At 72.9% G+C, this 115,343-nt stretch carries 94 protein-coding genes and 2 pseudogenes (2 of these 96 only partly in view); 62 read left to right on the forward strand and 34 right to left on the reverse strand.

The window, feature by feature from the left end:
• The 5 genes in view from ACSMX9_RS27865 to ACSMX9_RS27885 are tightly spaced (each overlapping or abutting the next) and all read right to left on the reverse strand, a layout consistent with a single transcriptional unit that may run on beyond the window.
• Positions 1-709: the 5' end (the start) of a hypothetical protein gene (locus ACSMX9_RS27865; RefSeq protein ID WP_445398102.1), read on the reverse strand. Its footprint begins 1,478 nt before the window's first position; 709 of the gene's 2,187 nt are visible here — the first part of the coding sequence; its start codon is at positions 707-709; its stop codon lies beyond the left edge, outside the window.
• Positions 706-1,020 (reverse strand): hypothetical protein, encoded by a 315-nt coding sequence (locus ACSMX9_RS27870; protein ID WP_445398104.1) that lies wholly within the window; start codon positions 1,018-1,020, stop codon positions 706-708. The genes ACSMX9_RS27865 and ACSMX9_RS27870 overlap by 4 nt, the downstream gene beginning before the upstream one ends.
• On the reverse strand, positions 1,017-2,489 hold the full coding sequence (locus ACSMX9_RS27875) for a PrsW family glutamic-type intramembrane protease (RefSeq protein ID WP_445398106.1): 1,473 nt from the start codon (positions 2,487-2,489) through the stop codon (positions 1,017-1,019). The genes ACSMX9_RS27870 and ACSMX9_RS27875 overlap by 4 nt, the downstream gene beginning before the upstream one ends.
• Positions 2,486-2,833 carry a hypothetical protein gene (locus ACSMX9_RS27880; protein WP_445398108.1) on the reverse strand — a complete coding sequence of 116 codons (348 nt, stop codon included), beginning with the start codon at positions 2,831-2,833 and terminating at the stop codon, positions 2,486-2,488. Before ACSMX9_RS27880 ends, ACSMX9_RS27875 begins: the two co-directional genes overlap by 4 nt.
• A complete protein-coding gene (locus tag ACSMX9_RS27885; RefSeq protein ID WP_445398110.1) occupies positions 2,830-4,224 on the reverse strand; it encodes a hypothetical protein in 1,395 nt (464 codons plus the stop codon). Before ACSMX9_RS27885 ends, ACSMX9_RS27880 begins: the two co-directional genes overlap by 4 nt.
• A gap of 298 nt (positions 4,225-4,522) precedes the next feature.
• Between ACSMX9_RS27885 and ACSMX9_RS27890 the strand changes: the two genes are divergently transcribed.
• Positions 4,523-5,155 carry a DUF6417 family protein gene (locus tag ACSMX9_RS27890; RefSeq protein WP_445403118.1) on the forward strand — a complete coding sequence of 211 codons (633 nt, stop codon included), beginning with the start codon at positions 4,523-4,525 and terminating at the stop codon, positions 5,153-5,155.
• A 382-nt stretch (positions 5,156-5,537) separates the two neighbouring features.
• Positions 5,538-6,734: an IS110 family transposase gene (locus ACSMX9_RS27895; RefSeq protein WP_445398112.1), complete on the forward strand. Its 1,197-nt coding sequence runs from the start codon at positions 5,538-5,540 to the stop codon at positions 6,732-6,734.
• A gap of 8 nt (positions 6,735-6,742) precedes the next feature.
• Here the strand turns inward: ACSMX9_RS27895 and ACSMX9_RS27900 are convergent, their stop codons facing one another.
• On the reverse strand, positions 6,743-8,182 hold the full coding sequence (locus ACSMX9_RS27900) for a chondroitinase-B domain-containing protein (protein WP_445398114.1): 1,440 nt from the start codon (positions 8,180-8,182) through the stop codon (positions 6,743-6,745).
• A 350-nt stretch (positions 8,183-8,532) separates the two neighbouring features.
• Between ACSMX9_RS27900 and ACSMX9_RS27905 the strand changes: the two genes are divergently transcribed.
• The 5 genes from ACSMX9_RS27905 to ACSMX9_RS27925 all read left to right on the forward strand — a co-directional run bounded on the left by ACSMX9_RS27905 (position 8,533) and on the right by ACSMX9_RS27925 (position 13,906).
• Positions 8,533-10,053 carry an MFS transporter gene (locus ACSMX9_RS27905; protein WP_445398116.1) on the forward strand — a complete coding sequence of 507 codons (1,521 nt, stop codon included), beginning with the start codon at positions 8,533-8,535 and terminating at the stop codon, positions 10,051-10,053.
• 129 nt (positions 10,054-10,182) lie between these two features.
• Complete coding sequence (locus ACSMX9_RS27910; protein ID WP_445398118.1) at positions 10,183-11,031, forward strand: hypothetical protein; 849 nt, start codon at positions 10,183-10,185, stop codon at positions 11,029-11,031.
• Positions 11,032-11,061: 30 nt separating this feature from the next.
• Positions 11,062-11,592: a carboxymuconolactone decarboxylase family protein gene (locus ACSMX9_RS27915; RefSeq protein ID WP_445398120.1), complete on the forward strand. Its 531-nt coding sequence runs from the start codon at positions 11,062-11,064 to the stop codon at positions 11,590-11,592.
• Positions 11,593-11,676: 84 nt separating this feature from the next.
• Positions 11,677-12,951, forward strand: a complete 1,275-nt coding sequence (locus ACSMX9_RS27920; protein ID WP_445398122.1) for an MFS transporter — start codon at positions 11,677-11,679, stop codon at positions 12,949-12,951.
• A gap of 163 nt (positions 12,952-13,114) precedes the next feature.
• The gene (locus ACSMX9_RS27925; protein ID WP_445398124.1) at positions 13,115-13,906 is read left to right on the forward strand and encodes a nucleotidyltransferase domain-containing protein; all 792 of its coding nucleotides are present in this window, start codon (positions 13,115-13,117) and stop codon (positions 13,904-13,906) included.
• A 51-nt stretch (positions 13,907-13,957) separates the two neighbouring features.
• On the opposite strand, the gene add is transcribed toward ACSMX9_RS27925, so the two are convergent.
• The 11 genes and pseudogenes from add to ACSMX9_RS27980 all read right to left on the reverse strand — a co-directional run bounded on the left by add (position 13,958) and on the right by ACSMX9_RS27980 (position 24,013).
• Positions 13,958-14,953, reverse strand: a complete 996-nt coding sequence (gene add, locus ACSMX9_RS27930; protein WP_445398126.1) for an adenosine deaminase — start codon at positions 14,951-14,953, stop codon at positions 13,958-13,960.
• Positions 14,954-14,982: 29 nt separating this feature from the next.
• On the reverse strand, positions 14,983-15,933 hold the full coding sequence (locus tag ACSMX9_RS27935) for a nucleoside hydrolase (protein WP_445398128.1): 951 nt from the start codon (positions 15,931-15,933) through the stop codon (positions 14,983-14,985).
• A complete protein-coding gene (locus ACSMX9_RS27940) occupies positions 15,930-17,255 on the reverse strand; it encodes an FAD/NAD(P)-binding protein (protein WP_445398130.1) in 1,326 nt (441 codons plus the stop codon). Before ACSMX9_RS27940 ends, ACSMX9_RS27935 begins: the two co-directional genes overlap by 4 nt.
• Positions 17,256-17,383: 128 nt before the next feature.
• Positions 17,384-17,941, reverse strand: coding sequence for an NUDIX hydrolase (locus tag ACSMX9_RS27945; RefSeq protein WP_445398132.1), 558 nt, complete (start codon positions 17,939-17,941; stop codon positions 17,384-17,386).
• Positions 17,942-17,968: 27 nt separating this feature from the next.
• The gene (locus tag ACSMX9_RS27950) at positions 17,969-19,249 is read right to left on the reverse strand and encodes a UbiD family decarboxylase (RefSeq protein ID WP_445398134.1); all 1,281 of its coding nucleotides are present in this window, start codon (positions 19,247-19,249) and stop codon (positions 17,969-17,971) included.
• Positions 19,246-19,833 carry a phosphoribosyltransferase gene (locus ACSMX9_RS27955; RefSeq protein ID WP_445398136.1) on the reverse strand — a complete coding sequence of 196 codons (588 nt, stop codon included), beginning with the start codon at positions 19,831-19,833 and terminating at the stop codon, positions 19,246-19,248. The genes ACSMX9_RS27950 and ACSMX9_RS27955 overlap by 4 nt, the downstream gene beginning before the upstream one ends.
• On the reverse strand, positions 19,830-21,014 hold the full coding sequence (gene guaB / locus ACSMX9_RS27960) for an IMP dehydrogenase (protein ID WP_445398138.1): 1,185 nt from the start codon (positions 21,012-21,014) through the stop codon (positions 19,830-19,832). The genes ACSMX9_RS27955 and guaB overlap by 4 nt, the downstream gene beginning before the upstream one ends.
• Complete coding sequence (folE, locus tag ACSMX9_RS27965) at positions 21,011-21,571, reverse strand: GTP cyclohydrolase I (protein ID WP_445398140.1); 561 nt, start codon at positions 21,569-21,571, stop codon at positions 21,011-21,013. The genes guaB and folE overlap by 4 nt, the downstream gene beginning before the upstream one ends.
• Positions 21,572-22,231, reverse strand: a pseudogene (locus tag ACSMX9_RS27970) (7-carboxy-7-deazaguanine synthase QueE); the annotation flags it as partial.
• 110 nt (positions 22,232-22,341) lie between these two features.
• Entirely contained in the window at positions 22,342-22,710 is a 369-nt protein-coding gene (locus ACSMX9_RS27975; protein WP_445398142.1) for a 6-pyruvoyl trahydropterin synthase family protein, read from the reverse strand.
• Positions 22,646-24,013: an MFS transporter gene (locus ACSMX9_RS27980; RefSeq protein WP_445398144.1), complete on the reverse strand. Its 1,368-nt coding sequence runs from the start codon at positions 24,011-24,013 to the stop codon at positions 22,646-22,648. The genes ACSMX9_RS27975 and ACSMX9_RS27980 overlap by 65 nt, the downstream gene beginning before the upstream one ends.
• A 301-nt stretch (positions 24,014-24,314) precedes the next feature.
• Here ACSMX9_RS27980 and ACSMX9_RS27985 point away from each other — a divergent pair, with 301 nt between their 5' ends.
• The 3 genes from ACSMX9_RS27985 (at position 24,315) to ACSMX9_RS27995 (ending at position 27,339) form a co-directional block, all read left to right on the forward strand.
• On the forward strand, positions 24,315-24,767 hold the full coding sequence (locus ACSMX9_RS27985) for a DUF6027 family protein (RefSeq protein WP_351241649.1): 453 nt from the start codon (positions 24,315-24,317) through the stop codon (positions 24,765-24,767).
• A gap of 131 nt (positions 24,768-24,898) precedes the next feature.
• Positions 24,899-26,320, forward strand: coding sequence for a sulfatase-like hydrolase/transferase (locus ACSMX9_RS27990; RefSeq protein WP_445398146.1), 1,422 nt, complete (start codon positions 24,899-24,901; stop codon positions 26,318-26,320).
• A gap of 14 nt (positions 26,321-26,334) precedes the next feature.
• On the forward strand, positions 26,335-27,339 hold the full coding sequence (locus ACSMX9_RS27995; protein WP_445398148.1) for a dimethylarginine dimethylaminohydrolase family protein: 1,005 nt from the start codon (positions 26,335-26,337) through the stop codon (positions 27,337-27,339).
• An 80-nt stretch (positions 27,340-27,419) separates the two neighbouring features.
• On the opposite strand, the gene ACSMX9_RS28000 is transcribed toward ACSMX9_RS27995, so the two are convergent.
• Positions 27,420-28,580, reverse strand: coding sequence for a sulfatase (locus tag ACSMX9_RS28000; RefSeq protein ID WP_445398150.1), 1,161 nt, complete (start codon positions 28,578-28,580; stop codon positions 27,420-27,422).
• Between the two features lie 409 nt (positions 28,581-28,989).
• On the opposite strand from ACSMX9_RS28000, the gene ACSMX9_RS28005 reads away from it, so the two are divergent.
• From ACSMX9_RS28005 to ACSMX9_RS28040, 8 genes are all read left to right on the forward strand, one after another.
• Positions 28,990-29,928 (forward strand): ParB/RepB/Spo0J family partition protein, encoded by a 939-nt coding sequence (locus ACSMX9_RS28005; protein ID WP_445398152.1) that lies wholly within the window; start codon positions 28,990-28,992, stop codon positions 29,926-29,928.
• 161 nt (positions 29,929-30,089) lie between these two features.
• Complete coding sequence (locus tag ACSMX9_RS28010) at positions 30,090-31,766, forward strand: B12-binding domain-containing radical SAM protein (RefSeq protein WP_445398154.1); 1,677 nt, start codon at positions 30,090-30,092, stop codon at positions 31,764-31,766.
• Positions 31,763-32,815 (forward strand): sulfotransferase family protein, encoded by a 1,053-nt coding sequence (locus ACSMX9_RS28015; RefSeq protein ID WP_445398156.1) that lies wholly within the window; start codon positions 31,763-31,765, stop codon positions 32,813-32,815. The genes ACSMX9_RS28010 and ACSMX9_RS28015 overlap by 4 nt, the downstream gene beginning before the upstream one ends.
• 12 nt (positions 32,816-32,827) lie before the next feature.
• Positions 32,828-33,574 (forward strand): class I SAM-dependent methyltransferase, encoded by a 747-nt coding sequence (locus tag ACSMX9_RS28020; RefSeq protein WP_445398158.1) that lies wholly within the window; start codon positions 32,828-32,830, stop codon positions 33,572-33,574.
• Between the two features lie 54 nt (positions 33,575-33,628).
• On the forward strand, positions 33,629-34,102 hold the full coding sequence (locus ACSMX9_RS28025; RefSeq protein ID WP_445398160.1) for a rubrerythrin family protein: 474 nt from the start codon (positions 33,629-33,631) through the stop codon (positions 34,100-34,102).
• Positions 34,095-36,089 carry a methyltransferase domain-containing protein gene (locus ACSMX9_RS28030; protein ID WP_445398162.1) on the forward strand — a complete coding sequence of 665 codons (1,995 nt, stop codon included), beginning with the start codon at positions 34,095-34,097 and terminating at the stop codon, positions 36,087-36,089. Before ACSMX9_RS28025 ends, ACSMX9_RS28030 begins: the two co-directional genes overlap by 8 nt.
• A complete protein-coding gene (locus tag ACSMX9_RS28035; protein ID WP_445398164.1) occupies positions 36,086-37,441 on the forward strand; it encodes a sulfotransferase in 1,356 nt (451 codons plus the stop codon). The genes ACSMX9_RS28030 and ACSMX9_RS28035 overlap by 4 nt, the downstream gene beginning before the upstream one ends.
• Positions 37,442-37,770: 329 nt before the next feature.
• A complete protein-coding gene (locus tag ACSMX9_RS28040; protein ID WP_445398166.1) occupies positions 37,771-39,483 on the forward strand; it encodes a methyltransferase in 1,713 nt (570 codons plus the stop codon).
• 226 nt (positions 39,484-39,709) lie between these two features.
• Here the strand turns inward: ACSMX9_RS28040 and ACSMX9_RS28045 are convergent, their stop codons facing one another.
• Together ACSMX9_RS28045 and ACSMX9_RS28050 are read right to left on the reverse strand one after the other, a co-directional pair.
• Entirely contained in the window at positions 39,710-41,218 is a 1,509-nt protein-coding gene (locus tag ACSMX9_RS28045) for a DUF6056 family protein (RefSeq protein ID WP_445398168.1), read from the reverse strand.
• A 53-nt stretch (positions 41,219-41,271) separates the two neighbouring features.
• A complete protein-coding gene (locus ACSMX9_RS28050; RefSeq protein WP_445398170.1) occupies positions 41,272-42,738 on the reverse strand; it encodes a glycosyltransferase in 1,467 nt (488 codons plus the stop codon).
• Positions 42,739-42,928: 190 nt separating this feature from the next.
• On the opposite strand from ACSMX9_RS28050, the gene ACSMX9_RS28055 reads away from it, so the two are divergent.
• Positions 42,929-43,195, forward strand: coding sequence for a hypothetical protein (locus ACSMX9_RS28055; protein WP_445398172.1), 267 nt, complete (start codon positions 42,929-42,931; stop codon positions 43,193-43,195).
• Between the two features lie 263 nt (positions 43,196-43,458).
• Here the strand turns inward: ACSMX9_RS28055 and ACSMX9_RS28060 are convergent, their stop codons facing one another.
• Positions 43,459-45,429 (reverse strand): heavy metal translocating P-type ATPase, encoded by a 1,971-nt coding sequence (locus ACSMX9_RS28060; protein WP_445398174.1) that lies wholly within the window; start codon positions 45,427-45,429, stop codon positions 43,459-43,461.
• A gap of 94 nt (positions 45,430-45,523) precedes the next feature.
• Here ACSMX9_RS28060 and ACSMX9_RS28065 point away from each other — a divergent pair, with 94 nt between their 5' ends.
• The 6 genes and pseudogenes from ACSMX9_RS28065 (at position 45,524) to ACSMX9_RS28090 (ending at position 49,277) form a co-directional block, all read left to right on the forward strand.
• Complete coding sequence (locus tag ACSMX9_RS28065) at positions 45,524-45,913, forward strand: ArsR/SmtB family transcription factor (RefSeq protein WP_445398176.1); 390 nt, start codon at positions 45,524-45,526, stop codon at positions 45,911-45,913.
• Positions 45,914-46,026: 113 nt separating this feature from the next.
• A complete protein-coding gene (locus ACSMX9_RS28070) occupies positions 46,027-46,614 on the forward strand; it encodes a hypothetical protein (RefSeq protein WP_445398178.1) in 588 nt (195 codons plus the stop codon).
• 405 nt (positions 46,615-47,019) lie between these two features.
• Positions 47,020-47,604 (forward strand): hypothetical protein, encoded by a 585-nt coding sequence (locus tag ACSMX9_RS28075; protein ID WP_445398180.1) that lies wholly within the window; start codon positions 47,020-47,022, stop codon positions 47,602-47,604.
• Positions 47,605-47,708: 104 nt separating this feature from the next.
• Positions 47,709-47,979: pseudogene (locus ACSMX9_RS28080) on the forward strand (transposase family protein); the annotation flags it as partial.
• Positions 47,980-48,330: 351 nt separating this feature from the next.
• Positions 48,331-48,756, forward strand: coding sequence for an aspartate 1-decarboxylase (gene panD / locus ACSMX9_RS28085; RefSeq protein ID WP_445403119.1), 426 nt, complete (start codon positions 48,331-48,333; stop codon positions 48,754-48,756).
• 107 nt (positions 48,757-48,863) lie between these two features.
• Positions 48,864-49,277, forward strand: a complete 414-nt coding sequence (locus tag ACSMX9_RS28090; RefSeq protein ID WP_445403120.1) for a GNAT family N-acetyltransferase — start codon at positions 48,864-48,866, stop codon at positions 49,275-49,277.
• A gap of 44 nt (positions 49,278-49,321) precedes the next feature.
• Here the strand turns inward: ACSMX9_RS28090 and ACSMX9_RS28095 are convergent, their stop codons facing one another.
• Positions 49,322-49,555: a DUF5133 domain-containing protein gene (locus tag ACSMX9_RS28095; protein ID WP_445398182.1), complete on the reverse strand. Its 234-nt coding sequence runs from the start codon at positions 49,553-49,555 to the stop codon at positions 49,322-49,324.
• 212 nt (positions 49,556-49,767) lie between these two features.
• Between ACSMX9_RS28095 and ACSMX9_RS28100 the strand changes: the two genes are divergently transcribed.
• A complete protein-coding gene (locus ACSMX9_RS28100) occupies positions 49,768-50,448 on the forward strand; it encodes a TNT domain-containing protein (protein WP_445398184.1) in 681 nt (226 codons plus the stop codon).
• Positions 50,449-50,490: 42 nt separating this feature from the next.
• Positions 50,491-50,724 (forward strand): hypothetical protein, encoded by a 234-nt coding sequence (locus ACSMX9_RS28105; RefSeq protein WP_351241691.1) that lies wholly within the window; start codon positions 50,491-50,493, stop codon positions 50,722-50,724.
• 362 nt (positions 50,725-51,086) lie between these two features.
• On the opposite strand, the gene gndA is transcribed toward ACSMX9_RS28105, so the two are convergent.
• The gene (gene gndA, locus ACSMX9_RS28110; RefSeq protein ID WP_445398186.1) at positions 51,087-52,526 is read right to left on the reverse strand and encodes an NADP-dependent phosphogluconate dehydrogenase; all 1,440 of its coding nucleotides are present in this window, start codon (positions 52,524-52,526) and stop codon (positions 51,087-51,089) included.
• A 277-nt stretch (positions 52,527-52,803) separates the two neighbouring features.
• Between gndA and ACSMX9_RS28115 the strand changes: the two genes are divergently transcribed.
• The gene (locus ACSMX9_RS28115; protein WP_445398188.1) at positions 52,804-54,045 is read left to right on the forward strand and encodes a transglycosylase family protein; all 1,242 of its coding nucleotides are present in this window, start codon (positions 52,804-52,806) and stop codon (positions 54,043-54,045) included.
• A 28-nt stretch (positions 54,046-54,073) separates the two neighbouring features.
• Here the strand turns inward: ACSMX9_RS28115 and ACSMX9_RS28120 are convergent, their stop codons facing one another.
• Positions 54,074-55,201 (reverse strand): DMT family transporter, encoded by a 1,128-nt coding sequence (locus ACSMX9_RS28120; protein WP_445398190.1) that lies wholly within the window; start codon positions 55,199-55,201, stop codon positions 54,074-54,076.
• Between the two features lie 445 nt (positions 55,202-55,646).
• Between ACSMX9_RS28120 and ACSMX9_RS28125 the strand changes: the two genes are divergently transcribed.
• From ACSMX9_RS28125 to ACSMX9_RS28135, 3 genes are all read left to right on the forward strand, one after another.
• Positions 55,647-58,013 (forward strand): GH92 family glycosyl hydrolase, encoded by a 2,367-nt coding sequence (locus ACSMX9_RS28125; protein ID WP_445398192.1) that lies wholly within the window; start codon positions 55,647-55,649, stop codon positions 58,011-58,013.
• A 153-nt stretch (positions 58,014-58,166) separates the two neighbouring features.
• The gene (locus ACSMX9_RS28130; RefSeq protein ID WP_445398194.1) at positions 58,167-59,630 is read left to right on the forward strand and encodes an SDR family NAD(P)-dependent oxidoreductase; all 1,464 of its coding nucleotides are present in this window, start codon (positions 58,167-58,169) and stop codon (positions 59,628-59,630) included.
• Positions 59,631-60,018: 388 nt separating this feature from the next.
• Positions 60,019-60,192, forward strand: a complete 174-nt coding sequence (locus tag ACSMX9_RS28135; RefSeq protein ID WP_366113959.1) for a hypothetical protein — start codon at positions 60,019-60,021, stop codon at positions 60,190-60,192.
• 176 nt (positions 60,193-60,368) lie between these two features.
• Here ACSMX9_RS28135 and ACSMX9_RS28140 read toward each other — a convergent pair whose 3' ends face one another.
• The gene (locus tag ACSMX9_RS28140; protein ID WP_445398196.1) at positions 60,369-61,805 is read right to left on the reverse strand and encodes a lipase maturation factor family protein; all 1,437 of its coding nucleotides are present in this window, start codon (positions 61,803-61,805) and stop codon (positions 60,369-60,371) included.
• An 82-nt stretch (positions 61,806-61,887) separates the two neighbouring features.
• Between ACSMX9_RS28140 and ACSMX9_RS28145 the strand changes: the two genes are divergently transcribed.
• The 21 genes from ACSMX9_RS28145 (at position 61,888) to ACSMX9_RS28245 (ending at position 93,168) form a co-directional block, all read left to right on the forward strand.
• Positions 61,888-63,963: a SpoIIE family protein phosphatase gene (locus ACSMX9_RS28145; RefSeq protein WP_366113957.1), complete on the forward strand. Its 2,076-nt coding sequence runs from the start codon at positions 61,888-61,890 to the stop codon at positions 63,961-63,963.
• A gap of 10 nt (positions 63,964-63,973) precedes the next feature.
• Positions 63,974-64,837 (forward strand): Fpg/Nei family DNA glycosylase, encoded by an 864-nt coding sequence (locus ACSMX9_RS28150; RefSeq protein WP_445398198.1) that lies wholly within the window; start codon positions 63,974-63,976, stop codon positions 64,835-64,837.
• Between the two features lie 478 nt (positions 64,838-65,315).
• Positions 65,316-67,118: a phage tail sheath family protein gene (locus ACSMX9_RS28155; RefSeq protein ID WP_445398200.1), complete on the forward strand. Its 1,803-nt coding sequence runs from the start codon at positions 65,316-65,318 to the stop codon at positions 67,116-67,118.
• A gap of 9 nt (positions 67,119-67,127) precedes the next feature.
• On the forward strand, positions 67,128-67,649 hold the full coding sequence (locus tag ACSMX9_RS28160) for a phage tail protein (RefSeq protein ID WP_351241713.1): 522 nt from the start codon (positions 67,128-67,130) through the stop codon (positions 67,647-67,649).
• A gap of 8 nt (positions 67,650-67,657) precedes the next feature.
• Positions 67,658-68,386 (forward strand): T4 family baseplate hub assembly chaperone, encoded by a 729-nt coding sequence (locus ACSMX9_RS28165; protein ID WP_445398202.1) that lies wholly within the window; start codon positions 67,658-67,660, stop codon positions 68,384-68,386.
• The gene (locus ACSMX9_RS28170) at positions 68,379-69,083 is read left to right on the forward strand and encodes a hypothetical protein (protein ID WP_445398204.1); all 705 of its coding nucleotides are present in this window, start codon (positions 68,379-68,381) and stop codon (positions 69,081-69,083) included. The genes ACSMX9_RS28165 and ACSMX9_RS28170 overlap by 8 nt, the downstream gene beginning before the upstream one ends.
• Positions 69,080-70,267 (forward strand): DUF4255 domain-containing protein, encoded by a 1,188-nt coding sequence (locus ACSMX9_RS28175; RefSeq protein WP_445398206.1) that lies wholly within the window; start codon positions 69,080-69,082, stop codon positions 70,265-70,267. The genes ACSMX9_RS28170 and ACSMX9_RS28175 overlap by 4 nt, the downstream gene beginning before the upstream one ends.
• Positions 70,267-72,240 carry an AAA family ATPase gene (locus tag ACSMX9_RS28180; protein ID WP_445398208.1) on the forward strand — a complete coding sequence of 658 codons (1,974 nt, stop codon included), beginning with the start codon at positions 70,267-70,269 and terminating at the stop codon, positions 72,238-72,240. The genes ACSMX9_RS28175 and ACSMX9_RS28180 overlap by 1 nt, the downstream gene beginning before the upstream one ends.
• Positions 72,237-72,479 carry a hypothetical protein gene (locus ACSMX9_RS28185; protein ID WP_445398210.1) on the forward strand — a complete coding sequence of 81 codons (243 nt, stop codon included), beginning with the start codon at positions 72,237-72,239 and terminating at the stop codon, positions 72,477-72,479. Before ACSMX9_RS28180 ends, ACSMX9_RS28185 begins: the two co-directional genes overlap by 4 nt.
• Entirely contained in the window at positions 72,476-78,628 is a 6,153-nt protein-coding gene (locus tag ACSMX9_RS28190) for an eCIS core domain-containing protein (protein ID WP_445398212.1), read from the forward strand. The genes ACSMX9_RS28185 and ACSMX9_RS28190 overlap by 4 nt, the downstream gene beginning before the upstream one ends.
• A gap of 16 nt (positions 78,629-78,644) precedes the next feature.
• The gene (locus tag ACSMX9_RS28195; RefSeq protein ID WP_445398214.1) at positions 78,645-79,235 is read left to right on the forward strand and encodes a HEAT repeat domain-containing protein; all 591 of its coding nucleotides are present in this window, start codon (positions 78,645-78,647) and stop codon (positions 79,233-79,235) included.
• The gene (locus tag ACSMX9_RS28200; protein WP_445398216.1) at positions 79,232-79,873 is read left to right on the forward strand and encodes a hypothetical protein; all 642 of its coding nucleotides are present in this window, start codon (positions 79,232-79,234) and stop codon (positions 79,871-79,873) included. Before ACSMX9_RS28195 ends, ACSMX9_RS28200 begins: the two co-directional genes overlap by 4 nt.
• Positions 79,874-79,914: 41 nt before the next feature.
• Positions 79,915-80,247 carry a hypothetical protein gene (locus ACSMX9_RS28205; RefSeq protein WP_445398218.1) on the forward strand — a complete coding sequence of 111 codons (333 nt, stop codon included), beginning with the start codon at positions 79,915-79,917 and terminating at the stop codon, positions 80,245-80,247.
• Between the two features lie 79 nt (positions 80,248-80,326).
• Positions 80,327-81,454, forward strand: coding sequence for a hypothetical protein (locus ACSMX9_RS28210; protein ID WP_445398220.1), 1,128 nt, complete (start codon positions 80,327-80,329; stop codon positions 81,452-81,454).
• Positions 81,455-81,463: 9 nt separating this feature from the next.
• On the forward strand, positions 81,464-81,976 hold the full coding sequence (locus ACSMX9_RS28215; RefSeq protein ID WP_445398222.1) for a phage baseplate assembly protein V: 513 nt from the start codon (positions 81,464-81,466) through the stop codon (positions 81,974-81,976).
• Between the two features lie 2 nt (positions 81,977-81,978).
• Positions 81,979-82,308: a hypothetical protein gene (locus ACSMX9_RS28220; RefSeq protein ID WP_445398224.1), complete on the forward strand. Its 330-nt coding sequence runs from the start codon at positions 81,979-81,981 to the stop codon at positions 82,306-82,308.
• 4 nt (positions 82,309-82,312) lie between these two features.
• Positions 82,313-82,684 (forward strand): GPW/gp25 family protein, encoded by a 372-nt coding sequence (locus ACSMX9_RS28225; RefSeq protein ID WP_445398226.1) that lies wholly within the window; start codon positions 82,313-82,315, stop codon positions 82,682-82,684.
• Positions 82,681-85,728 (forward strand): putative baseplate assembly protein, encoded by a 3,048-nt coding sequence (locus ACSMX9_RS28230; RefSeq protein WP_445398228.1) that lies wholly within the window; start codon positions 82,681-82,683, stop codon positions 85,726-85,728. Before ACSMX9_RS28225 ends, ACSMX9_RS28230 begins: the two co-directional genes overlap by 4 nt.
• Positions 85,725-89,555, forward strand: a complete 3,831-nt coding sequence (locus ACSMX9_RS28235) for a putative baseplate assembly protein (protein WP_445398230.1) — start codon at positions 85,725-85,727, stop codon at positions 89,553-89,555. Before ACSMX9_RS28230 ends, ACSMX9_RS28235 begins: the two co-directional genes overlap by 4 nt.
• A complete protein-coding gene (locus ACSMX9_RS28240) occupies positions 89,552-91,756 on the forward strand; it encodes a hypothetical protein (protein WP_445398232.1) in 2,205 nt (734 codons plus the stop codon). Before ACSMX9_RS28235 ends, ACSMX9_RS28240 begins: the two co-directional genes overlap by 4 nt.
• Positions 91,757-91,788: 32 nt before the next feature.
• Complete coding sequence (locus ACSMX9_RS28245; protein WP_445398234.1) at positions 91,789-93,168, forward strand: DUF6519 domain-containing protein; 1,380 nt, start codon at positions 91,789-91,791, stop codon at positions 93,166-93,168.
• A gap of 36 nt (positions 93,169-93,204) precedes the next feature.
• Here ACSMX9_RS28245 and ACSMX9_RS28250 read toward each other — a convergent pair whose 3' ends face one another.
• A complete protein-coding gene (locus ACSMX9_RS28250) occupies positions 93,205-93,885 on the reverse strand; it encodes a zf-HC2 domain-containing protein (RefSeq protein WP_445398236.1) in 681 nt (226 codons plus the stop codon).
• Positions 93,886-93,984: 99 nt separating this feature from the next.
• Complete coding sequence (locus ACSMX9_RS28255) at positions 93,985-94,443, reverse strand: hypothetical protein (RefSeq protein WP_351241848.1); 459 nt, start codon at positions 94,441-94,443, stop codon at positions 93,985-93,987.
• A gap of 755 nt (positions 94,444-95,198) precedes the next feature.
• Here ACSMX9_RS28255 and ACSMX9_RS28260 point away from each other — a divergent pair.
• Positions 95,199-96,425 carry a CapA family protein gene (locus tag ACSMX9_RS28260; protein ID WP_445398238.1) on the forward strand — a complete coding sequence of 409 codons (1,227 nt, stop codon included), beginning with the start codon at positions 95,199-95,201 and terminating at the stop codon, positions 96,423-96,425.
• A 13-nt stretch (positions 96,426-96,438) separates the two neighbouring features.
• Here the strand turns inward: ACSMX9_RS28260 and ACSMX9_RS28265 are convergent, their stop codons facing one another.
• Entirely contained in the window at positions 96,439-97,860 is a 1,422-nt protein-coding gene (locus tag ACSMX9_RS28265; protein WP_445398240.1) for an amino acid permease, read from the reverse strand.
• A 450-nt stretch (positions 97,861-98,310) separates the two neighbouring features.
• Between ACSMX9_RS28265 and ACSMX9_RS28270 the strand changes: the two genes are divergently transcribed.
• Positions 98,311-99,171: a polysaccharide deacetylase family protein gene (locus ACSMX9_RS28270; RefSeq protein WP_445398242.1), complete on the forward strand. Its 861-nt coding sequence runs from the start codon at positions 98,311-98,313 to the stop codon at positions 99,169-99,171.
• A gap of 44 nt (positions 99,172-99,215) precedes the next feature.
• Here the strand turns inward: ACSMX9_RS28270 and ACSMX9_RS28275 are convergent, their stop codons facing one another.
• Positions 99,216-99,881, reverse strand: coding sequence for a class F sortase (locus tag ACSMX9_RS28275; RefSeq protein ID WP_445398244.1), 666 nt, complete (start codon positions 99,879-99,881; stop codon positions 99,216-99,218).
• 338 nt (positions 99,882-100,219) lie between these two features.
• On the opposite strand from ACSMX9_RS28275, the gene ACSMX9_RS28280 reads away from it, so the two are divergent.
• Positions 100,220-100,762, forward strand: coding sequence for a hypothetical protein (locus tag ACSMX9_RS28280; protein ID WP_351241759.1), 543 nt, complete (start codon positions 100,220-100,222; stop codon positions 100,760-100,762).
• Between the two features lie 98 nt (positions 100,763-100,860).
• Here the strand turns inward: ACSMX9_RS28280 and ACSMX9_RS28285 are convergent, their stop codons facing one another.
• The 3 genes from ACSMX9_RS28285 to ACSMX9_RS28295 form a co-directional block, all read right to left on the reverse strand.
• Positions 100,861-101,421: a hypothetical protein gene (locus ACSMX9_RS28285; RefSeq protein WP_445398246.1), complete on the reverse strand. Its 561-nt coding sequence runs from the start codon at positions 101,419-101,421 to the stop codon at positions 100,861-100,863.
• Positions 101,422-101,662: 241 nt separating this feature from the next.
• Complete coding sequence (locus ACSMX9_RS28290) at positions 101,663-102,427, reverse strand: bestrophin-like domain (RefSeq protein WP_445398248.1); 765 nt, start codon at positions 102,425-102,427, stop codon at positions 101,663-101,665.
• 18 nt (positions 102,428-102,445) lie between these two features.
• Entirely contained in the window at positions 102,446-102,574 is a 129-nt protein-coding gene (locus ACSMX9_RS28295; RefSeq protein WP_351241765.1) for a hypothetical protein, read from the reverse strand.
• A gap of 746 nt (positions 102,575-103,320) precedes the next feature.
• Here ACSMX9_RS28295 and ACSMX9_RS28300 point away from each other — a divergent pair.
• From ACSMX9_RS28300 to ACSMX9_RS28310, 3 genes are all read left to right on the forward strand, one after another.
• A complete protein-coding gene (locus ACSMX9_RS28300; RefSeq protein WP_445398250.1) occupies positions 103,321-103,899 on the forward strand; it encodes a hypothetical protein in 579 nt (192 codons plus the stop codon).
• A gap of 270 nt (positions 103,900-104,169) precedes the next feature.
• Positions 104,170-104,982, forward strand: coding sequence for an SAM-dependent methyltransferase (locus tag ACSMX9_RS28305; protein WP_445398252.1), 813 nt, complete (start codon positions 104,170-104,172; stop codon positions 104,980-104,982).
• A complete protein-coding gene (locus tag ACSMX9_RS28310) occupies positions 104,979-107,117 on the forward strand; it encodes a putative bifunctional diguanylate cyclase/phosphodiesterase (RefSeq protein WP_445398254.1) in 2,139 nt (712 codons plus the stop codon). Before ACSMX9_RS28305 ends, ACSMX9_RS28310 begins: the two co-directional genes overlap by 4 nt.
• 296 nt (positions 107,118-107,413) lie before the next feature.
• Here ACSMX9_RS28310 and ACSMX9_RS28315 read toward each other — a convergent pair whose 3' ends face one another.
• Positions 107,414-108,313, reverse strand: coding sequence for a LysR family transcriptional regulator (locus ACSMX9_RS28315; RefSeq protein ID WP_351241772.1), 900 nt, complete (start codon positions 108,311-108,313; stop codon positions 107,414-107,416).
• Between the two features lie 94 nt (positions 108,314-108,407).
• Between ACSMX9_RS28315 and ACSMX9_RS28320 the strand changes: the two genes are divergently transcribed.
• From ACSMX9_RS28320 to ACSMX9_RS28330, 3 genes are read left to right on the forward strand one after another with little or no spacing between them, the layout of a single operon-like run.
• Positions 108,408-109,115 (forward strand): succinate dehydrogenase, encoded by a 708-nt coding sequence (locus tag ACSMX9_RS28320; protein ID WP_445398256.1) that lies wholly within the window; start codon positions 108,408-108,410, stop codon positions 109,113-109,115.
• Positions 109,116-109,117: 2 nt separating this feature from the next.
• Complete coding sequence (locus tag ACSMX9_RS28325; protein WP_445398258.1) at positions 109,118-111,091, forward strand: fumarate reductase/succinate dehydrogenase flavoprotein subunit; 1,974 nt, start codon at positions 109,118-109,120, stop codon at positions 111,089-111,091.
• Complete coding sequence (locus ACSMX9_RS28330; protein WP_445398260.1) at positions 111,088-111,837, forward strand: succinate dehydrogenase/fumarate reductase iron-sulfur subunit; 750 nt, start codon at positions 111,088-111,090, stop codon at positions 111,835-111,837. Before ACSMX9_RS28325 ends, ACSMX9_RS28330 begins: the two co-directional genes overlap by 4 nt.
• An 88-nt stretch (positions 111,838-111,925) precedes the next feature.
• Here ACSMX9_RS28330 and ACSMX9_RS28335 read toward each other — a convergent pair whose 3' ends face one another.
• Positions 111,926-114,295: an ATP-binding cassette domain-containing protein gene (locus ACSMX9_RS28335; RefSeq protein ID WP_445398262.1), complete on the reverse strand. Its 2,370-nt coding sequence runs from the start codon at positions 114,293-114,295 to the stop codon at positions 111,926-111,928.
• Positions 114,296-114,891: 596 nt separating this feature from the next.
• Here ACSMX9_RS28335 and ACSMX9_RS28340 point away from each other — a divergent pair.
• A protein-coding gene (locus ACSMX9_RS28340; RefSeq protein ID WP_445398264.1) for a glycoside hydrolase family 65 protein crosses the window boundary here: on the forward strand, positions 114,892-115,343 show its 5' portion. Its footprint extends 2,038 nt past the window's final position; 452 of the gene's 2,490 nt are visible here — the first part of the coding sequence; the start codon lies at positions 114,892-114,894; its stop codon lies off the right edge, out of view.

Below are 115,343 nucleotides of genomic sequence, written 5' to 3' on the forward strand. Positions count from 1 at the left end.
TGGCCTTCTTGAGGGCGGCCAGCTGATCCTTCTCCCCGGCCACCTCCCGCTGGAAGGCCGGGTCCCGGGTCGCGGCGTTCGACGCCTCGTCGAGGAGGTTCTTGAACTGTTGCCGGTACCCCTTCTCCCGGTAGACCGGCCCGTGGAACACGTCGGTGTGCGGAGGCACCGCAGGAGTGCACTTGCCCTTGCACGGCGAGAGGTCGGCGTAGAGGGCGAAGAGGCGGGAGGTCGGGACCCGGAGCTCCAACATGTCCTTCAGCACGCGTTGCTCCGCGTGGTCTCCCTGGAAGACGATCTCGTCGCCGCGGAAGACGGACCGGTCGTTGCTGCGCTTGACGACCAGGAAGCGTTCGATCCCGGGCCGCTCGTCCATGCGGAGTTGACGGTGGAGTTCCGGGTCGCCCTCCTTGAGCTCGGCGACGTCGACCACCTGGTGCCCGGACGTCAGCAGGTCGTCCCGACCCGTGATGTCCACGAACCCGAGGGCCATCACCCTTCCCGAGTGCTGGGAACCGGACAGGTTCCTGGCCCACCGGGCGACATGGGCCATCCGTCCGATCGGGTTCCGGTGCAGGTCCTCGACCCGGGACCAACCCGCGCCGCCCGGCGCCGCCTCCCGGGACAGGGCGGGCGAGGTCGGCGCCGTCAGGAGCGTGAGCAGGAGGACGGTCAGCATCCCCGGCAGAGCGGCCCGGGCGCGGCTCACCGTTCGTCCCCGGCCTCGTCCGACGTCTCCGGGTCGAAGACGCGGTCGATCAACCGGAGGTCCGCGGACCGGGAGTCCGACCCGACCAGGGCGCGGGCGACCCGGAGCCCGACGGCGACCACGACCGCCCCCCACACCGCCGCGGAGGCTCCGCCGGCGACCGCCTCGGAGCACTCGCCGATCCACAGGGGCATGCCGCCGTGGTACGTGGGGGCCGCGCACATCGCCGAGGCGGTCGCGGGCGCGCCGAGCACCTGGGCCGCGGTGGCGAGTGCCAGGACGGACAGCCGTACGGCACGGGAACCGGTCATGACGACGCCTTCCGAGCGGTGGGTGCGGGGTCGGGAGAGCCCTTGAACGCGTGGACCCGGGCGCGGAGGCGTTCTTCGGACGGGACGGCGGAGTCGACGCCCGGACGCTGACGGTGCCAGCGCTGGACCGCGAGGTCGAGCTGCGCCTGTTGGAACCGCTGGAGGTGGCGCAGCCCGGCGATGCCGTCACGGCGCCACACCAGCAACTCCAGGAGGAGGCGACGGCGCGGGGAGAGCAACAGCGCCACCTCCGGTCCGGTCACGGCGCCGTGACCGGTGGCGGCCTCGGCCGCCAGGGCACGGGCGGTTCCCGCGGCCTGGGCCCGCAGACCGCGGTGCAGGACCAGCACGCACGCGGCCACGAACGCCCCCGAGGTGATGAGAGTCATCACCGGAACGCCGATCAGCAGCCCGAGGACGTCGTTCGGGTACCAGTCCGCCCTGAGTCCGTCGAGGCGCATCAGCACCACGTCCGTCTCGGCGTGCCCGCCGACCGCGGCGGCCAGCCCGCCGCCGACTGCCAGCAGCCGGTCCCGGCGGCCCGCCAGCCAGCGCGCCGCCCCGATCCCGGCGCCCGCGAGCGCGGTGAACGCCGCGTGCACGGTCAGCAGCCCGACCACCTGACGGTCCCAGAACTGGGTGGGGTGGTGGTCCGGGGAGACGAGGCCCAGGTAGTGGACCGTCTCCGTGAGGTTGAACCCCAGCCCGACCGCCGCTCCGAGGACCGCTCCGGAGACCACGCCGTCGATGTGACGACGGAAGAGCAGGAAGAGGACGGCCACACCCGCCGCCTTGCCCAGTTCCGTCATCACGGCCGTGCCGAGGGGGAACAGGGTGTAGAGCGTGCGCACGCCGTCCAGGGGGTGCTCCGGGACGGTGGACGTGAAGTGGCCCGGCACGGTGCGCTGGAGCCATGTGATCATCACCAGGCCGAAGCCGCCCCCGACCAGCGCGCCCCATCCGAACCCTGCCAGCAGCAGCCGGCCGGGCATCCGCCGGTAGAGCTGGACGCGGTGGACGAGGAACAGCGCCGCCGCGGTGCCGGGCAGGCAGAGCAGGACCTGCGGCAGTCGGTCGGCCACCGCGGCCAACGGCATGATCGAGAAGGGCAGCAGCAGGGCGCCGAGGATGCCGAACCCGCAGGCCCTGAAGGCCCGTTCGGGGAGCGGGGCGGCGTGGGACCGGGCGAGCAGCAGACCGAGACCGAGCAGGAGGGCAAGGCCCCAGCCGGCCGGTACCAGCACTCGGGTCAGCCGGAACGGCAGGGGCTCGGGCAGGAGGAACAGCTTCAACCAGGGTGAGTGCGCGGTGGGTTCGGGCGCGGCCCAGAAGAGGACCTGCCCGGCCGCGTACACCAGGGACAGCCCCAGGGCCACGGCGATCGCCGCGGCCAGCCCGTCCCGGGCCGGGCGCGGGGGTCGTTCGCCGTGCGGGGGAGACGGAGAACGGGCTTCGGACGTGGTGGTCACGGCGCACCGCCGATGTTCGGGAAGTCGGACGGACCGGGGAAGGAGGTGGGCAGGTTCGGCACCCCGGTCGGCAGCGGGGCGGGCCGGGGGGCGTCGGGGCGCCCGGTCGGCGGTGCGCCCGGCAGGACCGCTTCGGTGGGGAGGGGCGGAACGTCGGTGGGGAACGGCAACGCCGGGGTTCCGGAGAGCCCGAGGACGACCGCCACGGCGGCAGCCGTGACCCCGACCGCCCCCACGGCGGCCATCAACGGCACATGGGTCTCCTCCGGGGGCGCGTGCTCCCCCGCCCGTTCGTCGTTCGCCGGCCGGTCGGCCGAGCCGTTCCGTTCTGCGGCAGCTGTCATGGTCGCCCTTCGACGTCGGTTCGTGGTGCCGTCGGTCCCGGCGCGGGGACCGGCCTGGTGCCGGCTCGGCCCGCGCCCAGGACGTCCGTCGACCCGGAGACGAGCCGTTCCAGCAGGTCCTCGGCGCGGCTCGGGCCGGTGATCCGGTCGATCCGCCGTGTCGCCTCGGTCTTGAAGTCCAGGTGCAGGAAACCGTGCCGGTCCAGGGTCGCGTCGACGGCCTTCCGCAGCGCGGCCCCCGACACCGTGCAGGCGCCGCGGACGGTGGCACCGGGGCGGGCGGCCGGCAACCTGACGGTGCACGAACCGAGTTCCTCGTGGACGAGGTTGTCCAGCAGGAGGCGACCGCCGTCCATCCGCTTCGCACCGGTCAACGCGAGCCGGTACGAGGCGGTCACCGACTCCTTGGGCATGCGGTTCGTCAGGGCGACGGTCACGACGACGGTGTGGCAGCGCACGCCGCACTCCTCGTCGGTGGTGTCCGACAGCTGCGCGGCGGTCGGAGTGGTGCTGACCGGCACCGTGGCCGGGAGGGCGCGGAGCGCGGAGCGCATGCCCGCGTAGCCGGCCCGCGCGCTCGCCGTGTCCCCGGCGCGCACCGTCAGAGCCGCGGCAGCCGCGTCCGACATCGTCTCGTGGGGCCCCGCCTGGCTGTCGTGCCGGAAGCCGAGCCCCGAGTAGCCGAGCAGCCGGTGCGGGGCGTCCGCCGAGAGCCAGTAGGTGCCGCCCCTGGTGGTGCCGTCGCCGCGGACGGGCACCGCCACCGCGTCGGCGGGAACCCCGGCCGGGCGCCGGAACCGCCCCGCCGCCGAGGAGGGCATCGGCGACGGACCGGTGGTGTCCTTCCCGGGGCCGCTCGCCTTCGAGGGGGCCAGGGCCGCGCCGAGGGCCGCGGGTGCGAGTCGGTCCAGTCGCAGCCCGAGCAGCTCGTGCGACCCGTCCGGCCGGCGGACCTCCCGCCAACGTCCGGCGTCCGTACCGGGGTTCTCGACGCCCATCGTGTGCAGCATCGCCCGGTCGGCCTTGGTGAACAGCGTGGTGCCCGAGACCAGCATCACCCGTGCGGTACGTCCGTTGGCGGACATCGTGCCGAACACGTCGCCGTTGCCGAGGGAACGGAGTTCGGCCGTGACGGTGCTCGACGGGTCGTCGGCCGTCGTGCCGTCCGGGTTGCGGTGGTACTGCCGCCACGACCCCGACCAGTCGAGGGCCGCCGCCCCTGCGACCACGGCGCCGACCGCCGCCAGCGAAGGGCGCGCAGGGGAGCGGTCGTCGTCGGCACCGGGTCCCGAGCACGCGGGGAGGAGGAGCAGGGTGGCGAGGGCGAGGGGGCCGGAGGCCCGGGCCGCACGGCTTCGGGCACGGGGCCCCGGTGCGGTGTCGATGCCCATGTGTGCTCCCCGCCCTCCGGTTCCGCCCCGTGCCGGGCACCCGCCCGGGGTGCACGGTGGTCGGGGTCGTTTCCGTTCACCGGATCGATGACCTCGACGTGGAGAACGCCGCGGGCCGCACGGAGTCACGCTTCCGGGGCAGATGACCGCGTGGCCCGGGCTGCGGGCGGGACCCGCCCGCGGTGACGTGCCGGGGAAACACCCTCGTCCGGGGGAGAGTTGCCGGCATTCGCTGACAGCCCCGTGCCCGCGGAACTAACGTCTGGCACATGCCGACGGCGAGGCGATCGAGGTGGGGATGAGGGGCGCGGAGAAGCGGCTGACCGTGTTGGAGGCGCTCCACGAGCGCGAGCCGGGAACACGACAGGGCTGGGTGGTGGACGGGGACTTACCCGCCGGATTCCGCAAGAGCGCGGAATCCGTCGCGCGCGACGGACTGGTGGAGTGGGCGGACGGTGCGACCCGGAGCCTGCTCTCCGCCCGTGGGGGCCGCCCCGTGGCCTGGGCGGTGCGGATCACCGCATTGGGCCGTGACGTGCGCCGTTACGCGGGCGCCGCCGCCCCGGGACAAGCGGGCCCGGGGCGGGGGGAGCGGCTCGTGAAGCTGCGTCCGGCCCAGATGGAGGCGCTCCGCGTCGCCGTCGGGGTGGCCGACGAACTCGCCAGGAAGCCGGCCCCGGGATTCCTGGAGCGGGTGCGCACCGCGGACTTCGACCCCGTGGCCAACCGCTGGTGCATGTATCTGACGCTGCGTCACATCGACTCGGTGGCCTACGTGTTCTACCTCCGCGGCCTCTGCGGATCGGCGTCCGAAGCCAACCACTTCGCCCGTGACTACGGGGTGATCTACCGGATCGAGTCCGAATCGGGGGTGCCGACCCTGATGTCCGTCCCCGGGCTGCGGCCGGTCCGCGCCGTGCGCGCGAGGTGATGCGGCGCCGGCGGGCGCACTCCTCCGGGCCCCACAAGGAGAGCAGGACGACGCCGTGGCGGCGTTCGACGTGCCGCCGCCCGGCGTTCGCCCCGGGCGCCGACACCCGGGGCGAACGCCTCCGCTGAGCGGGGTCCACCACCGCTCAGGCGGCTCTACCTTCTTGATCGGGTTGATCGAGCCATTCGTAGGGTTGGGTCACCCAGGGGCGCTGGGTGTGGCTATCAGGCGGCTGCCGTCTCGTGGCTGTGCACGCTTCGCCGCCCGGCACCCCACGACGACTCGGCCGCCGATTAGGAAATGCGAACATGTCGCTGAGTAGAGCAATGCCGGCGAGGTCGTCCGTGGTACGAACGGAACGAACGAGCACGCCAGGAGCATGATGAGCCGGATATGGGCGGGGATCGACAGCGGCAAGGGCCACCATCACGGGCTCGCGCTGGACGCAGACGGCAAGAAACTGCTGTCGCGGCGGGTCGCCAACGATGAGCCCGAGCTGCTGAAGCTGATCGGCGATGTCCTGGACCTGGCCGACGGCCGTGAGGTCACCTGGGCCATCGACATGACCGGCGGCGAGCCCGCGCTGCTGCTGGCCCTGCTGGTCAACCACGGTCAGGAGGTCCTCTACATCCCCGGCCGCCTGGTCAACCGGGCCTCGGACGGCTACCGCGGCGAGGGCAAGACCGACGCCCGCGACGCCTACGTGATCGCAGACCAGGCCCGGATGCGCCGCGACCTGCGGCCCATCCGCCCCGGCGACGAAGCGGCCATCGAGCTGAAGCTGCTGACCGGACGCCGGTCCGACCTGGTCGAGGACCGCACCCGCTCGGTCAACCGCCTGCGTTCCACTCTGATGAGCATGTTCCCGGCCCTGGAACGGGTCCTGGATGTCACCAACACCGGCCCACTCCGACTGCTGACCGGCTACCAGACCCCGGCCGCGATCCGTCGCGCCGGCGTCGCCCGGCTGACGAAGTGGCTGGCCAACCGCAAGGTCCGCAACGCCAGAGCGCTGGCCGAGACGGTGGTCGAGGCCGCCGAGCGCCAGCACACCGCGATCCCCGGGGAGAAGGCCACCGCAAAGCTGGTCCACACCCTGGCCGAGGAGGTGATGGCCCTCAACGAGCAGATCGCAGAGATGGACAAGCTCATCGAGGGCCGGTTTCGCGAGCACGACCTCGCCGACATCGTCCTGAGCGTCCCCGGCATCGGGCCCGTGCTGGGCGCCGAGTTCCTGGCCGCCGTCGGCGGCGGCCTGGACGAGTTCGACTCCCCGGACGCCCTGGCGGCCTTCGCCGGCGTCGCCCCCGCACCGCGCGACTCGGGCAAGGTCAGCGGCAATCTCCACCGGCCGGTCACCTACCATCGAAGGCTCCAGCGCGTCTTCTACACCTCGGCGCTGGTCAGCGTCCGATGCGACCCGAACTCGCGGAAGTTCTACGACCGCAAACGCGCTGAGGGGAAGAAGCACGTCCAGGCCGTGCTCGCCCTGGCCCGCCGACGCGTCAACGTCATCTGGGCCCTGATCCGCGACCGACGGGGCTACGAAGTCACGCCTCCAGTGACCACAACCGCTTGACAACAGCATTAGGAAGCGTGGGGGCCCACGTCGGCGGCGGTCAGCGGGGAGCGGAGCGGCGCCGCCGTCGTGTACTGGTCCGAGCCGATGTCACGGCTGCCGCCCCGCGGATGGCCGTCGAGGTCGTCGGTCACCGGGTGGGTCGTCGGCACGGCGGCGCCGATGGCCGGGCTGCCCGACGACAGGCGGTGCACCCCGTCGGCCCCCTGCCGGAGGCGGGGGTCGGCGCGGACGTACCCGCCCGGGGGGACGGTGCCGTCGGCAGCCCCGCCCCACAGCAGGTTGCCCTGCCAGGTGAAGCCGGTGTTCTGCCGCAGCGCGACCAGGCTGCCCGCGTCGGCGACCAGGATGTTGTTGCTGAGGACCACGTCCCGGGGCTCGTGGGCGCGGTCCTCGCCCACCAGGGTGCGGGCGTTGCGGACCAGGGTGTTGTGGGTGATCAGCGCCCGTTCGCAGGCGTCGTTGCCCCGCTGCTGCGCCGGGGGCTCGCCGGGGAGGTGGTCGCGGACCGTGCCGCTGCCGATCACCAGAGCGCGCCCGGACAGCCCGGTCAGGTGGTTGTTGAAGACCTTGTGGTCGTTCCCGTAGAGGCGGATGCCCTCGACGCCGCCCACAAGGTGGTTGCCGTGCACGAGGGTGCCGTTGCCGTGGCGCAGCACGATGCCCCCGGCGCAGTCGCGGAGGGTGTTGTGGCGGACGGTGTTCCGGGAGGACTTCACCGAGATGGCCTCGGGGTCCCCGTTGCACTGTTCGAAGAGGTTGTACTCCACCAAGGCCCCGGCGTCGTCGAGCGCCCGGTGGCTGGCACCCAGCCGGATCGCCTCGCCGCCGTTGGTCCCGGGGTAGGTGTGGCGGGCGAAGTGGTTGCGGAGCACGGTGAGGCCCCGGGCCATCGTCTCCCGGTTCGGGTCGGTGGGGGCGTCGGGGCCGTCCGCGACGAGGAACACGCCCTGGGTGGTGCGGTCGTGGAAGTGGTTGCGGTCGACCTTGACCCCGTTCGCCTTCACCACGACCCAGTCGACGCCGGCGAGGTCGGCGAACATGAAGTCGTTGCGGGTGAGCCGGATGTCGGAGCAGTCCGCCGGGATCACCAGCGTCTGGCGCTGGCGGAAGGCGAAGCCGCTGACGGTGACGGAGTCGGAGTTGCTGAGGACGAAGCTCCGGTCGCCCCGGAGCACGGCCCCGCCCCGGCTCTGGGACACGATGGTGAGGTGCGTGCCGGCACCCCGCTTGCCCGAGATCCGGATGCCTCCGGCGGGCACGTCGTAGGTGCCGTCGGCCAGGACGATCCGGTCGCCGGGTGCGGCGCGGTCGATCTCCCGCTGGAGGTCGGCGAGGGAACTGACGGTCACCGTGGCGGCCGCGGCGCCGGTGGTCAGGGCGGTGACGGTGCCGGTGGCGAAGGCCGCGCCGAGCAGGGTGCCGGTGAGGAAGGTTCGTCGCTGCATGATGCCTCTCGTGCCTGGGGAGCCCGTGGTCTCCCGGTGGACGGGTCCGTGGTCGGAGCCCGCCACGAGGGAGGAGGGGGCGGCGACGGTTCCCGTTCCCTCGACGGGCCGTCGGTTCTCCCGCACTCCGGGCCGCCCCCGGCGGTGCCCGCCCGGGCCGGGGCGGTCGGCCGGGTGTGGGAGGGCGGTCCTCGGTGCGGGCGCCGGTTGGCCGGGTCTTCCGCCTCCCGGCGGGTGGTGTTCCGGCTGCCCGGCTCGCGTTGCCGTGACAGCGGACAGGGGGGTCCGGAGGCTGTCCGGCGAGCACGTTCCCTGCTCGCCGGAGAGCCGCCCCCTCCTGGAGGACCCGCATGGCGAACGACCCCCCCACCACCCGGGGCGGCCCCCCGGCCGGCTCCCGTGGTGCTTCCGGTGTGCTGACGGCCACCTGCGTCTCCGCCTTCGTGGTGAACGCGAACACGTCCGCGGTGAGCATCCTCCTGCCGGCGATCAGCGAGGACACCGGTGCCTCCCTGGCCACCCTCCAGTGGGCGGTGACCGGCTATTCGCTGGTCGGCGCGGCGGTCATCGTCACCTCGGGCGCCCTCGGGGACATCTTCGGCCGCCGCCGGATCTTCCTCGGCGGTCTGCTGCTCTTCGTCGCCTCGTGCGTCCTGATCGCCCTGGGCGACGGCGCCGGGACGGTGATCGCCGGCCGGGCGATCCAGGGCGCGGCCGGCTCGACGCTGCTGGCCTGCGGGCTCAGCCTGCTGTCCGCGGGTTCCTCGGGCGACGCCCAGATGCGTTCGGTGGCGCTGTGGGGAGCGGCTTCGGCGGCCGGAGCCGCGGCCGGGCCCCTGCTGGGCGGCGCGCTCGTGGACGTCACGGGTTGGCAGGGGCTGTTCTGGCTCGACGCGGTGATCGCCGCGCTCTGCGTGCCGTTGACCCTGCGGACGGTGCCGGAGTCCCGTGACCCGGCGCGGGCCCGCTCCGTCGACCTGGCGGGGACGGTGCTGATCGCCGCTGTGCTCGTGCCGTTCGTCTTCGGAGTGACCGAGGGCGCCGACTGGGGCTGGCTCAGTGCGCCGACCCTGTCGTGCTTCGTGGTGTCGGCGGTGGCGGTCGTCGGTTTCGTCCTGGCGGAGCAGCGCGTACGGGCTCCGCTGGTCGACCTGGCCCTGCTGAGGAACACGTACCTGGTCGGTTCGACCGTCGCGATCCTGGTGGTGGCGGGCTGCATCAACGCGCTGATGTACGTGTGCAGCCTGTACTTCCAGAACCCGGACGGCCTGGGCATGACGCCCTTGCAGGCGGGGGTGGCCACACTGCCCGCCGCGGCCGGGATCGTGGTGACCGCGCCGCTGGTCACCCGGTTCGTCGACCGGATCGGGGCCCGTCGCGTGATCGCCGGAGGGTTCGGGATCGCGACCGCCGCCTTCGCCGCGTTCGCCTTCGTCGAGGCGTCCTGGGGGTACGCCGCGTTCGTGGGTCCGATGATCGTGCTCGCCGTCGGGCTGGGGCTGGCGAACGGCCCTTCCTCCTCCGTCGCCACCGCCTGCGTCACCGAGGAGCAGGTCGGCGCGGCGTCCGGGATCTCCAACATGGGCCGCTACGTCGGTGCGGCCGTCCTCACCGCCGTGACCGCCGCCCTGTTCAGCGCGGTGTACACCCGCCACCACACGAGCGGCACCGCGGTCGCGGACGCCCTCGCGGCGGGCTTCTCCCGGGCGGCGGTGGGGCTCGGCCTCTTCTGCGCCTTCGGCATCGCCCTGGCCCTCCTGGTCGGCCGGATCCGCCCCACCGGACCGCCCACCGCCGCGCACTACGCCGCGGCGGCCGCCGCCGGCTCGCACACCGTCCCCACGAGGCCCACCGCGGCGGCGCCCCGCTGAGGGGCGCCGCCGGGGCGCCCTCTTTGGATCTTCGGCGCCGAAACCCTTCCCACATACCCCTGGGGGGTATATAGTGGTGATCGTTCCGAACGGAAGACGCCGGTAGGCGCAGCGCACCGAGGAGACATCATGGAGAACCACGCCGGACACGCCCAGGCCCACCACGGCGGCCACCACGGTCACGGCGCCGCCCGGCCGGGCGGACTGTCCGTCTCCGAACACGGGTACACCCTGGAACTCGACGCGACGATCCGGACCGCCGGTGTGCAGCGGATCGCCTTCCGGGTGCTCGGCCCCGACGCCCGCCCGGTGACCTCGTTCGTGGCCGAGCACGAGAAGGAACTGCACCTCATCGCCGTTCGCCGGGACACCGCCGGCTTCCAGCACGTGCACCCGGTGCGGGACGCGGAGGGCACCTGGAGCGTCGAGCTGGCCCTGGAACCGGGGGACTGGAGGATCTTCGCCGACATCCACCCGGCCGGACACGACGGGACCCTCACCCTGGGGGCCGACCTCGCGGTCGCCGGACCGTACGACCCCCGGCCGCTGCCCGAGGCCGTCCGCACCGCGCGGACCGGGGAGTACACCGTCACGCTCGACGGCGAGCTGCTGCCCGGCGAGGCGCGCGCACTGACCCTCACCGTCCGTCGCGACGACCGCCCGGTCACCGACCTCCAGCCCTACCTGGCCGCGTACGGGCACCTGGTGGCCCTGCGCGTCGGAGACCTGGGCTACCTCCACGTCCACCCGGAGGGCGCACCCGGCGACGGCACCACCGCACCGGGCCCGGAGATCGCCTTCGTGGCGGTCGCGCCCTCGGCCGGCACCTACCGCCTGTTCCTGGACTTCCAGCACGAGGGCGTCGTCCGGACGGCCGAGTTCACGGTGCCGACCGGCACGGCGGCCCCCCACCCGGCCGCGGCCGCCCAGGCGGCGCCCGGACACGGCGGCCACCACCACGGCCACGCGCACCACTGACGGCGTGGACGCCACGGAAGGAGGGCCCCCGTGCCCCGTCTGACCCGACTCACGCCCGACACGGCGGTCGGCACCTCGCGCGACCTCCTCGCCGACCTGGTGGCCCGGCACGGCCACACCGGTGACATGGTCGCCACCATGGCGCACTCCCCGGCGGTCCTGAGCGGATATTTCCAGCTCAGCCGGGCCATGGGACGGGCCAAACTCGACCGCGGGACCAGCGAACGGATCTCCATCGCCGTCCAGGCCCGACAGGGCTGTCGACTCTGCCTCGACGCGCACGTCGACGCCGCCCGCGCCCGGGGAGTGGACGAGGAAGAGATCGAGCGGGCCCGCACGGGCACCTCGGCCGATCCCGCGATCGCCGCGATCATCGCCCTCGCCCTCCGGGTCCACCGCGAGCCGACGTCCATCACCGACGAACAGGTCGACGCGCTGCGTGCGCACGGCTACAGCGACCGCGCCATAGCCGATGTCGTCGGCGTCGTCGCACTCAACGTCCTCACCGGCGCCTTCAACCTGCTCGCCGGTCTCACACCGGAGAGCCGCACCGGTGCGTAGGGACACCCCCGCCGCCCGCACCCGCGGGGCACGGACCCCGTCCCGGGGCCGTGCCCCGCCGCATGGACACGGAAGGAACCCGCCATGCGTCTGTTCGCCGTCCGCGACTACCGCCACCTCTTCGGCGCCCAGGTCATCGCCCTGTTCGGCACCGGACTGACCACCGTGGCCCTCGGACTGCTCGCCTACGACCTCGCCGGGACCCGCGCCGGCATGGTCCTCGGCACCGCCCTGACCATCAAGATGGTCATGTACGTGGTCATAGCCCCGCTGGCCGCCGCGTACGTCGACCGCATCTCCCGCAGGACCCTCCTGGTCCTCCTCGACGTCATCCGCGGCGCGGTGGTCCTGGCCCTGCCGCTGGTCACCGAGGTCTGGCAGGTCTACGTCCTGATCGGCCTGCTCCAGGCGGCCTCCGCGGCGTTCACCCCCACCTTCCAGGCCGTCATCCCCGACATCGTCCCCGACGAGGCCGACTACACGCGGGCCCTGTCCGCCTCCCAGGTCGCCTCCACCATGGAGAGCCTGCTCAGCCCCGTCCTGGCCGCCGTCGCCCTGACCTTCCTGAGCTTCGACCGGCTGTTCCTGGGCACCTCCGTCGGTTTCCTCGTCTCCGCCCTGCTGGTCCTGGCGACGCGCATCCCGAACGCCCGACCGGACACCCGCACCGGGGCCCGGGACAGGGTGACGGGAGGCATCAGGACCTTCTTCCGGACACCGCGGCTGCGCGGCGTCATGGCCCTCAACCTGGTGGTCGCCTCCGCCGGCGCGATCGTCGTCGTCAACACCGTCAACCACGTCCGCGACGAGCTCGGCGGCTCGCAGTCCGACGTCGCCTGGTTGCTCGCCGCCTCCGGCACCGGAACCCTGCTGGCCGCCCTCGCCCTGCCCCGGGTGCTCGACCGCATCGCCGCCCGCACCGTCATGCTGACCGGCGCCGGGGTCCTCGTCACCGCCACCGCCGCCGCCGTGACGCTGCGCGCGGCCGGCGCCCTCGGATGGACCGGTACGGCGGTCGTCTGGGCCCTCGTCGGCATCGGCACGGCGCTGGTGATCACACCGACCGGGAAGGTGCTGCGCTCCTCCGTGGCACGGACCGCGATCCCCGGGGCGTTCGCGGCCCAGTTCTCCCTCTCCCACCTGGCCTGGCTGATCACCTACCCCGTCGCGGGGTGGCTCGGCACCACGGCCGGACTCGCCCCCGCCTGGTCCGTCCTCACGGCCCTCGCCGGCGCGGGAGCGGTCGCCGCCCTCCTCCTGTGGCCCCGCCACGAGGGCCCGGCGACCACGGCCCCGGTGACCACCGACCGGTACGGCTCCGCGACGAGGGCCCGGTCCGCGCTGACCAAGGCCGCCTGAGCCGCACGGCGCCCCGATCACGGTCCGGCCGGCAGCACCCGCTGCCGGCCGGACCGCGGCTCGTTCCCGGCCGGGCGGAGGGCCGTTCGGGAGAATCCGAGTTGTGGTTCCCGCCTGACGGCCTGTTACGTTGGTCTGCTTTGCTCCGACCGGAAGGAAAGCGATGGAAGCCCCCGCCCTGCACAGCGAGTTCCTCGACGACGTGCTTCCCCGGATCCGACAGGACGCCCGGGTGGCCGGCGTCGCGATCACCGGGTCGCTCGTGGGGGGCCGCCCCGACGTCTACTCGGACGTCGACCTGGTCCTGGCCGTGGACGACGAGGCGTACGACGCGGTCATGAAGGAACGGCTCGCGCTGATCGGCTCCTGGTCCGCGCTGGTGGCCGGCTTCACCGGGGAACACGTCGGCGAGCCCCGACTGATCGTCACCCTCGTCGGGCCGCCCCTGCTGCACGTCGACTTCAAGTTCGTGCGGGTGTCCGACTTCGCCGAGCGCACGGAGGACCCGGAGGTCCTGTGGGACCGGGACGGCAGCCTGGCCGAGGCCCTCGCCGGCAAGCCCCCCGCGCCTCCCTCCCTCGACCTCCAGTGGTTCGAGGACCGGTTCTGGATCTGGGTGCACTACGGTGCGACCAAGCTCGGCCGCGGCGAACTGTTCGAAACCATCGGCTTCCTCACCTACCTGCGCGAGACCGTGCTCGGCCCCCTGGCCGCCCGGCGCGCGGGAGCGCCTCCCCGCAACGTGCGCCACCTCGAAACCGTCGCCCCCGAGGAGGCGCGCGCCCTCCGGGCGACCCTGTGCGGATACGACCGGCACGAGGCGGCCCGGGCCCTCCTCGCCACGGTCGACCTGTACCGCCGGTGGTCCGACGTCGACGGAGCGGACGTGGCACGTCGCCACCAGGCCGAGGACCTCAGCCTGCGCTACCTCCACGAAGTCATCGCCGGACTCTGAGACCGGGGCGGCGCGGAGGGCCGGGTCGCGCCGGTCCTCCGCGCCTCACCCCTACGTCCGCGCCGCCCCCACCGCACGTTCCGGGGGAGCCTTCGGAGCGAAGGCCGCGGCGACCGCGTGCCGCTGGACGCGCTCCTCGTCCTGCGCGATCCAGCCCGACACCTCGCGCAGGACCCGGAATTCGCGGTCCAGCGTGGTCGCGCAGGTGGTGCGCGCGTCCGTGCTGATGGTCACCGGAACCCCCCGGGCCAGGAGGCCGGCCGCGGGGTGTCCGGCGAGGTCGGGGGCGGCCCCGGTCTGGACGTTGCTCGTCGGGCACATCTCCAGCGCGATGCGCTCGCTCCGCAGGCGGCGCAGCAGCGAGGGGTCGCCCGTGCAGCGCACACCGTGCCCGATGCGCCGGGCGCCGAGGACGTCGATCGCCTCCCAGACGCTCTCGGCACCGGCCGCCTCACCGGCGTGCACGGTGCAGGGGATCCCGGCCCGGTGCATGAGGTCGAAGGCGGGGCGGTGCGGTGCACCGGGGTGGAGCCGCTCGTCCCCCGCGAGGTCAAGCCCGGCCACGGCGTCGCGGTGACGCAGGGCCGCCTCGGCGACGGCCTCGCTCTCCTCGGGGCTCTGGTGGCGCAGACAGCTCAGCAGCAGGGCGGTGCGGACGCCGGTGGCCCTCCGGCCGTCCGCCAGGCCGCGGGCCACCGCCCGCACCGCGTCGTCCAGGCCCATCCCGTGCCGCCCGTGCAACTGCGGGGCGAAGCGGACCTCGCCGTGGACCACACCGTCGAGGGCCCAGTCCTCGACGAGTTCACGGGCGGCACGGGCGAGCGCGTCGGGCGTCTGGAGGACCTTCAGCGGCAGCTCCAGGTGGGTGAGGAAGCGGGTCAGGCTTCCGCACCTGGCGGGGGCGACGGCCAGTTCCTCCACCGACCGGGTGAGCGCGAGGCCCTGCTCGTCGGCGAGTGCGCGGAGGGTCGCCGGGCGGACCGAACCGTCCAGGTGGCAGTGCAACTCGTAGCGGGGACCCGGCGGGATGCGGGGTGCGGGGTTCATGCTGTTCTTCCCGGGGCGGTCGGTGGGGGTCATGCGCGCGGTGCGGGCGCGCACACGTCGAAGAGGAACTGTTTGAACCCGGTCTCGCTGACCCGGCGCACCAGGGTGACGTTGGGCGCCGGAGCCGAACGGCGCCGGTCCACGATCATCTGCCCCCGGGTCTCGTCGCCGACGGCGACGTCGACGTGCACCCGCTCCGCTTCGGTGACGAGGTCGGGCCGCAGGGCGACCGCCATGGCGACCGGGTCCGGCAGGTCGTAGCCGGCGAGCCCGGTGACGTCCCGGGCCCACGCGGCCGCGGTGCGGTTGATCCGGTGGGCGAAGGTCGCCATGGGGGTGCCGGCGCGTTCGAGGCGCAGCTGGTCCTCCGGGGTCATGACGGCGTCCTTGCGCGACACGTCCCAGCCGATCCAGGTGACCTTGTCCGGCGTGGCGGACTGCAACACGACGCGGGCGGCCTCGGGGTCCGCCCAGACGTTGAACTCTGCGGTGGCCGAGATGTTGCCGCACCCGTCCGGTGCTCCGGCCATGCAGTAGACGTGCCGGTAGAGCCGGAACAGCTCGCGGTCGCGCACCAGCGCGGCGGCCACGTTGGTGAGCGGGGCCAGGGTGACCAGCGTCAGCTCACCGGGGCACTGCCGCGGATAGGAGGACAGGGCGTCGACGGCGTGCCCCCGCTCGGGGGCCCGACGGGGGTCCGGCAGACCGATGTCTCCCATCCCGTCCGCGCCGTGCACGTGCTGGGCGGTCGACAGGGCACGCGTCAGGGGACGTTCGCACCCCGGGTAGACCGGGACGTCCCGGGCCCCGGCCGTCTCCAGGGAGATCAGCGCGTTGCGCGTGCCGACGGCCAACGGCACGTTCCCGGCGACGGTCGTCACGGCGCGCACCTCGGCGAGGCCGCCGGCCGCCGCGAGGAGCAGGGCCACGGCGTCGTCGGAACCGGTGTCCGTGTCGATGAGCAACGGGAGCGGGGTCACCACTGGTCCTCCGGAAGGGGGTCGGAGACGTTCCCCGCCGCCCCACCGGCGCGCGAGGAGGTGCGGGGGGAGGGGCCGCGGGGGGCGGTCAGTTCGCCGACGACCGCCTCGGCGACGGCCGCGGCCTGCTCCCGGATCTCCGGGACGGCGGTGCTCCTGGGCAACTCGCCGAGGCGCGGTGCGCCGAGCGTCCACAGCGGTCGCACGGAGCGTCCTTCCGCATCGCGCAACCGCCCCCGGTCGGTGGACACGCCGGTGCCGAGCGGACCGGGCACCGCGCCTCCCGCGTCGAGCAACCCGCGCCACAGCGGATCGGCGGTGTCCCGCCGCAGTGCCTCCGGATCGGTGCAGTCCACCACCCATCCGACGGTGAGCTGCCGTGTCCCGCCCCCGTCGGCCAGGTCCACGGCGACGGTGAGCGAGCCGTCCGGACGGCCGCGGGCGCCCGCGAGCCGCCCCGCGTGGGTCCGCAGGCGCCGCAACCGGCGCATCCGGGAGAGGCCCCGCGCGGTGGCCGGTGGCAGCCGGTACGGGTGCGGGTCCCACGGCGGGTCGCTCCGCCCCGCGGCCCGGTCCTCGGGGCGGGGCCGCGGCAGACGACCGTGGGGCGAGACCGCGTGCACGGTGCGGCCCCGGCGCTCCAGCCGCAGGGCGAGGTCGACGGCGACCGGACCGGTGCCGACCAGCAGCACGTCGTCCGTGCGCCCCGCGCCCAGTGCCGCGTCCAGCGCACCGGGCGACCAGGGGGAGAGCACCAGGCGGTCGGTTCCGCGCAGTACGGTGCGGGCCCAGCCGGCGGACGCCGGACCCGGACCCGTCGCCAGCACCACGCAGTCGGCGTCCACCGGGGGACCCTCCGCCAACTCCAGCCGGGCGCTGTGCCCCGGCCAGTGACAGCCGGTGGCCCGGGTGCGGAGCCTGCGGACCCCGACCGTGCCGTGCGCCGCGATCACGGCCCGGCCGAGGACCTCGGCCAGGTAGGCGCCGTACCGGTACCGTTCGACGAACTCCCCGGCCCCGCCCTGCGGGGAGCCGTGCCGGCACAACCAGCGCACGAAGTGCCCGGGGTCGTCCGGACGGCAGCTCATGGCGTCGGCGGGCAGATGGAGCAGGTGCCGGGGGTCGGCGGTGGCGTAGGCCGTGCCGCGGCCGGCTTCCGGCGCCGGATCGACCAGCACGACGTCGAAGGCGTCCGGGGCGCCGGGGGTGCGACGACGGCGCACCGCCTCCTCGCAGAGCTGGATCGCGACCATGGCGCCGGCCGCGCCCGCTCCGACCACGGCGACCGTCCGGTGCGGTGGCGCCGGCCGTTGGCCCGTCATGGTCCGACCTCCTGTCGATGGCGGATGGGGCCCGGACCCGGCCACCGCGGCTGCACCGGGCGTCGCGGTGGCGGAACGCCGCAGCCGGCGACGGTCGGCCGGTGGGCGGCTCCTTCACGGGCGGGGAGTCACGGGAACGTCGGCGTCCGGTTCCGGGCGGGGACGGTCGCGCTTGCGGACCCGCCCGGGACGCTGATGCTGCGGTCCACCCGGTGGGCGGTCATGGAGATGCCGTCGGCGGACAGCGCCCGAGCGATCTCGGTGTCGCGGTACGAGACCACCCCGGCATCGGTGAGGATCTGCAAGTCCGTGGAGTGCAGGGGGAGTTCCCCGATCCTGACCTGTCGGACCGCTCCGACGTTGTGACCGTCGAATCCGGTGGGCACCCGGTACGCGCGGTCGGCGAGGAACCCGAACAGCATCAGGTGGTAGCTGCCGTGCGCCCAGGTCCCGGTGAACTCGTAGACGGCGAAGGGGGAGCAGGCGGCCACCCGGCAGCCGGTCTCCTCGGCCGTCTCCCGGATGGCCGCCGCTCCGGCGCTCTCGCCCGGATCGATGCCGCCCCCCGGAAGCAACCAGTTGCCCGCGTAGGGCCCCTTCAGCTGGTGCACGAAGGTCATGGTGCCGTCCGGCCCGGGGAGGACCATGAGCGCCACGGGCAGGATCCGGGAGAAGCGATCGGTCACGGTGCGGTGTCCTTCGGGATCTCGGCATCAGTACTCGACGGGGCGGCCCGTGGGCGGGATGACGAGTGCGAGGCCGACCCGCTCGCCCTCGACCCTGCCCTTACGGTAGTAGGGCTCGCGGTGGGTGACGAATCCGTGCGTCGCCAGTGCCTGCCCCACGTCGTGGAGTGCGGGCCCGCAGACGACCAGCTTGGCACGGACGTCGAACCGCATGGCCTCGCGCACGAGTTCGAGACCGGGGTGCTCGGACTCGATGAGGGCGAGGAACTCCCCGCGCGCCGCCAGCGAGTACCGGACGTCCGTGACGGGAAGACCGCGGGCACGCAGATGGGCGTACATGAGGTACTCGTTCTGGAAGCCCATCAGGGTGAGCCCGGATTCGGCGCCGGCCACGATGCTCGGGAACGGGGCGCCGGGCCGAGCGGTGACCCCGGTGACCTCCAGCACGTTGCCCCGGCGCTCCTCCACGTAGTAGCCCTTGAACTCGCCGAACGGGCCTTCGGGTTCGACCCGGTGGTGGACCAGGCCGGTGATGACGTGGGTGGCCTCCACCGGCACCGGGGGCGAACCGCCCACCCGGACGTCGGCGCGCAGCAGGCGCGAGGCGATCTGGTAGTCGTCGCCCGTCGCGGGCAGCCGCGTCGCCGCCACCACGGCGTACAGCGGGTCGGCCCCGAGGAAGACCGAGATCGGCATGGGGCGACCCGTGGCCTCCCACGCGTCCAGGTTGCGGTGGGCGTCGGTGCGCCGGTCCAGGAAGATCCTGGCGCGGTGCGCGGACACCACCTGAACGCAGTAGAACCCCAGGTTGACGGCGGAGCCGTCGGGCCGGGTCGTGACTCCGATGCCGGCCGTGACGTACCGACCGCCGTCGCCGGGTCGGTGGTGGAGCACGGGCAGGTCGTCGAAGCCGTCGAGCTCCCGACGGGTGGTGTCCCCGCCCGGATCGACCGTCACCCGGTGCGGTGGGCCGGAGAGGCGGGAGGCCAACTCGGTCAGGTGACCGCCCTCGTCCGCGCCCAACGCGGCCAACAGGACGGCCCGGGGGTAGGGGTGGCCCAGGACCCGGCTGCCGGGGCGGTCCGTGATGTCCGTGAAGACCGTGGTGGGCCTCGTCCCCCAGCGGCGTTCCAGCTCGGCGAGCGTCCGGGCCACCTCGATCACCGAACTGCGGGGCGCGTCGCAGGCGTACAGGTCGGTGGCCCCGTAGCACGGGGGGAGTCCGACCTCGGCCGGCACCACGGGACGCAGCCCGCTCCGGGCGAGCTCCTCCGGGTCGGGCCCGGCGGGGGAGGGGCGCACGCTCACCCCTCTTCCTGCCGGAGGAGGAGGGGACGGACGTCGGCCGTGCGGCCCCAGCCCCGTTCCCACGGGAACACGATCCAGTCGTCGATGACCGCCGGGCAGTGGTCGGGACGGTATCCCGAGCGGTGGTTGCGGACCAGGGCGGCGAAGCGCAGGTCCGAGGGGTCCACCCCGAGTCCGAGCAGGTGGTCGCGGACCAGGTCCGCCGTGGCGCCCGTACCGACGACGTCGTCCACCACGAGGACCTTCGTGCCCGGGCCGACGCCGGGCAGTTCGGCGGACTCCAGGCGCGGCGCCAGCTTCGCCGCGTACCGGGCGTCGCTCTCGGTCCGGCGCACGCGCACCGTGTGGAGGACGGGCACGTCCAGGACGCAGGTCAGATGGCTCGCGGCGGGCAGGCCGCCGCGCGCCACGCCGATCACCACGTCGGGCACGAACCCTTCCTTCCGGACGCCGTCGGCGATCCGGGCGAGCAGGGTGCCGAGGTCCTCCCAGCCCAGCTCGTAGGGACCCTGTCGGGTCCACATGCCGGGCACCTCCCCGGGGACGGCGCCGCCCAGGTCCGGTACCGGTCGGTTTCGGCTCATTCCCCCACCGCCCTGGCCACGTGGTCGATCGCGATGTGCTCCGTGCGGTTGCGGGCGTGCGGCCCGTTCTCGCCGCGCCCCGCGTCGGTGATCCGGATGAACTCGGCCCGCTCGCGGAACTCGTCGAGGCAGGTGGCGCCGGAGTAGCTCAGTGCGGACTGCACGCCCCCGGTCAGCTGGCGCAGGGTCGTGGTGAGGGGGCCGGTGTGGGGGAAGGTGGCCTCCACGCCTTCGGGAACGTAGTCGTCGACCTCGGCCCGGGTGATCGGCAGTCCGGCGGCCCGCCGCAGGGTCAGGTCCATGCCGAGCGAGACGAATCCGTTGCTGGTCTTGTAGCGACGGCCGTCCCGTTCGACCGCCTGCGCCTCGCTCTCCTCGGCCCCCGCGAGGAGGCTGCCGAGCATGACCGCGCGGGCGCCGGCCGCCAGGGCCTTGGCGATCTCCCCGGCGTGCCGGATCCCGCCGTCGGCGATCACCCCCACGCCGTGCCGGGCCGCCTCGGCGGCGCAGTCCAGGATCGCGGTGAGTTGCGGGACTCCGGTGCCGGCGACCAGCCGGGTGGTGCACACCCCGCCCGGTCCGATGCCCACCTTGACCAGGTCGGCTCCGGCCTCGACGAGCTCGCGGGTACCAGCGGCGGTCGCGACGTTGCCCGCCACCAGCGGCAGGCGCGGGTACGCCGTGCGCAGGGTCGTGACCGCGGAGAGCACCTGGTCGCTGTGGCCGTGGGCGACGTCGACCACGAGCAGGTCGGCCCCGTGGTCGACCAGGCGGGCGGCCCGCTCCCGCCAGTCGCCGTTCACGCCCACCGCGGCGCCGACGAACAGCCGCCCGTCCCCGGACCGGGTCGCCCCGGGGTCGGGCGGTGCGGCCTTGACCGCGTCCAGTTGTCCGGTCTGCTGGTCGACGGTCTGCATCCGGTGGAGCACGCCCAGCCCACCGCAGCGGGCCATGGCGGCGGCCATCCGGTCCCCGGTGCACCACTGGGTGTTGGCCGACAGGACGGGAACCTTCAGTCGGACTCCGGGCAGGAGCTCGGTGGTGAGGTCGGCGTGCCGACGGCTGCGCAGGGCGGTCCGCTGCGGGACGAGGAGCACGTCGTCGAAGCTCAGACCGGTTCGCAGGGGATGGGAGGTGCGCACCTGGTGTTCGGTTCCTTCCTGTGCGGCGTCCGTGGTCATCGCCCGCCGCCCGGGGCGCGGGCGGGCTGGAGCGCGAGGAACTCGGTCCGTGCGGCGGCGGGGGCGAAGCTGCCCCGCCAGACGGCCGTGGTCATGGTCGCGGGGGTGCGGATGCCCCGCATCGCCATGCAGAGGTGCTCCCCGTGGCACACCACGGCGACGTCCGGCGAACTGGTGAGCTTCTCGACGGAGTCGGCGATGTCGGTCGTCAACTGCTCCTGCAACTGGAGTCGGTGGGCGTGCTGGTGGGCGATCCTGGCGAACTTGCTCAGGCCCAGCACCCGCCCCCGGGGGTGGTAGCCGATCGTCACCTCGCACGAGAACGGCAGGAGGTGGTGCTCGCACAGCGACCAGAGGCGGATTCCCGATACGGAGACGGTCTCGGCGCTGGTGGTGCACTCGAAGGCGGTGTTGAGGGTGCCCGGGTCGTACTCGGTGAACTCCCGCCACCAGCGGGCGTAGCGCGCCGGTGTGTCGCGCAGTCCTTCGCGCTCGGGGTCTTCGCCGATGGCGACGAGGAGCTCCCGCGCGATGCGTTCCAGAGGATCCGGTGACATTCACACTCCCCGTCGATTTCCCCAGAGCGTCACGTGCAGCCTTCCGGTCAGATTCCACTTGCGTTCGGCCACCGGCTCCGCCAGCAGCCGGAGCACCCCGGCGATCTCCTCGGGCTCCTGGCCGCAGGGCATGATCCAGACGTTGTCCAAGGAGAACCGCTCCGTCAGCGCCTCCACCTCCGCCAGGTCGACGGGGCCGGTGCAGACGAACTTGAAGCAGGTCCCCTTGATCCCGGCGAAGGCCCGGAGCGCCGCAGGAACGATCCTTCGGTCCGCCGTCACCCTGGAGTGGGCGAGCTTGGGCGAGACGTTGAACCGGACCCCCGCCTCGACCAGCGCCGCGGCGGGCACCACGGTGCCGTTGGTTTCGATCTCGATGTCGATGCCGTGCGCACGGACCTCCTCGACCACGGGGAGCAACCGGTCCTGCTGACTCAGCGGCTCGCCGCCGGAGACGACGACCAGACCGGTGCCGAAGCCGAGGAGCCGCCGGACGACCTCGGTGACGGCCATCGCGTGCAGTTCCTCCGCCGGCCGGAAGGCGGTCCGGCTCTGGGAGACCCCCTTCCAGTCCCAGGTGTACGGGGTGTCGCACCAGTGGCAGGTCAGGTTGCACCCGCCGAGCCTGAGGAAGGCGCACGACCTCCCGGTGGACGGCCCCTCGCCCTGGACGGATCAGGTGGGGCCGAAGATCTCGTTCACGACGAGCTTCGACCGTTCCATGTGCCTCACCCCTTTCCCGTTCTGCGAGGTCCCGGTGGACCGCGCGCTCAGCCGGAGGGCCGGTAGGTGGCCCAGGTCTTGGGCGTCTCCGAGACCCGGACCGCGGTCATCTCGGGGATCTCCTCCCGCCAGTTCTCGTAGACCCACATCGCGATGTTCTCGGCCGAGGGGTTGCGGTCCGTCATGACGTCGTTGAGATGGCGGTGGTCCAGGAGTTCGTCGATCCACTTCTTGAGCACGTCGAGGTCACCGTAGTCGCGGACGAAACCGGACCGGGACAACTGCGAGGAGGGCAAGGACAGTTCCACCATCAGGACGTAGTTGTGCCCGTGCATCCTCGAACAGGGGTGGTCAGCGGTCAGGTGGTCCAGCCGATGGCTCGCGGAGAAGTGGAATTCCTTCGTGATGGACAGCATGGTCACTCCCTTTCGCGCCGTGCACCCGGGTGGTGAGCACGGCGAGGCCGGCAACCGTGAGCGTGCCGAGCAGGATCGAGGTTCCGGGCGAGGCCGTGCGCTCCGGGCTGGCGAGCGCACCCGCGACCAGCGGCCCGAAGCTGGCCACGGTCGCCCCGAGCTGGTAGGTGACGGCCAGTGCGGAGTAGCGGTGCCGGGTCGGGAACCGCTCCACCAAGAAGGCCGCGATGCCCCCGTACACGGCCGCGTGACCGACGCCCATGGCCAGCGTGAAGGTGAGCACGACCAGCGGCGTGCTGCCCGAAGTCAGCCAGAGCGGCGCCGGAAGCGCCACCAGGGCGCACAGCGCGTAGCCGAGGACGATGATCCGCCGACGGCCGAACCGGTCGGACAGCGCACCGAACACCGGCAGCAGGGCGGCCTCCACCAGCGCGCCGACGATCAGACCGGTGAGCAACTGGTCCCGATCGGCCCCCCGGGCTGCGGCGTGGGCCGGCAGGTACACCGAGAAGGCGCTGACGACCATCGCCAGGCCCAGTGAGGCGAGCGCCCCCCGCGCCACCGCGCCGGGTCGTTCCCGCACCACCTCGACGAGCGGCACCCGGGGCGCCGGACCGTCCCGTCGGTCCCGCAGGAACTCGGGGCTCTCGGCCACTCCGCGCCGCACGAACACGCCGACGACCACGAGCAGGCCCGAGGCGAGGAAGGGCAGTCGCCAGCCCCAGGAGAACAGGTCCTCCTCGGGCAGTCGGGTGACCAGCGCGACCATCGCCGTGCTACCGGCCAGGCCGAGTGGGAACCCGGCCGCCGCGAAACTGCTGTACAGCCCGCGCCGGTGGGCCGGAGCGTACTCGGTGGTCATGAGCACCCCGCCGCCCCACTCCCCGCCGATCCCGATGCCCTGCATCACCCGGAGGGTGACGAGCATGGCCGGTGCCCAGACGCCCGCCTGTTCGTAGGTGGGGAGCACCCCCACCAGCAAGGTGGCCACCCCCATGATCATCAAGGTCAGCACCAGCATCGACTTGCGGCCGATCCGGTCCCCGAAGTGGCCGATGACCACGCCCCCCAGGGGCCTGGCCACGAACCCCGCGGCGTAGGTCGCGAAGCCGGCGAGGGTGGCCGCCGTCGAGGACTGCTCGGGAAAGAACAGCGGTCCCAACAGCAGCACCGAGGCGGTGGAGTAGAGGTAGAAGTCGTACCACTCGATGACGCTGCCGATGGTGCTGGCAACGAGCACCCGCCGGGTCATCGCCCCGCGCGGTCCGCCGACGCCCGCGGGTGCCTCCCGGGTGGACGTCACGCGCACCGTCCGGGCACGGGGTGCCGTGGTGCGCGACGCGGCGGGGGAATGCTCACTGCGCCCTGTCCAATCTGTCGGGAGGCGAAACGCGGGGAGGGCGTGCCGAGGCCGTGGTGGGAGCGGGGAGGAGCGCGAGGCGGTCGGCGGGGCGACCAGCGGGCGGAGCCACGTTCTTTCTGGTCTACCGGCCTCGGATCCCTTTGTCCAGCAAGCACCCGAGCGGAACCGAAGTGCCTTGCGCACCCTGCTGGTTGAGCGTAGAACTCGTGCTTCCTGACGGAATCCGGAAGGGAGCTCCAGGGTGGCGGACGAACAGCCCACGGGCGACGTGTGGACGGACCCGGACGGGCACGACGTCATCCGCCTCCGCCGCTGGAAGGGGACCTGGGACGCGGACGACCCGCACGCCAACTTCAAGTCCGACGTGGTGGGATACGGGCTCCTCGACCCCCTGGAGACGGTGCGGGGCATGTCCCGCAACCTGTCCCTCCCGATCGGCGCGATCGCCCGGTACGTGCTGGCGAAATGGGCCACCGGAGGCAGCGGCGGACTCCTGGAACTGGGACCGGTGATGGTGCACCGGCTGTGGGCCCCGGTGGCGGAGGCGGAACGCGCGGACAGCGACGAGCAGCGGTTGCGCGCCTATCACCAGCTCCGACAGATGCTGGCCTGGCTCAAGCTGCCCCTGGACGACCCGACCGTCTACCCGCCGCAGGCGGAGGACCGGGAGCAGGACCGGCGAGGGCCCGACTGAGCCCGACCGCGCCCGGAACCGATGTTCGACCGGGCCCTCTCCCCGGTTGAACGGCGCCCGTCCCGCGGCGGACGCGGGACCGCTCGACGCCCCTGCACGAGCGGAGACCCCTACTGGAGGCGGAGGCCATCGTGCACGATTCCAGCCACTACGACCATGTCGTCCTCATCTCGATCGACACGCTGCGCAGCGACGCGCTGTCCGTCCACCCGCATCCGCTCTGGCCCCACAAGTACCCCGGCGCCCACGCCGTACGAACGGCGCTCCTGGACGACCTCGCCCGTCAAGGGGCCTACTTCCCCAACGTCATCAGCGCCGCGCCGTACACGGCCGCCTCGCACGGCGCCATCTTCACTGGCCAGTATCCGCTGCACAACGGGCTGCACGAATTCTACAACGGCACCCTGCGCGCACCCTCGGTGTTCACCTACGGCCGCCGGGCCGGCCGTCGCACGGTGATGAAGGTGGACTTCCCCATCATCCTCGGTCCCGAACTCGGCTTCACCCGGGACGTCGACACCTATCTCGTCGAGGACGACGACGCCTTCATCGAGGCGGTGGCCGGCGCCCCGTCCACCCTGGCCTGCGCCCACTTCGGGTCGGTGCACCTTCCCTACGGCTTCCACAACCTGGCCCTGGGCGGGGACGCGTACCGGGAGAAGGTCGCCGAGCTGGAAGCGGACACGCCCCCTTCGCTGCCCTTCGTGGACCGGCTGGTGGAGAGCCACCGCGGCCCCGAGGACACCGACCTGTTGATGCGCTACAAGCGCGCGGCCACCCATCTGCACGCCGAGAAGCAGTACGACCGGCTCTTCCAGCTCTACCTGGACGGGGTCGAGCACTTCCTGGCCACCCGTCTCACCTCCTTCCTGGAACGTCTGCGCGAGCGGGTCGCCGACACCGGGAAGCGCATGCTGCTGGTGCTCTTCGCCGACCACGGCGAGGAGTTCGACGACCAGACCAACGGCCACTTCAACTCGATGTCCGAGGGGGTGCTGCGGGTCCCGCTGATCGTCTTCGGCGACGGAGTGGTACCGGGAACGCACGAACGACGCATCCGCACCGTCGACATCGCCCCCACGGTCCTGGAACTGGCGGGCGTCCCCGCCCCCGCCACCGGCGTCTTCGACGGCACCTCACGGGCCGGCGTGGTCCGGGGCGAGGAGACCCTCGGCGGCGACGCCCCCGCCCTCGCCGAGTCCTACAACGCCGAACTCAACGACTTCATCGCCTTCCAGGAGGAACAGTTGAGCGGGGGCACGCCGCAGCCGTTGCGCCACTTCCTGGTCGGACACGCCGCCTACCTCGGCGACCGGAGGGTGGTCCGGATGGTCCGGCACTACTCCGAGGCGTTCCAGCGGGCGGCGCGGCAGGACCACACCTGGGTGGAGCGGTTCGACGGCTCCCGGGTGCCCCACCCGGACGCCCGGGACGACGGCGCCGACCTGCTCGCCATGCTGGAGGACTACCGCAGCGCGCTGCGCGAACCGGAACAGGTGCCCTTCACCGAGGAGATGCGCGCCCAACTGCGCTCCCTCGGCTATTCGGTGTGAGCGGGAGGGAGACGATGGACGCCCCTGCGCGGCGCGAGCCGCCCAGCACCCTCGGCGGCCGCGGATGGGTGCCCCGCGGGCACGACCACCGGACCGAGGTCACGGCCGGCCGGATCTGGTCCCGGTGCGGCTACCGCTCCGAAGTGGCCCCCCTGCGCGCGGTGTCGCTCGCCCGGCCTCCGGAGAGCTTCGCCGCGGTCACCGATCCGCAGGCCCACCTGATGGACGCCGCGGTCGACCTCGGCCGCCTGCGGGCCCAGACGGACGCCCTGGTCGCGACCTACCGGGCGCACGGCGTGGCGGTGCGGCTCGCGGAGCCGCCGGCGCACTGCCCACCCAACGCGGTCTTCCAGCGCGACCTCTTCCTCGTCACGCCGGAGGGGGCGGTGCTCGGCCGCACGGCTTCGGCGCAACGCGCGGGGGAGGAGCGGTACGCCGCGGTCGTCCTGGCCGAGGCCGGCATCCCGATCCTGCACACGGTCCGGGGCGGGGCCACCTTCGAAGGCGCCGACGCCCTCTGGGCCGACGACCGCACCCTGCTGGTGGGTTCGGGCTTCCGCACCAACGGGGCCGGGGTGCGCGCGGTCCGGGAGGTGCTGCGCGAACAGGGGGCCGAGGTGGTGCCCGTACCCCTGGGACCCGGCGTCCAGCACCTGCTGGGAGCCTTCGTCCCGGTCGACCACCGGCGGGCACTGGTCTACGCGCCCGCGGCCGGCGACCGGTTGGGCGAGGTCCTGAGGGCCCGGGGGTACGAGGTGCTGGAGTTCGGACCCGACGAGGAGGTCGTGCAGCGCAGGAGCCTGAACCTGGTGACGCTCGCCCCGGGTCGGGTGCTGATGCCCGCCGGGTGTCCGCACACCCGTCGCCGGCTGGAGGCGGCGGGCATCGAGGTGGCGGAGGCCGAGGTCGGCGAGTACGTGAAGGCGGCCGGCGCCCTCGGCTGCCTCACCGGCATCCTGCACCGGGCCACGGACGACGAAGGGACCACCGAGGGCACCGCAGGCGCCGGGAACCGATGACGGCGGCCCCGGCCCGGCCCCGACCCGCCGGCCGGCCACGCCCGGCCGCACCGGACGCGGAGGGCGTCGGGCCGGTCCGCTCAGCCCGCGCCGGACCCGTCCACCAGCGGTCGGCCCCGCAGTTCGTGGGGATCGGCGAGGAGGTCGTACACCTCGACCGCCTCCCCGCCGACCTGCCAGATCACCTTCCGCCGGTCCCCGTCCGGGCTGAGCCGCACCGCCTTGAGGGGCAGCAGGTCCGGGTACTCGCCCGACCGGCGCCGCTCCTCCGGGTAGTACGTCTCGCAGTAGGCCGGCCGCGACGTCCCCGCCCCGGTGGTGAGGTGCTCGACCAGGGAGGCGCCGTCCGCCTCGACGCCGGGCAGCCCGAGCAGGTCGAGCACGGTGGGGGCGATGTCCACCAGCCGCACCTGACCGGTCACTTCGCTGCCCGCGGGGAGCCCGGGGCCGCACACCACCAGGGGCACGTGCTGCGTGGTGTCGAACAACAGGCAGCCGTGGCCCTCCTCGTAGGGGTGGCCGAGCTCCCCCGAGTGGTCGTTGGGGTACCAGCCGGCCAGGTCCTCGCCGTGGTCGGAGAAGAGCACCACCAGGGTCTCGTCGAGGGGGTGCCCCGACTCCTCGATCCGGGAGAGGAGCCGTTGCAGGTAGTGGTCGCTGTAGGCCACCTCGCCCTCGTAGGGGTTGGCGACGTCCGCACCCACGTCCTCCGGCGGCTCGTAGGGCCAGTGGGCGTCGAAGAAGTGCGCGAAGAGGAAGAACGGCCGCTGCTCCCGGGACCGGGAGGCCACCCAGTCCGCGGCGCGCTCGGCGACCAACGGTGCCCGCTTGAGCGCCAGTCCGCGCATCTTCACGTCCGAGACCGTCAGCGGGTCGGTGCCGTCGGGAAGCCGCGGTATCTCGTCGTCGTAGAAGTCGAACCCCCGGTCCAGGCCGTACCAGCGGTTCAGCCCCGGGCAGGAGACCACGGCGCCGGTGGCGTAGCCGGCCGCGCGCAGCCGCTCCGCGAGCGTGGTGACGCCGGGGGCGAGGCGCTCGCGCAACAGGTGGCGGATGCCGTGTCCGGCGGGCTGCCGGCCGGTGAACACGCTGGCGTGACTGATCGGGGTGAGCGGGGACGAGGAGATCGCCTGCCGGAACGTCACCCCGCGGGCCCGCAGGGCCTCGATTCCGGCCATCTTCCCGGAGTAGGCGACATCGGCACGCACGGTGTCCAGGGAGACGAGCAGCACGTTGCGCATGGCTTCCTTCCCGGCCGACGGACGGCCGTGCGGTGGTCGGCACCGCCCCGCCGCCGGGGAGGGAGGCGGCCGCGGCGCGGGGACGGTCGCGGCGGAAATGAAAACGGCGTGCGGAGGAATTGGCTCGCGGTCGGGATGGTGGACAGAACAAGGAGATGATAGGAAGCTGATGGTTGCGCCTTCCAGCATGTCAGCTCATCTGACGCACCCGGCTCGCACTGACGTACAGGCACCGATTCCGTACGCCACGTTCCTCGTTCCGTCCACCCCGCGCTTCCCTGCTGCGGCGGATCCCGGTGATTGCTCGGAGGTGGACGAAGCATTCCTGCGAAATCTAGAGTCTGGAGATCTTGTGGTGAGTGGTGAAAAGCGGTCCCTTGAGCAGCAGGAGGACGTTCACCTGATTCCGGTGAGTACCCTTGTCGAGGCCGATTCCCCCCGTCTCGGGGGCGAAAGCCGCGAGCACATCGAGTTGCTCCTCACCTCGGACGCCGAATTACCGCCCATTCTCGTCCATCGCCAGACCATGCGGGTCATAGACGGGATGCACCGGCTGCGGGTCGCGGTCCTGCGGGGGGAACCCGCCATCCCGGCCCGCTTCTTCGACGGCGGCGACACCGATGCGTTCATCCTCGCCGTCAGCGCCAACGTCGCCCACGGACTGCCGCTCAGCCTCGCGGACCGCACCGCCGCCGCCGAACGCATCGTGACGCACAGTCCGCACCTGTCGGACCGGTCGATCGCCTCCTTCGCCGGGCTCTCCCCGAAGACGGTAGCGGCCGTCCGCCGGCGTACAAACCCCGACGGTCCGCAGTTGAACGCCCGAGTCGGCAGGGACGGCCGGGTCCGCCCGGTGGACTCCGGGGACGGACGCCGGCGAGCCGCCCGACTCATCGAGGAGGACCCGGACACCTCCCTGCGTGACGTCGCCAAGGCCGCCGGCATCTCCCTGGGCACCGCCCACGACGTGCGGGAGCGGCTGCGCAGCGGCCGGGACCCGGTACCCGCCCACGGTCGCCAGGGGTGTACCGGCGGGGGTCGCGCCGGGCACGCGACCCCCTACCGCCCGGCGGGCCCCTGCCCGCTCGGGAACCTGACCCCCCATCCAGACCGGGACGCGACCCTGCGGAAGTTGCGGCAGGACCCGTCCCTGAGGTTCTCCGGCACCGGCCGTCTGCTGCTCCGCCTTCTGGGTGCGCAGACCTTGGACAAGGAGAATGTGACCAAGCTGATCGACAACGTTCCGCCGCACCGGGTCGATGCCGTCGCCGCGTTGGCGTTGGAATTCGCCAGGACTTGGCACGAGTTTGCCGTACGGCTACGCAGCCGGATCGGTGACCCGCTTTAGCCGTATCAGGTGCGCGGGGCGGGTCCTTTACGGCCCCTGCGGCCTATGCCATGGTGGAAAACATTGCGCGCCGACCTCCGCTGCCTGACGTTCCGGTGCGCGAATCACAACGAGTGGCAGGAGAAGCCTGCCTGATGTGTTGATCCCGAGGGGGATTGTTGATGGCGCGCAAATCCCTGGCGTTGGAACTCTACGTGAACGCGGACGAGTCGGTTGATCAGCGGTACATCAACCAGATGCGTGAGCAGGACAGCACGCCGGTCGCCACCGACCCGTCCCTGCCCCGCTTCACCCTGCTGGTCGGCCCCTCGCCCTTCACCATGCCCCGCGGCTGGGAGTTCTTCCTCACCTCCCCGTACGAGGGAGCCACCTACATATCGACGGTCCTGCACAACGCCGGCTACCCGGTCCGCATCGTCGACGTCCGCTACGACCTGGACCCGATCACAACGGCGTACGAGCAGATCGTCGGGCAGACCGACGTGCTGGGGGTGTGCACCTTCGAGGACAACTTCCCCTTCTGCCGCGAACTCATGGCGAAGGTCAAGGAGGCCGAGCCGGACGTCCCGATCATCTGCGGCGGCTCGCTGGTCACCTCGGTCCCGCACATCTTCATGGCGGAGACCGCGTGCGACGTCGCGGTGATCAGCGAGGGCGAACTCACCATCCTGGAGCTGATGGAGAGCTACGCCGCCGGCCGCTGGGACCTGGACCTGCCGAAGATCAAGGGCATCTGCTACACGGACCCGGAGGGCAAGGCGAAACGCACCCCCGCCCGCGGCCAGATGATGGACCTGGACGCGCTGCCCCGCATGCGACTGGACCTGTGGCCACAGGCACAGAGCCCGATGGGCCTCCAGCCGCAGATCATCTCCTCGTACAGCCGCGGCTGCAAGATGGACTGCTCCTTCTGCTACCGCACCACGCCCCAGGTCAGGGCCAAGTCACCGGAGAAGATGGACCGCGACATGGCCTGGTTGAAGAGCCAGTACAACATCGACTTCAGCTTCTTCGTCGATCTCACCTTCAGCTCGCACCGCGGGCAGACCCTGGAGATCTGCGACGTCATCAAGGACCACGACATCCGGTGGACCTGCCTGACCCGGTGCGCGGACATGGACGTGCCGAGGATCAACGCCATGCGCGACTCCGGGTGCGACATCGTCCTGTACGGCGTCGAGTCGCTGGGCAAGGACGTGCTGCGCGAGGCGAGGAAGGGCAGCAGCGAGAACCTGACCATCCGCGCCATGAACACCACCTTCGACGCCGGCGTCCGGTTCGGCTCGCTGCTGATCGTGGGGCTGCCCAACGAGAGCGAGGAGTCCCTCGGCCACATGGTGGAGTTCGCCGAGACGTACAACCACGTCACCCGGGTGAAGTACCTCTCGGCGATGCCCGGCACCACCGTCTACCAGCAGGCCGTCGCCTCGAAGGCGATCCGCTCCGAGATAGACCACCTGAACTGGCTGTCCGTCGAACAGGCCCTCCACGAGGACGAGTTCCTCAACGTCAGCGGCCTGCCCGAGCAGGTGTGCCGGGACGCCTACAAGCGGATCTACGACGCCTACCAACCGGGCCCGGTGATGGACTTCCGGCACTACCCGGAGAACTTCCAGTACTTCCACCCCCAGTCCGACGACGGCCAGATGCGCTCCACCTCCTACGCCGGGTCCCGGTGGCGCACCGCATGGAGTTCCGCGGCCGGCCCGCTGGTCCCGAACTCCGACCGGTTCACCCTGGACAAGTGCGCAAGTCCCGAGGTCGCCGCCGCCGGCAGCAGCCTCATGGACTGCGGAGCCAAACGCATGGCGGAGCAGGCGCCCGAGGGCGCTGCATGAGTCCTGGCCCCGAGGCGCCGATCTTCATCATCGGTACGGAACGGTCCGGCTCCAACCTGCTGCGCCTGATCCTGAACGCCCACTCGCGGATCACGGTGCCGCACCCCCCGCACTTCATGCGGTTCCTGGAGCCCCTGGCCGCCTCGTACGGAGACCTCACGGTCGAGCACAACCGTCGCGCACTCGTCGACGACGCCTTGGGGCTGCTCGCCCGGCACATCCACCCGTGGCCCCACCCCATCGACGCCGAGCGGGTGGTCGCCACCGCGGGACCCTCGCTCTTCGAGGTGGTCGCCGCCGTGTACGACCAGTACCGGACGGCCGAGGGAAAGGCGCGCTGGGGGTGCAAGAGCACCTTCATGGTGGAGCACGTCGACGAGGTGGCGAGGGTGTTCCCCGACGCCCGGTTCGTCTGGCTGGTCAGGGACCCGCAGGACGTGGCCAGTTCGGCCAAGCGGGCGGTCTTCGGCCCCTGCCACCCCTACCGGATGGCCCGGCTGTGGCGGGCCGAGCAGGAACGGGCCCTGGCCGCCCTCGTCCACCGGGGCCCGGACGCGGTGCACCGGTTGCGCTACGAGGACCTGGTGGCGCGCCCCGAGGAGGAACTGCGCACGCTGTGCGCCTTCCTGGGGGAGGGGTTCGAACCCGCGATGCTCGCCCACCACACCTCGCCCGCGGCCCGGCGGACCGCGAGCCTCTCCGAGTCCTGGCGACGGGCCGGCGACCCCATCGGAACGGGCCGGGTCGGAGCCCACCGGACCGGGCTGTCGCCCCGGGAACGGCTGCTCGTGGACAAGGTGACGGCGCCGCTCAAGGAACGGCTGGGGTACCCGGTCGACCCGCGCTCCCCCTACGCACCGGACCCCTCCCCGTCGTCGGTCGTCCTCCGGTCGGCCCTCCTGCGCTCCCGCGTCGAGTACCGCTCGATGCGGCAGGACGAGAACCACCGCCTGCGGCTCGCCCGGGACGCCTACGTCCGGTGGCTGCGGCTGAAGTCCCTCGCCCGCCGGACGGAGCCGACCGCGAGGGCGTCCGTCCCCACGACATGAAACGGATTGCCCGTGACCACCAGCCAAGAGGACGTGACCGGCCACTTCGCCGCGCGGTCCGCCACGTACGACCGGTCCAGTTCCTGGTGCACCGACGCGGAACTCGGCCGTCTCGTCATCGAACTCACCCGACCCCGCCCCGAGCACCGGGTGCTGGACGTCGCCTGCGGAACCGGTCTGGTCTCCCGCCTGTTCGGCGGCCGGGTCGCCGAGGTGACCGGCGTCGACATCACCCCCGAGATGGCCGACCGGGCGCGGCCCCACCTCGACCGGCTGGTCATCGCCCCCGCCGAGTCGCTGCCCTTCCCCGACGACTCCTTCGACGTGGTCGTGTGCCGGCAGGGCGTGCAGTTCATGACGCTGCCCGACGCCGCGGCCGAAATGGTCAGGGTGCTCCGGCCGGGCGGTCGGATCGTCCTGGTCAACCTGTGCGCGTACGGCACCGCGGACCGGGCGGAGTACTTCGAGGTGCTCAGGCTGCGCAACCCCGTCCGACGGCACTTCTTCCTGCCGCAGGACCTGGAGGCCCTGCTGCGGGCCGCCGGGTGCGAGGAGGTGGAGCTGCACCGGTTCGTCTCGGCCGAGGACGTCGACGTCTGGTCCGACAACGGGGCCATCGAGGAGTCCCGCCGGGAGGCGATCCGCGAGGTCTACCGCAACGCCTCGGCTGACTTCCTGTCGCTGCACGCGGTCAAGGAGACGGACGGCGGCTTCGTGGACCAGATGCTGTTCGTCGCCGCCGCGGGACGGAAGCCGTGACCCGTCCCCTCCCCGCCGACGCGGGGCACACCCCTTCGGACACCGAGGAGTCACATGCCACAGCTGGGTGAGGGCCTCACCGGCGACCTGCGGTCGGTGTTCGCCGCCGAGGCGGCATCCGTGCAGCGCTACACCTACTTCGCCCAGGTCGCCGAGATCGAGGGCCACGGCGAGATCGCCCGGCTCTTCACCGATCTCGCGGAGAGCGTCGCGTGCGTCGCCCACGGGCACATCGACGCCCTCCGGGACGTCGCCGACCCGCACACCCGCGGCACGGTCGGGGGCACTCGCCTCAACCTCGCCTCGTCCGCGGCCGAAGCGCTGCACGAGGCGAACGAGGTCTACCCCGGGCTCACGGCCCACGCCCACGAGGAGGGCCACGCCGACGTGGCCAGCTGGCTCACCACCCTGGCGAGCCTCAAACGAGCCCACCTCGCCAAGCTCGACGCCCTGCTGACCGCCCTGGACCAACCCCTCGTCCCCCCGTCCCCGGGGGCCCTGGCCACCGACGGAGGTGCCGATGACTGACCGACCGGTGCTGACGGCCGAGCCGGCGACCGCCTACGACGCCTCGTCCATCGTGGTGTTCACGGGCCTCCAGGCCGTCCGGCGCACGCCCTCGATGTACATCGGATCGACCGCTGCGGACGGTCTGCACCACCTCCTCTACGAGGTGCTCGACAACGCCGTCGACGAGGCGGAGGCCGGGCACTGCACCGCGGTCACGGTCAGCCTCCAGGCGGACGGCAGCTGTTCGGTCCACGACGACGGCCGGGGCATCCCGGTGGACCCGCACCCGGAGTCCGGACGCCCCGCCTCCGAGGTGGTGCTGACCACGCTCCACGCGGGCGGCAAGTTCACCGGCACCACCTACACGCACTCGGCGGGCCTGCACGGCGTCGGCCTGTCCTGCGTCAACGCGCTCTCCGCACGGCTGCGACTGGACGTCTGGCGCGGGGGCGCCCACCACTGGCAGGAGTTCTCCCGGGGCGAGCCGGACGCCGACCTGGCCTCCGCGGCACCCGAGGGCGGGTACGACGGCCGGCGCGGCACCGCGGTCACCTTCCTGCCCGATCCAGAGATCTTCGGCGCCGCCCGGTTCTCGGCACGGACGATCACCACCCGGCTGGAGGAGGTCGCCTTCCTCCACCCCGGCCTCGCCGTCCACTTCTCCGACGAGGTCAGCGGCGAACGGGTGGACCTCCGCTTCGACGGCGGCATCCGCGCCTTCCTGCACCACCACAACCGGGACGCCGTCGCCGTGCACCCCGAACCGGTGATCGTCACCGGGGGAGACGGCCGGCTCGGCTTCGAACTCGCCTTCCAGTGGACGGAAGGGTACGCGGAGGAGATCCGCGGCTTCGTCAACGGCGTCCGCACCGAACAGGGCGGCGCGCACGTGGACGCACTGCGCACGGCGCTTGCGAACGCCGTGAACCGGTACGCCGGCGACCGGGGGCTGCTCGACGCCTGCGTCGAGCGGATCACCACGGTCGACATCCTCGAAGGGCTCACCTCGATCGTCTCCCTGCGCATGGCCGACCCCAAGTTCGACGGCCAGACGAAGAAGCGCCTCCAGAGCCCCGAGGTGGGTCGGCTCGTCCGGGAGGCCGTCGAGCGCGAGTTCGGCCGGTTGCTGGCGACCGACGACGAACTCGGCAGACGCATCGTGACCCGCGCCCTCGACGCGACCAGGGCCAGGACGGCGGCGCGCACGGCCAGCCGCACGAGCCGGTTCCAGCAGCGCGAACTGGCCATCGACTACGGCGTCTACCAACGGCAGTTCGGGACCCGCTCGCGCGACTGGCACGACTCCTGCACCTGGCTCACCGACGACGGGCTGCTGGCCCGGCACGCCGCCCTGTGCGACGTGCCGAAGGACGCCAGGATGCTCGACGTGTGCTGCGGCAGCGGGGTCGTCGGCGGGGCCTTCCGGGGCAGGGTCGGCGAGAGCATCGGACTCGACCTCACGCCGGAGATGGTGGAGCTCGCCTCCACCCGGCTGGACCGGGTCGACCAGGGCACGGTCTACGACCTGCCCTACCCGGACGCCAGCTTCGACCTGGTGGTCACCCGGGAGGTGCTGCACCTGCTGCCCCGGCCGGAGCGACCGCTCTCCGAGATCTTCCGGGTGCTGCGACCCGGCGGGCAGTTCATCGTCGGCCAGATCGTCCCGTACGCCGACGAGGACGCCTACTGGATGTACCGGGTCTTCAAGAAGAAACAGCCCCTGCTGCACCAGATGTTCAGCGAGCGGGAGTTCAGGGAGCTGTTGCTGGGCGCCGGGTTCGGCGACCTGGTGATGGAGGAGTACCTGCTGTGGGAGTCCATCGACCGGTGGATCGACACCCACGAGACCTCACCGTCCCACCGCCGGGAGATCCAGCGCCTGTTCCACCAGGCGCCCAAGGAGGTCCGCGAGATCCACCCCTTCGAAGTGCTCCCCGACGGATCGATCCGCGACCAGTGGCGCTGGTGCGTCTACTCGCTCAAGAAGCCCGGTGACCTCGGATGACCCTGCACGCGCCCGCCGCCACGGGGTTGCGACCCGACCTGACCGAGCGGCTGGCCGTCGCCCGGGGGCTGTGCCCCCGGGCGACGGCGGACCTGACGGGCGAGATACGGGACGTCGTGGTGCTGGCCTCCAGCTCGCGCGGCGGCTCCAGCATGGTCGCGGAGACGCTGCGCGCGTCGAGGGACCTGCTGCACCTCCAGGGCGAGATCAACCCGTTCCTGCGCATCACGGGCCTGGCACACCCCGACAGCGGGGACTGCGACCGGCTCGACGCCGAGCACCTGGCCGGGCTTGACCCGGCCCTGCGGGAGGTCCTCGACACCGAACTCGCGCACGACATCGGATCCGCCGCAGACCCCGCCCACGCCGTCGACGACCGGCGGTACGCGGCGGACCTGGCCGCCCGGCTCGTCATGCAGTGGCCCGAACTGCCGGTGGAACCGGGGCGCGTGGCGGAGACCGCCGAACGCGTACTGGCCGCCCAGCGCGCCGGCCTGCGCGGGCCCCAGGACCCGCCCTTCGACGCCCACCGCTTCTTCCCGGCGTTCTTCGCCGAGTTGGCGGACCGGGGCCTGCCGGTCGAGCCCGGCTACTACGACCTGCCGCGCGGGCTGGTCCGCCCCGAGGTGCCGGGTCCCGGCCCGGCCGGCCCACCCGGCGGGTTCCTCGTCGAGGAGCCCCCGTTCATCCTGCCCCGCCCCTGGTGTCCGGCGAGTCCGCAGGACGCCCGGACCAAGCCGCTGGTGGTCAAGACCCCGAGCAACGCCTACCGGTTCGGCTTCCTCCGGGCGCTCTTCCCGCACGCACGGTTCCGCGTCGTCCACCTCACCCGCAACCCCGCCGCCGCCGTCAACGGACTCTGGGACGGGTGGCTGCACCACGGATTCCACGCCCACCGCATGACCAGACCGCTCGGCATCGGCGGATACGTGGAACGGGCGCCGGACAACCGGTGGTGGTGGAAGTTCGACCTGGCCCCCGGCTGGCAGGAGTTCACCAGCGCACCGCTGCTCGACGTCTGCGCCTTCCAGTGGCGCAGCGCCCATCAGGCGGTGCTCGACGAACTCGCCGGAGGCGAGGTCGAGCGGCTGACCCTGCGCTTCGAGGACCTGATCGGCGGAGCGGCCGGACGCATCGACTGCTTCGAGCGCCTGGCCGACTGGCTCGGCGTCCCCTTCGAAGGCGCGTTCCGGCGGGCCGCCCACGAGGGGATCGGGCCGGTGGTCGCGACCGCCGAGCCCCGCGCGGGCCGGTGGCGCGCCCGGGCCGCCCGGATCTCGGCCGCGGTCGGCCCCGCGGACCGGGCCCTGGCCGACCGCCTCGGCTACACCGACGAGACGGAGTGGATCTGACGGCACGCAGGTCGGGGGAGGAACCGACGGTGACGGCGGGGCCGGTGGCCGTTCTCCGCGCCGTCCGCTCGATCGGGTGATTCTCGATCCTCGAAGACCCGTGGATTTCCTCCGTGCATACGATCCGCATGTGTGAGGGAAAGTCAGCACTCCACGGCACTCCGCCACGGGCACCCGGTGGCCGCGCACCAGGCGGAGGGCCAGCCGCACGGGCACCCCGCCCGGTCCGCCGCGACGGCCTCGCCCGCCGCGCACCCGGGCCGTTCCGCCCCGCCCGGCGGGAGAAGCCGGCGTCCTCCGGCACCGAAGGGGACGGGGACGGCTCCGCGATGACGACGAACGCTCCCGAGGACGCGTCCCGCTTGCGGGCTGCGGCCGACTTCGTCAGGGTCCGGAGCACCGACGCCCTGCTCCCGCTGCTCCTGCCCGGTCTCGACGGCCCGGAGCTGCGTGCACTGGTGGACCGCTGCCGCTTCGCGCACGCCGCGCTGCTGGTCTTCCCGCCGGACCTGAAGGCGCTCCACGAGGAGTTGGGCGCGTGCGGGCTGACCGCCGCCGCACCGCCCCGGCCCAGCGTCGTCGTCCGCGAACGGCTGGCCGCCCGATACCGGCGTGCGGTCGGGGAACTCGACGTGTGGATCTTCCGTCCCGCCGTGCGGGGCACCGACGGCGACCACCGGACGGTCGAGGTGTTCGCGCTGACCGTCCCACCGGGCTCCGAACTGGCCGGTATCGCCGCACGGGAGCGGGCCCGGGAACACGAGGCCCACCTGGCCTTCGAGGTCGAGCGACCGGACCCCGTGGTCCTGCGCGGCCTGTGCGCGAGCCTCGCACGGCATGGCGCGGTACCCGACGGCGGCGGGTACAACCCGCACGAGGACGGCACGGTGTTCTACTTCACCGCCCCCGCCGAGGCGAACGCCGGCTACCGGCGCATGGAGCTCCACGCGGCCGGGGACCACCAGGACGTGCTCGCCGCCCACCTCGGCCACCACCGGGCACACCAGCCGGCGGAAGCACTCCTGCGCCTGCTGACCGGCGCCTGGACGACCCAGGCCCTGGCGACCTGCGCCCGACTCCGCCTGCCCGAGGCCCTCGACACCCGCACCCCCACCCGCGTCACCGCACTCGCGGGAACGGTGGACGCCCGCCCGTCGAGCCTCGCGACGCTGCTGCGCTACCTCGCCATGCTGGGCGTCACGACGGAGGAACCGGACGGATTCCGGCTCACCGAACTCGGCACGCTGCTGCGTGAGGGAACCCCCGGTTCGATGCGGGCGCTGGCGCTGCTGTACGGCGGCCCGTTCTACCAGTCGTTCGCCCACCTCCCCCACGCCGTGCGCACCGGACGGACCGGCTTCGAGGAGCACTTCGGCGAGAACCACTTCGACCACTTCGCACGGGACCCCGAACTGGCCGAGCTCTTCGACCGGTCCATGGCCGCGGGTTCCCCCATGTTCGAACCGCTCCCCGCGCATCCGGTCCTCCTCGCCGCTGCCGCGGGCCCCGGTCCCCGGAGCGTCGTCGACGTCGCGGGGGGCACCGGTGACCTCCTCGGCCGCCTCCTCACCGCCCACCCGGGCCTGCGCGGCGTCCTGCTGGAACGTCCGCACGTCGTCGAAGCCGCCCGTCGCCGGCTCGACGCCCGCGGAGTCGGCGCGCGCTGTGACTACCGGGCGGGCGACTTCGCGGACGTGCCTCCGGGCCAGGACGTCTACCTCCTCTCCCGCGTCCTGCACGACTGGGACGACGAGCGCTGCCGGCAGATCCTGCGCCACTGCGCCCGCGCGATGCCCGACCACGCCGACCTGCTCGTCGTCGAGCGCCTGCTGCCGACCGACGGCTCGCCCTCCCTGGCGACGGCCTGGGACCTCCACATGATGTGCAACGTCGGCGGACGCGAACGCCGCGCCGACCACTACGCGCGCTTGCTCGAAGAGGCCGGACTCCGACTCCTCGGCCACTCGCCGCTGCCCCTGGGCGCCAGCGTGCTGCACGCCCGCAAGGCCACCGGGCGGGCCGGGCCGCCTCCCACCCCGTGAGCACCTGGCCCACACCGTCGCCCGGACGGTCCGTGCGGGGCGGGGCCGGCAGCGAGTGCGGCGCGGGCCCCGACCCCGGCGTCGCCAGACCCTGCTGGACCCTTCGGAGTCGGGGGCATGCCGGACGAAACGAGGATTCAGCCGCGCCCGTGCTTCCTCCGTCGACGCCACCGCCGTCCCGGGGAGGCCCGCCCTTCGCGCGTGGGCCGGGTGATGTCGCGCGGCGTCACTGCCAGGGGAAGGTCCGGGTGTGGGTGATCCGCTCCAGGTGGTAGTACCTCGCCACGCAGCCGCTGGGCCAGGTGCGCTGACCGCCGCGGCCGAAGGGTTCCGTCATCTTGCTGATCGAGGTCGGTCGGTAGGGGAGTTCCCGGGCTCCGCCCGCTGCCCCGGCACGGAGCCACTGGTCTTGGCGGTCCCATTGGCGGGCCCGCACCCGCATGGTGTCCTCCAACGGGGCGAGGGAGAGCGCGAGGGACAGGCACACCAGGCCGCAGACGGCGGTGCCGGCCACCGCGGGCACCACGGTGCTGTGCATGCGCCGGCGCAGATGGTGCCCGAGGAGCACGCCGGCGCCGAGGAGCAGCCCGATGTACACGAACAGGAAGTCGTTCCACAGACGGGTGGACGCCACCACTCCGGGGCCGAAGACCGGATAGGCGGCGAGGGTGCACAGGTAGCCGGAGACCAGGAAGGCCAGGAAGCCGGCGCCCACCAGCAGCAGGTGCTTCACCGGCGGCGTGGTGCCACCGCCGGGTCGGGTGGCGAGCGCACCCAACAGGATTCCGGCCGCCACCGCTCCCAGGTACGGCCAACTGGTGAGGAGCGCCTCCAGGATGTGCGCGAAGCTCTTGGCGGCTCCGCGCAGGGATTCCGGCCCGAGCATGGACGCCAGTCCCGCGTCGCGTCCGTCACGTCGGTTGCGGGAGCCCGGTGACGTGGCGAGCACGAGGCTGCCGATCACCGCTCCGGCGGTTCCCGTGAGGCACCAGATCCGCACGTGGCGCCGCCGGGGGAGCGGGACGATCCAGCGGCTGAGCAGCAACACCCCGACCAGCAGGACCAGGGCGGCGACGGTGGTCTCCTCCGAGAGGGTGCCGACGAAGACGCCGACCAGGAGGACGACGACGAGGGAGACGACCTCCGCGGCCCGCGTCCGCGCTCGGAGCAGCGGGATCACCGCGGCGGCGGCCAGGACGGGGGCGAGGGTGTGCGAGACGGAGGCCGCGGGCCAGTAGAACGTCTTGTAGGTGTTGGGGGAGGCGAACAGGAACAGGACCGTCACCATGGACGCCACCAGCAGCGGCACCCCCGGCGGGACGGTCGCCCCGGCCCGGCGCACCGCCGCGAGGACCAGAGCCCACAGCACGCCGAGCACCACCACCCCGCTGACCAGGGCGAACCACTGGTGTCCGGGAACGCCGAACCGTGCGTAGGCCCAGACGAGCAGGGCGTTCGCCACCCGTCCGTTGTCGTGGACGTAGAACTTGTCGAGCATGGCGACGAGGCCGCCGTCGCGCACCACTGGCAGGAAGCACCAGTCGTCGCCGCTGGGTCGCACCCAGCGTCCGAACCACATGGCGGCGGCGAGCAGCCCCAGGGGCACCAGGGAGCAGATGGCGGCCCAGTGCTCCCTCCACGGCCGGGGGGACGGTGCGCCCCGCTGCCGGCGCGGTTCCCCGGTCGTCCTCGCCGACCGCTGCGGATCGGCCGTTCCGGGCCCGTCGACGACCATGGGTCGTGCCGCCTTCCGTCGATTCTCCTGCGTCGGTATCCGGTGGTGGGCCGTCAGACGGGATCCGACTCGTCCACCGTCCGTCCGACGCCGTCCCGGCCCCGTTCCCGCGATGCCCGGGCCCCCGAGGTGATGGCCCAACGGGCGAGCAGGAAGGACAACGGGGTGACGAGGACCCCTGCGGCCAGCGCGGCGAGGTTCTCGTCCATGCCCAGGTGGTCGACGGCGAGGTAGAGCAGCCCGCCGGCCGCCACCAGGCCGGCGACGCTCGACAGCGGATAGCGGACGAACGCCTGCCAGGTCGGTCTGGTGCGAAGGGTGAGGTAGGTGTTGAGGAGGAACGATCCCACCACGCTGACCACGTACCCGAGCACATGGGCCGCCACGTAGGGGACCCACGGGTTCAACGACACGTACACCATCAAGTAGACGGCGGTGTTGACGAAGCCGATCGTCACGAAGGTCAGGAACTGGCGTACCGCCCGGTGCGCCCGTACCGGGACCCCGGGGCCCGCGCCGACCGGCCCCGTGGGTGGTTCCCCGGCCGGTGGGACCGCGGTGGCCTCGGTCTCGCGCACCACGTAGTGCGGGCGCTTCTTGGCCTCGTGGTAGATGCGCCCCACGTACTCGCCGATGATGCCGAGCGTCACCAACTGGATGCCGCTGAGGGCGACGACCACCGTCAACAAGGTGGCGTAGCCGGGGACCGAAGCCCCGTACAGGGCGACCTTCGCCACGGTCCACAGGGCGAAGGCGACGGCACAGAGGACGACCCAGAGGCCGGTGTGGATGGCCAGGCGCAGCGGCCGGCTGTTGAAGGAGATCAGTCCGTCGATGCCGTAGTTGAGCAGTCGTCTGCTGCCCCACTTCGACGTCCCCGCGGCCCGCTCGCAGTTGTGGTAGGTGAAGTGGACGGTGTCGAAGCCGATCCAGGAGAAGATGCCCTTGGAGAAGCGGTTGCTCTCGGGCAGCGACAGCACGCTCTCCACCGCCCTGCGCGACAGCAGCCGGAAGTCCCCCGACCCGTCGACCACGTCGACGTCCATGCAGTGCCGCACCAGCCGGTAGTAGGCGTGGCTGAGCGTGGACCGCACCCGGCCCTCGCCCACGCGGTCGCGTTGGGCCACCACCTGGTCGAAGCCCTGCCGGTGCAGCGCGAACATCCGCGGGAGGAGTTCCGGAGGGTGCTGGAGGTCGGCGTCCATCATGACGACCGCCCTCCCCCTCGCCATGCGCAGACCGGCGAGCAGGGCCGCCTCCTTGCCGAAGTTCCGGCTGAAGGCCGTGTAGCGCACCCGCGGGTCGGTGGTGGCGATCGCCCGCAGCAGGGACCGGGTGCCGTCGCTGCTGCCGTCGTCCACGTAGCAGACCTCGAACGACTCCCGGGTGGGTTCGACGGCGGAGAGCAGGGCGGTGTGGAAGCTCTCGATCACCTCGGACTCGTTGAAACAGGGCACCACCACGGAAACGCGCGGAGCGGCCACCGGAGACGAGCCCTCCGCGGCGTACCGACCGGCCATCGCCAACCTTCCGAGGAGCCCCCCTCGTCGGATGGGGGGAAGCGGTCGAGCTCCTACGGAGCGGCCGGGACGGAACCGTCCCCGTCGGGCGACGAGGCGTCCGTCCCCGGTGATCCGTAGGGCCTATCCGATGGATATCACTCCCCCGGGGAGTCGGCCGTTCCACGGGCCTGCGCGAGTGAACGCCGGCGTGCGGCGCCCGGTCCCCGGAGCCTTCGTCGCCAAGTACTTCCGCACCTTCGACCACTGGCTGGACGGCGGGCCCTTGCCCTACGACTTCGCGCTGGTCACCGTGAACCCCAACGCACAGGGGCAGCAGGTGGTCAATGCGGTCGGCGGCAACGGCCCGTCCTACAACGACGGCGACACCGAGGACGTCACCACGGCGCGGGCCACACCCAGAACCACTACACCGGCCGCACCAAGACGTTCGACCGGGAATCGGCCCCGATCATGATGGAGGGGGCCGGCTTCACGGGACGGCAGGGGTCCCGCGCGGAGGAGCCGCCTCCGGGCGGTCAGGTGCGGACCCGTGACCACCGTGCGGTCACACGCTCGCGGGACGGCCTTCGAACCGCCAGGGCTTGGCGCGGCGGACGAAGGGGGGAGCCGTCCCGCCGCATGGTTCCCACGCCCGACCATGCCGGCGACCGCGGTCCCACGAGCGTGCCTGGGCGCGCTCGTCTGCCGGGCCGGGGGCGGCCCGGCGGGTGCGTATGCTCACGCGGTGCCCTCGGCGAGCCGGGGCCAGGCGGCCTCGCGCAGCAGGCGCAGGCCGTTGAGGCCGACGATGACCGTGGAGCCTTCGTGGCCGGCGACGCCCAGGGGCAGGGGCAGGGTCCCGATCAGGTCCCAGGCGACCAGGACGGCGATGAACGTGCCGGCGACGGCCAGGTTCTGGATGACCAGGCGGCGTGCGGTGCGGGAGAGCTGAACGATCGAGGGGACGGCGGTCAGTTCGTCGCGGACGACGACGGCGTCGGCGGTCTCCAGGGCGAGGTCGGAGCCGGCCTTGCCCATCGCGATGCCGGAGTGCGCGGCGCCCAGGGCGGGGGCGTCGTTGACGCCGTCGCCGACGACCAGGACCTTGCGTCCCTGGGCTTCCCACTCCTTGACCGCAGCGACCTTGTCCTGGGGCAGCAGGTGGGCACGGACGTCGGTGATGCCGACCTCGGCGGCCAGGTGCTTCGCGGCGCGTTCGTTGTCGCCGGTCAGCAGGACGGGGAGGCGGCCGGTCAGGCGGGCGAGGGCGGCGACGGTGGCCGCCGCGTCCGGCCGCAACCGGTCCGCGATCCCGAGCACGCCCACCGGCTCCTGGTCGCGCATGACGACGACCGCGGTGCGTCCGGCCTCTTCCAACTCGGCCACGACCGCCCGAGGGGCATCGCCGTCCAGTAGCCGGGCCGGGGCTCCGACCGAGACGGTCCGGCCGTCGACGGTGGCGGTGACGCCCTGACCGGGTGCGGAGGTGAAGTCCTCGGCGTCGTCCAGGGGCAGACCGCGTTCGCGGGCGGCGGTGACGACGGCACGGGCGAGCGGGTGCTCGCTGGGGTGCTCGGCCGAGGCCGCCAGGGCCAGGAGCGCGTCCTCGCCCAGGCCGCTGCCGGGCAGCGGGCGCAGGTCGGTGACGCGGGGGGTGCCTTCGGTGAGGGTGCCGGTCTTGTCCAGGGCGACGGTGTCGATCCCCCCGAGGCGTTCCATGACGACGGCGGACTTGACGAGCACGCCGCGCCGGCCGGCGTTGGCGATCGAGGACAGCAGCGGCGGCATGGTGGAGAGCACCACCGCGCACGGCGAGGCCACGATCATGAAGGTCATCGCCCGCAACAGCGCTGCGGAGAGGGTGTCCCCGAAGGCGAGCGGAACGCCGAAGACAGCGACGGTCGCGATCACCATGCCGATCGAGTAGCGCTGCTCGATCTTCTCGATGAACAACTGGGTGGGGGCCTTGGTCTCGGAGGCTTCCCCGACCATCTTCACGATCCGGGCGATCGTCGAGTCCGAGGGGTCGCGCTCGACGCGCACCCGGAGAGCGCCGGTGCCGTTGACGGTGCCGGCGAACACCTGATCCCCGGGCTGCTTGGCGACGGGGAGCGGTTCGCCGGTGATGGTGGCCTGGTCGACGTCGCTGGCCCCGTCGACGACCTCGCCGTCCGCACCGATGCGCCCGCCGGGCCGGACCATGATCGTGTCCCCGACCGACAACCGCCCGGTCTCGACCGTCTCCTCGGTGCCGTCGGGCAGGAGCCGGGTGGCCGTGGTCGGGGCGAGGTCGAGCAGCCCGCGCACGGAGTCGGCGGTCCGCGCGGTGGCGACGGCCTCCAGGGCGCCGGAGGTGGCGAAGATGACGATCAGCAGGGCGCCGTCGAGTACCTGCCCGATCGCGGCGGCCCCCAGGGCCGCGACGATCATCAGGAGATCGACGTCCAGGGTCTTGTCCTTGAGCGCCTTCAGCCCCGCCCATCCGGGCTCCCAGCCGCCTGTGACGTAGGTGGCGGCGAGCAGCACCCCCCACAGCCACACCGGGCCGTCCCACAGGTAGACCGGCAGGGCGAGCAGGAACAGCACGAGCGCCGCGAGCGCCCAGCGGACTTCCGGCAGGGCGAACAGGCAGGCACGGCGCCGGGGCGGTACCGGACGCCCGGTGCCGGCGGGCGGCGCGGACCGCTGCTGGTCCAGGACCGAAGACATGGCGAGACGACCCTTCACGGGCGGAACGGGGCTACGTCCTCACCATACAGGAGCATCTGAACAGATCTTCAGATGTCATCGTTATGATGGAGCCATGGGCCACGGACGCGACACCGCCAACAGCGCCAGCACCCGCGAACGCCTCGACGCGGTCGGCACCACCGACGTCGCCGCCACCCTCCAGGCCCTCGCCACCCCCTCCCGGCTCTACATCCTCGCCCGCCTCCAGGAAGGCCCGTGCTCGGTCGGAGAGCTCGCCGAGGCCGTCGGCATGGAAGCCTCCGCCTGCTCCCACCAGCTCCGGCTGCTGCGCAACCTCGGCCTGGTCACCGGCGAGCGTCAGGGCCGCTCCATCGTCTACTCGCTCTACGACGACCACGTCGCCGAGCTCCTCGACCAGGCCCTCTACCACGTCGAGCACCTGCGCCTGGGCCTGCACGACACCGCGGCCCGCACGACCGTCCCGGCCGCCGCCGGGCGCTGAGCACCGACCCGACGGCCGTTCGGTCCTGCTGGCCGTCGGACCCGGCGCCGGGCGGGATCGCCCGTTTGGCGCGGCGCCCAGCGCGTCAGGATGGCGGGCGATAGCGTGCGCGCATGATGCCGGAGGAGTACCGCGACTTCTTCGCCGCGGCGGCCGGGGCCACGGGCGCCTTGGCCGGTTTGCTCTTCGTCGCCCTCTCGCTGCCTCCGCAGCAGGTGGCCAGGGCGGTGGGCAACACGGACTCCCGCACCTTGGCCTCGGCCGCCCTGCTGGTCTTCACCGACGCCCTGGTGATCTCCCTGGCCGCCCTGGTGCCCGGGGTCGACCTGGGCTGGTGGTCCGCCGTCGGGGGAGTCTGCGTGCTTGCCTTCTCGCTCGCCGCGCTGCGGGTCCGGGACGGCACGGGGCGACGACCGTACGGGTTGGTCGCCGGACTGCTGTGCCTCGTGGTCTTCGAAATCTGGGCCGGAGTCCGCCTCCTGCGCGCTCCGTCGGACCTCGGCGCCGTGCGCGTCCTGTGCTACGTGGTCGTCGCCGACTTGATCTGTGGGATGGCCTGGGCGTGGCAGCTCGCGAGGATGCGCGACACCGGGCTGCTCTCCTCCCTCCGCCGACTGGCCTGGGGCGATGAGCCCGACCCCGCCCCGGCCGCGCACCAGGCATCGGACGCCCCGGAAGACGAACGCCCGCCTGGGAGATGAGACCGCAGGCCCGCGGGACGCGCTCGATCGGTGTCGGCCCGGGAGCGGGCCTTTCCCCGTGGTGGTGGACACGACTCTTTGATCACGCGGTGGGATCCTCACCCCGGCCTGTAGACATCCGGGTGGGCGCCTCCGTGGCAGCGGGGCGATGACGCAGCGGGTCTACCAGTACTCCGTAGAGGTGCAGATGGATACGGCTGAGCTCCATCACGCGGCTGATCAGTGGGATCTCGCGTTGACGTCATTCCCGACCCGCTGATCAGCACCCCCTTCTTCCTGGATGTGGTCCGCCGGTTGCCCTCGCCCGGGCATTAGCATCGTGACAGACATGTCCCGATGCCCGGACCCGCACGGGAGCGGCACCCGGGGACGGTTCAGGTTTGTTGGACAAGGGGTGAGTGACGGTTGTCGATTCGAGCCGGCCGGGTGTTCCTCGCGGTGGTATGCGCCGTGTTCGTCGTCTGCCTGGCGTGGTTCGGTCTCCTGTGGCTGTCGCTCGGCGCTTGGTCAGACGGGTCCGTCGCCCCGATGGTGCTCGCACTGGTCGCGGCGGTCGCCATGATCGTCGGCGTTCCGCTCTGCTCGAATTTCGTGGAAGCCGACATCGACGGGGGATCGATCACTCTCCGGTACGTCTTGCGGCGCCGCCGGGTGATTCCGGTATCGGAGTTCGATGAGGTGGTGCTGTTGCAGGCACTGCGTCTGCCCGCGCTGACCGGGGCGTCCGAGGTGCCGAGGGTGGTGCTTCGAGGACAGAACACGACCGTTGGCGCGTTCACCCCTCGCGACGGTTGTCTGGTGGAGGAGCTGAGAACTCTCGGATTCGAACCGGTTGTCATACGCCGGCAGCTCTCGCCGTTTCAGGCGTGGCGGAACTACCGCAAATCCGTGAGCCTCTCGGAACTGCTCATCGAGCCGCTGCTCTGGGCGTCGATCGGCGTCCCCGTGATCATTGTCGTGTGGTTGCTGTGGGAAGCGGCGAAGGGGTGAGGCCGGCGCCGCTCCTGTACAGGGAAAGCGCCGACGGGACCGTGCGCGCACGCCGAGGCGTATGTGACGAAGTCACTGGCTGGCCGACCTGTTACGCGGCCACGGCCATCGCCGACCTGGGCTTCGTCGGCCTCGACGACAGCGGCCCGGACGACGACCCGGTGGTGATCACCGGCTACAAGGCCGCCCGGAACCGGCCCCTGACCCGTGCCCGGAAGCTCTCCAGCAAGGCACTGGCCGCAGTACGCGCCCCGGTCGAGCACGGCTTCGCGCACCTGAAGAACTGGCGCGTGCTGGGCAAGGTCCGCCCGGAGGTGGGCGACCACGCTGGTGCGGGCCCTGCTGGTGCTGACAAACCAGGAAGTCGCCCGCTGATGACCGATGATCTTGTCGCTGGACTACCGCCCCGGACCTGGCCGAGCGTCCCGACACCTACGCACACCAGCCCACCTGACGTGCAGTTTTCGCGATGCACACCGCTCAGTGAGGGTGCTTGCGGGCGAGCGCCGACGGTCGTTGCGTAGGCTGGCGTCGTCGTGATGAGGGAGCGAGTGACCCAGCTGAGCCTCTCTGCCTGATGGTGCGTCAGGAAAGTCAGCATTGGGTCAGCATCAGTCCTCAGGAACTCGGTGAAAGCTGACCGAACATGCGACTCGTTGTAAGGTGGGGAAACAGCACTTGACCTGCAAAAACGCAGGCAGGGAGCCGATGCCCAGGAGTACCGCGATGTTGCGCACCATGTTCAAGTCCAAGATCCACCGGGCCACCGTCACCCAGGCTGACCTGCACTACGTCGGTTCGGTGACCATCGACGCCGATCTGCTGGACGCCGCCGACCTGCTGCCCGGTGAATTGGTCCACATCGTCGACATCACCAACGGCGCGCGCCTGGAGACCTACGCCATCGAAGGCGAACGGGGCTCCGGCGTCATCGGGATCAACGGGGCCGCCGCGCACCTGGTGCACCCCGGTGACCTGGTCATCCTCATCAGCTACGCCCAGGTGGAGGACGCCGAGGCCCGGGTGCTGCGCCCGCGCGTGGTCCACGTGGACGGGGGCAACCGGATCGTCGCGCTCGGTGGTGACCCCTCGGAACCGGTGCCCGGTGGCGACGCCCGCCGGGGCCCGCACGCGGTGGCGGGTCCGGCCTGAGTCCTCCGGGGCGTGCCTGACCCGCGGGGCGGCGGGGGGCGCGTACCGTCGGTGCCCCCGGAACGTGCGGGAAGGTTCGGCATCCGCCGGTGGTTGCACCGGTCGTGATGATCATCCGGGAAGCGGACCGTGCGGCCCGGAACCCGACCCGCCCCAGAGAACGGACGGCAGCCATGACCGACACGAAGATCCACGACGACCGCGCCGCGGGCCGCCTGGAGGCGCGCACCGAGGGCGGGGACCTGGCCGGCCACATCGCCTACTTCGTGCTGGAGGAGCCGGGCCGCGCACTGGTTCCGGTGCACACCGTGGTGCGTCCGGAGTTCGAGGGCCAGGGCATCGCGGGGTCCCTCGCCCGGGAGCTGTACGGCATCGCCGCGCGGGAGGGGCTGCCGGTCGCTCCGTTGTGCCCGTACGTCGTGAAGTGGGCCGCCCGTCACCCCGAGGAGGCCCCCGCCGCCCACCCGGAGCTGCTGAAGGCAGCGAAGCGGCACGTCGCGGCGCACCCCGAGCAGTGGTGAGCGGCCTCTGACCCCGACCGCCCGTCCGCCGCCGCGCCCACGGCTCACGCGGCGGCGGGCACGGCCGGGTGCGCACCGCAACAGCCGCGGGCGAGCACCTCGTCGGCGGCCACGACCGCGTCCCGCGGGTCCTCGGTCCGGGTCGCTTCGCACAGGGCGCGGGTCACGGCCCGCAGGGCCGTGCGCACGGCCGGGTCCTCCCGTTCGGCGAGGGCGATGCGGAGCGTCGCGTACCGGGTGAGGAGCTCGCGGAGGGCTGTGGGTGAGGGCGTCTGCACGGTGGGGACCTCCTTGGGGTCATCCTGCTTATGGTCCCGTCACGCAGGGTCCACACCTACCCGGTCCAGGGGGCTCCGCCGTGACCGACGCGCACCCTCGACGACGGGATCCGGCCACCACCCGTCCGACCGGGCGGGTGCACGGATCGCGTCCGCGCGGCTGCGGTGCGTAGGCTGCGCACTCGGATGATCACACTGGAGGAGCTGCCCGAGTGAACCGCACCCGTACCGTCCTGGCCGCGCTCGGCACCACGGTGGTGGTGGCCACGGCCCCCGCCGCCCAGGCCGCGGCGCCCGCACCCGCCGGGGCGAGTGCCCGACCGGCCCCCACCCCCGCCCCGTGCAGCGGCGCGCACGAAGGGGACCCGCGGCTCGGCTCCGCGCACCTGCCGGCCAAGCGGGACAGGCCGGTGGGGCCGCTGCTCAAGGGGTGGCAGCGCACCGGGCACCTCGGGTCCCGGGACTTCCTGGAGAAGTACTGGGAGGGGCCGGCCGACACCGGGGGTTGGAAGTACCCGCCCCACGACGGGTTCGCCGAGGTCAACGGCCAGCTCGACAAGGAACCGGCCAAGCTCCGCAAGGGATCGCGCCTGGACCGTTTCGGCTCCGAGTACGGGTCCTACCTGGCCCCCGCCGGGGACGCCTACGCCAAGCGGGCGCTGCCCCCGCAGAGTCTCAACACCCGCGATGCCAGCGTCCCCTGCGACTACCGCGTCTACCGGGTCGCCAAGCCGTTCTGGGTGTGGCAGGGCCGGATAGCCCCCTGGTTCGAGCAGCCCGGCGGCGGCCGGCAGATCAAGCTGGACCCGGTCTTCCTCGACCCCGGCCAGGGCCAGCGGCTCAACGTCAAGTGGCTCCTCGACCACGGCTTCCTCACCCGGGTCGCCCGTTGACCCGGAGTTCCCGTACTGCGCCGGGCGCGGACCGGTGACCGGGTGAACCGCTCCGGGTTGCACCGGGCACTCGTCGCCGCGGGCGTCCCCGATGGCCACTACCGCATCGAGGGCGCCCATGAGCCGGTGCCCACGCCCCCCGACTTCCTGTTCCTGCGCCGGTCGCCGGACGGCGGCTGGGAGACCGGCGTCTACGAACGCGGCCACCACGAGGTGATCGCACACCATCCCACCGAGGCGGGGGCGTGCGCCCATCTGCTGCGGCTGCTCACCTGACCCGTGGCGGGCCGACCCGCCAGAGGGGTGAGTGAAGGGCGCCGGGTCGGGCAGGCGGGGGAGGAATCCAGAGTCATCCACCCCACGGGAGGACACGATGACCCATCCCTACCCCGAGCCCGTACCGCCCGGTCCCACTCCGGGGCCGCTACCGGGTCCGGACCGGCCGCGCCCGCCGCAGCCCGATCCGGTGCCCACGCCGCCCGCTCCCCGTCCGCCGTCCCCGCCCGCCCCCGAACCGGTGCCCCCGCCCTCGCCGATCCCCGAACCGCCCGGTCCGGAACCGGTGCCCCAGCCGGGGCCGGCCGGCTGACGCGCCGGTTGTGCGGCCCCGGTCGGGAGCCCGGGGCCGCAGGGGCCGCTCAGGCGTCCACCTCGGAGCGGTCGCCGCCCCACACGGTGTGGAACGAGCCCGACCGGTCGACGCGCCGGTAGGTGTGCGCCCCGAAGTAGTCCCGCTGCCCCTGCGTCAGCGCGGCGGGCAGCCGTTCGGCGCGCAGGGCGTCGTAGTGGGCCAGGGCCGCCGCGAAGCCGGGCACCGGCACGCCCTGCCGGGTCGCAGCCACCAGCACCGCCCGCCAGTCGTCCTGGGCCGCCCCGATCTCCCCGGCGAAGCCCTCGTCGCCGAGCAGGCTCGGCAGACCGGGGCGGGCGTCGTACGCGGCGCGGATGCGGTCGAGGAAGGCCGCGCGGATGATGCAGCCGTTCCGCCAGATCGCGGCCACCGCCCCCAGGTCGACGTCCCAGCCGTACTCGGCGCTGCCGGCGGCGATCTCGTGGAAGCCCTGGGTGTACGACACGATCTTGGACGCGTACAGCGCCTGTTCCACCTGCCGGGCGAACGCCGCCGCACCGGCCTCGTCGAGCGGCCGGGCGCCCGGCCCCGGCAGGGCGCGGGAGGCCGCGCGCAGGTCGGCGTGGCCGGACAGGGACCGTGCGAACACCGCCTCGGCGATGCTCGACACCGGAACCCCGAGGTCGAGGGCGATCTGGACGGTCCAGCGGCCCGTGCCCTTCTGCTCGGCGCGGTCCTCGACCACGTCCACGAACGGCTTCCCGGTCGCCGCGTCCCGGTGGGAGAGCACGTCGGCGGTGATCTGGACGAGGTAGGAGTCCAGTCGGCCGGTGTTCCACTCGCGGAAGACGTCCGCGATCCGGGCGGGGGAGTAGCCGGCGACATCGCGCAGCAACTGGTAGGCCTCGCCGATGAGTTGCATGTCGGCGTACTCGATGCCGTTGTGCACCGTCTTCACGAAGTGTCCGGAGCCGTCCGGCCCGATGTGGGTGACGCACGGGCTGCCGTCCGCGGCCTTCGCCGCCACCTCCTCCAGCATCGGGCCCAGTGCGGCATAGGACTCCACGGAGCCGCCGGGCATGATGCTGGGTCCGTGCAGGGCGCCCTCCTCGCCGCCGGAGATCCCGGTGCCGACGAAGTGGATGCCCCGCCCCCGCAGTTCGCGCTCCCGGCGTCGGGTGTCCGCGAAGTGGGCGTTGCCGCCGTCGACGATCATGTCCCCCGGTTCCAGCAAGGGGGCGAACTCCCGGATCACCGAGTCCGTCGGTCCGCCCGCCTTCACCATGACCACCAGTCGGCGGGGGCGTTCCAGGGCGGCGACGAACTCCGCTGGGTTCCCGGTCGGCACGAAGGCCCCCTCCTCGCCGTACTGCGCCACGAGTTCGCGGGTGCGGGCGGCGGTGCGGTTGTGCAGGGCGACCGAGTATCCCTTGCGGGCGAAGTTGCGGGCGAGGTTGCGTCCCATCACGGCGAGGCCCGTGACCCCGATCTGAGCGGTGGTGGCCATCTGGTGGCTCCTGACGTCGGAAGTGCCGGTTGCGGTCGTCCCTACCACGCCCCCGTGGCGGGCGACGGTGCCGACACCGGGATTCCGGGAACTTCCGTGCCCACCGGTCCGTTCCCACGGGTTCCGGACCGTAGGTGTGGTGAGGGGGCGTCAGACGACGCGCCGGCGCCGGACGGGCGACTGATTACCCTCTTGTCGGGCTGGTGCGCACCCCGTAGCTTGCAGAATCCTGATGCCTTGGGGGGCGCCCCCACAGGACGACGAGGGGGCACACACCATGACCGTGCGCGGCCGACACCGCAGGGTCCAGCCGAAGCGGATCAACCGAACCTCGCTGACCCTCACCGTCGGCGGCGCCGGCATCGCCATGCCGCTCATCGCCGCGGACCTCGCCCACGGGGCGGACCTCAGCACCTGGAACAAGGTCGCCGCCTGCGAGTCCACCAACGACTGGAACGCCAACACCGGCAACGGCTACTTCGGCGGCCTCCAGTTCACGCAGTCCACCTGGGAGGAGTACGGCGGTCGGGCCTACGCCCCGCGTGCGGACCTCGCCACCCGGGACCAGCAGGTCGCCGTCGCCGAGCGGGTGCTCAAGGGACAGGGCCCGGGCGCCTGGCCCACCTGCTCGGTCCGCGCCGGTCTCACGCGCGGGGGCGACGCCCCCGACATCGCCCCGACCGCCGCCCGGGAGCAGGCCGTTCCGAACGCGATCGCCCGCAACCGGGTACCGGACGCCAAACCGGAGACCACTCCGCAGTCCCGGGCGGGCAAGGCGCGGATGTACAAGGTCGTCAGCGGGGACAGCCTCTCGCAGATCGCCGACGAGCGGCGGGTCGCCGGCGGCTGGCAGCGCCTCTACCAGCGCAACCGCGCCACGATAGGGAGCGACCCCCACCACATCGTCCCCGGCCAGCGGTTGTCCTTGGACTCCCGGACCGGCACGTCCCCCGGACGCCCGGCGGTCGAGCAGCCGGCGAAGAAGCCGACCGCCAAGAAGCCCGCGAAGCGGAAACCGGCAGCGGCCCCGGCAAAACCCCGTCGAGATCCGGCCATTTCCAAGCCGAGGCAGCGGACGGCTCCGGCCACCCGCAGTGACGAGCGCCGCTCCACCGGCGGGCTCTCCGCCCCCGTCGCCGGAGCCACCGGCACCGGCTACCGGGTCTCCGGACAGCACTGGTCGAAGGGCTACCACACGGGCGTGGACTTCCCCGTCCCCACCGGCACCTCGGTCATGTCGGTCGCCAACGGCGAGGTGGTGTCCGCCGGATGGGCCGGATCGTACGGCTACCAGGTCGTCGTCCGGCACACCGACGGCCGGTACAGCCAGTACGCCCACCTGTCGGCGATCTCGGTACGGGCCGGGCAGGACGTGGTGAGCGGACAGCGCATCGGCCGCTCGGGTTCCACCGGCAACAGCACCGGCCCGCACCTGCACTTCGAGGTCCGCACCGGCCCCGGCTTCGGCACCGACATCGACCCGGTGTCCTACCTCCGTGCGGGCGGCGTCCGCCTCTGAAGGGCCGTCCGCCGCCCCGTCCGGGGCGTCAGGCCCGCACCCGGTCGCCCGCCGGAGGGACCGCATCGCGCGGCACCAGGACGCCGCGCCGGCCCGCGGGACGCTTCCGGTGCTGCACCGGAACCGCCAACGCCCCGAAGGGGACGGTCGGCAGCAGGACGCCGGCCTCCCGCCGGGCCTCGAACACCGTCGTCGAGCCGTGGGGCGGGACCGGAGACTCCCGGCCGGCGGGGGACGGCACCACCGGTGCGGCCCGGTCGGCGGCGGCCCGGTCGGTCCGCCGGGCGTCGAGGCCGTCCGTCGGGGACGTTGCCCCGTCCGGCGCGGACGCCCCACCGGCGAGCCGTTCGGTCGTCAGCAGGATCAGACCGCCCGCCGTGACCACCCCGCACCCCAGGGCGAGGAGGGTGCCCGCGGTCCCGTACCGGAACGACTCGCCGAGCAGGGTCAACCCCACGGCCGCGGCCACCGCCGGGTTCGCCACGGTCACCGTCGCCAGCGGCGCCGCCAGACCGGCGCCCCGGTAGGCGGCCTGGGACAGGAACATGCCCGCCGTCGCCATCACCGCGACCCCCGCCAGCACCGGCAGGTTCCACGCCCGGGAACCCGACGTCCACTCCACGGCCAGCGCCTTGGTGAACACCGACCCGATGCCGAACGCCACTCCGGCCGCACCGGCGAGCAACAGGGCCCGCACCGCCGGCCGGTGCCGTGTCGCCCGCCCCGCCGCGGCCAGCGCCCCCAACACGCCCGCCGTCGCCAGGGCCAGCGCCCCCTGCTCCCCGTCCGTCATCGCCCGGTCGGTGCCCGCACCCGTGAGGGCCAGCATCCCGGCCAGACCGGCCCCCGCCATCACCGCACCGCGCCAGGCCGCGCCCTCCGCCTTCCGCCCCGCGAACAGGGCCGCCATCGGCAGTGCGAACACGATGGTGAGTCCGCCGAGCGGCTGCACCAGGCTGAGCGGCCCGTAGGCCAGGGCGATCACGTGCAGCAGCGCCCCCACGCCGTTGAGTCCCACCGCGCCCCACCACGCCGGTCGCCGCACCGGAGCCCGGCCCCGGCCGCCGGCAGCCACGCGCTCCTGGACGATGGCGCCGCCGGCGTACGCCACGGCCGACACCAGGCACAGCACCACCGCGAGCGCGAAGCCGCTCATGCCCGGACCTCCGTGGAACGAACGGGTCGGGGACTGCGGCGCGCCCGCTGCGCCGATGGGTGGCATGTCATGACCCAAGCTTCGTCGCCCGGAGCGCCCCTGTCGTCGTACCTGAGCACGCAATCCGTCCTACTGCCGATGGAGTAGGCCCCCGGGGGCAGCGCTCCTCCGTGGTCCCGGGGAGGGACCCGTGCGGTTCCCGGGACGGGTCGGAGCGGAGCGCCCGTGCTCCCTGGCCGGCCGTCCGGGTGGCGGCGCGACGGCTCCCCCCCCGGCCGCGGCACGGCGCCTTGACCGGCCTCGGAGCACTGCCGAGAATGAGCCCCCGTCGCACCCCTGCCCGCCCCCACCCGGGCAGCCGTCACGACGTACCGGGGCGCCCTCCTGACGCTCCGACACGAGGGACGACGCGGTCGACGGCGACACCCCCTCGGAGGTCCTCCCCATGCCACGGACCAGGCGCCCCCACCGCCCGCGCCGCGCCGCCGCCGCGATGGCGTTCGCCCTGCTCGTCGGGGCGTCGGCCGCGGCGCCCGGCGCGGCGGTCGCTGCCCCGGCCCCGCCCCCGTCGCAACCGGTCGACCTGGTGAACCCGTTCATCGGAACCGCCAACGAGGGCAACACCTACCCGGGGGCCGCCGTGCCCTTCGGCATGGTCCAACTCTCTCCGGACACCGGACACAACACCGGCTACGACCACGCCGACGACCGCATCCGCGGTTTCTCCGCCGTGCACCTGTCCGGGGTGGGCTGCCGGATCGGCGGCGACCTGCCGGTCCTGCCGACCGTCGGGGAGGTCACCGAGACCGACAACGCCGCGTACGCGGTGTCCTTCGACCACGCGGACGAGAGCGCCAGCCCCGGCCACTACCGGGTCGACCTCGCCAACGGCGTCCGCGCCGAACTCACCGCGAGCACCCGCACCGGCGTCCAGCGCTACACCTTCCCCGCGACGGAACGGGCCAACGTCCTGCTCAACGCGGGGCAGGCGCTGCACCGCAACCGCGCCAGCGAGGTCGAGGTCCTCGACGACCGCACCATCCGCACCAGCATCACCGGCAGCGGCTTCTGCCAGGCCACCGAGCCGTACACGGTGCACACCCTCACCCGCTTCGACCGGCCCTTCACGGCCTTCGGCACCTGGCGCGGCGCCACCGTCACCGAAGGCACCACCCGGGCCACCGCGACCACCGGCCGCAGCGGCGCCTGGGTCCGGTTCGACACCCGCGGGGACCGCACCGTGGAGGCCACCACCGCGCTCTCCTACGTCGACGCCCCGGGAGCCGCCGGCAACCTGCGCGCCGAGGGCGGACGCTCCTTCGACCGGGTGCACCGGGAGGCCAGGGCGGCCTGGCACGACCGCCTCGCCGACGTACGGGCCCACGGGGGGAGCACCGAACTGCGGCGGACGTTCTACTCCTCGCTGTACCGGTCCTTCCTCGCGCCCAACGTCGGCAGCGACGCGGACGGCCGCTACCGCGGCTGGGACCAGCGGGTGCACCACGCCCGGGGCTTCACCTACTACCAGAACTGGTCCCTGTGGGACACCTACCGCACCCAGGCCCAACTGCTGGCGCTGCTCGCGCCCCGCGAGTCCCGCGACATGGCCCTGTCGGTCCTGCGGATCGGCGAGGACGGCGGCTGGCTGCCCAAGTGGGGCTACGGCCCCGTCGAGACCAACATCATGACCGGCGACCCCGTCACCCCGTTCCTCACCAACGCCTACCAGCAGGGGTTGCTGGAGGGCCACGAGGAGGAGACCTACCGGGCGCTCACCCGCAACGCGGACGGGGTGCCGCCCGCGGACTCCCCGGCGGTCGGCCGCGAGGGCAACGCCTCCTACCTGGAACACGGGTACGTGCCGTACCTGAAGCGCCCGCACGCCAAACCGGGGGACTCGGACTTCGACCACGGGGCGTCCGCCACCCTGGAGTACGCCCTCGCCGACGCGGCCCTCGCCGAGATGGCCCGCGACCTCGGCCACCACGACGACGCCCGCCGCTACACCGCGCGCTCACGCGCCTACCGGGCCCTGCTCGACCCCGCCACCGGCTTCTTCCGCGCCCGTGACGAGACCGGTGCCTTCACCGGACCCGCCGACCCCGCGCACGGCGTCGGCTTCCACGAGGGCACCTCCTGGCAGTACCAGTGGCTGGTGCCCCAGGACCTGCCGGGCCTCATCGACCTGCTCGGCGGCGCGGAGCGGACCAACGCCCGGCTCGACGCCTTCTTCGCCTACGACCGGCTGCTGGCGGACCCGGCCCGCACCGCCCGCGAGGCATGGGTGAACAAGCCCTACGCCTACTACGGGGCCACCACCTACAACCCGCACAACGAGCCCGACCTCCTCGCCCCGTACACCTACCTCGCCACCGGTCGGCCCTGGCAGACCACCGACGTGGTGCACGCGGCCCTCAGCCTGTACACCGACGCCCCCACCGGAATGACCGGCAACGACGACCTCGGCACCATGTCGGCCTGGCACGTCCTGTCCGCCCTCGGCCTCTACCCCGTGCGCCCGGGCACCGACGTCTGGGGCCTGTCCACCCCCGTCTTCCCCCGGGTGGACCTCTCGCTCGACCGCCGCTTCTTCCCCCGGGGCGGATTCCGCGTGCTGGCGCCGGACGTCTCGCCCGAGCGGCGCTACATCCGGTCGGCCCGGCTCGACGGGGTCGACCACCCGCGCACCCACCTCACCACCGACACCCTGCGCGGGCTGGGCACCCTCTCCTACACCGTGGGCACCACCCCGTCCGCCTGGGGCACCGACCGGGCCGCCGTCCTCCCGGCCACCGGCGCGACGGGGCCCTGACCCGTCCGCGCACCGCCGGCCCGCACCACCGGCCCCGCGCCGCTGTTTGGCGCCAGGACGCGCCCCTCACGTAAAGTTCCGCTTTCGGACACCAACCACCCCCGCCCCCGGGGCGTCCCGGGGCGCGGCGGCGCGAGCGGCACGAGGAACGGCATGACGGCGACAGATGACCTGCCCACCTACGGTCCGGGCATCGACCCGGAACGGCTCGCCGTGTGTCTGAGCGTGCTGGAGGAGCTCGACGAACTGGACGTCGACCACCCCGACGCGATCACCGTCCGACGTGCCACCGCCGGCATCTACCGCACGGTCAAGCAGCGCCGCCGCCAGGACCGCAGGGCGGCCAAGACCGCGCACGACCGGGCCGTCACCGAGGCCACCGCCACCGGCTCCGCCGACCGCATCGACGACGAGACCCAGGGCATCCTGCCCTCCGGGACCGCCACCGGCGAACTCGCGGGGATACTCCAGCGTCCGCGCTCCTGCTACACCTGCAAGGCGCGGTACGTCGAGGTCGACGCCTTCTACCACCAGCTGTGCCGCGCATGCGCCGCCGCCAACCGGGCCAAGCGCGAGGCCGGGACCGATCTGAGCGGCAAGCGGGCGCTGCTCACCGGGGGCCGCGCCAAGATCGGCATGTACATCGCGCTGCGGCTGCTGCGTGACGGCGCCCACACCACGATCACCACCCGGTTCCCCAACGACGCGATCCGACGCTTCGCGGCGATGCCCGACAGCGCCGACTGGATGCACCGGCTCAAGATCGTCGGCATCGACCTGCGGGACCCCGCCCAGGTGGTCGCGCTCGCCGACTCGGTGAGCGCCGCGGGACCCCTCGACATCCTGATCAACAACGCCGCCCAGACCGTCCGCCGCTCCCCGCAGGCGTACGGCGAGCTGCTCGCCGCGGAGTCCGCGCCGCTGCCCCCGGGCGAGCTGCCCGCCGCCGAGATCATCGGGGGGTTCGGCTCCGGAGCCGTCGCCGCGCTGCCCGCCGCCCGTGCGGGAGGACTCTCCGCGCAGGACGTCACGGAGCTGGCCCTGGTCTCCGGTTCGGCCTCCCTGGCACGGATCGCCGCGGGCACCGCGATCGACGCCGGCGGACTCGTGCCCGACCTGCACGCCAGCAACAGCTGGGTGCAGACCGTCGAGGAGGTGGACCCGGTGGAGCTGCTGGAGGTGCAGCTCTGCAACTCCACCGCGCCGTTCATCCTCATCAGCCGGCTCCGCCCGGCGATGGCCGCCGCCGTCGAGGCCGGGGCGCGCCGGGCCTACGTCGTCAACGTCTCCGCGATGGAGGGCGTCTTCGACCGCGGTTACAAGGGCGCCGGGCACCCGCACACCAACATGGCGAAGGCCGCGCTGAACATGCTGACCCGCACCAGCGCCCAGGAGATGTTCGAGAAGGACCGCATCCTGATGACGGCCGTCGACACGGGGTGGATCACCGACGAGCGTCCGCATCCGGACAAGATCCGGCTCGCCGACGCCGGGTTCCACGCCCCGCTGGACCTGATCGACGGCGCGGCCCGGGTGTACGACCCGATCGTGCGCGGCGAGGCCGGCGAGGACCTCTACGGCGTCTTCATGAAGGACTACGCGCCTGGCAAGTGGTGACCCGGAGGGGGCCGGTGCGGGCGTTCCTTCCGCCCGGCACCGGCCGCCGTCACCCGGACGGACCCATTCCGGTGTGCGCCGCGCCGCGGATCATGGCCAGATGACATACATCGGGGCCGGGACGCCCGTATTTGTTATCCACGCTATAGAGCGGACGTCCGCTCAAATGGTTACTCTGTACCGAACGGACGGTACCGAGGGGTTCGCACCCGAGCCCCCCTTCGACACCGCCCGCCCGGGGCGACCCCTCACACGATCCGCCCCGGCGAGTTGCCGGCGCCACCGCGTCCGAACTGCCCTCTAGCCAAGCCCGAGCCGGCGCCGGGCGCCCACCGACAGGGTGCGGGCTCCTTGCCCGGAGGGCGACCCGACACAGAAGGAGTGCGCGGTGACATCGGAGAAGACCACCGACGAACAGACCACGGAGCCCCCGGAACGGCCCGCCCGTCGTGGCCCGGAGACGCTCGGCAGCCTGGAGGTCTGGTCCCGCTCGGCGCCGATCAGGCTCGCCGGGTACGAGGACGACCTCGCCGAGCCGCACATCCTGCCCAGCGTCGACTGACCCGGGACCCGCCGCCTCCCGGCGCCACCGCCGGACTCGCCGGCACGTCGATCAGGGAGGCGCGGCGGTCGGCCGCCGGAGCCGACGACCCGGGCGACCGGTCGCGGATCCGGCCGTTCCGGCACGAGATCGTCGCGGCGGGCGAGACGTACACCTGGGACCGGTCGGGCTGCACCTCAGGTGCCGGGCGCTGCGACCCCTCCCGCAGCCCGGGTCGGCGGGAGGAAGTCCCGGACGTAGCCACGGGTCCAACAGGCCCCCGTCTCCCGCAGTTCGCGCCCCGTGCTGAAGGCGTAGCGGAACAGCCTGGCCCGGACGTACCGGGGCGGTGCGTCCGGGGGGAACGGCGAGTGCCGCAACAGCCGCAGGGTGTCCCGGTCGCCGGCCAGCAGCCGCTCCACGAGCGCACCGAACCAGGGGTGGGCATAGGCGGGGGAGAGCGCGGCGAACCACATCAGCCAGTCCAGCCGCAGATGGTACGGCGCGAACTGACGCGGCCACCGGCGCAGGTCGCCGGGCTTGCCGCGGAACTCGTACGCCAGCCAGGTGCCGTCCTTGCGGGGCACCGGGTCGGCGGTGCCCTCGATGACGATCTCGTACCGCACCCGGCTCACGCTGCCGAAGGCCCCGTAGCTGTTCACCAGGTGCAGGGGATCGAACGAGCGGTTCATGACCTGCCGGCGCGACACCAGGTTCCGGGCCGGCCGGAAGCTCAGCACCACCACCAGCGCCGTCACCGCGCACACCACGACCGCGTACCAGACCGGGGGAGCGGCGGCGGCCGGCTGCGGGCCGGACACCGCCGAGAGGTCGAGCACCGACACCGCCAGCACGATCGTCAGCCAGTTGAGCCAGGCGAAGTTCCCCGACAGGACCAGCCACAGCTGGGAGACGATCATCAGCGCCGCGGCCGCGCCCGCCACCGGCTGCGGAGCGAACAGGAACACCGGCACCACGAGCTGGGTCACGTGGTTCGCCGCCGCCTCCACCCGGTGCAGGGGGCGGGGCAACCGGTGGAAGAACCAACTGAGCGGGCCCGGCATCGGCTGGGTCTCGTGGTGGTAGTACAGACAGGTCAACCGTCGCCAGCAGGCGTCCCCCCGCATCTTGATCAGACCGGCGCCGAACTCCACCCGGAAGAGCACCCAGCGCAACAACAGCAACACCAGCACCGGTGGCGCCACCTCGTCGTTGCCCAGGAAGACCGCGAGGAACCCCACCTCCAGCAACAGCGACTCCCAGCCGAACCCGTACCAGGTCTGCCCCACGTTCACCACGGACAGGTACATCGCCCAGGGCACCGCCCACAGCAGCATCGCCGCCCACAACGGCACCACCCGGTCCACCCCGACCAGCAGGCCCGCCGACACCGCACAGCCGGTCCACGCCCAGCCGGCGAAGAACCGGTCCGAGTAGTGCCACCGGAACACGCTGGGGGCGGCGCGGGCACGGGTGCGCGCCACATGGGCCCGGATCGGGAGCATGCCCCGGTCGCCGAGGAGCGCCCGGAACTGCCGGGCCGCTCCGAGGAAGGCGCACAGGTACACGACGGCCAACCCGCGCTGGAAGAGCAGCCGCGCCAGTTCGTAGTCCGGCTCCGTGAACCACCGCACCCCTCCATTGTGACGTCCGTCACCCTCGGTGAGCGCGGCCGGACGAGTCGAACAATCGCGGGGGTGGTGGCAGAGTGGCCCCATGGTGGAGCGGGCAGCGAGAGACCCGTCACTCCCGGACGACTGGCCCGCCGGGCCGGCGGCGATCCTGTCGTTCAACCGCGTGGGCAGCTTCGACTGGGACCTCGACCGCGGGCTGATGCACCTGGACCGCACGGCCCACCAACTGCTCGACCTCGACCCCGACACCTTCGACGGCCGGCCCGCCTCGCTGTCCGGACGCATTCCCCCGATCGACGCACAGCGCCTGGACTCACGGGTCGCCCAGGCCATGAAGGACGGCAGCGCCGGCTACGCCGCCGCCTTCCGCATCCGCCACCGCGACGGCCTGCTGCACTGGGTCCGCACCCACGCCCGCTTCCTGCGCGACACGACCGGCCGCCCCCGCCGGATCGTCGGGATCCTCCGCGACGCCCCCGAAACCGGGGACGGCCCCGCGAACCGCCGGACCAGCATCGTGCAGGTCGCCACCGACGCGCTGGCCCACGCCCGTACCGTCCAGGACGTCATCGACGTCCTCAAGGACACCCGGGGCCTCACCCACCTCGGTGCGACCAGCCTGGTCCTCGGACTGGTGGAAGCCGGCCGCATCCGCCTGGTCGCCGACGGGCCCGCCGGCAGCTTCGTGCCCGCCACCCGGGTCACCCGGGTCGACGAGCCCTACCCGATGAGCGAAGTGGTCCGCACCCTCACCCCCCGGTTCATCGAGTCCGCGGAGGAGTTCGCCGCCTCGTACCCCGTGCTGTGGCCGCACCTCACCGACCTGGAGATCACCTCGGCCGCCTATCTGCCGCTGATCGCCCAGGCCCGGCCCATCGGCGCGCTCGGCCTGCTCTACCACGACCGGTACGGGTTCACCGAGGAGGAGCGCGACATCCTCGTCGCGCTCAGCAGCAGCATCGCCCAGGGCCTGCGGCGGGCGATGTTCTACGAACAGGAGAAGGACCTCGCCACCGGCCTCCAGCGCGCCATGCTGCCCCGCACCATCCCGGCGGTCCCCGGCGCCGACCTCGCGGTCCGCTACCGCTCCGCCTCCCTGGGGCGGGACGTCGGCGGCGACTGGTACGACGTGATCCCGCTGCCCGGCGGGCGGGTCGGGGCGGTCATCGGCGACGTCCAGGGGCACGACACCCACGCCGCCGCCGTCATGGGCCAACTGCGGATCGTGCTGCGCGCCTACGCGGCCGAGGGACACACCCCCGCCACCGTGATGGCCCGGGCCTCCGTCTTCCTCCACGAACTCGACACCGAACGCTTCGCCACCTGTCTGTACGCCGAGGCCGACCTGTCCACCGGAGTCGTCCAACTCGTCCGGGCGGGCCACCTCGACCCGCTGTTGCGGTCCACCGACGGCACCTGCCGACGGCTCCCCGTCGAAGGCGGACTGCCGCTCGGGCTCTCCGCCGAGTTCGGGCGCCTCGCCTACGCGGTGACCACCGTGGAACTCGACCCGGGACAGACCCTGATCCTGTGCACCGACGGGCTGGTGGAGACCCCCGGCGCCGATCTGGACGACGGGCTGATGGCGCTGACCGGCCTCGTCGAGGACGGACCCCGCGACCTGCAACTCCTCGCCGACCGCCTGTGCGCCACCGCGGACGACCGGGGCGGCGACGACGACGTGGCCCTGCTCCTGCTGCGCCGGCTCGGCGTCGGCGCCGCCCAGTCCGGGGGCCGCCTCCAGCAGCGGGTGCCGCCCGGCGACCCCGGTGCCCTGCGCGAGGCGCGCCGGATGATCCGCTCCGCGGTCGCGGCCTGGGGCGCCGCGGACCGGGCCGACGAGATCGAGCTCGTCGCCGACGAACTGATCACCAACGCGCTGATCCACACCGAGGGCCCCACCACGGTCACCCTCCGCGTCCTGTCCGGGGCGGAACGCCGCTTCCGGATCGAGGTCGACGACCCCTCCAGCGCCCTGCCCCGACGCCGGGACGCCGGGGCGGAGGACGCCTCCGGCCGGGGCCTGCTGCTGGTCGACCGGCTCGCCGACGTGTGGGGCGTGGAGTCCCGGGGCGGCGGCAAGTCGGTGTGGACCGAGTTCGCCGTGCCCGGCCGCACCCCACCGCCCTCCCCGGGCGCGGCGGCGGGCTCCGTGTGAGGCTGGGATCATGCCGGAGCTGCCCGAGGTCGAAGCCCTCAAGGGCTTCCTCACCGACCACCTGGTCGGTCACGAGGTCGTCCGGGTGCTGCCCGTCGCGGTGAGCGTCCTGAAGACCTACGACCCGCCCTTGTCCGCCCTGGAAGGCCACACCGTCAACGGGGTCGAACGGCACGGGAAGTTCCTCGACCTCGCCACCGAGGGCGGGCCCCACCTGGTGACCCACCTGGCGCGCGCCGGTTGGCTGTACTGGCGCGAGCGCCTCCCCGACGGGCCGCCCCGCCCGGGCAAGGGCCCCCTCGCGCTGCGGGTCGCCCTGGAGACCGGCGCGGGGTTCGACCTCACCGAGGCCGGCACCCAGAAGCGGCTCGCCGTGTACGTGGTGGACGATCCGCAGCAGGTGCCCGGCATCGCCCGGCTCGGCCCCGACCCCCTCGCCGACGCCTTCGACGAGGCCGCCTTCGCCGCCCTGCTCTCCGGTGAACGCCGCCAGCTCAAGGGTGCCCTGCGCGACCAGAGCCTCATCGCGGGCGTCGGCAACGCCTACAGCGACGAGATCCTGCACGCCGCGAAGATGTCCCCCTTCAAGCTGGCCTCCTCCCTCACCCCCGAGGAGACCGCCACCCTCTACAGTGCCCTGCGCGACACGCTCACCGCGGCGGTCGCCCGCTCGCACGGAATCGCGGCGGGCAAGTTGAAGGCGGAGAAGAAGAGCGCGCTGCGGGTGCACGGCCGCACCGGCGAGCCCTGCCCGGTGTGCGGGGACACCATCCGCGAGGTCTCCTTCCGCGACTCCTCCCTCCAGTACTGTCCGACGTGCCAGACCGGTGGGAAGCCCCTGGCCGACCGCCGGATGTCCCGTCTCCTGCGGTAGCGAGGATCGTCGGGGGGCGTGCACGCGTCTTCGGCGGCTCCGAAGGGCCCTTCGGAACTGACCGGCGCCTGTGATCGAAAGTGCACGCGGTGGATCGACGATTCAGAATCCGGATCCGTTCGCTAGCAAATTATGATCGAAATGGCGATGCATCATAAAGTCGGATTGTCCGATGGTTGTTGATGTTCTTGTGCGGCCAATCATGGAATTGCGACGAATGGTTGACCGTGATGCTGCGTGCGTGTTACCTATGAGGTCGGTCGGCCAAATCCGCCACATCTCTGGGGGAGGGGGTGCCGGGCAGGGGAAACCCCTCTTCCGGGAGCCGCTTTCATTACTTCTTCGCGCTGTCGAGCGCGCATTTCCCGCACCGCTTTTCCCTGTCCGTGCGTGCGGTTTCCATGCATTTCCTGGAGGCGTTGCCACTGCCTCCATGTCCATATGACACAAGGGCAGTTCCCAAGGGAATGGAGGGGATATGGCGACGTCTGTCTCGTATCCCGGAGTTTACATCGAGGAGCTACCGAGCGCGGTGCGCACGATCACCGCGGTGACCACGTCGGTGACGGCGTTCGTGGGGGCGACCCGACGCGGACCCCTCGACGAGGCGGTGACGATCACCAGCTTTGCCGACTTCGAGCGGCAGTACGGCGGCCTGGACGCGAAGAGCCTGTTGAGCTACGCGGTGCAACAGTTCTTCCTGGTCGGCGGTTCGGTCGCGGTCATCGTCCGGGTCGCCAAGGGTGCCGAGCCGGCATCGCGGGACCTGGCGGCGGGCGGCGAGCCGAACGCGCTGACGGTGACCTCGCGGGACGCCAGCGCCTGGGGCAACGGGCTACGGGTCGCGATCGACCCGGGCACGTCCGACGACACCTTCACCGTGCGCGTGCTGGACGCCTCCGGAACGGTGCTGGAGCGGTACCGCGACCTGTCCATGGACCCCGCCGCGCCGCGCTTCGTCGAGGCGGTCGTCAACGAGTCGTCCTTCATCAACACCGAGGCGGCCGGCGAGGCGGTGCCGGACTTCTCCGGCACCGTCTCGGGACCGGTGGACACGCTGCCGGACCTGGCGGACAAGAAGCTCACCGCCACCGTCGACGGCGTCGAGCCCGTCGAGATCACGCTCTACACCGCCGCCGACACCCCACCCGCGTCCCTGACCGGGCTCGGTCTCCTGCTGGAGCGCACCCTCCGAAGCGCGTCGCCCGACCGGGCCTTCACCCGGGCCGACGTCGACGTGACCGGCCAGCGGCTACAGGTGCTGGCCGGCACGGCGGGCGCCACGATGACGCTCACCGGCGAGGTGGCGAACCTGCTCGGCCTGACCGCCGCGCGCCCGACCGCCTACCCGTTGACGGGCGGAAACGACGGCGTCCCGCCGACCGACGCGGAGTTCCGCGGCAGCGAGGCGGACAAGACGGGAGTGCACGCGCTGCGGGAGGTGCAGGACGTCAACCTGCTCTGCCTCCCCGACCTGGCCGGACCCGACTACACCGGCGATCCGATCAGCGTGATCACCACTGCGGAGGAGCTCTGCGAGGACAAGCGGATGCTCCTGATCGTCGACAGCCCGCCGGAGTGGACTGGCATCGAGCAGGCCCGTGCCGGACTGGCGACCTACGACGCGGTCCGCAGCGACCACGCGGCGCTGTACTTCCCGCACATCACGCTGACCGACCCGCTCACCGGACGACTGCGCACGTTCCCGCCGTCGGGAGCGGTCGCCGGGCTGATGGCCAGGACCGACGCGGAACGCGGCGTGTGGAAGGCGCCCGCCGGCACCGACGTGCGGCTGACCGGCGTCCGCTCGATGAGCGTCAGGATGTCCGATGCCGAGAACGGACTGCTCAACCCGCTCGGGGTGAACTGCCTACGGACCTTCCCCGTCGTCGGCCCGGTGATCTGGGGCGCACGCACCCTCCTCGGCGCGGACGTGCTCGCCTCGGAGTGGAAGTACGTCCCGGTTCGACGGCTGGCGTTCATGCTTGAGGAGAGCCTGTACCGGGGCCTGAAGTGGGTGGTGTTCGAACCGAACGACGAACCGTTGTGGGGCCAGATCCGACTGAACGTGGGCGCCTTCATGCACAACCTGTTCACCCAAGGCGCGTTCCAGGGCACGGCGTCGCGCGAAGCCTACTTCGTGAAGTGCGACAAGGAGACCACGACCCAGGACGACGTCAACCGCGGCATCGTCAACGTGATCGTCGGTTTCGCACCGCTGAAGCCGGCCGAGTTCGTCGTGGTGAAGATCGAACAGATGGCGGGCCGGATCGAGGCATGAGGAATCACCATGGCTGAGTTCACCGTGAACGCGCAGCGGTTCGACCCCTACAAGAACTTCAAGTTCCTGGTGCTCTGGGACGGCAAGACCGTCGCCGGATGCAGCAAGATCAGCCCGCTGAAGAGGACCACCGAAGTCGTCAAGCACCGCAACGGCGGCGATCCCAACTCACCGCGGAAATCCGCCGGCCGCACCGAGTTCGAGGCGATCACCATCGAACGCGGCGTCACCCACGACCCGGAGTTCGACCGCTGGGCGAACAAGGTCTGGATGGTCGGCCAGGGCCTCGGGAACGAGTCCTCGCTCAAGGACTTCCGCAAGGACATCGTGATCCAGGTCCTCAACGAGGCCGGCCAGGTGGCGCTCGCGTACAAGGTGTACCGGGCGTTCCCGTCTGAGTACCAGGTGCTCGGCGAGATGGACGCCAACGCGAACGCGGTGGCGATCCAGCACCTGAAGCTGGAGTGCGAGGGCTGGGAACGGGACCTGGAAGTCGCCGAGCCGGACGAGCCGTCCTACCAGGTTCCGTAAGGCGCGCGGTGGCTTCCCCGACGGACATGCTCGCCGCCTGGGAGATCGGGCTCGCGCTGCCCGCCTCCTCGCTCCAGCGGACGGTGCTGCTGCACGCACTCGCCAGGCCCGGTCAGGAGGCAGCTGAACTCCTCGGCGTCCCGGTCGGCACCCGCGACGCCGAACTGCTGGACCTGCGCATCGCACTCTTCGGCGAAGTCCTGTCGGTTCGGATCGACTGCCCCGAGTGCGGGGCGGAATTGGAGTTCGACGTCGACGCGACCGGCCTGGCAGCCCCCGCGCCCCGGACCGAACCGGAACCGCTGACCGAGGGCGACTGGACCGTTCGGTTCCGGCTGGTCACCTCGGCCGACCTGCTCGCGGTGCGGGATGGGGCCGCCGGGGACCGACGACGGGAACTCGCGGCCCGGCTGGTGCTCGATGCACGGCGCGGTGGCCGAGCGGTGCGCGGGGACCGGCTGCCGGAGCGCATCGTGCACCTGCTCGCCGAGGCGGTGGCGACGGCGGATCCCGCGGCCGACATCTCGTTCGCCCTGGAGTGCCCGGACTGCGCCGCACGGATGCGGACCCCACTCGACGCCGCGACCTACCTGTGGGACGAGCTCGACTCATGGGCCCGCACGACGCTCGCCGACGTGCACGCACTGGCGTCGAGCTACGGGTGGACCGAACCCGACGTGCTGGCGCTGTCACCGCTGCGTCGCCGCTACTACCTGGAGCTGGCCGGACATGGCTGAGACACGGACGCCGGACCTGTTCGACCGGCTGCTCACCCGCACGGCAACGCCCGGCCGGCCGGACGAGGTGGTGCCACTGGCACGACCGCGCACGGCGATGCCGTTCGAGCGGCTGCCGCCCGCGGCGCCGACCGAGACCGAGGCCGAGATCGACGCCGCCCCGTCGCGGCCGGTACCGGAGGCATCGCAGGCACCGCGGGCCACGGCGCGGTCCGGTCCGCGGGAGGCGCTGCCGGAGCCGGCGTCGGTGCTGCACCGGATCGAGCGGACCGTGCGGTCGATCGAGACGGTGCGCACGTCACCCCCCGGGGCGCCGGCCGTGGCGGGGGCGGTCGCACCCGTGGTCCTGCGGAGCATCGTGGAGCGGGTGGCGCCGGCGCCGGCCGTGGCGACGGAGCCCGTCGAACGGTCCGCCTCCCCGCGGCCGGTCGCGCAGCCGCAGCCATGGTCCGCCCGCCCCCCGGCCGCCGCACGGACGGCGGCCGCGGCACGTGCACCGGTACTCCCGGCCGCCGGCTCCGCCCGGCGGCACGAGGCGCGGACCCCTCCGGCTCCGCCCCCGGTCCGGGTCAGCATCGGCCGGCTCGAAGTGACCACGGCGACGCGGGAACCGAGGCCGGAACGACGCGACCGGAGCGGACGGCCCGAGCCGGTCGTCGCACTGGACGCCTTCCTCAACCGGCAGGAGGCGACGTGAGCAACTACCTGGCGATCGCCCAGGCCACCGAGGCGCTGCGCGGCCTGCTGGCCCGCTCCGTGCAGTCCGACGTGCCCTACGCCGTGCAGGTGGAGGCGCGCAAGCCGCCGAGCGAGCCGATGACCGAGCCGGTCATCACGGTCTTCTGCTACCGGATCACCCCCAACGCGTCCCGGCGCAACGCCGACACGCCCACCCGGGACGGCGACGGACGACTGCTGCGGACCCCCACGGCGGCGTACGACCTGCACTACCTGATCAGCTGCTACGGCAACGAAGCCCAGCTGGTGCCGCAGGCCCTGCTGGGCTCGGTGGCGCGCACGCTGCACGAACAGCCGGCGCTCTCCGCACGGGACCTGGAGGACGCCGCCGGGCAGGTCTTCCTGGCCGGTGCGGACCTGGCCGCCTCCCCGCAGGCGGTCCGGCTGACGCCGTCGAAGATGGACCTCGACGACCTGTCGAAGCTGTGGTCGATGCTGATCCAGACGCCCTACACACCGTCGATCGCGTTCGAGGCCTCGCTGGTCCTGCTGGAGAGCCGGCGGACGCCGGCCGTCGGCCGCCCGGTGCGGGAGCACCGGGTCCGGGTGGTCCCGGGACGGCGGCCGGTGGTCGAGGAACTGCGCAGCCGCCCGGCCGCCTCGGACACCGAACCGCGCTCCGGCCCGGTACCGGTGGGCCACGAAGTGGTGCTGACCGGGCACGACCTGAACGGCGAGGGGGTCACGGTCGACGTCGGCGGCGCGCTGGTGGAACCGTCCGTGGTCGACGACGGTCGGGTGGTGTTCACCCCGCCGGTCGGCCTGGCCCCGGGAGCGCACCCGGTACGGGTGCTGCACCGGATCGCGCTCGGCGACACGGTCCGGATCCTCGACTCGAACAGGGTCGCCATGGCGCGGCAGGCCACCGTGACCGCCGCCCGGGTCACCAACGGCGAGGTGGTGGCCGCCCTGGACGTCGCGGTCGGCGACCGGCAGCGGGTGTCGGTGCTGCTGGACGAGTTGGACGGGTCCGTCGGCCATCGGTTCGACGCGCCGTACCCCCTCCCCGGACCGCGGGACCCGAGGGAGGTCGAGGTCGTGACGGAGGGCGTCGCCGCCGGCACCTATCTGCTCCGGATCCGGATCGACGGGGTCGACACGGCGGTCGGCGAGGACCTGCGCACGCCGGCGGTGGAGTTCTGATGGACGCCGGGCACCAGACCGACGCGGCGGTCATGTCCACGGCCACGGCCGAGGTCCTCGCGCGCCTCGACGCCCATGCGAGGACCACCACCGACACCGCCGCGGACGTCGCTGACGGACGGTCGCGGCGTCGGTCCCGACACCCGGCGGCGGAGTCCCGGCGGGCCGACGCCCACCCGAGCGATGACGGGGCCCGGAAGGGCGGCCCCGGCGGGGCGGCGCACGGCGAAGGCTCACTGGCGACGCTGGTCGCCTGCTTCGGACTGACCCCGTTCGAACGGGACCTGCTGGTGCTGTGCGCGGCGATGGAACTGGGACCGACGGCGGCGGCGCGCTGTGCGGCGGCGAGCGGACGGCAGTTCCCGACCTTCTCCCTGGCCCTGGCCGCCCTGGCCGAGCCGCACTGGAGCGCGCTGACGCCGGACGCCCCGCTGCGCCGGTACCGGCTCGTCGAGGTCGCCGACGACGGAGCGTTGACCACCGCGCGGCTGCGGATCGACGAGCGGGTGCTGCACTTCCTGCTGGGCGTGCCCCAGATCGAGCCGCAGGTACAGGGCCTGGTCTCGCGCACCGCCGCGCCCGGCCGGTTGCCGGAGTCGCAAGCGCGACTGGCCGGGGAGTTGGCGGAAGCGGTCAGCGCCGACGGCGTGGCGGCGCTGTCCGGCGGCGATCCGCAGACCCGGCGCGACGTGGTGGTCACCGCGGCGCGCGCGGCCGGATTCGGGACGTTCGCGCTGTCGGCCGCCGACCTGCCGGCCGAACCCGCGGACCGCGTGGCGCTGGCCCGGCTGTGGGAACGCGAGGCGGTGCTGCTGCCGGCAGCCCTGCTGGTCGAGGTGCCCGACCCGGCGAAGGCGCCGGCGGCAGAGGCGTTCGTGGCGATGCTCGGGGTCCCGGTGGTGCTGTCCAGCCAGGATCCGCTCCCCGCCCCCACGGCGCAGCGCGCGCACCTGGTCGTCGCGCCGCTGGACCAGGGCGAGCAGCGCGGGTTGTGGCGCGACGCGCTGGACGGCCACGGCGACGACGCCGACGTGGCGGCCCTCGTGGCGCAGTTCAGCCTGCCCGGACACGTGATCCGGGCCGCCGGCGCCCTCGCCCGCGAGGTGGGCGGCGATCTCCGGGCGGCGGCCTGGCGCGCGGGCCTGGCGCATGCGCGGATCGCGCTCGACGAACTCGGCCGCCGAGTGGAGTCCCGGGCCGGCTGGGACGACCTGGTGGTGCCGGAACGGCAGCGCGGCATCCTCCACGAGATCGTCGCGCACGTGCGGCAGCGCGCGACCGTCTACCAGGACTGGGGCTTCGAGGACGTGTTGCGGCGCGGGCTCGGCGTCACCGCCCTGTTCGCCGGCAGCAGCGGCACCGGCAAGACGCTGGCCGCCGAGGTGGTGGCGGGCGAACTCGGGCTGGACCTGTTCGTCATCGACCTCTCCCAGGTGGTCAGCAAGTACATCGGCGAGACCGAGAAGAACCTGCGCCGGGTCTTCGACGCGGCCGAACGCGGGGGCGCGGTGCTGCTCTTCGACGAGGCGGACGCACTCTTCGGCAAGCGCAGCGAGGTGAAGGACTCGCACGACCGGTACGCGAACCTTGAGGTCAGCTATCTGCTGATGCGGATGGAGTCGTACCGGGGCCTGGCGATCCTGACCACGAACCAGAAGAAGTCCCTGGACCAGGCGTTCCTGCGGCGACTGCGGTTCGTGGTGGACTTCCCGTTCCCGAACCAGGCCGAGCGGGCCGAGATCTGGCGGCGGGTGATCCCGCCCCGGGCCCCGGTCGACGGGGTCGAGGTCGAGCGGCTGGCCCAACTGACGGTGGCGGGCGGCAGCATCCGGAACATCGCGCTGTCGGCCGCCTTCCTGGCCGCCGACGAGGGCACCGCGCTGCGGATGCGGCATCTGCTCGCCGCCGCGCACACCGAGTACGTCAAGTTCGAGCGCTCGGTGACGCCGACGGAGGTGGCCGGGTGGGTGTGAGCCTGCACGTGGACGAGTTGGTGATCCGCGGCGTCGAGGGCGTGCGACCGGTCGATGCCGACAGGATCGCGGGTGCCTTCACCCGCGAGCTCACCCGGCTGCTGACCGAGCAGCCGCCGGCCGCGGAGGCCGTGTCGTACGAGGTGGTGAGCGGTCTGCGGCCGCTGCCCGCGACCACCTCCGCACGCCGCCTCGGGCGGGAGCTGGCGCGTGCGGTGCACCGGGAGCTGGTGCGATGAGCGGCGTCACGCGGGTGCGGCAGCAGCAGCCGGAGCCACCGCGCCGCACGCGCGCGAAGCGGTCGGCACCGCTGTGGGACGCCTGGGCGCGACGCACGCCGCCGGCGCCGCAGGAGGTGCTCGCGCGGGCGGGCAAGCCGCTGGAACCCGGAGTCGGACGGCTGATGGAGGAGTGGCTGGGCCACGACTTCAGCGCGGTCCGCATCCACAGCGACCGGGACGCGGCGGTGCTGGCCGAGACGGTCGGCGCGGACGCGGTGGCGGTGGGCCGGGACATCTTCTTCGCCGCGGGCGCGTACCGCCCGGAGACTGCTCAGGGCTTGCGGCTGCTCGCGCACGAACTCCTGCACACGGTGCAGGTGCCGGACGCGCCCGGCCGGCTGCGGCTCGGCCGGCAGGACGGCGCGCTCAGCCGGCCCCTGGACGGGGTCGAGCGCGAGGCCGAGGAGCGGGTGAACCGCGCTGCGGACGACCGGGCGGCCGGGGGCAAGTCCGCCGGGGTCGGCGAACGGGAGGCGCGGGGGCGGGGCGCGCAGCCGGTGTCCTGGCTGCGGTTCGTCAGCGTCGACGTCTCCCAGATGCGGGCCGAGCAACTGGATCCGGCGACGCTGGTCGACCGGATCGTCGCCGGGGTGGTGCGCACGCTGCACGGCGATCCGGCGGACGCCGCGGGGCGGGTGCGGCAGCAACTGGTACGGCTGGCGCCGGAACTGCGCTCCGCCGTGCTGACCCGGCTGCGGCAGCGGCTGCCCTCGCCCGAGTGCCTCCGGGTCGAGCGGCTGGTGGCCGAGGCCGAGACGCCCGCGGGCACCCCGGTCGGCGCCGCCACCGTACCGGAACCCGTGGTGGAGCCGGCCGAGCGGGAGCGGACCGAACGGCGCGACCTGGCCGAGCGGGAGGCGGGCGACGAGCGGGGCCGGGCGGACCGGGAGCGCGACGGCGCCGAGGAGCAGCGGCAGCACGCGCAGGACCGGGAGCGGACCGACGAGGGCACGGCCGAGGAGGCCGAGCGGAAGCAGCAGGACATCGAGCGCGAGAAGGAGGCGGCGCTCGACCGCAAGCGCGGCGAGGAAGCGGACGAGCAGGACGAGCGCGGCCGCGAGGACGAGGAGCGTCGCAGTGCCGCCGAGAAGGGCGAGGAGGCGGAGCCGGAAGTCGGGGAGCACGCTGCCGGGGGCCGGCCCGCTTCGGCGGAGGCACCGGTGGGCGGTGCGGCCACACCGTCGACGGCGGCCCCGTCCGGAGCGGGAGTGGACGGCGCCGGGCCGGAGGTGATCGTCGGGGCCCAGGTCGCCACGGCCGCACCCGTCGGCAGCGCCGGAACGGACCCGGTGCGCGAGGACCGCGCGGAGGCGGTCGCGAACGACCCGCAGGGCCCGTTGGCCAAGCACGGGCTGGCGAAGGAGCCGGACGGACGGAACGAACCACCGGAGCAGGAGAAGCCCCTCCACACCGAGGCCGGCGCGGAGTCCGAGGTGCCGGCGCCGGACGCGGCCGCCGACCCCGAACCGCCGCAGCGGGCCGTCGAGGGCGCCGAACACGCGGCGGGTGCGGACGGGCCGGCACCGGATCCGGTGCCCAAGACCGACCCGGACCTGTCCGCGGTGCCCGCCGTGGACGAGGAACTGACGGCCGCCCAGGGAAGTGCGCCACCGAAGCCGCGGGAGCTCCCGAGTCTGCCCGCACCGCCACCGGTCGAGGCCGAACCCCAGGATCCGGACCGCGTCGAGAAGGCCGAACGGGCCGCCGAGCCGGAGTGGGAACGCGCCGACGCGCAGGCCCCGGAGGACCGGGCGGTCGAGGCCGAAGGCGAACGGACCGCGTCCGACACGCCGCCGGCGACGTCCGCGGTCGAGGCCACCGTGCCCCCGGGCGCCCCCGAAGGGCCGGCCGCCGCGGACCCGGTTCCACCGGCGTCGGTCGCCCCGGCTCCGGCCGAACCCCCAGCCACCGGGAACCCCGTCGACCCGGCGACCGAACCGCGGCCGACCGGCGGGGAAGCGGACGGCGTCGCCCCGGCCCCCCTCGGCGCGCCGGCCGGAGCGGGGGGCCCGGCCACGCCCGTCCCGGAGGAACCACGACCGGCCGAACCGATGCCGGGCGATCCCCCGCTCGCGGATGCGGCAGCCGCACCCGGCGCGGGCCCGGGGGCAGCGCAGTCGGCGCCCGGGCAGCCGGGAGCCGGCGGGGGCGCCCCCGGCGTCGGCGCCGAAGGATCGTTGGAGACCGGCGGCGGCGGATGCGCCGGAGCGCCGACCGCCACGACGGAGGCCGATGCCCAAGGCGGCGACGGCGGAGGCGGTTGCGGAGGCGGTGCGCCGGCGGCCCCGGCGGCCCCCGCGGAGAAGGAGGCGGACGCCCCGCCGGACGTCACCGACCGGGAGCCGGCGGCGGCGCTCGCGACGATCTCGTCCCAGCCACCGGCTCGGATCCCCCAGGCACTCGGCGGCGTCGACCGGGCAGTGAGCAGCACGGTCGGCAGGGAGCACCGGGACCTCCAGGACGCTCCGCCCACGCTCCTACGTCCGAGCGGCGCACCTCGGACCCGGGCGGGCGCCCCGTCGACCGGTGCGCCGGTGTCCACCGCGGTCGAACCGATGACGGAGGTGACCCCGCAGACGCTGGCCGAGCAGCGCAGGGCCGACCCGCCGCCGACCGCCGACACCCCGAACCCCGCGACCCGGGTCAAGGCCCCCCTCGTGGCCGGCGGCAACGAGGAGAAGGCCGGTGCCGAGGAGATCCAGCAACTGCAGGGCGCGGTCAACGGCGTACCCACCAGCGACGACCGGCTCCACACCACCGTCGGCGCCGCCCCCACGGTCACGCTCGCGGGCGCCACCGATCCGGCCCTCGCCGACGAGCAGCGTCGACAGACCGAGGACCGCATCCACCGGACGCACGTGCTCGGCCGGCAGGACGCGGCCGTCGGGCTCGGCGAGGACCAGATCCATCCGGACGTGCCCGGTGAGACGCTCACCGCCTCGGTGCCCGACCGCGCGCCCGCCGGCGGCGCGCCCGCCACGGCCGGCGGTCCGGGCGCGGGCGGAACGGATCCGGACACCGTGTCGGCAGTCGCCGTCCAGGAACGCGGCCCGCAGATCCGGGCCGGGTTCGCCGACGGTCAGGGCCGGATGGGCCGGGCCCGGCAGGACAAGCAGACCCGGTCCGACCAGGCGGAGACGGACAACCGGGAGCGGGTCCGGCAGACGATCGCGGAGAACGCCGACCAGCAGGCCGCCGTGCGCCAGGAGGCCCGCGAGGACGCCGCCGGAAAACGCGGCGAGTGGCGTGACGAGCAGGACGCGGCGGTCGAGGACAACACCACGACCGCCACCGAGGCGCATGGGAAGGCCCGCGAGGACACCAGCGCGAAGAAGACCGACACCGATGCCGAGATCGAGAAGCGCAAGAACGCCGACGACGAGCGGATCGAGGGGGAGCGCAAGGCCGCCGAGGAGAAGGCCCGCAAGGAGCGCGAGGCCGCGAAGGAGGAGTCCTCCGGCTGGTGGGGCTGGGTCAAGTCCAAGGTCAAGGCCGCGTTCGACGCGCTCGTCTCGGCGATCAGAGGTCTGTTCGACCTGGCGGTCAAGGCGATCAACGCGATCAAGGAAGGCTTCAAGAAGGCGGTCAACGGCCTGATCGACCTGGCCGCACGGGCGATCACCGGCATCATCAAGGCCCTCGCGAACGCCCTGTTGGCCGTGGTGAGCGTGATCGGCACGGTCTTCCCCGGCATCGCGGAGAGGATGCGCAAGGCGATCGTCTCCCTGCGCGACGCGGCGATCGCCAGGGTGCAGCGGTTCGCCGACCGACTGAAGAAGGCGGTCAACGCACTCGTCGACGCCTTGGCCGGAGCTCTGGTCGCGGTCCTGCGGCTGTACGAGAAGCTGCTGCTCGCGGCGGTGGAGGTGGTCCGCGGCGCGGTGACGGCGGCGATCGCGTTCGTCGAGTCGGCGATCAAGGTCCTGGGCGAGCTCGCGGCACTGGTCAAGGACATCGCGCCGGACCCGCTCGGCTGGGTCCGCAACTTCGGCACCGCGGCCAAGGAAGGCGTCCGCACCTTCCTCTGGGGCGCCGTCAAGACCGCGGTCAAGGAGTGGTTCAACGCCAAGGTCGAGTCCGTGGTCGGCGTCGGCAAGCTGCTGTGGAACGTGCTGGTCAAGGGCTGCATGTCGGTCGCGCAGATCGGCCGGATGGCGTGGCAGGCCATCGTGAGGTCATTGCCCGCGATGATCGTCTCGATCGTCATCGAGAAACTCGTCGGCCTTCTCGTCCCAGCGGTCGGGGGCATCATCGCGATCGCGCAGGGCGTGATGGCGGCCTACCAGAGCGCGAGCCGGATCATCGCCGCGCTCAGCGCGTTCCTGACCTTCGCCAAAGCGGTGAAGACGGGGGGCGTCGCTGCCGCCTGCCTGTTCGCGAAGGCGGTCGCGAGCGGCGCGGTGGCGCTGTTGGACTTCATCGCCAACTTCCTGATGGCGCGGATCGCGGGCGCGCTGAAGGGCGTCGGCGTGAAGCTCAAGGGCATCGCCGAGAAGATCATGAAGGGCCTCGGTCGGGGGGCCCGCGGGGTCAGGAAGGCCGCCGGCCGGGCGGTCAACGCCGCCCGCCAACAGCTGCGGCGCGGGGTCGCGGCGGTCAGGCGCGGTGCCGTCGCCACCGCCGGCGCGGTCAGGCGCGGCCTCACCACGGGTGCGCGGGCGGTTCGTTCGGGTGCCCGCCGGGTGGGCGCAGCCGCCGGGAGCGGCCTGCGCGGGGCGGCCCGGGGGGCACGCCGTGCGGCCGGCGCGGTCGGTCGGGTGGTCGCGCCCGCACTGAAGGCGGTCAACCGGACGCTCAAGCGACTGGGCGGCCGGCTCTCGCGCAGCGGGCTCGGCCGCGCGCTGAAGGCGAGCGCCGGCAAGTTGAAGGGCTTGGTGGCCAAGGGCAGGCAGAAGTTCAGGGACTGGCGCAAGGCGGTCGCCGACCGCAGCAGGCAGAACCGCCGGGACAAGAAGGGGCACGGGGAGTCCAAGGACGCCCGACTAGCCCGCATCGTGGAGCGGATCAGGCCGATCGTCCGCGGCAGCCTGGGGAAGGGCATCCGCTCCAGGTTGCTTCGAGCCTTGCTCGCCGGCCTGCGGGCGTGGTACCGGATCACCGGCCTCGCCCGCGAGGGCAGCGACGCGTTCCGGGTTCGTGCGTGGCTCAATCCGAGCCGACCTGTGATCGACGGTGTCCCCGCGGACTTCGCCAACCGGCTGCTGCACTTCATCCACCAACTCGGCGCCGAGATCGCGGAGGAGGCGGCGCGCCGGGCCGGAAGCATGACGGACGCCCATGGCGAACCGGTCAAACTCGGTGAGTCGGGCATCGACGTGCAGGCAGCGATGCGTGCTCAGCCGACGAAGGGCCCGCGAGGGACGAACGTCATGAGTTACACGACGGACGACGGAAAGACCATCGACGTCCATTCGATTCAGATGATGGGGCCGAGGACGAACCCGCACGCGACCGATCCGAGCAATCAGCTCGTCGGCTGGACGGTCGAGAGGGACGGTAAACCGATCCGCAAGTATCTGAGCTATCCGGATTTCGACAGATTGCTTCAAAGAATGACACCCGAACAGCGTTCGAGTATCGCCCGTCACGCCGGTCAGGCGATGCAGGGGAAGGTGACGTCTGGTCTGAGCGGCACGAACGGCGTGGAGTTGGTCCAGTGGTTCGTCCACCAGGAAGGCAGACGCTCACCGGCGACGTTCGTGACCGGTGCCATGTCGGTGGATCTCGCAGCGCGTGGGAAGAGGGATCTGCTTGAGGTGGCGGCCGAGCACCCGATGCGCCCGGTCGGGGCGAAGAAGACCTCTGAGCGTTTGAGTTCCCACCTGGGGGACGTCGAGGCGCACCGGCAGGACACCGCTTCGGGGCGTCGGCCGCGAGACCTGACGTCCGGGCGGAAGCCGGACCAGATGCGCCGTCGGGAGCTCGCGATCCTGCGGAGCTGGCTCAAGCACACCGCGGGACTGGAGGCATGGGTGCGCACGCTCGACAACGTCGACTTCACGGACAAGGCTTCAGCCGATGCCAAGTTGGAGTACCTCAAGAGGGAAATCCGAGAACGCATGTTCAAAGCTTGGGGTATCGACCCGGCTTCACGCCGGAGTGATTGACATGCCAGGAGTAAGAATGTCGGTTCAAAAATCGTATCGGACACGGAATGTCGTTCTGCGCCACTGTCCCGCGCGCGATGAAGTTCTGCGGCGGGTCGGGGACTTGCAGGCGACCTTCCTGGACGAGGACCTGGACGATCAGTGGTACGAGGCGCGCTGGATCGTCAGCGCCGCGGCGACGTTCCACTACGTGGAGGACGTGGTGGCGTCCGAGTGCTACGTCTCGGTGTCCGGAGACGTGCCCACCCTCGTCGAGGGAACACTGCGGATGGTCGTGGAAGGTCTCGACGTGTGGTCACCGGACGAGCTGATCGCCGCGGTGGACAACGCGACGGATCCGGTCGCCCGCGGATTGGCACTGATCCGTCTGGGCATCGGTTCGCCGATCCACTACGACGCGGAGATCGCCCAGCGCGTGTTCGACGGCCTCGGCGATGCGGATCACCGGGTGCGCGAGATGGCCGTCTGGGCGTCGTCGTACCGAGCGTTCCCGCGGTACCGCTCGCGCCTGCGGGAGCTCGCCCAGCATGATCCGGAAAGCAGCGTGAGGGACGGCGCGCGGGAGATGATCGAGTCCTACGACCGGGCGGGGGTCGCGGAGTCATGACGCGGTACGCGGACCTCCCCAAGCCGCTCCAGTCCGGCCTCGTGATCGTGGACCCCGAACGGGGCACGCCGCAGCGGGTGATCGTGTTGCAGTTCAACCCGGACTCGTTGGAGCGCAGCATCGCGCCGCAGGCGGGCGGCGGGGACCAGCAGGGCGACCGGACCGAGGCGCTGCGGCTGAAGGGCCCGGCGGTCGAGTCGTGGAAGTTCACCGCCGAACTGGACGCCACCGACCAGCCGGCCGTGCCCTCCCCGCTCGGCATCCACCCACACCTCGCGGCGCTGGAGATGCTGCTCCAGCCGCCGACCGCGCAGGTGCGCGAGAACAGCCGACTGGCCGCCCGCGGGATGCTGGAGATCACGCCCGTCGAACAGCCGCTGACCCTGTTCGTCTGGGGTCCGCGGCGCGTCGTGCCGGTCCGGCTGACCGAGCTGTCGGTCACCGAGGAGGCGTTCGACCAGCAGCTGCAACCCGTCCGGGCCACGCTCGCGGTCGGGTTGCGGCTGCTGACGGTCAGCGACCTGCCCGCCGGGCACCGGGGCGCGGAACTGTACCTCGCGCACCTCGCACAGAAGGAACGCCTGGCGGGACAACTCGCCGCCGGCCGACTCGCCCAGCTCGGACTGACCGGCATCTGACCGGTCGTTCCCCGAGCGTCGCCCGAGGAAGGGAAGAGCACATGGCAGGGCTGCTCGACGGCATCCCGGCGCCCGATCCGTACCCGCGGACCAGCAGGTACCACGGCATCGGGCAGGTGGTGCACACGACGGCGGACGGGCAGGAGGTCCCGTACACCCCGCGGCGGATCCTGCCGCCGCCGGAGCGGCTGGTGCAGGTCGACGAGCACGTGGTGGTCGAGGGGGACCGCGCCGACAACCTGGCGAACCGGTACCTGGGCGACGCGGAGCAGTGGTGGCGGATCGCGGACGCCAACCCCGTCCTGGACCCGGCCGAGCTGACCCGCACCCCGGGCCGGGTGCTGAGGATCACGCTGCCGGACCAGACCGGTTGACGGAGCGGCGGCCGTCGGGGCCGGCACGCGGCGGCGCACCGGCTCGCGGGGCCGGTGAACGGAGAGGGAGGAGGGACCGATGGCTCAGACGCCCGTTCGACTGTTGCTGATGACGGGGCGGCAGATCGCGGTGCCTGCCCCGGAGGCGGTGACCGAGGCGTTGCTGTCGGCGCAGATCACGGTCAGTGCGGGGCAGCGCAGCGGGTTCCAACTGGCGTTCGACCTGTCGAAGAGCGGGGTGATCGGGCGGACGCTGCTGCCCTCCGGGTTCTTCGACCCGCCGACCCGGGTGGTGCTGACGGCGATCGTGCGGGGGACGCCCACGGTGCTGATGGACGGGATCGTCCTGCGCCACGAGGTCGGGGTGAGCGGGGTGCCGGGACAGTCGACGCTGACGCTGACCGGCGAGGACCTGACGGTGCTGATGGACCTGGAGGAGCGCGAGGGCGTGCCCTACCCGGCGATGGGACCGGCGGTCCGGGTGGCGACGCTGATCGCCCAGTACGCCCAGTACGGGGTCGTGCCGCTGGTCGTCCCCGAACTGGTGCCGCAGACGCCGCTGCCGACGCAGCGGGTGGACTTCCAGAAGGGCACCGACCTCGGGTACCTCAACGAGTTGGCCAAGGCGAACGGTTACGTGTTCTACCTCGACCCCGGTCCGGTGCCGGGGACCAGCAAGGGCTACTGGGGGCCGGAGATCCGGCTCGGGGTTCCGCAGCACGCGCTGACCGTGAACTCCGACCACGTGTCGAACGTGGACCAGATGACCTTCGGGTTCGACGGCTCTGCCCGGGAGCAACCGGTCGCCCGGATCCAGATCCCCGCCACCAAGGTGGCGCTGCTGCTGCCGGTGCCCGAGGTCAGCGTGCTGCGGCCCCCGCTCGCCGCCCGGCCCGCGCCGGCGCTGAAGAAGAAGGTGATCGCGGACACGGCGAAGAAGGACCCGGCGCAGGCGGTCGCCGAGGCGCTGGCCAGAGCGGTCGAGTCGTCCGACGCGGTCAGCGGCTCCGGTCAGTTGGACGTCACCCGGTACGGACACGTGCTGAGGCCGCGCGAACTGGTGGGCGTGCGCGGGGCGGGGCTGACCTACGACGGCCTCTACTACGTGAAGTCCGTGACCCACAACCTTCAGCGCGGCTCGTACACCCAGAACTTCACGCTGGCCCGCGAGGGCCTGGTGTCCCTGACCCCGGCCGTGCTCCCGTGAGGACGAAGAATGCCAGAACCAACGAAGTACCTCGGCAAGTACCGCGGCACCGTGGTGAACAACGTCGACCCGATGCAGCAGGGCCGGATCCAGGCGACCGTGCCGGACGTGCTCGGTGACACCCCGTGCACCTTCGCGCTGCCGTGCCTTCCGCTGGCCGGGCCGCAGAACGGGGTGTACGTCGTCCCGGTGGTCGGCGCCGGGGTGTGGATCGAGTTCGAGCAGGGCGATCCCAGCTACCCGATCTGGACGGGCTGCTGGTTCGGTTCGGTGGCCGAGGTGCCGCCGACCGCGCTGGCCGGACCACCGGGGCAGCCGAACATCCTGCTCCAGACCCGTGGCCAGTACTCCATCCTCATGTCCGACCTGCCCGGCGGCCCGGGCATCACCCTGCGCTCGCCGGCCGGTGCCGTGATCACGGTCAACGACACCGGCATCCTGATCAGCAACGGCAAGGGCGCCACGATCTCGCTGGTCGGCACCGTGGTGGACGTCAACACCGGTGGACTCACGGTGACCTGACCATGACCAACGTGCTGCATGTGAACGCGACCGTGAGCTGTCCCCACGGAGGGCGGGCCTCGTACCGCCCGGCGTCCGGACGGGCGAACCTCTCCGGCCAACCCGCCGCCACCGTGGCCGGCGCCTGGTTGGTCGCGGGCTGCCCGTTCACCGTCGGGACCAAGCCGCAGCCGTGCGTGACGATCCGCTGGGTGACGCCCGCTGCCCGAGTGACGCTGGCGGGCGCACCGGTGGTGACGCAGGCGTCGACCGGGCTCTGCGTCAGCGCGGAGCAGGTACCGCAGGGGCCGCCGTTGGTGACCGTCGTACAGCAACGGACCAAGGGGGTCTGAGCAGGTGACCGAGCGGATCGACATCGACGTCCCGTTCCGGGTGGACCGGCGGGGGCGGACCGCGGACGTCGGCTACGACGGCCACGTCCGGGACATGATCGAATCGGTGCTGTTCACCAGCCCGGGCGAACGCGTGATGCGGCCGGACTTCGGCTGCGGCCTGATGGACCTGGTGTTCGAGCCGAACAGCCCGGAGCTGGCAGCCACCCTGCAACTGGCCGTCCACGCACAGTTGGAACGCTGGCTGGGCGACGTGATCCAGATCGAGGCGGTGGTCGTCGAGAGCGACGACAACGTGCTCCGGGTCCGGGTGGCCTACGTCCTGCGAGCGACCGGCGACCGCCGTACCGAGACCTTCGAGGGGAGGGCGGCATGACCACCGGACCGACGACGGGGTGCCGCACCGGGCACCGGCGCGGCGACCTCAGGGCCGCGGAGCTGAACGGCATCGATGCCGTCGAGGCGCACGACGACGGACTGACCCTGCTGGTGACGTTCCTCGGCAAGGCGCCCAAGCGGCTCGCCCCGGGCAACATCCGGATCGACGGCGGCCGCCGGATCACCGCGGTGCACGTCGTCGAGGTGACGATCGAACGCGAGGAGGACGCCGACCTGGACGACCGGGCGTTCGTCGTGGTCGACCGCACCGGCGACACCTCCCCGTACACGCTCTCCGTGGTGGAACCGGACGCCTACGGGCGGCCGGGCACCGAGCCGCTGGCCGGGTTCGACCCGCGCTACTCCCGCGCCGACTTCGTGTTCCACCCGCAGTGCCCGGCACGGTCCGACTGCGCCTGCGGAGGCGGTGCGGAGCGCTCCGACGCCCCTCCGGCGCCGGTGATCGACTACACCGCACGGGACTACCCGACGCTACGCCGACAACTGCTGGACCGGATGACCCTGATCGCACCCTCCTGGGTGGAGCGGCACGTGCCGGACCTCGGCACGACCGTGGTCGAACTGCTCGCGTACGTCGGTGACCAACTGGAGTACCAACTCGACGCGGTGGCCACCGAGGCGTACCTGCACACCGCGCGGCGACGCACCTCGCTGCGGCGGCACGCCCGGCTGGTCGACTACCCGATGCACGACGGGTGCAACGCGCGGGCCGCGGTGACGCTGCGCGTGGACGAGGAGGTGACGCTGCGGCCCGGCACCTACCGGTTCGCGGCGATCGACGTCAGCCGGGTGGACCCGGTGGACCGGCCGGACCTGAAGGCGGTCGTCACCGAGACGGCGCTGGCCGCGCTGCCGCCCGCCGTCCGGACCGAGGTCTTCGAACCGGTCGCGAGCGGGGAGACCGAACTGAGGCCCAAGCACAACCGGATCAGGTTCCACACCTGGGGCGACGAGGAGTGCTGCCTGCCCGAGGGCACGACCTCGGCGACCCTCGTCGACGAGGGACTGCACCTGGTGCCCGGCGACCTGCTGGTGATCGAAGAGGTGCTCGGCCCGCGCACCGGCTCACCGGCCGACGCCGACCCGACGCACCGGCAGGTGGTGCGCCTCACCTCGGTGACCCCGGCGTGCGACGCGCTCTACGACCGGGCGGTCGTGGAGGTGACCTGGGCGGCCGGGGACGCGCTGACCTTCAGCGCCTGTCTGACGACGGAGGGCGGCCCGGCGTGCGAGCGGCTCTCCGAGGTGACCGTCGCACGGGGCAACGTCGTCCTGGTCGACCACGGGCGGGACCTGACGGCCTGCGGCGGGCACCCGGAGGAGCACGACGTCCCGCCGGCGCCGGTGCTGCCCCTGGTGTGCGAGCCCGGTTGCTGCCCCGACCGGCCCCGGCAGGGGCCCGCCGGGGAGGCGATCGTGGGACTGCTGACGAAGGCGCGCAACGGCGGGCAACTCACCGAGGACGAGGTCCTGGCCCTGGGCGGACTGGTCGGCCGGGCGGCGTTGGACCGGGCCGGGCTGGACGCCGCCGCCCCCGCGGCCGACCAGGCCGCGAGTCTGGTCGCGCTGCTGGCCCAGCTGAGCCACCCGGGAACGACGGAGCCCTTCCGTCCCGAGCTGACCGACGCACCGGTGACGCAACGGACCCCCTACCCGGTCCCGGCGCTCGTCTCGTCCGGGCAGGCGGACCTCCTCGACGGCATCCCGGCGCGGGCCCGGGCGCGGGTGACCGCGTTGTGGCGCGCCGCCCGGCCGCTGACCGGGCGGGAGATCGCCGAACTGCGGCTCCTGTTCGGCCAGGCCGTGCTGGACCGGCTCGGCTTGGCGGACGACGAGGCGCGGGCGCTGCACGCCCTGCTGCTGCGCCACGCATCGCTGCTGGGGGCGAAGATCCGGCGGCTGGCCCGGTTGTCCCGCCGGGCCCGCGAGGGCGAGGTGCTCGGCGACTGGCTGGTGGACGAGCTCGCGCAGACCTGGGGCCCGCCGTACGCCGAGGGGCTGCGGGCCGAGGACCCGCGGCTGGCGGGGCCGGCCGCGGCCGCACTCGCCCAGGACCCCCGGGCCGCGCTGCCCGCGGTGACCGTGACGGCCCGCACGGCCGACGGCACGCAGGCGGGGGAGTGGCTCCCGCGCCGCGACCTGCTGACGGCCGCGCCCGACACCAAGGCGTTCGTCGGCGAGAGCGAACAGGGCGGCCGGCTGGCCCTGCGGTTCGGCGACGGGGTGAACGGCGAGGCGCCGCCGGCGGGCGGACGGATCGCGGTCCGGTACCGGGTGGGCAACGGTGCCGCGGGCAACGTCGGTGCCGAGGCGATCGGACACCTGGTGCTGTGCGACGGCGGCGACGAGGCCGTCACCCTGGTGCGCAACCCGCTGCCGGCGCACGGCGGGACCGAGCCGGAGGCCCTGGACGACGTACGGCGGCTGGCACCGCTCCAGCCGCACCGGGTGAGACTCCGAGCGGTGACCGCGGACGACTACGCCGAACTGGCCTCGGCCGTGCCGGGCGTGCAACGTGCGGCGGCCGTCCTCCGCTGGACCGGAACCGGCCAGGAGGTGCACGTCGCGGTCGACGCCCTGGGCACCGCGGAGCCGGACGCCGGGCTGCTGGCCCGGGTCGAGCACGCGCTGGACGGCGTGCGACGGATCGGGCACGACGTGGTCGCCCGGCCGGCGACGCCGGTGCCCGTGGAACTGGAACTGCAGGTCTGCGCCGCAGCCGGCCACCAGCGCGGCCATGTGCACGACGCGGTGCGGCAGACGGTGCTCGCGCTGTTCGCCCCGGACGCGGTGACCTTCGGCGACCCGGTGCGGATCAGTCGGGTGGTCGCGGCGGTGGCCGCCGCACCGGGCGTCACGAGCGTGCTGGTGACCCGGCTGCGGAGGCTGTTCGCGCCCGAGGCCGGCGAACTGGACGACGGGCTGCTGCGGATCGGCCCGCTGGAGGTCGCGCAGTTGGACGACGATCCGGACCGGCCGGAGAACGGCCGGCTGCACATCGAGATCGGAGGAGGCCGATGACCGGGGACTGCCGGTGCGGTGCGGGCGGGGACTGCTGCACCGGAACCGAACTCAAGACGCCGTTCGGCAGGGCCAACCCGCCGGGGTTGCCGCAGATCGCGTACCGGACCGGCGACCACCGCGCGTTCTGGTCGTCGATGCTCACGAGGCTGTCCAGCCCGGCGTACCCGGAGCTGCGCGACCTGCTGGTGCGCACCCCGGACGACCCGGCGCTGTCCTGGCTGGACGCGTGGGCGGTCCTGGGCGACCTGCTCGGCTTCCACACCGAGCGGGTGGCGAACGAGGGCTACCTGCGCACCGCGACCCGGGCGGACTCCCTGCTGTTGTTCGGCCGGCTGGTGGGGCACGCACCGCGGCCCGGGGTCGGCGCCGGCGTGTACCTCGCCCACCGGGTGGACCGGGACCGGGCGGTGACGATCCCGGCCGGGGCACGGTCCCAGAGCGTGCCGGGGACGGGCCAGGAACCGCAGTCCTTCGAAACCGTCGAGGACCTCGTCGCACGGACGGCGTGGAACGACCTCGCGGTGCGGCTGCGGCGGCCCTATCCGGTGCGGCTGCGGGCCGACCGCACGGTCGACCGGCGCGAGGTGCACCTGGCCGGCGCGGGAACGCGGCTCCAGACCGGCGACCGGCTGCTGTTCGTGTTCGGCACCGAACCGGGTCGGCAGGCGCTCGACGTGGTGCAGAAGTGCACCGTCGACGAGGTCGAGGGGATCACCACGGTACTCATGCCGGGTGCCAAGCCACCGACGTTCGCCGAGCTGTGCACGCGGTTCCGGGACAAGGTCGCCGCGCTGTCGGAGGACGACCGGTACCGCGGCAGCCGGATCGTCAGGCGGTACGTCGACACCGTCCTCGTCCCGCTGCGCGACCGGCTGCCGGCGGAGGAACCCGTCGCCGGGCCACCCGTTCCGATCACCGCGGCCGACCGCGAGGAGGGCGGCACCGACCCGGACGCGATCACCACGCCGACCGAGTTCGGGCGGGCGCTCGACGACGCGCTGCGCTTGCTGGAGGAGTCCTCGGCGGCGGCGGCACCGTACCCGAACGTGCACGCCTTCCTCGCCGACCTGCGGGCTGACCTGACCGTGATCCGCTTGCAGGTCGGGCGACTGGAGCCGGAACAGGACCGGCCCGTGGAAGAGGGCGGGGGACTGTTCCACGAGCTGGCCCTCGCACGCTCCGTCGCCACCGACGACGGGCCCGGCGGCGCACGGCCCCCCGGGGACGACCCGGCCCTGCTCGGACTGGCCGCGCTCCTCGGGGCGCTGCGCAAGCCGCGCACACCGCAGCCGGCGTCCTCCCGCGCCCTGCCGCTGGACCCGGCGGACGTCTTCGGCACCGGCTCCGACGCCGGTGTCCGGCTGCTGACCGCGCTCGACCCGCGGCTCGCCTCGCTGTACGAGGCGTGGCGCAACGTCGACCTCACCAAACCGCCGCCGCTCGCCGGGTTGCAGGTGCTGCGCACGGTGGCCACCCCGTTCGGCGCCACCGCACCGCTGCAACCGCAGTACGCGGCGGACGGCCGGATCGTCGGGCACGTCGACTGGCCGCTGACCGGATCGACGTCACTGACCTTCACCGTCGAGTACGACGAAGGCGAGCCGAAGACGCTCGTCTCGCAGTGGATCGAATCGGGCAGCCCGGTCGGCGAGTCGACGGCGCTGCCGTTCGAAGGCGTCCTCCAGGTGGGGCCGTTGGGGGTCTGGGTCACCACCACGACACCGGCCGACGCACCGGCGACGGTGACCGTGCTGTGCTGGGGCAACGACGTCGCGCGGAAGGTCACGTTCACCGGCCCGAAGCCGGACGGCGGCACCCCGGACGGCATGATCACGGTCGAGGTCGCCCCCTCGTTCGGGACCGATCCGGCGCCGGTCGGCAAGGACCTCGAACCCGGCGACGAGGAGACCACCACCCACGGCGGCGTCAACGTCGTCCTGGGGCGGGCCGAGCGGGCCGACGACCCGGACCGGGTCACGGTCGCCCTGACCACCACCAGTACGGTGTCGCCGAAGGTGCTCGTGCTGGACGCCGTGTACCCGGGGATCGGACCGGACAGCTGGGTCGTGGTCGAGCGGCCGGGCGCCGTACCGTCGTTGCAGAAGCTGATCACCCGGGTCGAGACCGCCCGGGTCATCTCGCAGTCCGACTTCGGGATCACCGGCAAGGTCACCGAACTGACCCTGGCGGACGCCTGGCTCGGCCCGGAGGACACGCAGCTGTCCCAGATCCGCAGGACCACGGTGTACGCCGGCGGCGAGCCGCTCACCGTCGCCACCGAGCCGATCCCCGACGACGTGGCCGGCAGCACCGTCGAGCTGGCCGAGCTGTACGACGGGCTGGAGCCGGGCCGCTGGGTCGTCGTCGCCGGAGAGCGCACCGACATCCCGGACACGCCGGGGGTGCGGGCCGCCGAGCTCGCCATGATCGCCGGCGTCTCGCAGGACGTCGACCCGGCCAGGCCCGGGGAGGCGGTGCACACCACGCTCACCTTCGCGGGACCACTGGCGTACGCCTACCGCCGCACGACGGTGACGATCCACGGCAACGTCGTGCGGGCAGATGCCGGCACGACCCGGGACGAGCCGATCGGCAGCGGCGACGCCAGCCTCGCCGGGCAGACGTTCACGCTGTTCGCCGCTCCGCTGACCTGGCTCCCGGCCGACACCCCGCGCGGCGCGCGCAACACGCTCCAGGTACGGGTCGACGGGGTGCTGTGGCAGGAGGTGGACAGCCTCGCCGGGCAGGCGCCGACCGCGAAGGTCTACGTCACCGGCGCCGCCGAGGACGGCCGCACCACGGTCGGCTTCGGCGACGGGGTGCACGGCGCCCGGTTGCCCACCGGCTACGAGAACGTCCGGGCCCGCTACCGGGTCGGGACCGGCGCCGCGGGCAACGTCGCCGCCGACACCGTGACCACCCCGCTGACCCGCCCGCTCGGGGTCACCGGCGTCACCAACCCGCTGCCGGCCAGTGGCGGCGCCGACCCGGACGGGCTGCGGCAGACCCGGCGACAGATCCCGCTCGCGGTCGCGGCACTGGACCGCCTGGTCGGGATCACCGACTACGAGGACTTCACCAGGTCGCGGGCCGGGATCGGCCGGGCCGCGGCACGGCGCGTCCTCGGCGGACGCCAACTCGTCCACGTCACCGTCGCGGGCGTCGACGACATCACCCTCGACGAGGACGGCGAGATCGTCCGGTCCTTGCGCTCCGCGCTCGCCCGGTACGGCGACCCGCAGCTACCGGTCCGGGTGGACGTGCGCGAACTGGTGCTGCTGGTGATGTCCGCCGGACTGAAGATCGCGCCGGACCACTCCTACGACCTGGTGGAACCGAGGGTGCGGCGCGCACTGCTGGAACGGCTCGGGTTCGACCGACGGGAACTGGGGCAGCCGGCGTACCTGTCCGAGGCGATCGCCGCGGCCCAGGCGGTGCCGGGCGTCGAGTACGTCGACGTGGACGTGTTCGCGGGCGTCCCGGGCAGCATGACACCGGCCGGGTTGCAGGAGCTGGCCTCCGCGCTGACCACGCCGAACCCGGTGGTGCCGGCCCGGCAGGCGTCCTACGCGGTCGAGTACCACGAGGTCCGGCCGCCCGGGTCCGACGACTCCGCGGAGTACCGCGAGTCCCTGACGTCGGTCGCCGCGCGGGGCGGCATCACGGTGGCCGAACTGCTCCGGTTGAACCCCGGGCTGCCGCCGGCCGAGCCCTTGTCGGCGGGCACCCGGGTGGTGGTGTTCGCCGGCGTCCGGCCGGCGCAGCTGGTGCTGCTGTCGCCCGCCGTCCCGAACACCTTGATCCTGAAGGAGGTACGCCGATGAGCCGCAAGCCGGACCGGCTGAGCGAACTGCTCGCGCTCCACACCCGCCGGTCCGACGCCGAGAACGGGTCCGCGCTGCGGGCGCTGCTCGCGGTGATCGGCGAGCAGGTCGACCTGGTGCAGAGCGACCTGGAGCGCCTGTACGACAACTGGTTCGTCGAGACCGCCGAGCGCTGGGCGGTCCCCTACCTGGGCGATCTGGTGGGCTACCGGTTGCCGCCGGGCCACGAGGAGGCGCTCGCGACGGCGGCCGCGGACGGGTTGGTGGCCCGGCTGGCGCCGCGCCGGGACGTCGCCGCGACGGTGGGGTCCAGACGGCGCAAGGGGACGCTGCCGATGCTGGAGGAGCTGGCGTCCTCGGTGGCCGACTGGCCGTCGCGGGCGGTCGAGTTCCACCGGCTGCTGCTGCGCCACCAGCCCGTCGGACTCCATCCGTCCTCCGATGCGGCGGCGGTGCGCCGGGTCGGGGCGGCACCCGGGCTGGTCGACGTGCGCCGTGCCGCGGAACTGGTGGGGATCGGCGGGCCGTTCGAGACGCAGGGCCACCTCGCCGAGGCCGCGCGCATCGGCTCTTCGCGGCGACGGGGACGGTACGGTCCGTCCAACGTCGGGGTGTACGCGTGGCGGCTGCGGCCCCAGTCACTGACCCGTGCGCCGGCCTACTGCATCGACCGGGCGCGCAACCGGTACACGTTCTCGATCCTCGGCAACGACGTGCCACTGGCGACGAAGCCGGTGCCCGAGCCCTCGCCGGAGCACCTCGCGCGACGGGAGCACGTGCCGGCTCCGATCACCCGACGCGAACTCGCCGACCGGCTGCCGGACTTCTACGGCCGGGACAAGAGCTTCGCGATCTGGCGTGACGGGCACCCGGACCCCGTGCCGCCCGGCGACATCGTGGTGGCAGACCTGTCCGGCTGGTTCTACCGGGCGCGGCGCACCGAGGTGGTCGTGGACCCGGAGCTCGGGCGGATCGTGTTCGGGGCGCGGTCGGCGCCGCGGCGCGGGGTGTGGGTGGGCCACCACTTCCTCCAGCCGTCCGAACTCGGCGGCGGGGAGTACCCGCGGGGCGTGACGACGCCGGGTGCCGCGAAGGTGTACCGGGTGGGACCGGGGGAGCGGTTCGAGCGGATCCAGTGGGCCTACGCGGCGTGGCAGCGAGACAACTGCGGTGGTGCCCAGCCGGAGGCGGTGATCGAGATCGCGGACGGCGGGGCGTACCAGGAGCAACTGGAGTTCGTGCTGTCGCCGGGGGACCGGCTGGAGGTGCGCGCCGCGGACCGGAAGCGGCCGGTGCTGCGGCTGTTGGACTGGTACAGCAACCGGCCGGACTCGTTGCAGATCCGGGCGCTCGGCGCGCAGGAGGGCGACGACCGGCCGCCGCCGCGGTTCGTGCTCGACGGACTGCTGGTCACCGGCCGCGGGGTCAGTGTGACCGGGCCGATGGGCGGGGTCGTGGTACGGCACTCGACGCTGGTGCCCGGGTGGTCGTTGGAGCCGCGCTGCCGTCCCACCCACCCGCAGGAGCCCAGCCTGGTGCTGGAGGACACCACGGCGTGCGTGGAGATCTCCCACAGCGTCGTGGGGTCGGTCCTGGTGACCAACGACGAGGCCGGGACCGACCCCGTGCGGGTGTGCGTCACGGACTCCGTGCTGGACGCGACCGGTGCGCACCGCGAGGCGGTGTCGGCGCCGGAGTGCCGGCACGCGCACGCGGAGCTGACGGTACGGCGGTCGACGGTGATCGGCGAGGTGCGCACGCACGCGATCCGGCTGGGCGAGAACGCCGTCTTCGACGGCCTGGTGCACGTCGTGCGGCGGGGCGTCGGCTGCCTGCGGTTCTGCTACCTGCCGGTGGGGTCGCGGACGCCCCGCCGGTACCACTGCCAACCGGACCTGGTCGCCGAGGCCCTGCGGCGGCTCGTCGAGTCCGGTGACGTGGACGAGGCGGACCTGCCGCGGTTGCGTGCGCTGGAGGCCGCACGGGTGCGGCCGCGGTTCACCAGCCGGCGGTACGGGACGCCGGCCTACCTCCAGCTCGCACCGTCGTGCGCGGTCGAGATCGAGCGGGGCGCGGACGACGGCTCGGAACTCGGGGTGCTGCACGACCTGTTCCTGCCCCAGCGGGAGGACAACCTGTGGGCGCGGCTCGCGGAGTTCACGCCTGCCGGCATGGACGCCGGCATCACCAAGGTCAACTGACACCACGTCAATCATTTGCTCGGGAGGGAAAGATGCACGGCGACTTCTCGCGCCGCACGCACCGACCGGAGGACCACTACCTCGCGGTGGTCAGCCAGCAGGGACGGGTGCTGTTGGACGCCGAGTCCAACGAGCAGGCCGAGCTCCGGCTGGCGGCCGACCGGTCGCTGGCCGCCGACCTGATCGGCCGACACGGCGGGCCCGGCGACGGCTTCAAGGTCGCGTACCGGGCGGAGTCCGAGGGCGAGAAGGCGTCGCTCTCGATCGCGGCAGGTCGGTACTACGTGGACGGCATCGCGGTCGATGCCACCCGCCCCGAGGCGCCGCCGGCGGTGGGCGCGGTCGAGGGCCCGCCGCCGGCGGACGCGGGGGAGGGCACCGGAGCCGGCTCGTGGACCTACTGGGACCAGCCCCATGCCCATCGGGATCTCGAACGGGACGCCGACGAACTGCCGTCCGGCCCGTTCCTGGCCTACCTGCGGGTGCACGACCGACTGGTGACGGCGGTGCAGGACCCGCGGCTGCGGGAGACCGCGCTCGGCTCCGCACTGCCGGACACCACGGCTCGGGTGCGAGCCGACTGGCAGGTGCTGCCGTTGGAGCTGGCGGAGGAGCAGCAGCGGGACCCCGCGGCGGCGTTCGCCGAGTGGGTCGCCGAGCAGCAGGACCGCACCTGTCGGCTCGCCGCGCGTGCCGAGCGGCCGGCGCGCGCCGAGGACGATCCGTGCCTGGTCGCGCCGGACGCACGGTACCGGGGGCCGGAGAACCAGTTGTACCGGGTGGAGGTCCACCGCGGGGGCGTGGCGGGCGAAGCCACGTACAAGTGGTCGCGCGAGAACGGGTCGGTGGTGCTGCCGCTGACCGCCGTGGACGGAGCCTGGGTCACCCTGGAGGCGATGGGGCGCGACGACGCGCTCACCGTGGACGTCGGTGACTTCGTGGAGGTCGGTGACGACGCGTCCGTCGGGCGCGGTGAGGTCTTCGACCTGCCGCAGGTGGTCGAGGTCGACCTGCCCGGGCGGCGGGTCCGGCTGTCGGCGGAACCGGACCCGACGGTCGGGCGGCAGCCCGCGCACCACCCCTACCTGCGGCGCTGGGACCAACTGGAGCCCCGCCGGCGCGGTGCACCCGGGATGGCGGGCGGTGCGGTGCGGTTGGTCGAGGGCCAGTGGCTCGACCTGGAGGACGGGGTCCAGATCCACTTCGCGCCCGGTGGGCGGTACGTCTCCGGTGACCACTGGAGCTTCGCGGCCCGCACCCTCACCGGTGCGGTCGAGTGGCCCACGGACGCCGTGGGGCGGCCGTTGCTGGAACGCCCGGTGGGGGTCGTCCACCACTACGCGCCGCTGGCGTGGGTCAGCGGGGGCGAGGCGCTGGACCTGAGGAGGGTCTTCACGCAGCTCACGGCGTGACGGGGGATCCCGGACGGAGCGCTCCCGGACGGGCCGTCAGATGACCACGGTGGCCAGCCGGTCGCCGTCGCGGGTGCGGACCTCGAACCGGGCGATCCCGGTCGCCCGCAGCGCGGTTCCGCCCCGGACGAGGGGGCCCGCCGTGCGGCCGCCGGTCGGCGCGGAGCCGTCGGGCACCGTCCAGGTCAGGACGGCCTGCTCGGTGCCGTCGCGGCCCACGGCGACCAGGACGCAGGTGCACGGTCCGGGGACCCGGGTGAGGGAGAGCGCCACCGCGGTGCCCCAGTCGCGGTCGGTGAGGGTCAGCTCGGCGCGGGCGCCGGTGACCGGGTCGGTGCTGCTCAGGTGTCGTGCGGTGGGGGCGGGCCGCGGGCGGTGGGCGAGCGTACGGGCGGTGACGGGGGCGGCGGCGACGAGCGCCAGGCCCAGGAGCGCGAGGCGGCGGCTGCGGAGACGGGTGCGGACGGTCCGCTCCGCGACCTCGGTCAGGAGACGGTCGAGGAGGGCCTCGGAGGGGCGTGCCGGCAGGGGTGGCGGGCCGGCCGCCCCGGGGTGGGCGAGGGGCGTGAGGAAGACGATGGTGGGGGCGAGGTCGCCGAGTTGGACCCGGCAGGGCGGGCAGCCCGGGAGGTGTTCCTGGAAGTGCAGGGCGTCGGCCGGTTCCAGGACGCCGAGCGCATAGGCGGCGACGTCCCGGTGCCGCGGGGAGGGGCTCACGTGGGGGTCCTCGGGACACGGTGGGGAGAGGGCGGGGATGCCGTCCTCGAATACGCAGCGGCTTCCGCTTCCGCTCAAGGCCCCTCGGAATCCCGGTGGTCAGAACAGGTGGATGGCCAGGTGCCCGAGCGGGACGCCGAGCCGCCAGGCAGGGGTCCACACCTGTTCGCTCTCGTCGACGGCGGGCCCGTTCGGTCGCCAGACCAGGCCCGTGTCGAGGTCCGGGGCGAGGAGTTCGGTGTGCTCCAGCCACCGCCAGGCGGCTTCGGCGAGTCGTAGGTCGGGATTGGTGCGGCCGCGGGCGCGCTCTTCGGCGGCGAGGCCCACGAACCGTTCGCGGACCCATTCCTGCCAGGGGTGTCCGTAGGCGGTGAGGGACAGCCACTCGTCGAGTTGGGAGACGACGCGGATGCCGGACAGCTCGTCGTTGAGGTCGGACAGATAGACGGTGAGGGCGAGGGTCTGACGCCCGGCGCGGAATTCGAGCGTGCTGGAGGGGACGAGATCGCCGGTGCGGAGCACTTCGTCCGCGATGTACTCGGCGTACAACCAGGCCATGGGGATCACGAGTTCGTCGCCACTCGTGCCGTTCGTTTTGTCGGGCAGCACCGTTCCACCTTCTCTCGGACCTCGGCACCCCCTGGTCTCCGCGCCGATCGCCGGGCGGGCACCACGGGGTGAGACGCACGGTCGGGTCCGGCTCACTCACGTTGACGCTGTGCTTCGGGGTGGGCCTGCCGGGGTTCGCGGGGCCCCGAACGGCAGGCCACAGATGTGGACGCACCGGGGCGGGGAACCCCGGGCGTTCGGTCGGCCGAGCCCTCACATTACGGCCGTCCCCGGCGGAATGTGATGGTGAATCGTGAACCGAGTCGGTGAGGAACCGGCTGACGGACGGCGCGAAGGGAGCGGGCGAGGGGCTCGCTGTCGGTCCGCAACCGTCCCGAGGGCCGCAGACGGGCCTTCTCGTCGCAACAGGCCCACCGGAACGTCGAATTCCGCTACACAGCGTTGCAGTCCGGGCACATGCGGGGGTTGAACGGTGGACCATCGTCACGCACCGAAAGGGCGATGGGCGAAACGTGAAATGCGTCACATGTGTCTCCGTGGCGCTCGTCGGGTGGAGGTCGACGCCCGTTCGGGTGGCTCCGACGGGGCGGCCCCGTGTGGCTCCTTGCCCGGACCGTCCATCCCTTATGGAGTCCAAAAGTCAGAAAATAGGAAAAGTCGGTACGGGGGCCGTGCCGCCAGCCCCGCGCGCACTCCGCGGTCCGCGCACCCGGCCGACCCGCGTAGTGACGGGAAGCGGTTCCATGACCTCGCGCCAACCCCTCCACCCCCTGACCGCCCCCCGCGTCCGATGCGCGCTCGCGGTCGGTGCCACGCTGTTGCTCGGCGCCGCGGCCACCGCGTGCGCCGACCCCGATCCGTCGGACGGGCGCGATGCGCCCCGACGTTCCGCCCCGGCCCGTTCGCCGGCGCCCGCTCCGCCGACCGCCGTCGCCGAGCGCGGCTTCACCCTGGTGGCCACCGGTGACGTCCTGCCGCACGACTCGATCATCCGTCGCGCCAGGGCCGACGCGACGGGCGAGGGCCATGACTTCGCGCCCATGCTGGCCGGGGTCCGGCCGGTGATCGCCGCGGCGGACGTCGCCCTCTGCCACATGGAGACGATCTACGGTGCGGACGGCGACTACACCGGCTATCCGGCGTTCAAGTCCCCGCCCGAGGTGGCCGCCGGCCTCCGGGCCACCGGCTACGACTCGTGCTCGACCGCCTCCAACCACACCCTCGACGACGGTGCCGAGGGGATCGCCCGGACCCTGGACGCGCTGGACCGGGCGGGCGTCAAGCACGCCGGCTCGGCCCGCACCGAGCGCGAGGCCCGCACCCCGGCGTGGTTGTCCGGGGGGACGGCCAAGGTCGCCCACCTCGCCTACACCTTCGGGACCAACGTCAATCCGCTGCCGGACGACCAGCAGTGGGCGGTGAACCCGATGGAACCCGAACTGATCACCTCGGACGCCCGGGCGGCCCGGGCGGCCGGTGCCGACGTGGTCGTGGTCTCCCTGCACTGGGGCACCGAGTGGCAGGAGGAGCCCGACGAGGACCAACTCGCCCTGGGGGAGCAGCTGACCGCCCTGCGCACCGACGGGCGCCCGGACATCGACGTGATCGTCGGTACCCACGCCCACGTCCCCCAGGCGTACGAGAAGGTCAACGGGACGTGGATCGTCTACGGCATGGGGGACCAGGTCGCGGGCGACATGATGAACTACGACGGGGAGTGGGACGCCCGGGGCAACGAGGGCAGCATCGCCCGCTTCACGTTCGCGCCCCCCGTCCGCCCGGGAGCCCGCTGGGAGGTCGCCAAGGCCGAGTTCCTCCCCCAGTGGTTCGACACCGCGCGGGGCCGGGTGGTGGACCTGACCTCCGCCGGGATCGAGGAGGGCTCGCGCGCCGCCGCTGTGCGCGAACGGGTCCGGGAGGTCGTGCTCAGCCGGGGTGCCGCCGGGGACGGCCTCACCATGGGGCGCTGAGGCGGAGGTGGGCTCACTCCTGCGGGCGGTCGGCCAGTTCCGAGCGCCGGTAGGAGTAGCCGAAGTAGACGACCATCCCGACCGCGAACCACACGGCGAACCGGACCCAGGTCTCCCACCTCAGGAACGTGATCAACCAGAGCGAGAAGACCACGCCGAGCGCCGGGACCACCGGCATCCCCGGGGTGCGGAAGGTGCGCGGCAGGTCCGGGCGGCGGTAGCGCAGCACGATCACCGCCACGCAGACCACCACGAAGGCCAGCAGGATGCCGATGTTGGTCAGTTCGGCGGCCTCGCCGATCGGGAGGAAACCGGCGATGCCGGCCGAGGCCGCCCCCACGATCCAGGTCACCCGGGTGGGCACGTGCCGGGTCGGGTGCGTCGCGGCGAACCACTTCGGCAACAGGCCGTCGCGGGACATGCTGTAGAACACCCGGGTCACCCCCAGCATAAACGTGAACATGACAGTGAGGATGCCGATGATCGCGCCCATCGCGATCACGTTCGCGAGCCCGTCCAGCCCCACCGACTCGAACGCCGTCGAGAACCCGCTCTCCTGGTCGATGTCCCGGTAGTCCTGCATGCCCGTCAGCACCAGGCACGCCGCGACGTACAGCACCATCGCGATGGCCAGCGAGTACAGGATCGCCCTGGGCATGTGGCGCCGGGCGTCCTTGGACTCCTCGGCCGCGGTGCTCATCGCGTCGTAGCCGAACACCGCGAAGAACACCGTCGCCGCCCCGGTGAACGCCCCGCTCACCCCGTAGGGGAAGAAGGGGTGGTAGTTCGCCGTGTCGATGTGGAAGACCCCCACCCCGATCACCAGGAGCACCACCAGGACCTTCAACACGACCACCACGGTTTCGAAGCGGGCCGCGCTGCGGATGCCGCGGTTCAGCAGCCAGGCGATCAGCAGGCACAACACCGCCGCGAACAGGTCCACCCGGTGACCCGCTCCCGTTCCCGGTGCCCCCAAGGCCCAGGCGGGCAGCTCCGCACCGGTCTGTTCGACCAGGAAGCCGAAGTACCCGGAGATGCCGATGGCGACGACCGCCACGATCGCCGTGTACTCCAGCAGCAGGTCCCAGCCGATGAACCACCCCGCCAACTCCCCGAGCACCGCGTACCCGTAGGTGTACGCCGAGCCCGCCTTGGGGATCAGGCCGGCGAACTCCGCGTACGAGAGCGCGGCGCAGGCACTCGCCACCCCGGCGATCAGGAAGGACAGCAACACGGCCGGTCCCGCCGTGCCGTTGGCGACGGTACCGGCCAGGGTGAAGATGCCGGCGCCGATGATGCCGCCCACCCCGATGGCGGTGAGCTGCCACAGGCCCAGCGAGCGCGCCAGCCCGGGGCCGGCCCCCTCCTCGGTCTCCTCGACGTGCTCGATGGGCTTGCGGCGCAGAACGCCCTCGCCCCTGCGCGGTACGGCCACGGTCTCGCCCCTTCGGCTCCGGTCGGGCGGCGGACGGCCGTTCGCACCGGCCGCGCACCGCGGTCCTGCCGCCCCGGCGGGGGCGGCGACGCGGCACCCGACCTCCGGGCGGACGACGCCACTGTGGCGAGCGTTCCCGGACGCGGGAAGCAGGCGCACCCGGCGCCCCGTCCGTGTGACCCGCATGCCGGCGCTTTTGGAGTGCACGCCCGCACCGGGGCGTACGTCCTGTGGTTGTGCGCCCTCGTCGCACCGTGCTCCCGGCCCGCTCCGACGGGAGCGCCGTCACCCGGGGATTCCGCGCGTCGCCCGCGGGACGGGCCCGTGCGCGTGGCAGACTGCGCACCGCGGACCGGTCCGTCCCGCCCCGCTTGCTCCCATCGGGTGCATTCGGACGGCGCTCCGGGGGCGGTGATCCACCCGTGGGGTCCGCCATGCGACGGATTAGTCATGAAAGATGATCGGACGACTCCTGCGCGCCGAACACTGCTCCGTGCCGCCGCGGCCCTCGGAGCCGCCGCCACGGCGGGCTGCTTCTCGGTGGACCGGGCGCGCACCCCCGGTGGCGCTGCGGCGACCGCGACGGCGGCCCCGGCCCCGGGACCCCCGGCCATCGCCCCCCTGAAGCCCTCGGCGTACCGGCTCCAACCCCTCACCGGGTACGGGCCCCCGCCCCGCACCCGCCCCCTCGCCAAGCCCGCGGTGCGCCGGGCTCCCATCCTGAGCTGGGACGACGGGGGACGACGGAGCATGGTCCTCACCTTCGACGACGGCCCCGACCCCGCCTACACCCCCGACATCCTGCGGGTGCTGCGCGAACACGAGGTTCCCGCGGTGTTCTTCGTCTGCGGCGAACAGGTCCGGTGGAACAAGGGCCTGACCCGGCGGATGGCCGACGAGGGCCACGTCATCGGCAACCACACCTGGAGCCACCCCCTGCTGCCCTCGCTCGGCCGGAACGCGGTCCGCTCCGAGATCGCCCGCACCAGCGACATCGTCGAGCGCACGGTGGGAGCGCCCCCGCTGTGGTTCCGTGCCCCCTACGGAGCCTGGAACCGCGCCGTCTTCGAGATCGGCGCCGACCTCGGCATGGAGCCCTTCGCCTGGACCGTCGACACCGTCGACTGGGACACCCCCGGCACCGCCGCCATCACCCGGGCGGTCCGCGAGGGCGCGGAGCCCGGGGCGGTGGTGCTCTCCCATGACGCGGGCGGTGACCGCTCCCAGACCGTCCGGGCGCTGCGCGTCTGGCTGCCCGAACTGCTCGCCGGAGGCTACGAGATGGTGCTTCCGGACCGGGCCGCGCTCTGAGCCGCGGTCCCGGGTTGGAGCCACCGGCCCGGGACCGCGCGGCCTCAGCGGACGTCGACCATGCGGGCGAACACCACGACGTTCCCGTCGTACCCGTCCTGCTTCGAGAACCCGCCGCCACAGGTGATGACCCGCACCTCCGGGTACCCGGTGTCCCCGTACACCACCTCGCCGGGGAAGTCGTGCTTCTGGAAGACCTCGATCCCGTAGATCTCGAACACGGCGGTCTTGCCGTCCGAGCGCCGCACCTCCACCTTGTTGCCCTTGTTCAGGGCCCCCAGGCCGTAGAAGACCGCCGGGCCCCGGGTGTTGTCCACATGGCCCACCACCACCGCGGTTCCCTTCTCGCCGGGGGTGACCGCCCCCGAGAACCAGCCCGCGAGGTTCGGATCCTCCGGCGGCGGTGCGTCCACCCAGCCCTCCGCGTCCAGCGCCACCGGCATCATCGGGGCGTCCACCCGGATCGCGGGGATCGCCACCCGCTCCGGTCTGGCGAAGGGCAGCGCCGTCACGTCCCTCCCGGCGACCGGGGTGGGCGCGGGTCCGCGACGGTCCGTCGCCGCGGCGGTGGCCGGCTGCGGCGGACCCGTGTCGAACTCGCCCGACCCGTTCCGCATCAAGGCGAGACCGGTCAACAGCACCAGTGCCATCACGCCCCACGGTGCGCGCTTCTTCGGCCGCTCCGGTTCGAACGGCTGGGACGCAGACATGGCCCTTCCCCTCTCGACGTGATCCGCTCGCGACCGGTCGCCCGTCGATGCGTACGAGAAAACTAAGCGCGGGGGGCACCACCTGCGACGCGACGACGGCGAACGGGTGGTGGACCGCCCGAGGCGTGAGCCATCCGAGTCGCCACCGCGCGGAAATTTCTGACACTTCGTGACCTGCGGTGATGGCGGATCGTGTGCCGTCTCCCGATCGGCCCGCTCACCGGGACGGCGGAGCGTCGACATGCGCGCCCGCGCACGCCCCGTGAGGGTCGGTTGCGGAGGCGCTCGCGTCGACCGACCGGGGACCGTCACCCCGGGGCGCCCCGCGGAGGATGTCCATGCGTAGCTTCCGTGCCCTGGTGGTCTCGGCCGCCGTGGTGGCCGCACTCGGGGGCGCCGCCCCCACCGCGACCGCCGGGAACGACCAGAACAACAACGGCCACAACAGCCATGACGACAACGACCAGATCGGTGACATCACCGCCCACCCGAGCGTGATCGCGGCGGGCGGACGGCTCACGGTCACGGTGGACGGGCGCTCGTGCGGCAACGGATTCATCGAGTCGCCCGTCTTCGAACGCACCCGGCTGACCGGCCTCGGCCGCGACGACCGGGACGGACGGGGCACCGCCACCGCCACCGTCACGGTCCATCGGTTCGCCTCGGCCGGCTCCCACGGGATCACCGCGGAGTGCGACGGACGTCGGCACACCCGCCCGCACGCGTTCACCGTGATCGGCGGCGTGCGCGGAGGACTCGGCGGCAGCAGCGAGAGCGGAGCCACCCGCACCGACATGGCGATCGGCGGCGGCCTCGTCGGGGTGGCGGCGATCGGCGGCGGCTTCTTCTGGATGCGACGCCGGGCCGAGAACCGCACCTGAGACGCCCCACCGGGCCCCCGCCGCCACGGTCCCGGCCCGCCGGCCGGGACCGTGGCGGTCCCACCGGTGGGCCGCCCGCCGGCGCACCGGCCCGCCCCTCAGGAGGGCCCCTCGTCGGCCCGACGTCGGGAGGCGTACCAGGCCGAACCCACCGCGCCGGCCACCAGCGCCGCGCCGAGCCCGATCTCGCCCAGGTCGAAGCCGGCCACGGTGCCCCCGGTGCCGGCCCGCACCCCGTACTGCTGGTGCTCCGGCTGCGCGGGGTGCTCCATCGGGGAGTGCCCCGCGATGGTCAGGTGCACCGTCCGGCTGGCACCGTTCTCGCAGCTGAACGTCAGCGCGTACGAGGCGCCCGCGCGGGCGTCCCCGTCCACCGTCACCGACCGGGAGCGCTCGCCCTCGCGCAGCCGCACCGCGTCGAAGACCCCCGCGGTCACCCGGGTCTCGCCCGTGCAACCGGAGGCCCGCAGCGTGAGTCGCCCGCCCGCCGCGATCGTCGTCGGGGCGGCACTCGCCTCGAACCGACCGTGCTCGGCGTCGCGGTCCTCCCCGGAGCCCCGGTCCTCCGCGGTCGCATGGGGAGCGGCGAGGGCGAGGGCACTGGCGACCAGTGCGGTGCCCGCCAGCGCGGTGGCCGAGGCGAGGCGTATCGCGCGCATGATGACCTCCGGTCCCGAGGGGCAGCCGCGGACCTGTTCCGCTGGTGTCGGTCGTGCGCCTCGTTGCCCGCCACGCTAGGGACGCCCCTCCCGGGCCGCGATCGGTGTCGGGCGAACGGGGCACGGCCGTGGGCCGCACGGGGGAACCACGGCCCGTTGGCCTCACTCGTGCGGGGGACCGGACGGGCGCGCCGCCCAGGGCTCCCGCCCCGGCCGTGCCCGGGGCGGGAGCCCGCACCGATCAGGGGCCGAGCTTGGGGAACAGGCTCAGGAACGGCTCCCCGCCGCTGGCCACGCTGCGACCGTACGGCGTGTCGAAGTCCCACACCAGGAACAACAGGAAGGCGATCAGCACCGAGAACAGTCCGGCGAGGACCAGTTCGCGGGCGGTACGTCGGATCTGGAGCGCGAACATCATCCCGAGGGTCACCACCGCCCCGACGATCAACCCGAACCACACGACCCCGGGCATCGTGGGCTGGGCCGCCTCCCCGCGTCCGGTGCGCGCCTGGTCGGCGATGGTCACCTGGTCCATGAGCGGCTGGTACGCCTGCGCCTCGAAGTCGGTCCGCGGCTGGTAGTCGGTGACGTCGTGCCGGATGCGCTCCATCAGGGCGTCGCCCCGGTCGGTGAGCCCGCCGGTGTCCACCATCTTCTTCCACTCGACGTCGATCACGTGACCGACGTAGGCGTTGACGTCGGCCCGGATGCGGTCGCGCACCTCGGCGGGGTAGACCCGCACCCGCTCGTGGACCTCGTGCAGCGCCCGGGCCTCGGCGTGCACGTGCTCCTCCGCGGCGCTGCGGGCCTCCCACACCCCCGCCATGGCCAGGCCCAGGACGATGGCGTACACCACGCCGATCATCATGGTGATGTACTCGATCACGTCGGGGGTCTCCGAAGGATCGTCATCGACCCCGATCCGACGGTGCTGGACGAAGGTGACGAGGACGATCACCGTGCACACGGCGACCATGGCGAGAGCGAGAACAAGCCATTCCGGCATCGGATATTCCTCCGGGGGTCAACGTGGACGCAGTGCGGCGACGGCGAGGACCGCGGGTGCGGTGATGAGCAGGGTCAACGAGACGAGCGAGGGGCCGTGGCGGACCGGCGCACGCCGGGCCGTGGGCCGGTACTCGGGGTACGCCACCTGCGGGGGAGCAGGTCGCGCCGCAGGGGTGGGTCCGGGGCTCGGTGGCGCGATCCGTTGCGCGGGCGCGTCGGGAGGTGGGGCCGGCCGGACGGGGTCGGGGGCCGGCTTCGCGGCGGGCCGGGGACTGGGCGGTGGCGCGGGCGCCGGCACCGGGGCGGCGGGCGCCCGGGACACGGGTGCCGGGGGAGCGGGCGGGGAGGACGGTCGTGGCTCCTGTCGAGGGGGAACGGGCGGAGGAGTGGGCGCGGGGGGCGGTGTCGGGCTGGGCACGGGCGTCCGGCTGGGAGCCGGCGTCGGCGTGGGGCTGGGCGCGGGCGGGGTGGGATGCGGCGAACAGGAGGACGCGGTCCCCGCGACCGCCATCGCGCTCCCCTCACCGGTGGATGCGGAGGCGCACGCGGTCAGCGGAGTCAGCGCCGCGGCGGGTGCGGTGGTGACTCCGGCGAGTGCGAGGGGGGTCAACACCCTTATCAGCAGGGCGGACCAGGTCCGTCGGTATCCGTACACCCCTCTGATCATGGAGGGACGGTCCCGACCTGGGGCTTCGCGAGAACATGAATACTTCGAACGGGTGGTATGAAGGTCAGTTCGGTTGACGAACGCCCTCGCGCATGGTTCACCCCCTACCGATGGCGTGACTTTTTTCGCACGGTGTTGAACGCCGCCTCCTCACCAGGACGTACATAAGTCGAGAGCGGGACTGAGGAACTGCTCAACACCCAAACAAAAAAGGGGAGTTGGCTATGAGAACCTGCCGGAGCGCCGTACTGGTCGGCGCGGTGGCAGCCACGCTGACCCTGATCGCGGCGTGCGGCCAGGGCGGGGTCGAGGGGTCCGCGGACGGAGGGAACTCCGGCGTGTCGGTGACCGCCGGCGGGGCGGAGGGACACGAGCCCCTCAGAGCGAACGGATCACCCGGCGGGGCCGAGGGCTCGGGCGGCTCGGGGCAGGGCGGCGCGCAGGCCGCGGGGCAACTCTCCGTCCGTGCGGACGCGTCGCTCGGCGACCTCGTGACCGACGACGCCGGGTTCACCCTCTACCGCTTCGACGAGGACAGCGCGGAGCCGCCGAAGTCGACCTGCGTCCACGCCTGCGTCACCGCCTGGCCGCCGGTCCTCGCGGAGAACACCAGCGCCGCGAGCGGTATGGACGCCAGCCTGCTCGGCACGCTCACCAGGGCGGACGGGACCCGGCAGCTCACCCTCGCCGGCTGGCCGATGTACCGGTTCGCCCAGGATGCGAAGGCCGGTGACGTCAAGGGGCAGGGGGTCGGCGGGACCTGGTACGCCGTCAGGCCGGACGGTCGACCGGTCGCCCAGTAACGTCCGGCCGCTCGCGGACGCAGACGCAGGTGAGGTCCGTGCGCGGGGTGCGCCCGGGCCTGGCGAACGAAAGGCTGCGAGACCGCCCCGGGGGCGGTGGGACCGACCCCCGTCCCCGAGGTGGTGGACGACCGACCCCCCGCCAGCGGCACGTGCCGCTGGCAATGACCGAGAACGGATCGCGAATTTCCTCATCGGCTCGCCCCCTTGGCCGCCGATCAGTAGCCTCGGCTCGAACACCGGCCGGACGACGACGCGTAGGAGACTGCGATGGACCGCCCTTCGTGGGCCCCCCAGGGCATTGACATCACGGTGCCGAGCGTGTCCCGGATCTATGACTTCTACCTCGGAGGTTCGCACAACTTCGAGGTGGACCGGGAAGCTGCCCGTCAAGCCATGCAGTTCATTCCCGCCATCCCCAAGGTGGCCCAGGCGAACCGGGCGTTCATGCGCCGGGCCATCGAACTGGCCGTCGCGGACGGGGTGACGCAGTTCCTCGACATCGGTTCCGGCATTCCCACCTTCGGAAACGTCCACCAGGTCGCACAGAGCGCGGACCCCGCGGCCCGGGTCGTCTACGTCGACCACGACCCGGTGGCCGTCGCCCACAGCAAAGCGGTCTTGGCCGAGAATGAACAGGCCGATGTGGTCGGTGCGGACCTGCGCCGTCCCCGTGAGATCCTCACCTCCGAGCCCGTGGGGAAGCTGCTCGACCTCGACCGGCCCGTGGCGCTGCTCCTCGTTTCCGTGCTGCACTTCGTGCAGGACGCCGACGACCCGCACGCCGCGGTCGCGCAGTTGGGGGACGCACTCGCCCCGGGAAGCCTGCTGGCCGTCACCCACGGTTCATACGAAGGGATGAGGATCGCCGCGGAACGGGCGGAGGGGACCGTGGACGTCTACAAGAGCACCCGCAATCCACTGGTCATGCGTTCTCGCGACGAGATCGCGCGGTTCTTCGAGGGATACGACATGTTGGAACCCGGGCTCGTGCCGTTGCCCCACTGGCGGCCCGAAACCGATCCGAACGAGGCGGACCCGTCGCTGTTCGGCGGATTCGTCGGGGTGGGACGCAAAGCGTGAGCACCGAGCCGGACGGGCCGGAGGACAGAGCGCGCAGATTCGCCACCATCTGGAGCCGCACCCTCTACCCGGTGACCGCGACGTCCTGGACCCGCGTCGAGTTCGAGCGGGCGCTGCTGCCGCTCGCCCGGCGACTGCGGGACGCCCTGCACGCGCGCACCTTCGACGCCGCGGAGGGCAGGGCGGTGGGCGCGGCCCTCGTCGAGGCCCACTGCACCGACCCGGAGGCGCTGAGCCGCACCCTCGACGTGGTGGAGGCGTACCTGGTGCTGTACTGCGGCGGCGACGGCCCCCCGGACGGGCTCCGGGCCCGCTCGGCGCGGCTCCAGCACGCCGCGGCAGCCGGGTTCGCGCACGCCCTGCGCGAGCGCACGCTGGTCGAGCAGGAGGCCATCTCCCGGGCCGCGCTCGCCGCGCGGAGCATGGTCGCCGAGGCCCTGCACGCCAGCGAGGCCAGGTTCCGCGCGGTCTTCGAGGGCGCGGCCATAGGGATCTGCATCGCCGACCTCGACGGCGTGGTCCTGGAGGTCAACGACGCCCTGGTCCGCATGTTCGGCAGCGGGGAGCGGCAACTGCGCGGTCGGCCGCTCGTGGAGTGGACCCATCCGGACGACCCCCCGCACGTCTGGCAGCTGTACGCGGAACTGATCCGCGGCGAGCGGGAGCACTACCGGGTGGAGAAGGCGTTCCAGCGCCCCGACGGCACCGCCCTGTGGACCAACCTCACGGTCTCCCTGCTGAGGGACGCCGACGGGCAGCCGCAGTACCAGCTCGCGCTGATCGAGGACACCACCGAGCGCCGTCTGCTCAACCTCCGGTTGCGCTACGAGGCCACCCACGACGCCCTCACCGGGCTGCCCAACCGCACCCTGTTCTTCGAGCGGCTGGAGAAGGCGCTCTCCGCGGGGGAGGGGCAGCGCTTCGGGCTCTGCTACCTCGACCTGGACGGATTCAAGATCATCAACGACAGCCTCGGGCACGCGGCCGGGGACCGGCTGCTGGTGGAGGTCGCCGACCGGCTCCAGGCGTGCGCCACCGCCCCCGGCGAGATGGTCGCCCGGCTCGGCGGGGACGAGTTCGTGGCCCTCACCACCGGCCCGGACACCCAGGACGCGGTGGACGAACTCGCCGGCCGCATCCTCACCGCGCTGGCCACCCCCATCCTGGTCGACGGCCGCGAACTGTCCGTGCGCGGCAGCATCGGCATCGTGGAGGGCCCGGCGGGCGAGCGGGGCGCCGCCGAAGTGCTGCGCAGCGCCGACATCACCATGTACCGGGCCAAGTCGGCGGGCGGCAACCGCTACGAGATGGCCGACGAGGAGGCCGACGCCCGGGCCATCACCCGGCACGGTCTGACCACCGCACTGCCCACCGCCCTGGAGCGCGGCGAGTTCTTCATCGAGTACCAGCCCCTGGTCCAACTGGGCGACGGCAGCGTCAGCGGTGCGGAAGCCCTGGTGCGCTGGTCGCACCCGCAGCACGGGGTGCTCGGTCCCGACCGCTTCATCCCGCTCGCCGAACGCACCGGACTGATCGTCCCGCTCGGCCGCTGGGTGCTGGAGGAATCGGTGCGCCAGGCGTGCCGCTGGCAGGCCCGGCACGGCGCTCCGGCCGGTCCGCTGCGCGTCAACGTCAACCTCTCCCCGTGCCAACTCACCCACCCGGGACTGGTCTCCGACACGGTGGAGATCCTCGAACGGGCGGGCCTCGCCCCCGCGGCACTCTGCCTGGAGGTCACCGAGTCGGCCCTGATCGGCGCGGACGACGACCTCCTCAAGCCCTTGCGGCGCCTGGCCGAGATGGGCGTGGACATCGCCCTGGACGACTTCGGCACCGGCTACTCGAATCTCGCCAACTTGCGTCGACTGCCCGTCAGCGTCCTCAAGCTGGACCGCTCCTTCACCCAGGGCATGCAGCAGTTCCCCGCCGATCCGGTGGACCTCAAGATCGTCGAAGGCATCGTCTCGCTCGCCCACAGCCTGAACCTCGCGGTGACCGTGGAGGGCGTCGAGACCGGGGCCCAGGCCGAGCAGCTGCGGGAGCTGGGCTGCGACACCGCGCAGGGCTGGTACTACGCCCGCCCCGGTCCACCGGACCGACTGCACGAACTCGCCCTGGCGGACGCCACCGGCTGAGCACACCCCCTCGACCGGGGTCGGCAGGCTCCTCGTCCCCGGGCCGCCGCCGCGTCCCCTGCGGCACCCTGCCGTCGCGGGCAGCGTGATCGGCGTGCGCTCGCCCGAGGAGGCACGGCGCCATGCCCTCCCCCACGCCGCGGACGCGCCCGAGGGGCGGACCGTGCGGCCCCGAGGGACACCGGGCGGTGTTCCGGCCCGGAACCGGGGGACGCGGCTCTCCGCGGCCGCCCCGCCGGACGCGGAGGCCCTCGGGGGTGCGCACACCCGCCCCCGGCGACGCGGGGGCGCCCCGCTCAGCGTCCGGCGGTGGCCTTCCGCTCCAGCAACAGCCGCTGGAGTTCGCGGGCCGCCCGGGGCGGGGCCACGTCGCTGCGGTGCGCCAGGGCGATCGTCCGGTGCAGCCCGGGGTGGGAGAGCCGACTGACCCGTAGGCCCAGTCCGGGACGGGTGGCCACCATCCGGGGGACCACCGCGACGCCGAGCCCGGCCCGGACGAAGCCGAGGACCGCGTCCAACTCTCCGCCCTCGACCGCGAACTCCGGCTCGAAGCCCTGGGCGCGGCAGGCGCCGACGGTGAGTTCCCGCAGGTCGTAGCCGTGCCGGAACATCACCATGGGCTCGCCCGAGAGGTCCGTGACGCGCACCTCACCGCCCTGCCCGGGGGCGGGCAGCTCCGGGGAGGAGACCACGACCAGCTCCTCCCGCAGGATCTCCACCGTGGTCAGCGCCGGCGAGGGGGAGGGCAGCGGCAGCACCACCAGCGCCAGGTCCAGCGCTCCCCGGGCCAGCTCGCGGACCAGGTCGTGCGAGCCGCCCTCCTCGATGTGCAGCCGGATGCCCGGGTAGCGGTCGTGGAAGGCCCGCAGCACCTCCGGCAGCAGGCCCGTGCACAGGCTCGGCGTGGCGCCGAGCCGCACCCGTCCGCGCCGCAGCTGGGCCAGTTCCTGCACCTCGTGCCGGGCGGTGTCGGCGTCGGCGAGGATGCGCCGGGCCAACGGGAGCAGGGCTTCGCCGGCGTCGGTCAGGGTGATGTTGCCACGGGCCCGCAGGAACAGGTCGGCGCCCAGCTCCCGCTCCAGCGCCCTGATCTGTTGGGACAGCGAGGGCTGGGCGACGTGCACCACTTCGGCCGCGCGCGTGAAGTGCCGGGTCTCGGCAACGGTGACGAAGTAGCGGAGCTGCTGCAACTGCATGGGACCAGTGTACGGGTGCCATAGCGGATGGCTATCAAAATGAGCTAACCCATGTCTTGGACCGATCGGAATCGGCCCCGTAGCGTGCTGTGGCATGGCTCTGGCAACACGGACGGATCGACGGCCGTCCATGACGCGCACGATCTGGGACTCCACCGTCGGCAAGAAGACCGTGATGGCGGTGAGCGGTCTGATCATGCTGGGATACCTCGTCGCCCACATGATCGGCAACCTGAAGATCTTCTTCGGTACGAGTTCCTTCAACGAGTACGCCCACTGGCTGCGCACCCTGGGCGAGCCGATCCTGCACTACGAGTGGGCGCTGTGGATGCTGCGCGTCGTCCTGGTCGTCGCGGTGGTCGCGCACGGCGTCTGCGCCTACCAGCTCAGCCGCCGGGACATCAGGGCACGCCCCGCCCGCTACGTCCACAAGAAGGCCCGGGCCAGCTACGCCACCCGCACCATGCGCTGGGGCGGGATCATCCTGGTCCTGTTCCTCGTCTGGCACATCCTCGACCTCACGACCGGCCACGCCCACCCCGGGGGCTTCGAGAAGGGCCGCCCGTACCAGAACGTGGTCGACACCTTCTCCACCTGGTACGGCAACGTCGTCTACATCACCGCCGTCCTCGCCCTCGGCCTCCACGTCCGCCACGGATTCTGGAGCGCGGCCCAGACCCTCGGCGCGGGCAGCAGGTCCCGGGACCGCTTCCTCAAGACCTCCGCGAACGCGCTCGCACTACTGCTGACGGTCGGTTTCGTCTCCGTCCCCGTCGGCGTCATGACCGGATTGGTGAGCTGACCATGGCCTCCCAGGACGCCTTCCCCCCGTACGCCGACTACGCCACCGGCGAGCCCCTCGTGGACGCCAAGGCCCCCGGCGGACCCATCAACGAGCGCTGGGACACCCGACGGTTCGAGGCCAAGCTCGTCAACCCCGCCAACCGGCGCAAGCAGACGGTGATCGTGGTCGGCACCGGCCTCGCCGGCGGCTCCGCCGGCGCCACCCTCGCCGAGCAGGGCTACCACGTCATCCAGTTCTGCTACCAGGACTCGCCGCGCCGCGCCCACTCCATCGCCGCCCAGGGCGGCATCAACGCCGCCAAGAACTACCGCAACGACGGTGACTCGATCCACCGTCTCTTCTACGACACCGTCAAGGGCGGCGACTTCCGCGCCCGGGAGTCCAACGTCCACCGGCTCGCCCAGGTCTCCGTGGAGATCATCGACCAGTGCGTCGCCCAGGGCGTCCCCTTCGCCCGCGAGTACGGCGGACTCCTCGACACCCGCTCCTTCGGCGGCGTCCAGGTCTCCCGCACCTTCTACGCCCGCGGCCAGACGGGTCAGCAACTCCTCATCGGCGCCTACCAGGCCATGTCGCGGCAGATCGCCGCCGGCGCCATCGAACTGCACGCCCGCACGGAGATGCTCGACCTCGTCGTCATCGACGGCCGCGCCCGCGGCATCGTCGCCCGGGACCTGGTCACCGGCCGCATCGACACGTACTTCGCCGACGCCGTGGTCCTCGCCTCCGGCGGCTACGGCAACGTCTTCTACCTGTCGACCAACGCCATGAACTCCAACGCCACCGCGATCTGGCGGGCCCACCGCCGCGGCGCCCACTTCGCCAACCCCTGCTTCACCCAGATCCACCCCACCTGCATCCCGCGCACCGGCGACCACCAGTCCAAGCTCACCCTGATGAGCGAGTCGCTGCGCAACGACGGCCGGATCTGGGTGCCCAAGGCCCAGGGCGACACCCGCCCGGCCGCCGAGATCCCCGAGGACGAGCGCGACTACTACCTGGAGCGCATCTACCCCTCCTTCGGCAACCTCGTCCCCCGCGACATCGCCTCCCGCGCCGCGAAGAACGTCTGCGACGAGGGCCGCGGCGTCGGCCCCGGCGGCCAGGGCGTCTACCTCGACTTCGCCGACGCCATCCGACGCATGGGCCGGGACAAGGTCGAGGAGAAGTACGGCAACCTCTTCGACATGTACGCGCGGATCACCGCGGAGAACCCCTACGAGACCCCCATGCGGATCTACCCCGCCGTGCACTACACGATGGGCGGACTCTGGGTCGACTACGACCTGGAGACCACGATCCCCGGCCTCTTCGCGGTCGGCGAGGCCAACTTCTCCGACCACGGCGCCAACCGGCTCGGCGCCTCCGCGCTGATGCAGGGCCTCGCCGACGGCTACTTCGTGCTGCCGTCCACCATCAACGACTACCTCGCCCGCCACCCCCGCCCCGCCGACGAAGACCTCGGCGTCGACCACCCGGCGGTGCGGGAGGTCCTCGCCGAGACCGAGGACCGGTTGCGGCGACTGCTCTCCGTCGACGGTGACCGCACCCCCGACTCCTTCCACCGCGAGCTCGGCGAACTCATGTGGGAGTACTGCGGCATGGCCCGCAACGAGGCCGGGCTGCGCAAGGCGCTGGAACGCATCCCCCGGATCCGCGAGGAGTTCTGGCGCCGCCTCAAGGTCCCCGGCACCGGCGAGGAGTTCAACCAGTCGCTGGAGAAGGCCAACCGCATCGTCGACTACCTCGAACTCGCCGAGCTGATGTGCCTCGACGCACTGCACCGCGAGGAGTCCTGCGGCGGACACTTCCGGGAGGAGTCCCAGACCGCCGACGGCGAGGCGAAGCGCGACGACGACGCCTTCTCCTACGCCGCGGCCTGGGAGTTCACCTCCACCGGCACCGCCCCCGTCCTGCACAAGGAAGACCTGGTCTTCGAGTACGTCCACCCCACCCAGCGGAGCTACGCATGAAGCTCACCCTGCGCGTCTGGCGCCAGCAGAACGCCGAGTCCGACGGCGCCATGTCCACGTACGAGGTGGACCGCATCTCGCCCGACATGTCCTTCCTGGAGATGCTCGACACCCTCAACGAGGAACTCATCCTCAGGGGCGAGGACCCCGTCGCCTTCGACCACGACTGCCGCGAGGGCATCTGCGGCGCGTGCAGCCTCGTCATCAACGGCGACGCCCACGGCCCCGAGCGCACCACCACCTGCCAACTGCACATGCGGTCCTTCCGGGACGGCGACACCATCGACATCGAGCCCTGGCGCGCCGCTGCCTTCCCGGTGGTCAAGGACCTCGTCGTCGACCGTTCCGCCTTCGACCGGATCATCCAGGCCGGCGGCTACGTCAGCGTGCCCACCGGCTCCGCGCCCGAGGCCCACGCCACTCCGGTACCCAAGCCCGACGCCGACTTCGCCTTCGAACACGCGGAGTGCATCGGCTGCGGCGCCTGCGTGGCCGCCTGCCCCAACGGCGCGGCGATGCTGTTCACCTCCGCCAAGGTCAACCACCTCGGCGTGCTGCCCCAGGGCGCACCGGAACGGGAGACCCGGGTCCTCGACATGGTCACCCAGATGGACGCGGAGGGCTTCGGCGGCTGCACCCTCGCCGGGGAGTGCGCCACCGCCTGCCCCAAGGGCATCCCGCTGGTCTCCATCACCCGCATGAACCGCGAGTGGCTGCGCGCCACCCGCTCCGCCGGCGAGCGGTAGCCGCCGGCCCCGGGACCGTTCGCCACCCACCGCGAACGGACGGGGCCGGGAGGTGGTGCTCATCCCCGGCCCCGTCAGCCCGACCTGCTCAACGGCCCGCCACCTCCCGCGCGAGGTAGGGGGCGGTGCGGCTCCCCGCAGCCCGGGCCACCTCCCGCGGCGGCCCGGCGGCCACCACCCGACCGCCCTCGTCCCCGCCGCCCGGCCCCAGGTCCACCACCCAGTCCGCGTCCGCCACCACCGACATGTCGTGCTCCACCACGACCACCGTGTGCCCCGCCCCGACCAGCTTCCGCAACTGCCGCATCAACACCGCCACGTCCGCGGGATGCAGCCCGGTCGTCGGCTCGTCCAGCACGTACACCGCCGGCCCGCGCCGCACCCGCTGGAGCTCCGTGGCGAGCTTGATCCGCTGCGCCTCGCCCCCGGACAACTCCGTCGCGGGCTGCCCGAGCCGCAGGTACCCGAGCCCCACGTCGAGCAGCGCGTCGAGGCTGCGAGCCGCGACCGGCACGTCGGCGAAGAAGGCCGCCGCGGACTCCACGGTGAGGTCCAGCACCTCGGCGACGGTACGACCGCGGTACCGCACCCGGAGGGTCTCGGCGTTGTAGCGCGCGCCCCCGCACTCCGGGCAGGGTGCGTAGGTGCTCGGCAGGAACAGCAGCTCCACCGAGACGAACCCCTCGCCCTGGCAGGTCGCGCACCGACCGCCCGCGACGTTGAACGAGAACCGGCCCACCCCGTACCCCAGTTCCCGGGCCGCGTCCGTGCCCGCGAACGCCTTGCGGACCGCGTCGAACAACCCCGTGTACGTGGCCAGGTTGGAGCGCGGGGTCCGGCCGATCGGCCGCTGGTCGACGCTCACCAACCGTCCCACCCCGTCGAGCTCCTCGGTGATCGCGCCCACGAACGTCGACTTCCCCGACCCCGACACGCCGGTCACCGCGGTCAGGGCGCCCCGCGGCACCTCGGCGCTCACCCCGCGCAGGTTGTGCCGGGTGACCGGCCCGATGCGCAGCCGACCCCGGTCCGCACCGCCCGGTCGGTCCCCCGTCCCCGGCGGCGCGGCGGGGCGCTGCCCGAACAGGAAACGGGCGGTCGCCGAGTCCGGCACCCCCGCCAGGTCCGCCACCGGACCGCTGTGCAGCACCCGCCCGCCGTGCTCGCCCGCACCGGGCCCCACCTCCACCACCCAGTCCGCGTGCCGGATCACGTCGAGGTGGTGCTCCACCACGAACACCGAGTTCCCGGCCCGGCGCAGCCGGTCGAGGACCGCGAGCAGCGCTCGGACGTCCGCCGGGTGGAGCCCGGCGGACGGCTCGTCGAGGACGTACACCACGCCGAACAGTCCGGACCGCAACTGGGTCGCCAACCGCAGCCGCTGGAGTTCCCCCGCCGACAGCCCCGGCGCCGACCGGTCCAGGCTCAGATAGCCGAGGCCCAGCTCCCGCACGGGTTCGATCCGGGACAGCAGGTCGTCGACGAGGACCCGGGCGGTCGGCGAATCGTCCCGGTGCTCCCGCAGCACCCGCGCCAACGCGTCGAGCGGCAGTGCCGCGAGCCCGGCGACGTCCCGGCCGGCGAACCGCACCGCCAACGCCTCGGCCCGCAGCCGTCGACCGTCGCACACCGGGCACGGGGCGCTGTCCAGGAACCGCTCCGCCCGGGCCCGCAGGGCGGGGCTCTTCGAGTCGGCGAACGTCTTCAGCACGTACCGCCGGGCGCTGGTGTACGTGCCCTGGTACGGCCGTTGGATCCGGTCCGCCTCCCGGACCGGGTGCACGGTCACCACGGGCTGCTCGTCGGTGAAGAGGATCCACTCGCGCTCGGCCGGCGGGAGCTCCCGCCAGGGGCGGTCGACGTCGTGGCCGAGGGCGTCGAGCACGTCCCGCAGGTTCTTGCCCTGCCACGCGCCCGGCCAGGCGGCGATGGCGCCCTCCCGGATCGACAGCGACGGGTCGGGCACCAACAGCTCCTCGGTGGTCCGGTGCACCCGGCCCAGTCCGTGGCATCCGGGACACGCCCCGGCCGCGGTGTTGGGGGAGAAGGAGTCCGAGTCCAGCCGGGGCGCCCCCGGAGGGTACCTGCCGGCCCGGGAGAACAGCATGCGCAACGAGTTGGACAAGGTCGTCACCGTGCCCACCGAGGAGCGCGCGGTCGGCGTCGAACGCTGCTGCTGGAGGCTGACCGCCGGTGGCAGCCCCGTGATCCGCGCCACCTGAGGCGCCCCGACCTGGTGGATCAACCGCCGTGCGTAGGGGGCAACCGACTCGAAGTACCGCCGCTGCGCCTCCGCGTAGACGGTGCCGAACGCCAGCGAGGACTTGCCCGAGCCGGACACCCCGGTGAACGCCACCAGCGCGTCGCGGGGGACGTCCACGTCGACGCCCCGCAGGTTGTGCTCGCGCGCACCGCGGACCCGGACGTAGGGGTCGGGTTCGGGGAACGCTGGGGACACGGCTCCACTCCGGTGCGGGCGGGACGTCCGCCCCGGGCGGTGCCCGACGGCCCACCGGGACGGCACACCCCCACCTTCTCCGGTGCGGTGCGGTCCCGCCACCCGGGCCGGTCTCCGGTAGGAGTCGAGGAGCGCCCCGCGGGCGTCGACGCCGGTGCTCACACCGGCATCGCCCGGGCGCCGGCCCGGAGGGGGGCGGCTCCGGTGTCTCCTCGTCCGCCCGGTTCACCCCCTCCAAAGTCGCGACCGGGGCCCTGCTGTGACCAGACTGTTCCGTGCGAGACGGAAGGACCAGAGCGATGAGCTTGCCCGTGCCGGTGCACCGGCACGGCCGAAGGATCCGCCCGGAACGTCCTGCTGAACGCCTCGGCAACCACCGATCTGCTGGCGGTCGGTGCACTGCGCCGGGGCGGCCGGTTCGGGCTGCAACTCGGCCCCGTCGCCCCCACCCCCTGCCACCACGCCCGGTGCCCCGTGGCCGTGGTTCCCCCACACGCATCAGCACCGTGATCGCAGCGGCCTCCGACGACGCGACGAGGGACGCCCCGCCCGCTGCCGGCCCGTGCCCGACGCCCCCGCTGACGAGGGGCTGACCCGTGGCCGCGTGGATCTGGGAGTACGAGGGGTACGAGCCGGATCACGAGAGGGTTCGGGAATCCTTGTGCGCGCTCGGCAACGGCGTCTTCGCCACCCGTGGCGCGGCCCCCGAGTGCGCCGCGGACGCCGTCCACTACCCGGGCACCTACGCCGCGGGCTGCTACGACCGGCTGGTCTCGAACGTGGCAGGACAGCAGGTGGAGAACGAGGACATGGTGAACCTGCCCAACTGGCTTCCCCTGCGCTTCCGCCTCCCGAACGGTGCGGACACCTCTTGGCTCACACCGGACACGCATCCCGTCCACGGCCAGCGCCTGAGGCTCGACCTGCGTTCCGGCGTCCTGGAACGCACCCTGTGCTACGAGGCCGACGGCCGTCGACTCGCCGTGCGGCAAGTACGGCTCGTGCACATGGCCCACCCCCACCTCGCCCTGTTGCGCACCGAACTCAC

It is taken from the genome of Streptomyces sp. LE64 (assembly GCF_052606915.1).

Bases quoted from the DNA above. Each gene is read 5' to 3' on its own strand.
- ACSMX9_RS28115 (WP_445398188.1), top strand. From the start codon at position 52,804: ATGACCGTGCGCGGCCGACACCGCAGGGTCCAGCCGAAGCGGATCAAC.
- ACSMX9_RS28320 (WP_445398256.1), top strand. From the start codon at position 108,408: ATGGCTCTGGCAACACGGACGGATCGACGGCCGTCCATGACGCGCACG.
- ACSMX9_RS28120 (WP_445398190.1), bottom strand. From the start codon at position 55,201: ATGAGCGGCTTCGCGCTCGCGGTGGTGCTGTGCCTGGTGTCGGCCGTG.
- ACSMX9_RS28220 (WP_445398224.1), top strand. From the start codon at position 81,979: ATGACCAACGTGCTGCATGTGAACGCGACCGTGAGCTGTCCCCACGGA.
- ACSMX9_RS28125 (WP_445398192.1), top strand. From the start codon at position 55,647: ATGCCACGGACCAGGCGCCCCCACCGCCCGCGCCGCGCCGCCGCCGCG.
- ACSMX9_RS28045 (WP_445398168.1), bottom strand. From the start codon at position 41,218: ATGGTCGTCGACGGGCCCGGAACGGCCGATCCGCAGCGGTCGGCGAGG.
- ACSMX9_RS28090 (WP_445403120.1), top strand. From the start codon at position 48,864: ATGATCATCCGGGAAGCGGACCGTGCGGCCCGGAACCCGACCCGCCCC.
- ACSMX9_RS28210 (WP_445398220.1), top strand. From the start codon at position 80,327: ATGGCTCAGACGCCCGTTCGACTGTTGCTGATGACGGGGCGGCAGATC.
- ACSMX9_RS28235 (WP_445398230.1), top strand. From the start codon at position 85,725: ATGACCGGGGACTGCCGGTGCGGTGCGGGCGGGGACTGCTGCACCGGA.
- ACSMX9_RS28280 (WP_351241759.1), top strand. From the start codon at position 100,220: ATGCGTAGCTTCCGTGCCCTGGTGGTCTCGGCCGCCGTGGTGGCCGCA.
- ACSMX9_RS27885 (WP_445398110.1), bottom strand. From the start codon at position 4,224: ATGGGCATCGACACCGCACCGGGGCCCCGTGCCCGAAGCCGTGCGGCC.
- folE (WP_445398140.1), bottom strand. From the start codon at position 21,571: ATGTCACCGGATCCTCTGGAACGCATCGCGCGGGAGCTCCTCGTCGCC.
- ACSMX9_RS28145 (WP_366113957.1), top strand. From the start codon at position 61,888: ATGGTGGAGCGGGCAGCGAGAGACCCGTCACTCCCGGACGACTGGCCC.
- ACSMX9_RS27975 (WP_445398142.1), bottom strand. From the start codon at position 22,710: ATGCTGTCCATCACGAAGGAATTCCACTTCTCCGCGAGCCATCGGCTG.
- ACSMX9_RS28200 (WP_445398216.1), top strand. From the start codon at position 79,232: ATGACGCGGTACGCGGACCTCCCCAAGCCGCTCCAGTCCGGCCTCGTG.
- ACSMX9_RS28160 (WP_351241713.1), top strand. From the start codon at position 67,128: ATGGCTGAGTTCACCGTGAACGCGCAGCGGTTCGACCCCTACAAGAAC.
- ACSMX9_RS28050 (WP_445398170.1), bottom strand. From the start codon at position 42,738: ATGGCCGGTCGGTACGCCGCGGAGGGCTCGTCTCCGGTGGCCGCTCCG.
- ACSMX9_RS27890 (WP_445403118.1), top strand. From the start codon at position 4,523: ATGAGGGGCGCGGAGAAGCGGCTGACCGTGTTGGAGGCGCTCCACGAG.
- ACSMX9_RS28245 (WP_445398234.1), top strand. From the start codon at position 91,789: ATGCACGGCGACTTCTCGCGCCGCACGCACCGACCGGAGGACCACTAC.
- ACSMX9_RS27900 (WP_445398114.1), bottom strand. From the start codon at position 8,182: ATGCAGCGACGAACCTTCCTCACCGGCACCCTGCTCGGCGCGGCCTTC.
- ACSMX9_RS28070 (WP_445398178.1), top strand. From the start codon at position 46,027: ATGATGCCGGAGGAGTACCGCGACTTCTTCGCCGCGGCGGCCGGGGCC.
- ACSMX9_RS28215 (WP_445398222.1), top strand. From the start codon at position 81,464: ATGCCAGAACCAACGAAGTACCTCGGCAAGTACCGCGGCACCGTGGTG.
- ACSMX9_RS28155 (WP_445398200.1), top strand. From the start codon at position 65,316: ATGGCGACGTCTGTCTCGTATCCCGGAGTTTACATCGAGGAGCTACCG.
- gndA (WP_445398186.1), bottom strand. From the start codon at position 52,526: ATGGCCACCACCGCTCAGATCGGGGTCACGGGCCTCGCCGTGATGGGA.
- ACSMX9_RS28180 (WP_445398208.1), top strand. From the start codon at position 70,267: ATGGACGCCGGGCACCAGACCGACGCGGCGGTCATGTCCACGGCCACG.
- ACSMX9_RS28330 (WP_445398260.1), top strand. From the start codon at position 111,088: ATGAAGCTCACCCTGCGCGTCTGGCGCCAGCAGAACGCCGAGTCCGAC.
- ACSMX9_RS27995 (WP_445398148.1), top strand. From the start codon at position 26,335: ATGGACGCCCCTGCGCGGCGCGAGCCGCCCAGCACCCTCGGCGGCCGC.
- ACSMX9_RS28275 (WP_445398244.1), bottom strand. From the start codon at position 99,881: ATGTCTGCGTCCCAGCCGTTCGAACCGGAGCGGCCGAAGAAGCGCGCA.
- ACSMX9_RS28150 (WP_445398198.1), top strand. From the start codon at position 63,974: ATGCCGGAGCTGCCCGAGGTCGAAGCCCTCAAGGGCTTCCTCACCGAC.
- ACSMX9_RS28195 (WP_445398214.1), top strand. From the start codon at position 78,645: ATGTCGGTTCAAAAATCGTATCGGACACGGAATGTCGTTCTGCGCCAC.
- ACSMX9_RS28190 (WP_445398212.1), top strand. From the start codon at position 72,476: ATGAGCGGCGTCACGCGGGTGCGGCAGCAGCAGCCGGAGCCACCGCGC.
- ACSMX9_RS27940 (WP_445398130.1), bottom strand. From the start codon at position 17,255: ATGACGGGCCAACGGCCGGCGCCACCGCACCGGACGGTCGCCGTGGTC.
- ACSMX9_RS28315 (WP_351241772.1), bottom strand. From the start codon at position 108,313: ATGCAGTTGCAGCAGCTCCGCTACTTCGTCACCGTTGCCGAGACCCGG.
- ACSMX9_RS27880 (WP_445398108.1), bottom strand. From the start codon at position 2,833: ATGACAGCTGCCGCAGAACGGAACGGCTCGGCCGACCGGCCGGCGAAC.
- ACSMX9_RS28290 (WP_445398248.1), bottom strand. From the start codon at position 102,427: ATGCCGGAATGGCTTGTTCTCGCTCTCGCCATGGTCGCCGTGTGCACG.
- ACSMX9_RS28170 (WP_445398204.1), top strand. From the start codon at position 68,379: ATGGCTGAGACACGGACGCCGGACCTGTTCGACCGGCTGCTCACCCGC.
- ACSMX9_RS28065 (WP_445398176.1), top strand. From the start codon at position 45,524: ATGGGCCACGGACGCGACACCGCCAACAGCGCCAGCACCCGCGAACGC.
- ACSMX9_RS28260 (WP_445398238.1), top strand. From the start codon at position 95,199: ATGACCTCGCGCCAACCCCTCCACCCCCTGACCGCCCCCCGCGTCCGA.
- ACSMX9_RS28325 (WP_445398258.1), top strand. From the start codon at position 109,118: ATGGCCTCCCAGGACGCCTTCCCCCCGTACGCCGACTACGCCACCGGC.
- ACSMX9_RS28240 (WP_445398232.1), top strand. From the start codon at position 89,552: ATGAGCCGCAAGCCGGACCGGCTGAGCGAACTGCTCGCGCTCCACACC.
- ACSMX9_RS27955 (WP_445398136.1), bottom strand. From the start codon at position 19,833: ATGAGCCGAAACCGACCGGTACCGGACCTGGGCGGCGCCGTCCCCGGG.
- guaB (WP_445398138.1), bottom strand. From the start codon at position 21,014: ATGACCACGGACGCCGCACAGGAAGGAACCGAACACCAGGTGCGCACC.
- ACSMX9_RS28230 (WP_445398228.1), top strand. From the start codon at position 82,681: ATGACCACCGGACCGACGACGGGGTGCCGCACCGGGCACCGGCGCGGC.
- panD (WP_445403119.1), top strand. From the start codon at position 48,331: ATGTTGCGCACCATGTTCAAGTCCAAGATCCACCGGGCCACCGTCACC.
- ACSMX9_RS28030 (WP_445398162.1), top strand. From the start codon at position 34,095: ATGACTGACCGACCGGTGCTGACGGCCGAGCCGGCGACCGCCTACGAC.
- ACSMX9_RS27895 (WP_445398112.1), top strand. From the start codon at position 5,538: ATGAGCCGGATATGGGCGGGGATCGACAGCGGCAAGGGCCACCATCAC.
- ACSMX9_RS28025 (WP_445398160.1), top strand. From the start codon at position 33,629: ATGCCACAGCTGGGTGAGGGCCTCACCGGCGACCTGCGGTCGGTGTTC.
- add (WP_445398126.1), bottom strand. From the start codon at position 14,953: ATGAACCCCGCACCCCGCATCCCGCCGGGTCCCCGCTACGAGTTGCAC.
- ACSMX9_RS28300 (WP_445398250.1), top strand. From the start codon at position 103,321: ATGAGAACCTGCCGGAGCGCCGTACTGGTCGGCGCGGTGGCAGCCACG.
- ACSMX9_RS28040 (WP_445398166.1), top strand. From the start codon at position 37,771: ATGACGACGAACGCTCCCGAGGACGCGTCCCGCTTGCGGGCTGCGGCC.
- ACSMX9_RS28205 (WP_445398218.1), top strand. From the start codon at position 79,915: ATGGCAGGGCTGCTCGACGGCATCCCGGCGCCCGATCCGTACCCGCGG.
- ACSMX9_RS27905 (WP_445398116.1), top strand. From the start codon at position 8,533: ATGGCGAACGACCCCCCCACCACCCGGGGCGGCCCCCCGGCCGGCTCC.
- ACSMX9_RS27925 (WP_445398124.1), top strand. From the start codon at position 13,115: ATGGAAGCCCCCGCCCTGCACAGCGAGTTCCTCGACGACGTGCTTCCC.
- ACSMX9_RS28010 (WP_445398154.1), top strand. From the start codon at position 30,090: ATGGCGCGCAAATCCCTGGCGTTGGAACTCTACGTGAACGCGGACGAG.
- ACSMX9_RS28000 (WP_445398150.1), bottom strand. From the start codon at position 28,580: ATGCGCAACGTGCTGCTCGTCTCCCTGGACACCGTGCGTGCCGATGTC.
- ACSMX9_RS28270 (WP_445398242.1), top strand. From the start codon at position 98,311: ATGAAAGATGATCGGACGACTCCTGCGCGCCGAACACTGCTCCGTGCC.
- ACSMX9_RS28255 (WP_351241848.1), bottom strand. From the start codon at position 94,443: ATGGCCTGGTTGTACGCCGAGTACATCGCGGACGAAGTGCTCCGCACC.
- ACSMX9_RS27920 (WP_445398122.1), top strand. From the start codon at position 11,677: ATGCGTCTGTTCGCCGTCCGCGACTACCGCCACCTCTTCGGCGCCCAG.
- ACSMX9_RS28060 (WP_445398174.1), bottom strand. From the start codon at position 45,429: ATGTCTTCGGTCCTGGACCAGCAGCGGTCCGCGCCGCCCGCCGGCACC.
- ACSMX9_RS28035 (WP_445398164.1), top strand. From the start codon at position 36,086: ATGACCCTGCACGCGCCCGCCGCCACGGGGTTGCGACCCGACCTGACC.
- ACSMX9_RS28285 (WP_445398246.1), bottom strand. From the start codon at position 101,421: ATGCGCGCGATACGCCTCGCCTCGGCCACCGCGCTGGCGGGCACCGCA.
- ACSMX9_RS28305 (WP_445398252.1), top strand. From the start codon at position 104,170: ATGGACCGCCCTTCGTGGGCCCCCCAGGGCATTGACATCACGGTGCCG.
- ACSMX9_RS28015 (WP_445398156.1), top strand. From the start codon at position 31,763: ATGAGTCCTGGCCCCGAGGCGCCGATCTTCATCATCGGTACGGAACGG.
- ACSMX9_RS27870 (WP_445398104.1), bottom strand. From the start codon at position 1,020: ATGACCGGTTCCCGTGCCGTACGGCTGTCCGTCCTGGCACTCGCCACC.
- ACSMX9_RS27910 (WP_445398118.1), top strand. From the start codon at position 10,183: ATGGAGAACCACGCCGGACACGCCCAGGCCCACCACGGCGGCCACCAC.
- ACSMX9_RS28130 (WP_445398194.1), top strand. From the start codon at position 58,167: ATGACGGCGACAGATGACCTGCCCACCTACGGTCCGGGCATCGACCCG.